Raw genomic sequence first — 112,372 nt, 5'->3', positions numbered from 1 at the left:
CTCATGTCGCCCAGGAAACGCCCCGGTATCCTTCGGATGTCCCCACCTTTTCCACAGCCGAAGGGCAACTTCCGTGAGCGCCATTCGCCCGGCAGCCGTCGTCGTTCTCGCAGCGGGTGAGGGCACCCGTATGAAGTCGGCCACACCGAAGGTCCTGCACGAGCTGTGCGGGCGCAGCCTCGTCGGGCATGTGCTGGCCGCCGCGCGTGAGTTGGACCCCGAGAACCTGGTCGTGGTCGTCGGGCACGCCCGTGAGAAGGTCACGGCTCATCTGGCGGAGGTCGACGCGTCCGTGCGGACGGCCGTGCAGGAGGAGCAGAACGGCACCGGGCACGCCGTCCGTATCGCTCTGGAGCAGCTCGGCGGCGGGGTCGAGGGGACGGTCGTCGTGGTGTGCGGTGACACCCCGCTGCTCACCGGCGCGACCCTCTCGGCGCTCGCGGCGGCTCATCACTCCGACGGCAACGCGGTGACCGTGCTGTCCGCCGAGGTGCCGGACGCGACGGGGTACGGGCGGATCGTGCGGGACGGCTCCGGTGCCGTGACCGGGATCGTGGAGCACAAGGACGCCTCCGATGAGCAGCGGGCGATCCGTGAGATCAATTCCGGTGTCTTCGCCTTCGACGGGGCGCTGCTCGCGGACGCGTTGAAGAAGGTGCGTACCGACAACAGTCAGGGTGAGGAGTACCTCACGGACGTCCTGGGGATCCTTCGCGAGGCCGGGCACCGGGTGGGGGCTTCCGTGGCCGCCGATCACCGTGAGATCGCCGGTATCAACAACCGGGTGCAGTTGAGCGAGGCGCGCCGGATTCTGAACGACCGGCTGCTGACCGCCGCCATGCTCTCCGGTGTCACGGTGATCGACCCGGCGACCACCTGGGTCGACGTGACGGTGACCTTCGAGCAGGACGCCGTTGTCCATCCGGGCACGCAGTTGCACGGCTCGACGCATCTCGGTGAGGGCGCGGAGGTGGGTCCGAACAGCCGGCTGAGGGACACGGCGGTCGGTGCGGGGGCTCGGGTCGACAACACGGTCTCCGTCTCCGCGCAGATCGGTCCGGGGGCGAGTGTGGGGCCGTACGCCTATCTCCGTCCGGGTACCCGGCTGGGTGCGAAGGGCAAGATCGGTACGTATGTGGAGACGAAGAACGCCTCCATCGGGGAGGGGACGAAGATCCCGCACCTCTCGTATGTCGGTGACGCGACGATCGGTGAGTACTCGAACATCGGTGCGGCGAGCGTGTTCGTGAACTATGACGGACAGGACAAGCACCACACGACGGTGGGGTCGCACTGTCGTACGGGTTCGGACAACATGTTTGTGGCTCCTGTCACGGTGGGGGACGGCGCGTACACCGCTGCCGGCTCCGTGATCACGAAGGATGTGCCGCCCGGTTCGCTGGCCGTGGCCCGCGGTCAGCAGCGGAATATCGAGGGTTGGGTGGCTCGTAAGCGTCCGGGGAGCGCGGCGGCGAAGGCTGCCGAGGCGGCCTCTCGCCAGGGCGAGAGCGAGGACTGACCGGAAACACGTGCGTCGGACACGGCGTACCGTGATAAGTGCACACCCGCACCCAACCAGCTGAGACGGCCGCGTCGCGCCCAGCGGCGGGGTCTCTCGACACTTGGCTGAGACACCTCTGAGGAGACAGTGCTGTGACCGGGATCAAGACGACCGGCGAGAAGAAGTTGATGTTCTTCTCCGGCCGCGCCCACCCCGAGCTTGCCGAGGAGGTCGCCCACCAGCTGGGGGTCGGGGTCGTCCCGACGAAGGCCTTCGACTTCGCCAACGGTGAGATCTATGTCCGTTATCAGGAGTCTGCGCGCGGTGCGGACTGTTTCCTGATCCAGAGCCACACGGCCCCGATCAACAAGTGGATCATGGAGCAGTTGATCATGATCGATGCGCTGAAGCGGGCTTCGGCGCGTTCGATCACGGTCATCGTGCCGTTCTACGGGTATGCGCGGCAGGACAAGAAGCACCGTGGGCGTGAGCCGATCTCGGCGCGTCTGATCGCGGATCTGATGAAGACGGCGGGTGCGGACCGGATTCTCACGGTGGATCTGCACACGGACCAGATCCAGGGCTTCTTCGACGGTCCGGTGGATCATCTGTTCGCGCTGCCGCTGCTGGCGGACTATGTGGGCAGCAAGGTGGACAGCGCGAAGCTGACGGTGGTGTCTCCGGACGCCGGCCGGGTGCGGGTGGCCGACCGGTGGTGCGACCGTCTGGGTGCGCCGCTGGCGATCGTGCACAAGCGGCGTGACAAGGACGTGGCGAACCAGGTGACGGTCCACGAGGTCGTGGGCGAGGTCAAGGGTCGTGTCTGTGTCCTGGTGGACGACATGATCGACACGGGTGGCACGATCTGTGCCGCTGCCGACGCGCTGTTCGCGCACGGTGCGGAGGACGTCATCGTGACGGCGACGCACGGTGTGCTGTCGGGTCCGGCGGCGGACCGGTTGAAGAACTCGAAGGTGAGTGAGTTCGTCTTCACGAACACGCTGCCGACGCCGGGTGAGCTGGAACTGGACAAGATCACGGTGCTGTCGATCGCGCCGACGATCGCGAGTGCGGTGCGTGAGGTGTTCGAGGACGGTTCGGTGACGAGCCTGTTCGACGAGCAGTGAGCCGTGTGACCGCGTCTGCCTGATCGTGTGCGCCGGTAGGGCGTTCAAGGTCAACTTTTCTGCGGCCTCCCCTGCCGAGTAGACTGCTCAGGTTGCTCGGCGAGGGAGGCCGTAGCCCGTTTCTCAGCGGGGTGTACGGCGGTCCGTTATCGACGCGCTCTTCGTAGCAGGCCGTTCGTGGCCGGGTGACCGACCTGTCGTTCGCGTTTCCTACGAGGAGTGATCAATATGTCCGAGGTGAAGCTCACCGCCGAGACCCGTACCGAGTTCGGCAAGGGTGCGGCCCGTCGTATCCGTCGTGACAGCAAGGTTCCGGGTGTTCTGTACGGTCACGGTTCGGACCCGCTGCACCTGACGCTTCCGGGCCACGAGCTGCTGCTGGCGCTGCGTACGCCGAACGTCCTGATCTCTCTGGACATCGACGGCAAGACGAGCGAGCTGGCGATCCCGAAGTCCGTGCAGCGTGACCCGATCAAGGGCTTCCTGGAGCACGTCGACCTGCAGCTGGTCAAGCGCGGCGAGAAGGTCACGGTCGAGATCCCGGTGCACACCGAGGGCGAGCTGGCGGCCGGTGGCAACCTGCTGGAGCACGTGCTGAACGCGCTGCCGGTCGAGGCGGAGGCCACGCACATCCCCGAGGCGGTCACGGTGTCGGTGGAGGGCCTGCAGGCCGGTGCCTCGGTGCTCGCCAAGGACATCACGCTGCCGAAGGGCACCACGCTGGCGGTGGACGAGGACGCGGTCGTTCTGCAGGTCCTGGCCGCGCAGGCGGAGGAGGCCCCGGAGGGCGAGGCCGCCGAGGGCGAAGAGGCCGCGGAGGCCTGAGCCCGGGCTGTCGCCGGGCCCGCTTCCGCGGTGCCCGGCGGTGCGGGCCGTGCCCACCCACAGCGGTAGTTACCTCAGCCGCCGTTCTCTTCGGGGAACGGCGGCTGGCGCGTAAGGAGACTTGGACGTGACCACCCCTGCCAATGCCCCCTGGCTGATCGCCGGCCTCGGCAATCCGGGGCCGGAGTATGCCGGTAACCGCCACAACGTCGGTTTCATGGTGGCCGATCTGCTGGCCGAGCGGATCGGAGGGAGGTTCAAGCGGGCGGGGAAGGCGCAGGCTCAGGTGGTGGAGGGGCGGATCGGGCCGCCGGGGCCGGGGAACCGGCGGGTGATCCTGGTGAAGCCGATGTCGTTCATGAATGTGTCGGGTGGGCCGGTGAACGCGCTGCGGGACTTCTACAAGGTGCCGGTGGCGAACATCGTGGCCGTGCATGACGAGTTGGACATCGATTACGGCGCGCTGCGGCTGAAGCTGGGGGGCGGGGACAACGGGCACAACGGTCTGAAGTCGATGACGAAGGCGTTCGGTGCGGATTATCACCGGGTGCGGTTCGGGATCGGGCGTCCTCCGGGGCGTATGCCGGTGGCGGACTTCGTGCTGAAGGATTTCGCGTCGGCGGAGCGCAAGGAGCTGGACTACTTCGTGGACCGGGCCGCGGATGCGGTGGAGTGTCTGGTGATCGAGGGGCTGGAGCGGGCGCAGAGTACGTACAACTCCTGACTTGTCACCCGTCCAGGTTGACGGGCCGTTCAGGCATGGCCAATGATCCCGGCCATGCCTGCCACAGCAGCCCGCTCCCACCGCCGTAAGGGTGGCTCGCCCAGGGCCCGTCGGGCCTCCGTCGTCGCGTTGCGGTGCGGACGGCTGGCGGCGATGGGTGGGGTGGCGGTGTTGATCCTGTTCGCCGGGGTGTGGGGTTCGTGGGGTACGGCGCAGCAGGTGATGCTGACGAAGGGGCGGGAGCACGGCACGGTCGAGGTGACGCGGTGCGGCGAGGAGATGTGCTGGGGGCCGTACTCGCCGTTGTCGGCGGGGTCGACGGCGCGGTCGCGGGTGGTGATCGAGAAGTCGGTGGCGGTGCGGAAGGGGCGGACGTACACGGTGGTGGTGAAGCCGGACGGTGATGAGGTGGTGCGGTCCGGGCCGGCGGGTGTGCTGTACGCGTGGGTGCCGTTCGGTGGTGCCTTGTTGCTCGCGTCGGTCGTGGTGGCGGGCGGGCTGGGGCGTCCGCGGGTGGGGTGGTTGCTGGCGGGGTCGGGGGTGGCGTTGATGACGGCCGCGTTTATGGCGATCTGAGTGGGTTACGGGCCTCTGTTCTTGTGGAGATCCCATCTGTTGTCTGTTCGTGATTGACCGGTGGTCAGTGCGGGATGGAAGCTGAGCCGCCCCCTCCACATCTTCCCTTTCGTCACTCGAAGATGGACTGCCCCATGCGTACCCTCATGCGCGCCGTCGCCGTCGCGGCGTCGGCGGCTCTGCTGCTGGCTCCCGCCGCTCATGCGGCCAAAGGCGACAACGGCGATGTGAAGACCCACAACTCCTCCACCGGCGAGTACGACCAGCGCGACGAGCCGAAGGTCTGCTCGTTCTATCTGGACGCCTTCGGTTTCGACGGCCTGCAGCAGGTCGGCTGGCACATCGAGGCCTGGGCGGACAACGACGTCGACAAGGGCGATACGGTCAAGTCCGGCTCCATCACGCTGGACGCGGACGGTCACGGCCGGACGCAGGACATGTCGCTGCCCGACGGCCAGTACAAGCTGTTCTGGAACTTCGACGGTGAGAACGGGGCCGCGAAGCACAAGGTGTTCAAGGTGGACTGCGAGGACGAGGGCGGCGGCGGTTCCTCTCCGTCGCCGTCGGGTTCGGTCTCGGCGTCGTCGTCCGCGTCTCCTTCGTCGTCGGCCTCGCCGAGTTCCTCGGTCTCGGCGTCGGCCGAGCCGTCGGGTTCGGCGGGTTCGACCCCGTCGTCGGCGTCGACTCCGCAGGGCGGCAGCGGCGGTCTGGCCGAGACGGGCAACGGTGCGCCGGTCGGCGCTCTGGCCGCGGTCGCGGCGGTGCTGGTGGGTGCCGGCGGTTATCTGGTGGTGCGTCGGCGCAGGGCCTGACGCGGGGCATGAACGAGGGGGTGCCCCCGAGCCGGTTCGAGGCTCGGGGGCACCCCCGTTCGTGCTGTGCGGCCCGGTTCAGCCGGTGTTGCGCAGGCCCGCCGCCACACCGTTGACGGTGAGGAGGAGGGCGCGGGCGAGGAGGGGGTCGGGTTCGGCTCCGGCGGCGGCCGCGTCGCGCTGGCGCTTGAGCAGCGTGACCTGGAGGTAGGAGATGGGGTCGAGGTAGGCGTCGCGGATGCTGAAGGTCTGCTTGAGGGCGGGGGTGGCGTCGAGCAGTTCGCGCTCACCGGTGATCTTGAGGACTTCGGCGACGGTGAGCGCGTGTTCGGCCTTGATGCGGTCGAAGACGTGCTTGAGGTCGTCGGGGACCAGGGTGTCGACGTAGTGCTGGGCGATCCGCAGGTCGGTCTTGGCGAGGGTCATCTCGACGTTGGAGACGAAGTTGCGGAAGAAGTGCCACTGCTCGTGCATCTCGTCCAGGACGGTGTCCAGGCCGGCTTCGCGCAGGGCCTTGAGGCCGGAGCCGACGCCGTACCAGCCGGGGACGATCTGCCGGGACTGGGTCCAGCCGAAGACCCAGGGGATGGCGCGCAGTCCGTCGAGCGAGACGCCGGAGCCGGGGCGGCGGGAGGGCCGGGAGCCCAGGTGCAGGTCGGCGAGCTGGTCCACCGGCGTCGACGCGAGGAAGTACGTCGGCAGGTCCGGGTCCTCGACCAGGGCGCGGTAGGCCGCGTGGGCGGCGTCGCTGACCACGTCCATGGCGGCGTCCCAGCGGGCGAGGGCCTCGTCGGACTGGCGGGGGGCGGTGTGCAGGGCGGAGGCCTGGAGCGTGGCGGCGACCGTCAGTTCCAGGTTCTCCCTGGCGAGGGAGGGGATGAGGTACTTGTCGGAGATGACCTCGCCCTGCTCGGTGACCTTGATCTCGCCTTCGAGGGTGCCCCAGGGCTGGGCGAGGATCGCGTCGTGGGAGGGGCCGCCGCCGCGGCCGACGGTGCCGCCGCGGCCGTGGAAGAGGCGGAGGCGGACGCCGTAGCGGTGGGCGACGTCGCGCAGCCGGCGCTGGGCGCGGTGGATCTCCCACTGGGAGGTGGTGATGCCGCCGAACTTGGAGGAGTCGGAGTAGCCGAGCATGACTTCCTGGACGTCCCCGCGCAGGGCGACGAGGCGCCGGTAGGAGGGGTCGGAGAGCATCTCCTCCAGGATGGTGTCGGCGGCCTTGAGTTCGTCCGTGGTCTCCAGCAGGGGGACGATGCCGATCTTCGCCCAGCCGGCGTGCAGGTCGATCAGGCCGGCCTCGCGGGCGAGGATCGCCGCGGCGAAGACGTCGTCGGCGCCCTGGCACATGGAGATGATGTAGGACTCGATGACCTCGGGTCCGAAGACCTCCAGGGCCCGCTTGACGGTGAGGAAGACGCCGAGGGTCTTCTCGCCGGCGGCGTCGACGGGTGCGGGGGTGGGGGCGAGCGGGCGGCGGGAGCGCAGTTCCTTCGCGAGCAGCTTCGTGCGGTATTCGCGGGGCATGTCCACGTAGCGCCAGGATTCCTCGCCGAGGCGGTCGAAGAGCTGGCCGAGGGCGTGGTGGTGGGCGTCGGCGTGTTCGCGGACGTCCATGGTGGCGAGCTGGAGGCCGAAGGCGGCGAGGGTGCGGATGGTGCGGTTCATCCGGCCGTCGGCGAAGAGGCCGCCGCGGTGGGCGCGCAGGGAGGTCTGGACGAGCGTGAGGTCGGCCAGGAGCTCGCTGGTGCCGAGGTAGTCCCGTCCCGGCTCGTGGGGTGTGCCCTTGGCGAGGCGCTGCTTGGTGTTCTCCAGCTTCTGCCGGATGCAGGTGGCCTTGAGGCGGTAGGGCTCTTCGGCGTTGAGGCGCTTGTAGCGGGGGCTGATCTCGGGGAGGCGCTCGAGGTCGTCCTGGAGGGAGTCCAGGAGTTCCTGGGTGGCGCCGGTGTAGCGGATGGAGTTGGAGAGGAAGCCGCGGAGTTCGTCGATCGTCTCCAGGGCGTCGTTGATGCCGTGTTCGTGCTGGAGGATGAGGACGTCCCAGGTGACCTGGGGGGTGACGTTGGGGTTGCCGTCGCGGTCGCCGCCGATCCAGGTGCCGAAGGTGAGGGGGCGCGTGTCGTCGGGGAGGGTGACGCCGACGCGTTCCAGTTCCGAGGTGAGGTCCTCCAGGACGTCTCCGACGGCGTTGGCGTGGAGTTCGTCGAGGTAGTAGATGGCGTTGCGGGCCTCGTCGGCGGGTTCGGGGCGTGCGACGCGCAGCTCGTCGGTCTGCCAGACGAGGTCGATGTTCTCGGCGAGGCGCGTGTCGTGGCGCCGGCGGTCGGAGTCGATGACGGGGGTCTCCAGAAGCGCGGCGATGCGCCGGAGCTTGTTGAGTACCGACCGGCGCGCGGCTTCGGTGGGGTGTGCCGTGAACACGGGGCGCACGTTCAGGTGGCGGACTGTTTCGCGGACGTGTTCGGGGTCGGCGTCCTTGAGGCGGTCGGCGGTGCGGGCGAGGAGGCCGCCCTCGGCGGCGCGCCTGGCGCGCAGTTCGCGGCCGCGGTGGACCTGCTCGGTGACGTTCGCGAGGTGGAAGTAGGTGGAGAAGGCGCGGACCAGCTTGGCCGCGGTCTCCAGTTCGGTGCCGCGCAGCAGCTCGGCGGCGGCCTCGCCGTCCTCGCGGGTGAGGCGGCGGACCTTTTCGACCAGGTCGAGCAGCTCGGGGCCCTCCTGCCGGACGAGGGTCTCCCCGAGGAGGTCACCCAGCCGGCGGATGTCGGCACGCAGCTCGTTGCTGGTGGTCGCCGTGGAAACGGTCTGGTCGTCGGCACTGCTCACAGGTGCGGCTCCTTGCAGTGTTGAAGCTCGTCTGAGGCTCGTCTGGGACGGGGCCCGGGGCCGTCCGGGCGGCGGGGCGCCGCATACGGGCCGGACATCCGGGAAGAAAACAGAGCGGACCGCGCTGTCCGACCGTCTTCAAGGATAGGTGGCGGGCGGGACGCGCAGACTTTCGGGCTCGTGCCGCCGGGCAGCGCACTGACATACTTACGATGCCGTAGGTTACGGAACCGTAGGAAGCTGTTATGAAGCCGACCGCGTGAGGTACCCGTGACCCGGCGCACTGCCACAACCCTCGAACCCCCCAGGGGACGCCCATGACCACGAGCTCCGATGTGATCGACGACGCCCCGCAGGCGAACGACGGCGCTCCGCTGCCCTCCGCGACGCTCGGTGGTGAGCAGAAGCGTTCGGTGGAGCAGCTCACTCTTCTTCTCTTCATCACCGTCCCGTTCCTCGCGCTGCTGGCGGCGGTGCCGCTGGCCTGGGGGTGGGGGGTGAGCTGGCTGGACCTCGGCCTGCTGGTCTTCATGTACTTCCTCGGCTGCCACGGCATCACGATCGGTTTCCACCGCTACTTCACGCACGGTTCGTTTAAGGCGAAGCGGCCGCTTCGGATCGCGCTGGCGGTGATGGGATCGCTGGCGGTGGAGGGGCCGCTGGTCCGCTGGGTGGCGGACCACCGCAAGCACCACAGGTTCTCGGACGCCGAGGGCGACCCGCATTCGCCGTGGCGGTTCGGTGAGACGGTTCCGGCACTGATGAAGGGCCTGTGGTGGGCGCACATCGGCTGGATGTTCGACGAGGAGCAGACGCCGCAGGACAAGTACGCGCCGGATCTGATCAAGGACAGGGCGATCCGGGCGGTCTCGCGTCAGTTCGTGCTGTGGACGGTGGTGTCGCTGCTGATCCCGCCGCTGGTGGGCGGTCTGGTGACGATGTCCTGGTGGGGTGCTTTCACGGCGTTCTTCTGGGGGTCGCTGGTGCGGGTGGCGCTTCTGCACCATGTGACCTGGTCGATCAACTCGATCTGTCACGCGGTGGGCAGGCGGCCGTTCAAGTCGCGGGACCGCTCCGGCAACGTCTGGTGGCTGGCGGTCCTGTCGTGCGGCGAGTCCTGGCACAACCTGCATCACGCGGACCCGACGTCGGCGCGGCACGGGGTGGAGCGGTGGCAGATCGACTCCTCCGCCCGTCTGATCCGCTGGTTCGAGATGTTCGGGTGGGCGTACGACGTGCGCTGGCCGTCACGCTCGCGTATCGATTCGCGCCGCAACACGGGTGAGGGCGGCTCCCGGCGCCGGAAGGCGACCGCGAAGGCGGCATGATTGACGCCGTGGCGACCGACTCCAGCAGTACTCCCAGTCCGAGCAGCGAAGCGAAGCCTCGGCGCGCTCGCCGCACCCGTATGACCGGTGCCGAGCGCCGCCAGCAGCTCCTCGAGATCGGTCGCACCCTGTTCGCGGCGAAAGGTTTCGAAGGCACGTCGGTGGAGGAGATCGCGGCGAAGGCCGGGGTGTCCAAGCCGGTGGTGTACGAGCACTTCGGCGGCAAGGAGGGGCTGTACGCGGTCGTCGTGGACCGCGAGATGCGGCGGCTGCTGGACATGGTGACCAGTTCCCTCACCGCCGGTCACCCGCGGGAGCTGTGCGAGCAGGCGGCGTTCGCCCTCCTGGACTACATCGAGGAGTACACGGACGGTTTCCGGATCCTGGTCCGGGACTCGCCGATCCCGCAGTCGACGGGTACGTTCGCCTCGCTGATCTCGGACATCGCGACGCAGGTGGAGGACATCCTGGGCCGTGAGTTCAAGAGCCGTGGCTTCGATCCGAAGCTGGCCCCGCTGTATGCGCAGGCGCTGGTGGGGATGGTGGCGCTGACCGGGCAGTGGTGGCTGGACGTGCGCCGTCCGAAGAAGGCGGAGGTGGCGGCGCATCTGGTGAATCTGGCGTGGCACGGGCTGGACGGGCTGGAGCAGAAGCCCCGGCTGATAGGTCACCGCAAGAGCTGACACGGGTCACCGCGAGCCGGGCGTGCCGAGGGCCCCGCCGGTGGGCGGGGCCCTCGGGTGCCGGGCTCGTCAGTGCTTGAAGACGTCCTTCATCTTCTCCTTGGCCTGGCGCGCGTCGCCCTTGGACTGCCCGCCGCGGCCCTTGGACTCCATCCTCGCGTCGCCCGTGGCACGGCCCAGGACTTCCTTGACCTTGCCCTTGATCTGTTCCTTCTTGGCCTTGCCCTTCTGTTCCTTCGCCACTCTGGATCACTCCCGGCCCCGTACGACTGTGGTGTCACCCCGGGTGACCCTGTGCGGTCTGCTCAAACACCGCGCTTCACGGCCACGGCGAACAGCCGGCGGAACGGCAGGACCGTGCCGTAGGCGTGGCTCGGGTAGGCCTCGCGGAGCAGGTCGCGGTACTCGGCGACGAAGGTGTCGCGGGCCTCGGGGTCGTCGGCGAGGGCGTCGAGGGCGGGGCGCAGGCCGGTGCCCTTGACCCAGTCGAGGACGGGGTCCTCGCCCTGGAGGACGTGGTGGTACGTGGTGGTCCAGACGTCGGTGGCGCAGCCGAGGCGGGCGAGGCGGTCGAGGTAGACGCCGGGGGTGTGCACGGAGTCCTCGTGGCGCAGGACATCACCGAGGCGGGGCTTCCAGCGGGGTGTGTTGCCGAGTTCACGCATGAGGGCGTGCAGGGGGGCGTCGATGTTGTGGGGGACCTGGAAGGCGAGGGTGCCGCCGGGAGCGAGGCCGTCGAGCCAGGCGGGGAGGGCGTCGAGGTGGCCGGGAACCCAGTGGAGGGCGGCGTTGGAGATGAGGAGGCCGTAGGTCTCGTCGGGTGTCCAGGTGGTCAGGTCGGCGTAGGCGAAGTCGAGGTGCGCACCGGCGTGCGCCTGGGCGTCGGCGAGCATCCGGGGGGAGTTGTCGTAGCCGGTGATGCGGGCGGTGGGCCAGCGCTCGGCGAGGACGGCGGTGACGTTGCCGGGGCCGCATCCGAGGTCGGCGATGCGGGGCGGGTCGCCGGGCAGGTCGGGGACGCGGGCGAGGAGGTCGGCGAAGGGGCGGGCGCGGTGGCCGGCGTGCCGCAGGTACTGGGCGGGGTCCCAGGAAGGGTTGGTGGTCATGGTCGTCACCTTCCCCCAGGATTTATCTCGACGTCAAGAGACTCGACATCAAGAGACTTCATGTCGACACAACCACTACACTGATCGCCATGGAGGACGAGGTCGATCGGCTGGTCGCAGCGTGGCGCCGGGAGCGCCCGGACCTCGACGTGGAGCCGCTCGAAGTGCTCAGCCGGGTGAGCAGACTGGCCCGGCACCTGGACCGGGCGCGCCGGCTGGCGTTCTCCGAGCACCAGCTGGAGCCCTGGGAGTTCGACGTCCTGACGGCGCTGCGGCGCGCGGGTGCCCCGTACCAGCTCTCACCGGGGCAGCTGCTGACGCAGACGCTGGTGACCTCGGGCACGATGACGAACCGCATCGACCGGCTCGCGAAGAAGGGCCTGGTGGAGCGGCTGCCGGACCCGAGCGACCGGCGCGGTGTGCTCGTCCGTCTCACGGACGACGGCAAGGACCGGGCCGACCAGGCGCTCGCCGGACTGCTCGACCAGGAGCGGGCGATCCTGGCCGAGCTCTCGCACGCCCAGCGCGGTGAACTGGCGGGCCTGCTACGCCAGCTGACCGCCCCGTTCGACAACATCCCCGGCTAGGTCGGCGGGGCCGACCCCGGCGCGGCGGGCCAGGGCGACCGCGGCGAGCGTCGAGTGGACGCCCAGCTTGCCCAGGACGTTCTGCATATGGGTGCGGACGGTGTGCGGGGAGAGGAAGAGGCGCTCGGCGACGGCCTTGCGCCCCAGCCCCGCGACCATGCACCGGAGCACTTCCCGCTCCCTCGGGGTGAGGGACTCGACCAGCCGCTCGCTCTCGGTGCGGTGCTTGCGGGCGGCCGTCAGCTCCCGCAGCACACCGGTGAGCAGGGCGGGAGGCAGATGGGTCTCCTCGCGCAGCACCCCGCGGATGACGCTCAGCAGCCGGGAGAGCGAGCAGTCCTTCGCCACCCAGCCGGACGCACCGGCCTGCAGGGCGAGGGCCGCGCGGCGCGGGTCGTCCTTCTCGGCGAGGACCACGACCCGGACCTGGGGCTGCGCGGCACGCACCCCGGTGACCAGCGAGATCCCGTCGACGAGCCCGTCCTCCCCCACCTCCTGCACGGGCACGGCGGGCCGTATGCCCGGCAGCGCACCGCCCGGAGCGCCGGCCGGCCCGCCTCCCAGGCCGGCGCCCAGGTCGGCGTCGACGAGCAGCACGTCGTAGCGGCGCCCCTCGGCGGCCGCGCGCTCCAGGCTGCGCAGCGCCGCCGGGCCGCTGCCGGCCGCGGAGACGTCGACGTCGGGCTCGGCGGCGAGCGCCGCGGCGAGCGACTCGGCGAAGATGCGGTGGTCGTCGACGACCAGGACTCGGATGCGAACCACGAAACCCCCTTCCCCAAGCTCCTTGCCGGAGCCGGGGATACCCCAAGGTCCGAAGACGGAGAACGACGACCGGCGCGGGTACGACACCCGGAGGGGATGCGGGCTACCGCACGGCCGCCGCCGTGCAGAGACTGCTACCCCCACTTCGGGCGCCGTACCCGACTGTCTCGCCCCCTGATCAGCACCGGCCCCCACCGGTGCTGTTCATCAGGGTAGGGCTGTGGGCGGACAGCGGAAGGAAAAACGCAGAACTGGTTGGCCAGGGCGTTTATGGTGTGCCGCATGTTTCGTCTTGAGACAGAAGTCGACAGGACTCGGCGCGATCTTCTCCGTTCGCGGCTCCGTGACACCAACACCGCGGCCTCCCCGGTCCTTCGGGCCCTGCGCGGCACGCCCGCCGAACGCGAGAGCCCGCTGCACGTGTGGGCTTCGGACGCCACCGGCGACCTGGCCGGCGGCCTGGTCGGCCACACCTGGACGACCTGGCTGCACGTCGCCTACCTCTGGGTCGACGAACGCCACCGCGGCACGGGCCTGGGCACCCGCCTCCTCGCCGAGGCGGAACGCGTCGCCTCCGAGGAACGCGGCTGTCTCCGCGTGCGCCTGGAGACCTGGGACTTCCAGGCCCCGGACTTCTACCGGCGGCTGGGATACGAGGTGGTGTGCGTGATCGAGGACTACCCGCCGGGGATCACGGAGTACACGCTGACGAAAAGACTGGGGTGAGGCGGGGAACTCCTCGGAGACCCCGCCCCACCCCGGATCCGCGGAGAACCGCAGAACCGCTCAGCCGAGCCGGCGGGCTCCCGCCGAAGGCACCGCCTCGAAGACGCGGGGGGCCGTGTGGCCCGCCGCGGCGAAGGCTTCCCCGATGGCCTTGGTGAGGGTGTCGACGTCGGTGGCGTCGGCGAGGACGATCGCCGAGCCGCCGAAGCCGCCGCCGGTCATGCGGGCGCCGAGGGCGCCGGCGGCGACGGCGGTGTCGACGACGAGGTCCAGTTCGGGGCAGGAGACCCGGAAGTCGTCGCGCAGCGAGGCGTGGCCCTCGGTGAGGACCGGGCCGATGGCGCGGGTGTCACCGGACTCCAGCAGGCGCACCATGCGTTCGACGCGCTCGTCCTCCGTCACGACGTGCCGGACGAGGCGGCGGACCTCCTCCTCGTCGCCGAGACGGGCCAGGGCCGCGTCCAGGCCGGCGTACGGGACGTCCCGCAGGGCGTCGACGCCCAGCAGGGCCGCGCCCTTCTCGCAGCCGGCGCGGCGCTTGCCGTACTCGCCGTTGCTGTGGGCGTGCTTGACCTGGGTGTCCACCACCAGCAGACGCATGCCCTCGGCGGCCAGGTCCAGGGGGATCTGCTTCTGGGAGAGGTCGCGGGTGTCCAGGAACAGGGCGTGGCCGCTCTCGCAGCAGGCGGACGCGGTCTGGTCCATGATGCCGGTGGGGGCACCGACGTAGACGTTCTCGGCGCGCTGGCACAGGCGGGCCAGCTGCCAGCGCTGCAGGCCGAGGTCGTACAGGTCGTTCAGCGCGAGTGCGACGACGACCTCCAGGGCCGCCGACGAGGACAGGCCCGCGCCGGTCGGGACGGTCGAGGTCAGATGGATGTCCGCGCCGGTGACCGGGTGGCCGGCCTCGCGCAGCGCCCAGACGACACCGGCCGGGTACGCCGTCCAGTCGTCGTCCGACTCCGGGGCGAGGTCGTCCAGGCGGAGCTCGGCCACGCCGCCCTCGATGCCGGACGAGTGCAGGCGCAGGACGCCGTCCGCGCGCCGGGAGACCGCCGCGAGCGCCTGGTGCGGCAGCGCGAAGGGCATCACGAAGCCGTCGTTGTAGTCGGTGTGCTCGCCGATGAGGTTGACGCGCCCGGGCGCCGCCCAGACGCCTTCGGGCTCCGCGCCGTACAACTCGACGAAGGCCTCGCGCACTTCCTGTGCCCCCACTACTGCTCCCTTGCGATGTGCTGCGCGAACTCCCAGGCGTCCGCGACGATTCCCGCGAGGTCCGCGCGGGACGGGTTCCAGCCCAGCCGTTCGCGGGCGGTGTCCGCCGAGGCGACCAGGACGGCCGGGTCGCCGCCGCGACGGGGGGCCACGACCTCGGGGATCGGGTGGCCGGTGACCTCGCGGACGGTCTCGATGACCTCGCGGACGGAGAAGCCGTTGCCGTTGCCGAGGTTGCAGACGAGGTGTTCGCCGGGCTCGGCGGCCTTCAGGGCGAGCAGGTGGGCCTCGGCGAGGTCGGCGACGTGGATGTAGTCGCGGACGCAGGTGCCGTCCGGGGTCGGGTAGTCGTCGCCGTAGACGGAGATGGCCTCGCGGCGGCCCTGGGCGACCTGGAGGACGAGCGGGATGAGGTGGGACTCGGGGTCGTGGCGCTCGCCCTGCCGGCCGTAGGCGCCGGCGACGTTGAAGTAGCGGAGCGAGACCGCGCCCAGGCCGTGGGCGGCCGCCTCACCGGTGATCATGTGGTCGACGGCGAGCTTGGTGGCGCCGTAGGGGTTGGTCGGCCTGGTCGGGGCGGTCTCGACGATCGGGACCTGCTCCGGCTCGCCGTAGGTGGCGGCGGTGGAGGAGAAGACGAGCCTGCGCACGCCGGCCTCGCGCATGGCGGCGAGGAGGGCCATGGTGCCGCCGACGTTGTTGTCCCAGTACTTCTCCGGCTGCACGACGGACTCGCCGACCTGCGAGGACGCGGCGAAGTGGAGGACGGCGTCGAAGGAGGCGTCGAGCCACTTGGCGGCGTCGCGGATGTCGCCCTCGATGAAGGCGGCGCCCGCCGGGACGCCCTCGCGGAAGCCGGTGGTCAGGTTGTCGAGGACGACGACCTCGTTGCCCGCCTCCAGCAGATGCTGGGCGACGACGCTGCCGACGTAGCCGGCGCCTCCGGTGACCAGGTACTTCCCGCTCATGAACTCGCTACCTCTCGCAGTCGCTCGGCCGCGCGCTCCGGCGGCACGTCGTTGATGAAGACGTTCATGCCTGATTCGGAGCCCGCGAGGAACTTCAGCTTGCCGGACGTCCGGCGGATGGTGAAAAGCTCGAGGTGGAGTGCGAAGTCGTCGCGGTTGACGCCGTCGAACTCCTCCAGCGCGCCGAACGGGGCCTGGTGCCAGGCGGCGATGTAGGGCGTGGGCGGTTCACCTTCACCGAAGATACGGTCGAAGCGCCTCAAGAGTTCCAGGTAGACCTTGGGGAACTCTGTGCGCGCGTCCTCGTCGAGCCCGAGCAGGTCGGGGACGCGGCGCTTCGGGTACAGGTGCACCTCGTAGGGCCAGTGCGCCGCGTAGGGCACGAAGGCGACCCAGTGTTCACCCTCCAGGACGACCCGGTCGTCGGCGAGTTCACGCTCCAGGACGGCGTCGAAGAGGTTCTCCCCACCGGTCGCCTCCTTGTGCGAGGCGACTGAACGCAGCATCAGGGCGGTGCGCGGGGTGGTGAACGGGTAGGCGTAGATCTGCCCGTGCGGGTGACCCAGGGTCACACCGATCTCGGCACCGCGGTTCTCGAAGCAGAACACCTGTTCAACGGAGGGCAGATGCGACAGTTCGGACGTCCGGTCCGTCCACGCGTCCAGGACGAGTCGCACCTGTTCCTCGGTCAGATCGGCGAAGGACGCCTCGTGGTCGGAGGTGAAGCAGACCACCTCGCAGCGCCCGGAGTCGCCGGCCAGGGAGGGGAAACGATTCTCGAAGACGACGACGTCGTACGACGAGTCCGGGATCTCGCTGAGCCGCTCGCCCTGGGAGGGGCACAGGGGACATTCGTCGGCCGGCGGATGGTAGGTGCGCCCCTGCCGGTGCGAGGCGATCGCGACAGAGTCGCCCAGCAGCGGGTCCCGGCGTACCTCCGACGTGGTGACCGTGGGGTCCAGCGGGCGCCGGTCCACCGCGTCACGCACCGAGTCGTCCCGCTGGTCGTAATAGATCAGCTCACGACCGTCGGCCAGCCGGGTCGAGGTCTTCTTCACCGCGACACTCCATTGCCAAGTAAGACTTCAAACAGAACCGAACACATAGAAACATAAACACGCTCAGGAAGTAACCCCCCACAACCAAACAAAGACCACCAGACAAGGTGAGCTCCGGATGCAGACCCCCACAGACTCCGTGCGCCTGGCGGCCGAGCTGCGGCTCCCCACGAACGCACTCGACTACACGATCCTCGCCATCTACTTCGTCGTCGTCCTGGGCATCGGCTTCGCCGCGCGCAGATCGGTGAAGACCAGCCTCGACTTCTTCCTCTCGGGGCGCTCACTGCCCGCCTGGATCACCGGCCTCGCCTTCATCTCGGCCAACCTGGCCGCCACCGAGATCCTGGGCATGGCGGCGAACAGCGCGCAGTACGGCGCGTACACCGTGCACTGGTACTGGATCGGCGCCATCCCGGCGATGGTGTTCCTGGGCCTGGTGATGATGCCGTTCTACTACGGCAGCAAGGTCCGCTCCGTGCCCGAGTTCCTGCTGTTGCGCTTCGACAAGGGGGCTCACCTGCTGAGCTCGCTCCTCTTCGCCTTCGCGGCGATCCTCATCGCCGGCGTCAACCTGTACGCGCTGGCGATCGTCGTCGAGGCCCTGCTGGGCTGGCCGCAGTGGGTGGCGATCGTGGTCGCCGGCTTCTTCGTCCTGGCGTACATCACCCTGGGCGGCCTGTCCTCGGCGATCTACAACGAGGTGCTCCAGTTCTTCGTGATCCTGGCGGCCCTCATCCCGATCGTGGTGCTGAGCCTGAAGAAGGTCGGTGGCTGGGACGGCCTGTCGGACAAGCTGACCGCGACCCACGGCGACAACTTCGTCACCGCCTGGGGCGGCACGGGCATCGGCAGCGCCAACCCGCTGGGCGCGAACTGGCTGACGATCGTGCTGGGCCTCGGATTCGTCCTCTCCTTCGGCTACTGGACGACGAACTTCGCGGAGGTGCAGCGCGCCCTGTCGGCGAGGAACCTGTCGGCGGCCCAGCGCACCCCGCTGATCGCCGCGTACCCCAAGATCTTCATCGTGTTCCTGGTGATGATCCCGGGCCTGGTCGCCGCGGCCGTGGTCCCCGGGTTCGGCACCGAGAAGTCGGGCTACCAGTACAACGACGCCATCCCGTACCTGATGGAGAACCTGCTGCCCAACGGCGTACTGGGCATCGCCGTGACCGGCCTCCTCGCGGCCTTCATGGCGGGCATGGCGGCCAACATCTCGTCCTTCAACACGGTGTTCACCAACGACATCTGGGGCAGGTACGTGGAGCGGGGCCGCGAGGACGCGTACTACGTCCGCTTCGGCCGGCTGATCACGGCGATCGGCGTCGTCGCCTCGATCGGCACGGCGTTCCTGGCGTCGTCGTTCTCGAACATCATGAGCTACCTGCAGACGCTGTTCAGCTTCTTCAACGTCCCGATGTTCGTGGTCTTCATCGTCGGCATGTTCTGGAAGCGGGCGTCGAAGAAGTCGGGCTTCTGGGGCCTGCTGGCCGGCACCACGGCGGCGATGGTCAACTACTTCGTCCTCTACAAGCAGGACGTCATCGGCATCCCCACCGACCAGGGCGCGAACTTCGTCTCGGCGATCGCGGGCTTCGTGGCGGGTGCGGTGGTGATGGTGGCGGTCTCCCTGTTCACCGCCCCGAAGCCGGCCGGGGAACTCCAGGGCCTGGTCTACGGCACCACCTCCCCCGGCATGGCCGAGCCGCCGGCGAAGGGCGACGACGCCTGGTACCGCAAGCCGGCGCTGCTGGGCTGGGGAGCCGTGATCCTGGCCGCCGCCTGCTACATCCCGTTCTCGTTCTGATCCCGGGCGCGCGTCACGCGTACCGAGGGAGGATGGAAAGACCATGTCCGAGCAATTCGAACCCGAACAGCGTGCGGAGGCGGCCGAGCGGCTGCGACGCGCCGGGTACAGCGAGGCCGACGTCCAGCGCGAGGTCACCGAGCTGGAGGAGAAGTCCGCGACCGCGGCCCGCATCTTCGACCTGCGCCGCATCATCGGCGGCCTGTTCGTGCTGTACGGCGTCATCGTCACGATCACCGGCCTGACCGACAGCGACGCGGAGATCGACAAGGCCCAGGGGATCAACATCAACCTCTGGACGGGCCTGGGGATGCTGGCCCTGGGCATCTTCTTCCTGGTGTGGCTGTGGCTGAGGCCGGCGGCCCCGCCGGCGTCCCCGCTGCCGCTGCCGGAGGACCACGTCTCCCCCGAGTAGAACGGGTCGGGGTTCCGCGAACGGTCCCGCCCGCCTGTGCGCGTCGAGCAGCCCCGCCGCGGCCGGCTGCCCGCCGGCCCGCGCGGTGTCTCCTTCCCCGCCGTCGGGTTCCGGGTCCCGGGCGCCCTACGCCTGCGGGCCGGACCCCGTGGGCCGGGACATGTGCGGGAGGGGGCCCGCGCGGTCCAGGAGGCCTGTCCGGGCCGCCAGGGCCGCGGCCTCCAGGCGGGAGCCGACGCCCAGCTTCATCAGGACGCGCTGGACATGGGTGCGGGCCGTGGAGGGGGCGATGCCCATGCCGGCGGCGATGAGCCGGGTGTCCTCGCCGTCGGCCACGCGGACCAGGACCTCGACCTCGCGCGGGGTCAGCATCTGCAGCAGCCGCTGGCCCTCGTCGTCCGGCTGGGCCGCCGGGTTCAGGAGTTCACCGAACGCTCCCTGCAACAGCTGGGGGGCCACCGCCGCCTCACCCGCCCTCGCCTTCATGATCGCCCGCTCGACGCCCTCGATGCGCTCGTCGTGGCGTACGTAACCGGAGGCACCCGCGGCGAAGGCGGCGGCGATGCCCCGGGGGCTCGGGACCGGGCCCAGCACCAGGACCGCCACCTGCGGACGCTCCCGCTTGATGCGGACCACCGGGTCGAAGATGCCGGGCTCGGCCGGGGCCGCCGTCCCCAGCAGGCACACCTCGGGCGCCCGGGTGATCACCAGCTCGGCCGCGCCGGCGGCGGGGGCCGCGGCCGCGAGCACCCGGTGCCCCCGCAGTTTCAGCGCCGAGGCCAGCGCCTCGGCGAGCAGGCGGTGGTCGTCGACCACCATCAGCCGCACTCCCATCGAGCAACCCCCCAGTCCCCCCACGGAACCCAACAGACCTGGCACAACAGACAAAAGGTGCCCCCCGGCACCCCGTCCTTCATGCCCCCGGAAGCTACACGCTTGTTCGACGTTGCGCTCCCCCTACCGGCGAGAAGTGCCCGGATCGCCGAAATTCCTCGCATTCGAGGGTGATGAGCGGTAAGTGCACGGCCCCACCCCTGAGCAGGGGCGGGGCCGTTCGTCCGTACGACAGGACGGGGTGTCGTGCGCGGTCAGCCTGCGGTGCCGAAGGCGATCGCCAGGTACGCCGTGTCACCGGCGCTGGTCTCGTCGGCGTAGGTGTCAGCCAGGTACAGCCGGCCCTGGGAGTAGAGGATCTCCGAGTACGCGGCGGACATGCTGCTCTCCATCTCCCGCGCCTCCTCCGAGTCCGCGATCTCCAGCAGCGTGGCCTGCTTGAACGAGGTGCCGTCGATGCTGACGACCTGTCCGCCCTTGTCGTAGGGCGGCTCCTTGTACGCGATCACGTTGCCGCCGTCCATCCGCAGCGGGTAGAGGGTGTAGTCGGCCCCGGAGTCGGCGCGCTGGCCGGTCTGCTTGCCCGTGCCGAGGTCGAAGGCGACGATCTCGTTGACGTTGCCGCCGTCGGTGGCGTCGTGCTCCTCGGTCGCGATGTAGAGGCGGTCGTTGCCGACGGCCAGGCCCCGGCACGCCTCGGGCAGGTCGATGCTGTCGCACTCGGCCGCGTACGCGTCGCCCGGTGCCGAGATACGGGTGCGCAGCTCGCCGGTCTTGTTGTCGATGGAGAAGAAGTCCGAGATGCCGCTGCCGTCACCGGCGCTGTCGCCGACGTCGGCGGCCACGACCAGCGGGTCCGTCGAGACGACGCCCGCGTACTCGATGTCGGTGGCCATCTTGTACTCGGACAGCACCTTCCCGGAGGCCGGGTCGATGGTCTGGATGTGCAGCTGCGGCGCGTCGTAGGAACCGCACTTGCGCACCGCGACCAGCTTGGCACCGCCGCCGTAACCGGCGTCGTAGCAGGTGTCGGACGTCTTGGGCGCCCAGAGCTGCTTGCCGGTGGCGACGTCGAAGGCGGCGCCGCCGTCGGTGCTGCCCACGGCGACCGTGTTCGCGCTGACCGTGACGTTGTCGAAGTCGATCAGGTCGTCACCGGAGTTGACGGTCTTCGTCCACAGCTGCCGGCCCGCGTTCAGGTCGATGGCCGCGACCTGGGAACAGCCGGCCGTGGAGTCCTTCGGGGGCATCTTCGGCTGGAAGACGATCGCGGTCCGCCCGTCCTCGTTGGTCTGGCGGCTCGCCGCGCAGACCGGGCCGGGCAGCTTGACCGTCCACAGCTCGGTGCCCTTGTCGCGGTCGTAACCGACGATCTCGGCGACACCGGTCTTCACGTACGCCTTGTCGGTCAGCCAGGAGCCGTCCACGGCCATGCTGTCGTCCTTGGCGACCGTGGGCATCGGCACCTGGAAGAGGGCCTCGGCGCCGGGGTCGGCGGGCACCTTCTCACTGCCCTTGGCGGTGCCCTGCCCGCCGCCGTCGGTGCCGCCGGAGGCCGTGGGGCCGTCGTTCTTGCCGTCGCCGCCGGAGGACTTCGAGTACCAGACGCCGCCACCGATGATCAGCGCGATGGCCGCGACCGCCGCGACGATGATCACCATCGAGGCGTTCATCCTCCGCCCGCCGGCGGGGGCGGAGTGCTGCGGCTGCAGGGGGACGGTGGGGTGACCCGGGTAGCCCGGCTGCCCCGGGTAGCCGTAACCCGGCTGGGCCGGCGCACCGGGCTGCCCCGGGTAGCCGTAACCCGGCTGCCCCCCGGGGCCGTATCCGGGCTGCTGACCGTACGCGGGCGGCTGCGCGGCCTGCTGCGAGGGGGGCGCGGGGTAGCCGTACCCCTGGGGCGGCTGCGGAGGCTGCGGGGCCTGGGAAGGCTGGGCCTGAGGGGGCTGCGGGGCCCCGGGGGCCTGGGGGTGGCCGTAACCGGGCTGGGGCGGCCCGGCGGGCGGAGACGCCTGCGGGAAGCCGTAGCCCGGCTGAGGCTGAGGCTGGGGCTGGGAGGCCGGAGTTGCCTGACCGGCCGGGGCCGCCGGGGCGGCCTGGCCCGGGTGGCTTTCCTGCCCCGCCTGAGCAGGCTGGGCCCCCTGCGCTGCCGGACCGGCCGGGGCCGGCTGGGTTGCCTGACTGCCCGGGGCCGCCTGGCCCGGGTGGCCTTCCTGACCCGCCGGACCGGGCTGACCGGGCTGAGCCCCCTGCGGTGCGTGGCCGGCCGGGGCCGGCCGGCCGGGCTGGCCCGCCTGCGCGGCCTGTGCCGCCTGTGCCGCCTGGAAGTTCTGGGCGACCTGGGCCGCGTTGGCCATCTGGTGCGGCATGGGGCCGCCGGGGTTCTTGCTGAGCTGCGGGCCCTCGGGCGGGGCAGGCGGCACCGGCGGCCTGGACTGCGAGGTGCCGTGGCCACCCTGGGACGGGCCACCCTGGGACGGGGAGCCCTGGGGCTGGGTGTCCCGAGGCGGGGTGTCCTGGGGCTGCGCGGCCGAGGGCTGCGCGGCCGGGGGTGGCGTGTCCTCGGGCGCGGAGCCCTCCGGCGGGGTGTCCTCGGGCGCGGAACTCGCCGGCGGGGTGTCCTGGGGCGTGGAGCTCGCCGGTGGGGTGTCCTGCGGCGCGGAGGGCTGGGGTGGGGTGTCCTGGGGTTGTGGGGGTGGGCCGAAGGTGCCCTGGGGGTGCGGGGGGCGGTCCTGGGGGGTGCCGGGAGGCCCCTGCGGGGGCTGGTGCGGCGGCGGCTGGGTCATGGCGTGGTTTACCTCGGCGGGATGCTCGGGGGACGACGGGACGGAAGGGATGTCGGGGGGATCCGGCCGGGCGCGGACGGCTTCCGCCGGTCCGCCCGGCTCGCCCGGCTCACTTGCCGTAGGCGAGCATCAGCTTCTCCTTCCCGTCGTCCTCGCCGGTCAGCTGGGTGGAGGAGAGGTACAGACGGTCGTCGACCCAGGCGCGGTCGCCGTCGTAGAAGCCGTCCTCGATGTCGATCGTGCTCTCGGGCAGCTGCAGCAGCGTCGTGGGGGTGTGGGCGGATCCGCTCGTCGGGATCGACACCACCCGGCCGCCCGCGTCGGACGACGGCTCGACGTAGGCGACGAGCTTGCCGCTCTCGGTCCGCAGCGGCGCCATCGCCTCGTCGGTGGGCGACTTCACCCGCCACTTCTCCTTGCCGGTGTCCAGGCTGATCGCGACGATCTCGTTGGCGCCGGTGGTCGCGTCGGTCGGCAGGTAGAGGGTGCCGGTGTCGGTGGCCGTGCCGAGGCAGCCGGTGAGGTCGCTGTCGAAGAGGGCCCAGCCGCACCGGGGGGCGAAGTCCTCGTCGACGGCGACCTGCGAGCGGAAGGAGCCGTCGGCCTTGAACGTCGAGATGTTCCAGGTGTTCTTGTCGTCGTTGGTGCTGTAGACGACCAGCGGGTCGAGGGAGTACACCCGCTCGGCCGACCAGCCCTTGTCGAACTTCTGGGTCCACTTGACCTTGCCGGTGGCCGGGTCCAGCTCCTGGAGCTCGTCGTGCTCGTCGGCCTTCAGGGCGGCGCAGGACGACACCATGACCAGCCGGGCGCCGCCCGCGAACGCCGACGGGAAGCACGAGTCGCCGTACTTCTGCTTGTCGTACAGCTTCTTGCCGGTGCGGACGTCGTACGCCACGCCGGACTGCGAGCGGCCCACCATCAGCGTGTCGCCGGCGAGGGACAGCCCGATGCTGCTGCCCACGCTGTCGAAGAGCTGGCCGTCCGGGACGTCGACGGTCCAGCCCTTGGCGCCGGTGGCGAGGTCGATCTGCTGGAGCTTGTCGCACTGGGCGCGGTCGCTGACGCCGCTCATGTACGCGACGACGATCTTGTCGTCGGCGGTCTTCTGCTGGGTGACCGCGCAGATCTTCTGCGGGAACGTGATCGGGTCCCAGGCCGGCTTCCCGTCGCCGACGCCGTAGGCGACGACCTCCTTGTACGCCGCCTTCACCGCCGCCTTGGACGTGATCCACATGCCGGGCGCCTCGGCGCCGTCGGCGGGCGCGTCCGGGGCCTCCTTGTACCAGAGCACCTTCGCCTCGCCCGCCTTGCGGCCCGCGTTCAGGTCCTGCGCGTCCGTGCCGCCGTCGCCGCTGCCGTCACCGGGGTTGACCGGGCTGTCGCTCGCGTTCGGCTTGTCGTCGCTGGGCCCGGCGACCGGCTTCTTGCCGCCGTCGTCGCCGCCGGTGAGGGCGAACACCGTCCCGCCGATCACCAGCAGCGCGGCGACCGCGGCGCCGACGACCATCGCGGTGCGCCCCTTGAAGGGGTTGCGCGAGCCGGGGCCGGGGGGCGGGGTGCCGGGGGCTCCGGGGTACTGCGGCGGGGCGGGCGGGTAGCCGTAGCCCGGCTGCCCGCCGTAGGGACCGGCGGGCTGTCCGTACGGTCCGGGCTGCGCGGGCTGCCCGTACGGCCCCGGCTGCTGCGGTGGTCCGTACGGTCCCGGCTGCTGGGGCTGTCCGTAGGGTCCCGGTGCGGCCGGAGCGCCGAACGGTCCAGGCTGCTGCGGGTAGCCGTATCCCGGCTGGGCGGGCGGCTGGGGCGGCATCTGAGGTGCTCCGAAACCACCCTGCTGCGGCGGCTGATCAGGCGGCTGGGCCATCAGCGTCTTCCCCCTTGTCACTGATTTTTGGCCAGCCCTTTGTATCACTCGGCACCGACGGCACAGCGGGCCGGATCCTGCCCTGTTCCCAAGGGAGGACCGGCCCGTGATGGCCTCGTTATGCGCCTTCACGCCCCCTTCACGCGGCGCGCGCGCCGCCCGTCCGCGTGCGCCTGAGGGCTATGCGTCCTCGGCCAGTTCCAGCCACCGCAGTTCCAGCTCCTCGCGCTCGCCCGCCAACGCGCGCAGCCCGGCGTCGAGTTCGGCGACCTTCGCGAAGTCGGTGGCGTTGTCGGCGATCTGGGTGTGCAGCTTGGACTCCCGCTCGGAGATCTTGTCCAACTGCCGCTCGATCCGCTGGAGTTCCTTCTTCGCGGCGCGCTGGTCGGCGGCGCTGCGCTCCGGTGCGGGCTTCGGCGCGGCCGCCGGGGCGGAGGCGGCCGCGGCCTCCTCCATGCGCTGCCTGCGCTCCAGGTACTCGTCGATGCCGCGCGGGAGCATGCGCAGGGTGGCGTCGCCGAGGAGGGCGTAGACCCGGTCGGTGGTGCGCTCGACGAAGAACCGGTCGTGGGAGATGACGATCATCGAGCCGGGCCAGCCGTCGAGGACGTCCTCCAGCTGGGTCAGCGTCTCGATGTCGAGGTCGTTGGTGGGCTCGTCGAGGAAGAGGACGTTGGGCTCGTCCATGAGGAGCCGCAGCAGTTGCAGCCGGCGCCGCTCACCGCCGGACAGGTCCCCGACCGGCGTCCACTGCTTCTCCTTGTTGAAGCCGAACGTCTCGCACAGCTGGCCGGCGGTCATCTCGCGCCCCTTGCCGAGGTCGACGCGCTCGCGCACCCGCTGGACGGCCTCCAGGACCCGCAGGTCCGGGTCGAGTTCGCCGACCTCCTGGGAGAGGTAGGCGAGCTTGACGGTCCTGCCGACGGCGATCCGGCCGCCCGCGGGCTGCGTCTCGCCCTCGGTGCGCGCGGCCTCGGCCATGGCCCGCAGCAGGGAGGTCTTGCCGGCGCCGTTGACGCCGACCAGGCCGATGCGGTCGCCCGGGCCGAGCTGCCAGGTGACGTGTTTGAGCAGCACCTTGGGGCCGGCCTGGACGGTGACGTCCTCGAGGTCGAAGACGGTCTTGCCGAGCCGCGAGGAGGCGAACTTCATCAGCTCGCTGCTGTCCCGGGGCGGCGGCACGTCCGCGATGAGCTCGTTGGCCGCCTCGACGCGGAAGCGCGGCTTGGAGGTGCGCGCGGGGGCGCCGCGCCGCAGCCAGGCGAGTTCCTTGCGGACCAGGTTCTGCCGCTTGACCTCCTCGGTGGCTGCGATGCGCTCACGCTCCGCGCGGGCGAAGACGTAGTCGGAGTAGCCGCCCTCGTACTCGTGGACGTCGCCGCGCTGGACGTCCCACATGCGCGTGCAGACCTGGTCGAGGAACCAGCGGTCGTGGGTGACGCAGACGAGCGCGGAACGGCGGACCTGGAGGTGCCGGGCGAGCCAGGCGATGCCCTCGACGTCGAGGTGGTTGGTCGGCTCGTCGAGGACGATCAGGTCCTGCTCGTCGATGAGCAGCTTGGCGAGCGCGATGCGGCGGCGCTCACCGCCGGAGAGCGGCCCGATGACCGTGTCGAGGCCCTGCGGGAAGCCGGGCAGGTCGAGCCCGCCGAAGAGGCCCGTCAGCACGTCCCTGATCTTGGCGTTGCCGGCCCACTCGTGGTCGGCCATGTCCCGGATGACCTCGTGCCGCACGGTCGCGGCCGGGTCGAGCGAGTCGTGCTGGGTGAGGACGCCCAGGCGCAGCCCGCCGGAGTGGGTGACCCGGCCGGAGTCGGCCTCCTCCAGCTTGGCGAGCATCCGGATCAGGGTGGTCTTGCCGTCGCCGTTGCGGCCCACGACCCCGATGCGGTCTCCTTCGGACACGCCGAGCGAGATGCCGTCGAGGAGGGTACGGGTGCCGTACACCTTGCTGACGTTCTCGACATTGACCAGGTTGACGGCCATTTCACTCCTGCGCATGGGGGTCGGTCAGCCTTCTAGCCTAGGGCCTTCCGGGCGAGGGGCGGGGCGCGAGGGGTTCGTCACTCTTTGTGATGACGTGGCCGAGAACGGGCCGCTACCGTTGAGAGCAGGCAGCAGGATCCCGTCCATGGGAGGAACCATGACCGCCGAGTCCGTACAGCACCGCGCCCAGTGGCCGGTGCCGCCGCAGGACGGCTACACCGTGGACGACCTGTTCACGCTGCCGGATCTCCCGCCGCACACGGAGTTGATCGACGGGAGCCTGGTTTTCGTGAGTGCCCAGCGGGACTTCCACAGCATTGTCGTCGACCTGCTGGTGAACGCGTTGCGCCGCACAGCACCACCTGAGCTGAAAGTCCGCCGGGAGATGACCGTCGTCATCGACCGCCGCAACGGCCCGGAGCCGGACATCTCCGTGGTCCGCGCAGAAGCGGTCAAGAGCCGGGATCAGACGTGCTACAAAGTCGCCGACGTGCTGCTCGCCATCGAAGTCGTGTCCCCCGATTCCGAGGCCCGCGACACCAACGCCAAACCGCAGAAGTACGCGGCGGCGGGCATCCCGCACTTCTGGCTGGTCGAGATGGCAGGCCAGGACGACCAGCCGGCCGTCCAGGTCTACGAACGCGGCGAGGCCACCGGCACCTACGCGCTGACCGGCATCTACCACGACCACGTGAAGCTCAGCGTGCCGTACGACATCGACATCGACCTGACCGCCATCGACGGGCTCTGAGCGGGGCGGCTCCTCAGACCACCCCCGCCCCCGCCGCCGGCGCCGTCGCCACGCGGACCGTGCGGCAGGTGCCGGAGGCGCGCAGGGCGTCGGCCACCGTCTCCCCCGCCCCCGGATCGCGGACGAGGAAGGCCGTCGTCGGGCCGGAGCCGGAGACCAGCGCGGCCAGCGCGCCCGCCCCCCGCCCCGCCGCCAGCGTGTCGGCCAGTTCCGGGAACAGGGACAGGGCGGCCGGCTGGAGGTCGTTGGAGACCGTGGCCGCGAGCGCGTCGGGGTCACCCGCGGCCAGCGCGTCGAGGAGGGCCTCGGAGGCGACCGGCTCGGGGATGTCCAGGCCCTCGCCGAGGCGGTCGAACTCACGGAACACGGCCGGCGTCGACAGCCCGCGCTCCGCCATCGCGAACACCCAGTGGAAGGTGCCGCCCACCTCCAGCGGGGTCAGCTTCTCGCCGCGCCCGGTGCCGAGGGCCGCCCCGCCGACCAGGCTGAACGGGACGTCACTGCCCAGCTCGGCGCAGATGTCGAGGAGTTCGTCGCGGGGGGCACCCGTGCCCCACAGCGCGTCGCAGGCCAGCAGCGCGCCCGCGCCGTCCGCGCTGCCGCCCGCCATGCCGCCGGCGACCGGGATGTCCTTGGCGATGTGGAGGTGGACGCGGGCGTCACGGTCGTACCGCTCGGCGAGGGCGAGCGCCGCGCGGGCGGCCAGGTTGGTGCGGTCCAGGGGGACCTGGGCGGCGTCGGGGCCCGCGCAGGTGACCCGGAGTTCGTCGGCCGGGGTGACGGTGACCTCGTCGTACAGACCGACCGCGAGGAACACGTTCGCCAGGTCGTGGAAGCCGTCCGCGCGCGCGGCGCCCACCGCGAGCTGGACGTTGACCTTGGCGGGCACGCGCACGGTGACGCTCACGCGGCGGTCTCCTTGTTCTCGGCGATCCGGGCGAACTCCTCGACGGTGAGCGACTCGCCGCGTGCCTGCGGGGACACCCCGGCGGCGACCAGCGCCGCCTCGGCCGCGGCGGCCGACCCGGCCCACCCGGCCAGCGCGGCGCGCAGCGTCTTGCGCCGCTGCGCGAACGCCGCGTCGACGACGCCGAAGACCTCGCGCTTCGACGCCGTGGTCCTGATCGGCTCGGTCCTGCGGGTGAGCGAGACGAGCCCGCTGTCGACGTTCGGGGCCGGCCAGAAGACGTTGCGGCCGATGGCACCGGCCCGCTTGACCTCGGCGTACCAGTTGGCCTTCACGGACGGCACCCCGTACACCTTCGAGCCGGGTGCGGCGGCGAGGCGGTCGGCGACCTCCGCCTGGACCATGACGAGGGTGCGCTCGATGCTCGGGAAGGTGTCGAGCATGTGCAGCAGCACGGGCACGGCCACGTTGTACGGCAGGTTCGCGACCAGCGCGGTCGGGGCGGGGCCCGGCAGCCCGCTCACGTGCATCGCGTCGGAGTGCACCAGCGCGAAGCGCTCCGCGCGCTCCGGCATGCGCGCCGTGATCGTGGCGGGCAGGGCGGCGGCCAGGACGTCGTCGATCTCGACGGCCGTGACCCGGTCGGCGACCTCGAGGAGCGCGAGTGTGAGGGATCCGAGCCCCGGCCCCACCTCGACGACCACGTCGTCGGGGCGCACCCGCGCGGTGCGGACGATCCGGCGGACCGTGTTCGCGTCGATCACGAAGTTCTGGCCGCGCTGCTTGGTGGGGCGTACGCCGAGGACCGCCGCGAGTTCACGGATGTCGGCGGGACCCAGGAGGGCGTCGGGGGTGGGGCTGCTCACGGGACAAGGGTACGGGGCGGCGGTCGGCCGTTCGTCCGTGCCGGTGTGCCCCTCATCGGTACAGGTGTGCCCCGCAGTGCGGCCAGGGGCTCGCCCCCCGCCGGACGTACAGCTTCTTCGCGCGGTACGTCTGTTCCGCCGCCGGGGCGTCCTGGGGGCGGCCGGTGCCGCCGAGGCTGTGCCAGGTGCGGGTGTCGAACTGGTACAGCCCGCCGTACGTGCCGGAGGAGTCGACCGCGTCGGGGCGGCCGCCGGACTCGCAGGCCGCGAGGCCCTGCCAGTCGAGGCCGTCGGTGCCCCGCACGGACGTCGGCAGCGGTTTGGTGCCGACCTTCACCACCTGCGGACGCGGCGCGCGCACGACCTCGGCCCTGACCCGCCGCGGCTTCTGCCGCACGCCGTTGACGGTGCGCAGGGAGTACGTGACCCGCCGCAGCCCCGGCCGGCCGGCCTGCTCCACGACCTCCGTGCCCCGGAAGAGGTAGGGGTCGTCGGTGCGCCGCACGTGGAACGGGACCGGCTCCTCGTGCACCTCCTTGGTGCCGGTGATCCGCAGCACCGTCACCGTCTGCCCGTCGCGCGGGAAGCTGCCGGGCGCCACGGAGGTGGTGTCCTGGCCGCGCAGGGTGATCCCGGCCTCCTCGACCACCTCGCGCACGGTCGCGGCGTTGGTGCGGATGGTGCGGGCCCGGCCGTCGGCCATGACCGTCACGGAGCGCTCGGTGCGCACGTCCAGCGTGAGCCCCTCACGGCCGATGCGCCGGGTGCGGGCGAGGGAGAGGTGGGCGCCCTCGGCGCGCACCCCGAACTGTTCGAGCGCCGCCTCCACCGTGCGGGCCGTCGTCCACAGCTGGTGCCGCTGTCCGTCGAGGGTGAGCCGTACGGGACGCCCGTAGTGCACCGCGACCTCGTCGCCGCTGGACAGGGCCGAGCCCGGGGCGGGCGCCACCAGGTCGTGCGGGCCCAGCGCCACGCCCTCCTCGGCCAGCAGTTCGGTCACGTCGTCGGCGAAGGTGTGCAGGGTGCGCTCCTTGCCGTCGACGGTCAGCTCCACCGCCTTGTCCTCGGCGACGAAGGCGGTGGTGCCGCCGGCCAGGAAGGCGACGACGAGGGCCCGCGGCAGCAGGCGGCGCAGCGGGGAGCCGGGGCGCTCGGCGGCCCGTGCCCGTCGCCGGCGCGCGGCCCGCCGGCCCGGTCCCGGGGGCACCGGTGCGCCCTGCCGCGGCAGCAGCGGCGTCGGGAGCTGGAGCGTCGCGGGCGTGGACGGGGTCGGGGACGGGGACGGGGTCGGGGGCGGCGGCGGAAGCGGAGGCGGCGGCGGGAGGGGGGCCGGCTCCTCTTCGTACGCGGGCCGGTAGGTGTCGGCGTACGCCCCGGGCGCCGCGTACACGCCGTAGGCGAGCGTCTCGGCGCTGTGCAGGTCCACGTACGGTCCACCGCCGCCGTGGGTCTCGTGGTCGAGGTACTGCGCGTTGCTCACGCCGACACGCTCCAGGGGTGGGTCCGGATCGGGCCCCCAGAACCTAGCGGAGCCTCAGTCACTCTCCAAAGCGACGCGGCTACCCAGAGTGTGTTCGGTGCGTCAGTAGCCGAACGCCCGTGCGGTGTTGGCGGCGAGGGCCGTGGCCAGCGTGTCCTCGTCGACTCCCCGTACGGCGGCCATCGCGCGCACGGTGACGGGGACCAGGTACGGCGCGTTGGGCCGTCCCCGGTAGGGCGCCGGGGTGAGGAAGGGGGCGTCGGTCTCCACCAGGACCAGCTCCAGCGGGGCGACGGCGAGGGCGTCGCGCAGGTGCTGGGCGTTCTTGAAGGTGACGTTGCCGGCGAAGGACATGAAGTACCCGGCGCGGGCACAGATCTCCGCCATCTCGGCGTCGCCGGAGTAGCAGTGGAAGACGGTGCGCTCGGGGGCGCCCTCCTCCTTCAGGACGCGCAGGACGTCCGCGTGGGCGTCGCGGTCGTGGATGACCAGCGCCTTGCCGTGCCGCTTGGCGATCTCGATGTGGGCGCGGAAGGAACGCTCCTGCGCCTCCTTGCCCCCGGGGCCGGTGCGGAAGTAGTCGAGGCCGGTCTCGCCGACGCCCCTGACCTGCGCGAGCGCCGCGAGCCGGTCGATCTCGGCGAGCGCCTCGTCGAGCGCCGCCGCTCCCCCCGGCTCGCGCGCGCCCTGCCGGGACCAGCCGTCGGGGTCGCCGTGCACGATCCGCGGGGCCTCGTTGGGGTGCAGGGCGACCGCCGCGTGGACGTTCTCGTACGCGGCGGCCGTCTCCGCGGCCCACTGCGAGCCCTTGATGTCACAGCCCACCTGCACGACCGTCGTCACCCCGACCGACGCGGCCTTCGCGAGGCCCTCCTCCACCGTGCCGGATTGCATGTCGAGGTGGGTGTGGGAGTCGGCGACCGGCACCCGCAGGGGGGCCGGCAGGGGCGGAGCGGCGTTCTTGTCCTGCCGGCCGGGCCGGGCGGAGCTGTGGGAAGGCATGCTCCGATCCTACGGAAGGAGCGCACCTCGCCCGGCGGGCGTCGCGCTCAGCCCGCCTTGCGGTGGAAGGGGTGCAGGAGATCCGACAGGTGCCAGTGGTGCGGCTCCTTCGGCTGCTGCTCCCCGGCCGCCGGCACCGGCGCCTGAACCGGGCCCGCCGGGGGCGTCGGGTGCGTGCGCCGGGCCGCGCCGAGGACCGACGAGACCTGTCCGGCCCGCATGATGCGCACGACGTGCCCGTCGCAGTTCTGGCACGCGGGGCGGCTCAGCGGGGACGGCACGACCCGGCCGTCCGCCACGTACCGCACGAACTCGAGGCCGTCCGCGTCGAGGTGATGCTCTATCTCGTACGACTGTTCCCAGCCGTGCCCGCAGCGCATGCAGGCGAAGGAATACGACTCGTTGACCACGGCGGTCGCCCCGTTGCGAAGGCCGGTGTGCCCTGTGATCTCACTCATGGCCAGCTCCTGTTGTCCGCTGGAGGGACGCTCAAGTCCCGCACCCCAGTGGACGCCTCGCCCGGAGCGAATGCACCCGACCTGTGCACTATTGAACCCGATTTGGACGTCCCTTGCCCTGACGCCCGGCCGTCTTTGCCCGCACATGGGGCGCATGCTCATACGACATGCGCCCTGCTCAGAGGGGGTGTGAGTCCCTTCACGGCCCCCTGTTGACCCACGTCACAGCTTCCCCGCGTTCTTCGCCGCCACCACCGCGTCGAACACCTCCCGCTTGGGCAGCCCCGACTCCGCCGCGACCGCCGCGATGGCCTCCTTGCGGCGCTCGCCGGCCTCCTCGCGCACCCGCACCCGCCGCACCAGTTCCGCCGCGTCGAGCTCCTCGGGTCCGCGCTCGGGCGCGCCGGAGACGACGACGGTGATCTCGCCGCGCACGCCCTCCGCCGCCCACTGCGCCAGCTCGCCGAGCGGCCCGCGCCTGACCTCCTCGTACGTCTTGGTCAGTTCCCGGCACACGGCGGCGCGCCGGTCCGCGCCGAACACCTCGGCCATCGCGGCGAGCGTGTCGTCGAGCCGGTGCGGGGCCTCGAAGTACACGAGGGTGCGCCGCTCCCCGGCGACCTCCCGCAGCCGCGACAGCCGCTCCCCCGCCTTCCGCGGCAGGAAGCCCTCGAAGCAGAAGCGGTCGACGGGCAGCCCGGACAGCGCGAGCGCGGTGAGCACGGCGGACGGGCCGGGCACGGCGGTGACCCGCACGTCCCGCTCGACGGCCGCGGCGACCAGCCGGTACCCGGGGTCGGAGACGGACGGCATGCCCGCGTCCGTGACGAGCAGCACACGGGCGCCGCCGAGCAGGTCCTCGACGAGTTCGGGCGTGCGGGCGGACTCGTTGCCCTCGAAGTACGACACGATGCGCCCCTTGGGTGTCACCCCCAGCGCCTGCGTCAGCCGGCGCAGCCTGCGGGTGTCCTCGGCGGCGACGACGTCGGCACCGGCCAGTTCCTCGGCGAGCCGCGGCGGTGCGTCGGACACGTCCCCGATGGGCGTGCCGGCGAGAACGAGGACTCCGGGCGCGGTCGCGGAGTGGGTTCCGAACGTGGATCCGGGCGGGTTTCCGGGGGCAACTGTCACGTTTCCATCCTCGCAGGGGGCGACGCACGGGACTCACACAGACCTGTTCCCTACGATGGCGCGGTGACCAGTACCGCGTCCTCCATGGACTCCACGGGCTCCACTGACCACCGGCCCGCACCGACCGCGCACGACCAGGCGTCCGACCAGCGGCCGTCGTCGTGGCAGCTGCGGCTGCGCCGTTTCGGATACACGGCGGAGCCCGCGGGCGACGTGCGGGAGCGGCTGGTGCCGCCGTACGCGCGGCCCGGCTCCCGGCTGTGGCAGACGCTCGGACTGCCGCCCGTGTGGGCCGACCGGATCACGCGCTGGTCGGGCTGGGGCGGTCCGCTGCTGGTCACGCTGATGGCGGGCGTGATGCGGTTCTGGAACCTGGGCAACCCCAAGCGGGTGATATTCGACGAGACGTACTACGCCAAGGACGCGTGGGCTCTCGTCCACCGCGGGTTCGAGGTCAACTGGGACAAGAACGCCAACGACGCCATCCTCTCCTCGGGCGGCCACGTGCCCGTCCCGACGGACGCGGCGTACGTCGTGCATCCGCCCGTCGGCAAGTACGTGATCGGACTGGGCGAGCTGATCTTCGGGTTCGACCCGTTCGGCTGGCGGTTCATGACGGCGTTGCTCGGGACCCTCTCGGTGCTGATGCTGTGCCGGATCGGCCGCCGCGTCTTCCGCTCCACCTTCCTCGGCTGCCTCGCGGGCGCGCTGATGGCGGTGGACGGGCTGCACTTCGTGATGAGCCGTACCTCGCTGCTCGACGGGGTGCTGATGTTCTTCGTGCTGGCGGCGTTCGGCGCGCTGGTCGTCGACCGCGACAAGGCGCGCGAACGGCTGGCGGCGGCGCTCCCGCCGGACGTGGACGGCCGGGTCCGCCCGAACGCGCACCTCGCGGAGACCACGCGGCTGGGCTGGCGCCCGTGGCGCTGGGTGGCGGGTCTGATGCTGGGCCTGGCCATCGGCACGAAGTGGAACGGCCTCTACATCATGGCCGCGTTCCTCCTGATGACGCTGTTGTGGGACGTCGGCTCGCGCAAGGTGGCCGGCGCCCGCCACCCGTACGCGGCGGTGCTGAAGCACGACACGGGCCTGACGTTCCTGGCCACGGTCCCGGTCGCGCTGGTCACCTACCTGGTGTCGTGGACGGGCTGGATCCTCTCCGCGGACAACGGGTCGGGCGGCTACTACCGCAACTGGGCGGCCACCGACGGCAAGGGCGGCAACTGGACCTGGCTGTTCCCGGACTGGCTGCGCAGCCTGTGGCACTACGAGCACGAGGTGTACGAGTTCCACACCCACCTCACCTCGCCGCACAACTACCAGTCGAACCCGTGGAGCTGGCTCGTCCTGGGCCGCCCGGTCTCGTACTTCTACGAGTCCCCCTCGCCCGGCACGGACGGCTGTCCGGCGGACGCGGGCGAGAAGTGCGCGCGCGAGGTCCTCGCGATCGGCACCCCGCTCCTGTGGTGGGCGGCCTGTTTCGCGGTCCTGTACGTGCTGTGGCGCTGGCTGCTGCGCCGGGACTGGCGCGCGGGCGCGATCGCCTGCGGCATCGCGGCCGGCTACTTCCCCTGGTTCATGTACCAGGAACGCACGATCTTCCTCTTCTACGCCGTCGTCTTCCTGCCGTTCCTGTGTCTGGCGGTGGCGATGATGATCGGCGCGATCGTCGGCCCACCGGGTTCGAGCGACACCCGGCGCGTGGCGGGGGCGACCGGCGCGGGCGTCCTGGTGCTGCTCATCGCCTGGAACTTCATCTACTTCTGGCCCCTGTTCACCGGCACCGCCATCCCGATCGACGACTGGCGTTCACGTATGTGGTTGGACACCTGGGTCTAACGATTCCGAAAACTGCCGTCCCGCGCGCCACCCTTTCCGCTTACTGTGAGCCTGACCAGAGCTTTCTGAACACGTTCAGAAACTGCCCGTAAGGGCACAACGGGGAGGGTTCGCACATGCGCAAGGGGGCAAAGGCGGCGATAGTCGGCACGGTGTTCGCCGTGATGGTGGGCGGAGCCGGCTACGGCGCCTTCAACATCGTGAGCGCGGTGGGCGGAGGCGGCGGTCCGGGGTCGGGCGGGGGGCCCGCGCCCAGGCGGACCGGCCCGCCGAGCGGCGCCGAGGTGAAGGAGACCAGCACCAAGTTCTTCGCGGCGTGGGAGAAGGGACAGGCCGCCGCGGCGGCCGCGCTCACCAACAACGCCGGGAAGGCGGAGCCGCTGCTGACCTCGTACGGCGCGAGCGCGCACATCACCGGGGTGAAGATCACACCGGGGGCCGCGGTCGGGGACAGCGTGCCGTTCACGGTGAGGGCGACGGTGTCGTACGGGGGGAAGTCGAAGCCGCTCGCCTACGAGAGCGGGCTGACCGTGGTGCGGGGGATCACCACCGGGAAGGCGCTGGTGGACTGGGAGCCGTCGGTCGTCCATCCCGAGCTGAAGGACATGGACGACACGCTGGTCACCGGCGACTCCGCGACACCGCCGATCGAGGCGGTGGACCGCGACGGCAAGGTGCTGACCAAGGAGAAGTACCCCTCCCTGGGGCCGATCCTGGACGAACTGCGCGCCAAGTACGGCGACAAGGCGGGCGGCACGCCCAGTGTCGAACTGACGATCCGCCACGCCGCCCCGGAAGCCGCCGACACCGCGCTGCTGACCCTGTCGAAGGGCAAGGCCGGCAAGCTGCCCACCACGCTCAGCGCGCGCGTGCAGGCGGCCGCGGAGCGGGCGGTGCGCAAGTACGGCGAGTCCTCGGTGGTGGCCGTCAAGCCGAGCACCGGTGAGGTGCTGGCGGTCGCCAACAACCGGACCGACGGCTGGAACGCGGCGTTCCTCGGGGAGGTGGCGCCCGGCTCCACCATGAAGATCGTCAGTGCGGCCACCCTCATCGACAACGGGATCACCACGGCGAACGGACCGGCGCCCTGTCCGGCCGAGGCGGTGTGGCAGAGCCAGACCTTCCACAACATCAAGGACATGGCCCCCGACGAGAAGGCCACCCTCTCCGCGAGCTTCGCCCGCTCCTGCAACACGGCCTTCGTGAAGTTCGCCGACGAGGTGAAGGTCGAGTCGCTCACCGACGAGGCCAGGGACCGCTTCGGGATCGGCCTCGACTGGAAGACCGGCATCCCCTCCTTCGACGGCTCCGTCCCGGCCTCCGGCGGCCCGGACACCGCGGCCAACCTGATCGGGCAGGGCCAGGTCCAGATGAACCCGCTGAACATGGCGTCGGTGACGGCGACCGCGATGACGGGCGCCTTCCGGCAGCCGGTGATCGTGCCGCGCGGCCTCGACGGCCGTGAACTGGCCACGGCGCGCGGGCTGCCGGCCGGCACCGTGGCGCAACTGCGCGCCATGATGAACCGCACCGCGACCAGCGGCACCGCCGCCGACGTGATGTCCGGGCTCCGCGGCCAGATCGGCGCGAAGACCGGCTCCGCCGAGGTCGACGGACAGGCCAGGTCCAACAGCTGGTTCACCGGATACCGCGACGACGTGGCCGCCGCCGCCATGGTCCAGGACGGCGGTCACGGCGTCGACGCCTCCGGACCGATCGTCGCGCAGGTGCTGCGCGCGGGGTGACGTGTCCCCCCGAGCCGCTGGTTCAGTCCTGTAACAGCTGGGTGGCTGACGTCACACGTGACGTCACCCCCACAGGACGGGACTCTAGGGTGGTTGTCGTCGTTGGGGTGAGTGAGGGCAACGAGGGCAGCGGGGCTCGGGGTGCCCCTGGGGATCTCGGAGGATCAGCAGTGGGCAAGAGAAGGCGCGTCGACGAGCGGCGCAGCAAGCGGCGGCCCGTCGTCCTCGGCGGCATGATCGCGGTCGTCGTCGGCGGCGCCGGGCTCGGTGTCTACGCGCTGTACGGCGGGGGTGCGGCGGCCGAGGACGGTTCGGCGGCCCGGGCCGAGAAGAAGCCGGCGGTGAAGACCGGCCCGCTGTCGGCGACGGAGGTCACGACCGCGGCGCGGACGTTCCTCACGGCCTGGCAGCAGGGCAAGGTGGCGCGGGCGGCCGCCGTGACCGACGACTCCACGGCCGCCACCGCCCTGCTCACCGGCTACACCAAGGAGGCCCGCATCACCGGCGTCACCCTCACGGCGGGCACCCGTACGGGCGACACGGTCCCCTTCTCCGTGAAGGGGACGGTGACCTACAAGAAGGTCAGCAGGCCGATCTCGTACGACAGCGCGCTGACCGTCGTGCGGCGGGCGAAGGACGGCAAGCCGCTGGTCGACTGGCACGCGTCCGTGGTGCACCCCGATCTCGCCGACGGCGACACCCTGGTGACCGGCGAGGCGGGCGACCCGCCCGTCACCGCGCTCGACCGGGACGGCGGTGAGATCACCGCCGCCGAGTACCCCTCCCTGGGCACCGTGCTGGACGGGCTGCGCGAGAAGTACGGCAAGAAGGCGGGCGGTACGGCGGGCGTGGAGCTGCGCGTGGTGCGCGGCAAGGCGTCGAAGGCGAAGAAGTCCTCCGACAAGACCCTCCTGGAGCTCAGCAAGGGCACCCCCGGCAAGGTGCGGACCACGCTGAGCCCGGCCCTTCAGGCCGCCGCGGAGCGGCAGGTCGCGAAGTCCTCGCGCGCGTCCGTCGTCGTCCTGCGCCCCTCCACCGGCGAGATCCTCGCGGTGGCGAACACCAACCACGGTTTCAACACGGCCTTCAACGGCTCGCTGGCGCCCGGCTCCACCATGAAGGTCATCACGTCGTCGCTGCTCATCGAGAAGGGCCTGGCGTCGGCGGACAAGGGGCACCCGTGCCCGAAGACGTTCACCTACGGCGGCTGGAAGTTCCACAACGACGACGACTTCCAGATCAAGGGCGGCACCTTCAAGGCGAGCTTCGCCCGCTCCTGCAACACGGCCTTCATCAGCCAGGCCGGCAAGCTCGACGAGGACAGCCTGACCAAGCAGGCGCAGCAGGTGTTCGGCCTGTCGATGAACAACTGGGCGATCGGCGTGCCCAGTTTCGACGGCTCGGTGCCGGTGCAGTCGGCGGCCCAGATGGCGGCCTCGCTGATCGGGCAGGGCGGGGTGCGGATGAACCCGCTGAACATGGCGTCGGTGTCCGCGACGGTGAAGACGGGCACCTTCCACCAGCCGTACCTGGTCGCGCCGTCGGTCGACGACCGCACCCTCGCCACGGCCTCGCGCTCGATGTCCGCGTCCACGCTGTCGCAGCTGCGGGAGCTGATGAACTACACCGCCGCGTACGGCACCGCCGCCGAGGCGATGTCCGGCCTCGGCCCCGACTACGGCGCCAAGACGGGCTCGGCGGAGGTCGACGGGCAGTCCAAGCCGAACGGCTGGTTCACCGCGTATCGCGGCGACCTCGCGGCTGCGGGCGTCGTCCAGGCGGGCGGGCACGGCGGCGACACGGCCGGCCCGATCGTGGCGTCCCTGCTGCGGACGGGCGGCTGAGCCGCGACGGTCAGCGGGTGACCGGCTGCGCGGCCATGTACGTGCGGCGCAGGAAGCGCAGGAGCGTCTTGGACTCGAACTGGACGACGGAGACGCCGTGCGAGGAGTGGAACTCGACCACGGCCTGTACCCGGCCGCACGGCCACACCCGCACCTCTCCGGTGCCGGTGGGCGCGCGCAGGCCCTGTTCGAGGAGGGTGCGCTCGAAGGTCCACTCGTGCCGGCCGGGAAGCCCGACGCGCACCGAGCGGGGGTCGTTGTCGGGGTCGTAGCGCAGGACCACGGGGACGGCCGCGCGCTCGTCCTCGACAAGGTCCGCGTCCGTGACGATGTGGGCTCGTGCGTACTGCTCGACTACAGACATCGAACCGCCTCTCACCCTGCGTGAGCTGTGGGGAGGCTGTGCGTTCACTCCCCCTCCAATGTCGCATATTTTCCGGAATGCGCCCCTCCGTGCAGGCGTATCTCACATGTGCGATACCCGGAGGGGGCGCGAAAGAGGCATGCACACCCCCGAGCACCACGCACAAGCGTCTCGCTCTTGCGAACGGTTCGCATTAAGCCACTATCATCGAACGGTGCACGTACCCGACGGATTCATCAACGCCCCGACCTCCGCCGTGACCGGAGTCGTCGCCGCGGGCGCCATCGCCGTGAGCCTGCGCGGCGCGCGCCGTGAGCTCGACGAGCGGACGGCGCCCCTGGCGGGCCTGGTGGCGGCGTTCATCTTCGCCGTGCAGATGCTGAACTTCCCCGTCGCGGCGGGCACCAGCGGCCATCTGCTGGGCGGCGCGCTCGCCGCGATACTCGTGGGCCCCTTCACCGGGGTCCTGTGCGTGTCCGTGGTCCTGCTGATGCAGGGCATCCTCTTCGCCGACGGCGGCCTGACCGCGCTCGGGGTGAACATCGCCGACATGGCGATCGTGACGACGGTCGTGGCGTACGCCGTCTTCCGCGGCCTGGTGAAGGTGCTGCCGCGCACCCGCAGGTCCGTCACCGTCGCGTCCTTCGTCGCCGCCCTGCTGTCCGTCCCCGCGGCGGCCGTGGCGTTCACCTTCGTCTACTGGATCGGCGGCACCACCGACGTGGCGATCGGCAAGGTCGCCACCGCGATGGTCGGCGTGCATGTGCTGATCGGCGTCGGCGAGGCCGCGATCACCGCGCTGACGGTGGGCGCCGTGATCGCCGTACGGCCGGATCTCGTGTACGGCGCGCGAGGCCTGCGGCAGAGGCTCAAGCTGCGGGTGAACGGCGCGCTCGTCGACGTACCCGCCGCCGAGGGGGCGCGCACGGCGCCCGTGGCGGCGCGCACCTCCCGCGGCACGCTCTGGGCGACCGGTCTCGTCACCTCCCTCGTCCTGGCGGGCTTCGTCAGCTTCTACGCCTCCGCGAGCCCGGACGGCCTGGAGAAGGTCGCCGCCGACCAGGGCATCGACCGGAAGACCGAGAAGCACGCGTCCTCCGACTCCCCGCTGGCCGACTACGGCGTCAAGGACGTGACGGACGCCCAGCTGTCCGGCGGGCTCGCGGGCGTGATCGGGGTCGGCGTGACCGCCGTCGCGGGCAGCACCGTCTTCTGGGTGGTGCGCAGGCGCCGTGCGGCGGACGTCTCCCCCACCGCCGCAGAGAACGTCTGACGCCGTGGGTGCCGATGGGGGTACCTCCCGCGCGAGCGCATTCGAGCGTGGGGGAGCCCACAGGCTCTACCGGCAGGGGCACTCGCCCGTGCACGGCCTGCCGCCGCACACCAAGCTCGCCGCCGCCTTCGCCTTCGTGGTCGTCGTGGTCTCCACGCCCCGGGAGGCGATGTGGGCGTTCGGGCTGTACGCCGTCCTGCTCGCCGTCGTCGCGCGTCGCGCGCGCGTGCCGGCCGGCTTCCTGCTGAAGCGGCTGCTGATCGAGGTGCCGTTCGTCGCGTTCGCCGTGCTGATGCCGTTCGTGGCGGAGGGCGGACGGGTGGACGTCCTCGGGCTGTCGCTGAGCGTCAACGGTCTCTGGGGCGCCTGGAACGTCCTCGCCAAGGGCACCCTGGGCGTCGCCACCTCCGTACTCCTCGCGGCCACCACGGAACTGCGGGAACTCCTGCTCGGCCTCCAGCGGCTGAAGCTGCCCCCGCTGCTCGTGCAGATCGCGTCCTTCATGATCCGCTACGGCGATGTCATCACCGACGAGATGCGGCGGATGCGGATCGCGCGCGAGTCGCGCGGTTTCGAGGCCCGGGGCGTACGGCACTGGGGTGTGCTCGCGAAGTCGGCGGGCGCGCTGTTCATCCGCTCCTACGAGCGCGGGGAGCGCGTGCACCTGGCCATGGTGAGCCGGGGGTACGCCGGTTCGATGCCGGTGATCGACGAGGTGACCGCGTCCCGGGCGCAGTGGTCGTACGCCCTCGCCCTCCCGTTCGCCGCCCTTGTCGTCTGCGTGGTGGGATGGGCCCTGTGAGTACTGCTTCCCTGGAGGTCTCCGGCCTCGCCTTCGCCTACCCCGACGGCCACCAGGCCCTGTTCGGCGTGGACTTCTCCGTCGCGCGCGGGGAGCGGGTCGCGCTGCTCGGGCCGAACGGCGCCGGCAAGACGACCCTCGTGCTGCATCTCAACGGCATCCTGACCGGCGGCGCGGGCACCGTCACGGTGGCCGGCCTGCCCGTCGGCAAGCGGCACATGGCCGAGATCCGGCGCAAGGTCGGCATCGTCTTCCAGGACCCGGACGACCAGCTGTTCATGCCGACGGTCCGCGAGGACGTCGCGTTCGGCCCCGCGGCGGCCGGGCTGAAGGGCGCCGAGCTGGAGGAGCGGGTGGACCGGGCACTGGCGCAGGTCGGCATGTCCGCCTTCAAGGACCGCCCGCCGCACCACCTGTCCTTCGGCCAGCGCCGCCGGGTCGCCGTCGCGACGGTGCTGGCCATGGAACCGGAGATCCTCGTCCTGGACGAGCCGTCCTCCAACCTCGACCCCGCCTCCCGCCGCGAACTCGCCGACATCCTGCGCTCGTTGGACGTGACGGTCCTGATGGTCACCCACGACCTGCCGTACGCGCTGGAGCTGTGCCCCCGCTCCCTGATCCTCAGCGAGGGCGTGATCGCGGCGGACGGCCGGACGGGCGAACTGCTGGCCGACGAGACCCTCATGAACGCCCACCGTCTGGAGCTGCCCTTCGGGTTCGACCCCCGCTCCGTGACAATGGGCGCGTGACGAATGGGCGCGTGACCAACGAAGAACCGGTGGGCGAGCGTGCGCCGCTGCTCGACGAGCAGCTGTGCTTCGCGCTGTACGCGGCCCAGCGCGCGGTGACGGCCGCGTACCGGCCGCTCCTGGACGAGCTGGGGCTCACCTATCCGCAGTACCTCGTCCTGCTGGTGCTGTGGGAGCACGGCGAGACGACGGTCAAGGAGCTCGCGGCGGCTCTGCGGCTCGACTACGGCACGATGTCGCCGCTGCTGAAGCGCCTGGAGGGGGCGGGTCTGGTGCGCCGGGAGCGCTCGGCGCGGGACGAGCGCACGGTGCTCGTGGCGTGCACCGTGCGTGGCGAGGAGCTGAAGGGGCGCGCGGCGCGTGTCCCCGGTGCGCTGCTGACGGCGACGGGGCTGGAGGAGGCGGAGGTGGCGCGGTTGCGCGAGGAGTTGTGGGGGCTCGCGGAGCGGGCGCACACCGCGGCGGACCGCGGCCGGTAGCCCCGACCCGAAGTTACCCACGGTTACCACCCCCCTGCCCGGTCACAACATCCCTACCGGCCGGTACCTTGTGCACGATGTAATTCCGGAAAGTTCCTGGGGGAGGTCCCGCCGTGACCGAAGGCGCCGCCGTCGACAACGCCGCCGTCGACACCCGTCCGACGAAGATCATGTACGTCGCCGAGGCGACCGCCCACGGCGGCCGCGACGGGTATGTGACCAGCCAGGACGGCCAGATCGAGCTGAAGGTGGCGATGCCGCCGGAGCTGGGCGGCGACGGCAACGGCACCAACCCGGAACAGCTCTTCGCAGCCGGCTACAGCTCCTGCTTCCACAACGCGCTGATCCTGGTCGGCAACCGGGCGGGCTACGACCTGACCGGGTCGACGGTGGCGGCGAAGGTCGGGATCGGCCCGAACAAGAGCAAGGGCTACGGGCTGGCGGTCGCCCTCAGCGTGTCCCTGCCCGTCCTCGACCAGGGCCTCGCCGAGAAGCTGGTGGACGCCGCCCACCAGGTGTGCCCGTACTCGAACGCCACCCGCGGCAACATCGATGTAACGATCATCCTCGGCTAGCGGAACCCAGGAATCGCAGGCTCGTCATCGAGGTTGACCCCAGGGTCGAAGGCGAGTCGAGAGGAACGTACGAACGTGGGCGTGGACGTGAACGGTGCGGTGGCCGAGGGGTTCGAGCCGGTCCGGGAGGCGTTCGTACGGAACTTCGAGGTGCTCGGGGACCGGGGCGCCGCCGTCGCCGTCTACCGGGACGGACGCAAGGTCGTCGACTTGTGGGGCGGGACCGGGGACGTCGACGGAACGGCCCCCTGGGAGCGAGGCACCGCGCAGGTCGTGCGGTCCGCGACCAAGGGCGTCGCCGCCGCCGTACTCCTGCTGCTGCACCAGCGCGGGCACCTGGACCTGGACGCGCCCGTCGGCACCTACTGGCCGCAGTACAAGGCGGCCGGCAAGGAGCGCACGCTCGTGCGGGACCTGCTCGCGCACCGCGCGGGCGTGCCCGTGCTCGACCGGCCGCTGACCCCCGCCGAGGCCGCCGACCCCGACCTCGGCGCGGCGGCGGTCGCGGCGCAGACGCCCGCGTGGGAGCCGGGGACCGGCCACGGGTACCACGCGCAGACGTACAGCTGGCTGACGGGCGAGCTGGTGCGGCGGGCCACGGGCCGGGGCATCGGGGAGTGGATCGCCGACGAGATCGCCGGCCCCGTCGGGGCCGACCTGTGGCTCGGGCTGCCGCAGGCGCAGAGCGCGCGCGTCGGGCGCGTGGGACAGGTCGACGCGCCGGTGCGGCCCGGCGGCCTGCGGACCCGCCCCAAGCAGTCCGTCACCGACGCCTACGCCGACCCCGGCTCCCTCACCCGCCGCGCGTTCGCCGCGATCACCCCGCTGCCCGACGAGAACGACCCCGCCTACCGCGCGGCCGCCCTCCCCGCCTCCAACGGCATCGCCACCGCCGACGGCCTGGCCCGCTTCTACGCCGCGCTGATCGGCGAAGTGGAGGGCGGGGTAAGGCTGTTCACACCGGAGACGGTCGAGCTGGCGCGCGCCGAGCAGTCCGCGGGGCCCGACCGGGTGCTCGTCGTGAACACCCGGTTCGGCCTCGGGTACATGCTGCACGGCGGCGCGTCCCCGCTGCTCTCCCCCGCCTCCTTCGGCCACCCGGGCCGCGGCGGCGCCCTCGGCCTCGCCGACCCCGAGTCCGGCATCGCCTTCGGCTATGTCACCAACGGCTTCCGGACGAGCGTGACGGCGGACCCGCGGGCGCAGGCGCTGCTGCGGGCGGTACGGGCGGCGATCGCCGGCTGAGCCGGGCCTCGCGCCGTACGGGGGCCGGGACGTCCTCTACATGTTGATGGGATGAGACGTCCGCCCCGACGCGTCGTCGATCTCCTCGTGGGCCTTGGTCAGCAGCTCCATGGCCAGCTCGTTGAGTGCGCGGGCGCCCGCGATCTCCTCGCCGACCCGGGGCTGGTTGGCGTCGATCCGGTGACGGCTGGCGCGCCCGTGCGCCCGTACCTCGCTCCCGTCGGGCAGCCGGACCAGCGCGGCGGCGCTCGTGTGCTGGTCGTCCTCCTTGAACTCCAGCTCGACGTGCCATCCCACAGCGGTGTGCATCATGTCGATCACCTCCGGAACTCCTGCTTCCAGGGTGCTCCTCCGGACGCCCGGCCGCACCCATACGGACCGGAAAGACGGTTGCCGCGAGGACGCGCCGGACACTAGCGTCGGGCGGGTGACTGCCGGGTCGGCCATGGGCCACGCACGAGTGAGGCGCCCGGCCTCGGCGTGAGCCCGGGGCGGGCGAGAGGCCCGCCGTTCCCCTCCGCGTCTTCCGACATCCCAGGACAGCATCCAAGACACGGAGAAACCGGCTCACATGACCCCATCCGTCCGGCTCGACCACCACGCCGTCCACGCGAGCGACCGCCACCTGTCGGCCGAGTTCCTCGCGGCGGTCCTCGGCCTCACGGTCGGCGCCCCCTTCGGCCCCTTCCTCCCCGTGGACCTCGGCAACGGCGTGACCCTCGACTACCACGAGAAGCGCGACGAACCGATCCAGTCCCAGCACTACGCGTTCCTCGTGCCGGAGGAGGAGTTCGACGGCGTGATCGCCCGGCTGGAGGCGGTCGGCGTGCCGTACTACGCCGACCCCCACCACACCGAACCCGGGCGGATCAACCGGCTGTTCGGCGGCCGGGGCGCGTACTTCCCCGACCCTGACGGCCACAACATGGAGATCATGACGCGACCGTACGTCCGCCCGTAGCGGCAGCGGGGCGGTCAACCGGCGTGCAGCATCAGCCCGATGCCGAGGACGAGCAGTCCGGCGGCGGCGACACGCGGCGCGCCGAACCGCTCCTTGAAGAAGAGGGCCCCGATCGCGGCACCGACGATGATCGACGACTCGCGCAGGGCGGCCACGGGGGCCAGTTCGGCGCGGGTCTGGGCCCACAGGACGAGGGCGTAGGCGGTGACGGACAGGGCGGAGCCGATCAGGCCGAGGGTGGCGAAGGGGCGCAGGACGGCGACGGTCCCGGCGCGCCAGCGGGTGACGGCGTACGCCGGGATCACCACCCCCTGAACGGCCATCAGCCAGGCGATGTAGCCCAGGGAGGAGCCGGAGGCGCGGACGCCGAGGCCGTCGACGACCGTGTACCCGGCGATGGTCAGCCCGGTCGCCAGCGCGGCGCCGATCGCCGCCCAGTCCGGCCGCCGGCCGCGCAGCCCCCACAGGGCGACGCCGGTCAGGCCCGCGCAGGACAGCGCGATGCCGGCGGCCGCCCAGCCGTCGGGCACCTCGTGCGCGAAGACGGCGGCCAGGACGGTCACCACGAGGGGCGCCGAGCCGCGCGCGATGGGGTAGGCCTGGCCGAAGTCGCCCAGCCGGAAGGACCGCATCAGCAGCGCGTAGTACGCGATGTGGATGACCGCGGAGCAGAGCAGATACGGCCACGCGCCGGCCGCCGGGACGGCGACGAACGGCGCGAGGCCGAGCCCGATGAGCATTCCGCCGCCGGCGATCAGCGTGAAGCCGACCAGTTTGTCGGTGATCCGGTGGGCGATGGCGTTCCAGCCGGCGTGGGTGACCGCGGCCAGCAGGACCGCCGCGGTGACCGCCGGCGTCACGAGGTGCGCTCGCGTACGTCCACGAGGGTGGCGGCGGCGTGGGTGACAAGGGCGTCGGGGGCGATGGGGAAGACGGCGTGCGGGTTGCCGGCCGCGGCCCACACGATGTCGTGGGCGAGCAGACTCCGGTCGGCGAGGACCCGGGTGCGCGTGCGGTGCCCGAAGGGCGGCACTCCCCCGATGGCGTACCCGGTCGTCTCCCGTACGACGTCGGCGGCGGCCCGGGTCACCTTCCGCGCCCCGAGTTCCGTGCGCACCCGCTCCACGTCGACCCGGGACGCCCCGTCCATCAGCACCAGCACCGGCTCCCCGTCCGCGGCGAAGATCAGCGACTTGCAGATCTGGCTCAGCTCGCACCCGATCGCGGCGGCGGCCTCGGCGGCGGTGCGCGTCGCGTCCGGGAAGCGGCGGACACGGGAGTGCAGTTCGTCGAGCCCGAGGTCGTGGAGGGCCTCGGCGAAACGGGGATGAGCGCCGGCTGTGGTCGTCATGCACCGCACGCTAGCGGTCGCCGTACGGGGCACGCGACGGGGTTACGGCCGGTCCGGGGCCCCTCTCCGTACCGGGAACCGCAGGCTGTGAGGGACGAGGAGCAGGTCCAGCGCGACCGGTGTGCCCTCGCCGGCGACGTCCTCGGGGGCCGGGCCCGCCCGGACGGGCAGGCGGACGGGTGAGCGGGCGGCCGGCGCCCCCGGGGCGAGGAGCCGCGCCATGGGTGATGCCATGCCGAAGGCGGCGCGTCCGGCCGCCTGTGCGGGGGCCGGACGCGCCGCCGTTCCGGACGCGGTGCTCAGGCGTGGGCGGGCTCAGCGGCCGTCGCGGTCCCAGCCGTGGTGACGGTCGCCGCCGTGGTGACGGTCGCCGTCGTGGTGACGGCCCCAGCCGTGGTGACGGTCGCCGCCGTGGTGGCGGCGGTGGCCCCACGACTCCTCGTCGACGAGGCGGTCGCGGTCGTTGCGCAGGGTGGCGGTGTCCGAGCGGTTGTCCCACACCTCCCGGTGGCGGTCCTGGAACAGGTCGGTGCGGGTGTCGCGGCCCTCACCGCTGTGGATCCGGACGGTGGCGCGGGCGGCCAGGCGGAAGTGGTCGAAGGTGTAGGTGTCGCCGTCCTCGTTCGACAGCACCCACCCGTCCAGGTTGACCGCGTGGCGGGTGGTGTTGGTCAGCTCCACCCACTCCTTGTTCAGCGAGCGGTTGGAGCGGTCGTCACGACCCGGCGCGTCGTACTGCACGGCGCTGATCTCCACCTTCGGCCAGTCGGCGCGCGGGTGGCCGGCGGCGGACGCCGGCATCGCCACGGCCCCGATCACGGCGGCGGCCCCGAGCGTGGCGGCGGCCAGACGACGGGCGGAAACAACGGAAGCGGACACAAGGTCTCCTTGCTTTGTGCGAGTTGCGGCTACATCGGCCGCAGAACCCACACTTGACCATCACACGCGGCGTACGTACCTGAATGACGCCTCACGTTACGAATCATCCATATTCCGGTGACAGTAGGCTTCTTCGTCCATCTATGTACTGAACGCACTGAACCGTTGTCAGATCTGCCCTCCGGCACCTCCCGCCGATCGGGCCTCACCCGAAAGTGGGTCACAGGGAAAAGAGCCGGTGAGGGCGCCCCGTCCCCACGGAGCCCTCACCGGCGGTCTTTCGGAAGCGGCGCGTCAGACGCGTACCAGCTCCTTGTCCTCGTCCCGGGGAGCGGTGTCACCCGGCGTGCGCAGCCCCTCGCCCTCGACGTCCACGTTGGGCAGGGCGCGGTCCAGCCACGCCGGCAGCCACCAGGCCCGCTTGCCGAGCAGGGCGAGGACCGCCGGGACGATCGCCATGCGGACCACGAAGGCGTCGAAGAAGACGGCGATCGCGAGGCCGAAGCCGATCATCTTGATCATCGACTCGCTGGAGCCGATGAAGCCGGAGAAGACGGCGATCATGATGACCGCGGCGGCGGCGACCACCCGCGCGCTGTACCTGAACCCGGTCACCACGGCCTGGCCCGGGCTCTCCCCGTGGACGTACGCCTCGCGCATCCGGGTCACGAGGAACACCTCGTAGTCCATGGCCAGGCCGAAGACCACGCCCACCATGAAGATCGGCATCATCGACATGATCGGCCCGGTCTCCTCGACGCCGAGGAGGCCCGACAGCCAGCCCCACTGGAAGACCGCGACCACGGCGCCGAGCGCGGCCAGCACGCTGAGCAGGAAGCCGAGGGCCGCCTTCAGCGGGACCAGGACCGAGCGGAAGACCACGATCAGCAGCAGGAAGGCGAGCCCCACCACCAGGGCGAGATACGGGATCAGCGCGTCGGTGAGCTTCTGGGAGAAGTCGATGTTCATCGCCGTGGTGCCGGTGACCAGCACCTTGGCGTCCGTGTCGGCCGTCACGCCGGCGCCCGCGTCACGGATGGCGTGCACCAGGTCCTCGGTCTCGGTGGAGGACGGCTTCGAGTCCGGGACGACCGTGATCATCGCGGTGTCGCCCGTCTTGTTGAAGGTCGCGGGGGTCACCGTCACGACGTCGTCGAGGTCCTTGACCTCGTCGGTCACCGCGGTCGCCGCGGCTTCGGGGTCCGCGCTGCCCTTGGCGTCGACCACGAGCATCAGCGGGCCGTTGAAGCCGGGGCCGAAGCCCTCGGACAGCAGGTCGTAGGCGCGGCGCTGGGTGGTGGACGTCGGCTGCGAGCCGTCGTCGGGCAGGCCCAGTTCCAGTTGGGTGGCCGGGAGGGCGATCGCGCCGAGGCCGAGCACACCGAGCAGCAGCACGGCGACCGGACGGCGGACGACGAAGCTCGCCCAGCGGGCGCCCATGTTGGGCTTCGCGACGCCCGCGCCCGTGACGGAGTCCGTCGCGGAGCTCTGCGCGGAGTCCTTCCTGGTACGGCGGCCCGGCCGCCTGACCTTCTCGCCGGCCGGCCGGACCTTGCGGCCGGCGTAGCCGAGCAGGGCCGGGATCATGGTGAGCGCGATGAGGACGGCGACGACGACCGTGCCGGCCGCCGCGAGACCCATCTTGGTCAGCATGGGAACGCCGACGACCGAGAGACCGGCCAGGGCGATCACGACGGTGAGCCCGGCGAAGACCACGGCCGAGCCGGCGGTGCCGGTGGCCCGGCCGACGGCCTCCTCACGGCCCCGGCCCTCGGCGAGTTCGGCCCGGTAGCGGGAGACGATGAACAGCGCGTAGTCGATGCCGACCGCGAGCCCGATCATCAGGGCCAGGGTGGAGGTGGTGTCGCCGAGGTCGAGCGCGCTGGCGAGGGCGGTGATGGTGGAGACGCCGATGCCGACGCCGATGATCGCCGTCAGCAGCGGAAGTCCGGCCGCGACGAGTGAGCCCAGGGTGACGACGAGGACGACGGCGGCGAGGGCGAGGCCGATGATCTCGCCGGTGGCCTCCTGCCCGGCCTGGGCCTGGAGCGCGTCACCGCCCGTCTCCACGGTCAGCCCGGCATCCCTGGCCTGGTCCGCGGCGGTCTCCAGGGCCTCCTTGGAGGCGTCCTGCAGTTCGACGGACGAGACCTCGTACTTCACCGAGGCGTAGGCGACCGTGCCGTCCTTGCTCACCGCGTGGGTCGTGTACGGGTCGGTGACGGAGACGACCTCGGAGCCGTCGCCCAGTTCCCCGACGGTCTTCTCGACGGTCGCCCGGTGGGCGGCGTCGGTCATCTTCTCCCCGTCGGGTGCCTTGAAGACGACGCGCGCGGTGGCGCCGTCGGCACTGGATCCCGGGAAGCGCTGTTCGAGCAGGTCGAAGGCCTTCTGGGCCTCGGTGCCGGGGATCGAGAAGGAGCTGGAGCCCGCGGCGGGCGCGGAGGCCGCGCCGACGCCCGCGAGCACCAGCAGGGCCGTCCAGAGCAGGGCGACGAAGTGCCGCCGCCGGAAGGAGAACCGGCCGAGTTTGTAGAGGAACGTGGCCACAGGGGGCGTACTCCCGGTCAGGTCGTGGGGTGTGGGGGCCCGGCAGGGGCCCCGAGGGCAGGGGTGATCAGCCCGGCGGGGAGGCAGGGGTGATCGGCCCGACGACGTGAGCGGTCGCGTCAGGTGCTGGGTGCGGGGAGTTCTCAGGCGGTGGGCGCGCCGAGGGCGGGGAGGACCACGGCGTCGATGTACGAGAGGAGGAACGCCTGTGTCGGCGGCTGCTCGTCGAGCATGGTGCGGGCCGCGAACGCGCCGATCATCATGTGCGGCACGAACGCGATCGCCGGGTTGTCCGCACGGACCTCGCCCCGGTCGACCGCGCGCTGCAGCACACGGCGGAACTCCGCCATCTCCGGCTCGACAAGATGCTCCTTGAACGCCTTCAGCAGGTCCGGGTTGCCGTGGATCGCCATGGCCAGACCGCGCATCAGCGCGGAGGTCTGCTCCATGTCACAGTCGTCCGACCGCAGCGTGAGGGCGTGGAGATCGCCCCGCAGCGACCCGGTGTCGAGGTCGTCGGCGGAGGCGGAGGGCTTGTCGTGCCGGACCGCCTTGGCGACCAGCTCGGCCTTGCCGCCCCACTGGCGGTAGAGGGTCGCCTTGCTGGACCGCGTGCGAGCGGCGACGGCGTCCATGGTGAGGGCGTCGTAGCCGACCTCGCGGAGCAGGTCGAGCACGGCCTCGTACAGCTCGGCCTCGCGCTCAGGGGTGATCCGACTGCGACGCGGGGTCGCGACCTCAGTCATGGCGTTCACCTTCCCACTCCGAACGACACGGTTTCGTTCGTACACGACGAATGTAGCGCAGCCCGCTGCGAAACGAAACGGTTTCGTACGTGTGATGGATCACGCTGTCCCGCATGTCATAAGTTGCTCCGGTCCATCCCCCGGAAAAGCATGGGGAGGTGAGCTATCTGCGCCTGCCCCATCTCAGCGGTGACCTCCTGTGCTTCGTCGCCGAGGACGACCTCTGGCTGGCCCCCCTCGACGGTCCGGGCCGCGCCTGGCGCCTCACCGTCGACCGCGCCAAGGCCGGACACCCGCGCTTCTCCCCCGACGGCCGGCACATCGCGTACACGAGCTGGCGCGGTGTCGTCCCGGAGATCCACCTGGTGGCGGTGGACGGCGGTCCCGGACGGCGGCTGACCTACTGGGGCAGCCCGGACACCCAGGTGCGCGGGTGGACCCCGCCCGACGACGAGAACCACGCCGACATCCTCGCCGTCGCCTCCCACGGCGAGCCCTTCTCCTACTTCACCTGGGCCTACAAGGTCCCCACCGACGGCGCCCCCGGCCGCAAGCTGCCCTGGGGGCCGGTCTCCGACATCCAGGTCTGCGACATCGACGGCGACCGCAGGACCCTGCTGCTCACGGGCACTCCCCCGCACGAACCCGCCGCCTGGAAGCGCTACCGGGGCGGCGCCACGGGCCGGCTGTGGCTGCACGGGCAGCGCCTCCTGGAAGGCCTCGACGGCCACCTCGACGCGCCGATGTTCGTCGGCGGCCGTATCGCCTTCCTCTCCGACCACGAGGGCGTCGGCAACCTCTACTCCTGCGCCCACGACGGGTCCGACCTGCGCCGGCACACCGACCACGACGCCTTCTACGCCCGGCACGCCGCCACCGACGGCACCCGGGTCGTGTACCAGTGCGCCGGGGACCTGTGGATCGTCGACGACCTGGCCGCGGACGGGGAACCGCGCCGCGTCGACGTGCGCATGGGCGGCCCCAGGGCGGGGCGGCGCGCGTACCAGATCCCGGCGGCCCAGCACGTGGACGGGCTCTCCGTCGACGAGACCGGGCGGGCGAGCGCCGTCGTCGTCCGCGGGAGCCTGTACTGGCTGACGCATCGCGACGGCCCCGCCCGGACGATCACCGACACGCCCGGGGTGCGGGTGCGGCTGCCGGAGATGCTCGGCCCCGGCGGGCAGGTCGCCTATGTCACCGACGCGGAGGGCGACGACGCCGTCGAGATCGCCTACCTGCCGCGCGCCAGCGGGGACCGGGAGCCGCGACGGCTGGCGTCCGGCAAGCTCGGGCGGGTCCTGGAGATGGTGGCGGACCCCGACGGCGAACGGCTCGCGATCGCCTCGCACGACGGACGGCTGCTGCTCGTCGACGCGACCGAGGACTCCGAGGTCACCGACCGGACGGAGTCCGGGGAAGGCGAGGTCGCCGACCGGCCGGAGTCCGGGGGAGGCGAGGTCACCGAGCTGATCGCGTCGGTCAACGGGCCCGTCCGCGACCTCGCCTTCTCGCCCGACGGAAGCTGGCTGACGTGGTCGCATCCGGGGATCGGGCGGTCGCTGCGGCAGATCAAGATGGCCCGGATCTCCGGTCTCGGGAAGGGCGAGCGGCTGATCGTCGATGTGACGAACGGCCGGTTCGAGGACGAGAACCCGGTGTTCACGCGGGACGGGCGGTATCTGGCCTTCCTGTCCTGGCGCGGCTTCGACCCGGTGTACGACGTCCACACCGGCGACCTGTCCTTCCCGCTCGGCTGCCGCCCCTACCTCGTGCCGCTGTCCTCCGCGACCCCGTCCCCCTTCGCGGTGAACCCGGAGGGCCGGCCGGCCGCCGGGGGCCTGGACCCCGTGGAGGAGGACGAGGGCGGGGGCGGCGACGGGACCGTGACCGTGGAGGTCGAGGGCCTGGAGAACCGGGTCACCCCCTTCCCGGTCACGGCCTCCAAGTACTCGGCGCTGTACCCGGTCGCGGGCGGCGGACTCGTGTGGCTGCGCTGGCCGATCTCCGGCGCGCTCGGCGAGACCTTCGCCAACCCGGACGACATGAGCGGGCGGCCGACGCTGGAGTACTTCAACATCAGCAAGGCCAAGAAGTCCGAACTCGTCGGCGATCTGGACTGGTTCGCGGTCAGCGGGGACGGGACCCGGCTCGTCGTGGTCGACGAGGGCGATCTGCGGGCGGTGCCGTCCAGCGAGTCCGGTGACCTCGACACGACGGTGTGGATCGACCTGCGGCGCATCATGCACGAGGTGGACCCGGGCGCCGAGTGGCGCCAGTCGTACGAGGAGGCGGGCCGGCTGATCCGCGCCCACTTCTGGGATCCGGGGATGTGCGGGATCGACTGGGACGCGGTGCTGGCGCAGTACCGGCCGCTGGTCGAACGGGTCGCCTCCCCCGACGAGTTCGCGGATCTGCTGCGCGAGGTACTGGGCGAGCTGGGCACCTCGCACGCGTACGTCACCCCCGCCCGCCGCAACGAGGGACCGCCGCACTACCAGCGCCGGCAGGGTCTGCTGGGCGCCAACTTCGTCTGCCGGGAGGGCGGTTGGACGGTGAAGCGCATCCTGCCCGGCGACTCCTCCGACTCCAGGGCGCGTTCACCGCTGGCGGGCACCGGGATCCGCGAGGGCGCGGTGCTCACCCATGTCGACGGACGGCCCGTGGACCCGGTGACGGGCCCCTACCCGCTGCTGGCGGGGGCGGGCGGTACGACGGTGGAGCTGACGTTCACCCCGGCGGAGGGCCGGGCCGGGCGCGCACGGCGCGTCGCGGTCGTCCCGCTGATCGACGAGCGCCCCCTGCGCTACCAGGACTGGGTGGCCAAACGGCGCGAGGTGGTAAGGGAGTTGAGCGGCGGCAAGTGCGGCTACCTGCACATCCCCGACATGGGCGGCTCCGGCTGGGCGCAGTTCAACCGCGATCTGCGCATGGAGGTCTCCCGGCCCGCGCTGATCGTGGACGTGCGCGGCAACGCGGGCGGCCACATCAGCGAACTGGTCGTGGAGAAGCTGACCCGCACCATCCTCGGCTGGGACCTGACCCGGGACGCCCAGCCGGTGTCGTACGCCTCGAACGCCCCGCGCGGACCGGTGGTGGCCCTCGCCGACGAGGCGACCTCCTCGGACGGCGACATGATCACCGCCGCGTTCAAGCTGCTCGAGCTCGGCCCGGTGGTCGGGCAGCGCACCTGGGGCGGGGTCGTCGGCATGACCGGCCGCCACCAGCTCGGCGACGGCACCGTCATCACCGTGCCGATGAACGCCGCCTGGTTCGACGCGTACGGCTGGTCCATCGAGAACCACGGCGTCCTCCCCGACCTGGAGATCCTGCGCACCCCCCTGGACTGGGCGGAAGGCCGCCACGCCCAGCTGGCCGACGCGGTCCACCTGGCCCTGGACCTCCTCACCAGCAACCCCCCGGCCTCCCCTCCGGACCACAGCAACGTCCCGAACCGCTCCCGTCCGAAGCTGCCGCCGCGCTCCTGACGCACAGGACGGCGCAGGGTGCCCTCCCGGAAGGAAGGGCACCCCACGTGACCCGTCAAGGTCAGGACCGAGCGCGGCGACTAGGCGTCGTAGTCCTGGTCGAGCCGGTCCTCGTCCTCGCGCCGCATGCGCTCCGAGTCCTCGTCGGTGTCACGGCGGCGGCCACGCTGCGGCATCTGCTCCCGGGCCTGTTCGGCCTTCTGCTTGGCCTGCTGCTGCCACTGCTCGGACTGCTCCTGGAACTTGTCCTTCATACCCATGTGGGTTCACTCCTGTAGGGAGATGAGGGGGTTGGGGCCCCGTGGTGGGGCCTCGACCAGATTCACACGGGAGGACATACGCCGCATTTCGATCAACTACGGTGCGTAGCGCGGGCCTCCTCGTCGGCCGCGCCGCCCGCCCCCACCAGCCCCGTCCGCATGCCCTGCAGCCTGGGCGCGAACCGCTTCATCTCCCGCCCGCCCACCGTCCCGATGAGCGCGGGCAGATACCCGCGTACGCCCTGCATGCCCCGCAGCCACCACTGCCCGTACACATGGGCCGAGCGCCGCTCGATGCCGGCGACGAGCCGGTCCACGGCCGGGCCCAGCGGATACGTCTTGTTCGACGGCCAGGGCAGCCGCTGCCGCAACTCCCGCATCACCTCGTCCTGATCGGCGCCGCGCACCATGTCGGTGTCGGTCCACGACAGATAGCCCACGCCCACCCGCACGCCCCGGTGTCCGACCTCGGCGCGCAGGCTGTGCGCGTACGCCTCCACGCCCGACTTGGACGCGCAGTACGCGGTCATCATGGGTGCGGGGGTGATCGCGGCGAGGGAGGCGATCTGGAGGAGATAGCCCCGGCTCTCCATCAGCACCGGCAGGAAGGCGCGGGCGGTGACCGCCGAGCCGATGAGGTTGACCTCGATGACCCGGCGCCAGGACTCGGGGTCGGACTCGGCGAACGGGCCGCCGGTCGCGACACCGGCGTTGGCGACCACGATGTCCACCTTGCCGAAGCGCTCCTTCACCTCGGCCGCCACCCGGGTCATCGCCTCGTGGTCGGTGACGTCGGCGTACCAGTGGTCGCTGTCGCCGTGCAGCCGCTCGCCGACCTGCTTGAGCGCGTCCGGTTCCAGGCCCACCAGTGCGATCTTCGCGCCGCGCGCGGAGAGCTTGCGGGCGAGCAGCTCGCCCACGCCCCGCGCGGCGCCGGTGACGACGGCGACCTGCCCCTCGAGACTCACCCTGCTCATGCGCCCTCCTTCAACTGCGTGTACGTGCTGACGAGTTCACGGATCCTGCCGCTGACCAGCCCGGGCGCCTCGACCGGGGTCATATGGCCGAGGCCGGGCAGCTCGGTGACCCCCAGGCAGCGGGGCAGGGCCGCCGCGATCCGGTGGGCGTGCACCGGCGGGGTCAGCCGGTCCGCGGTGCCGACCAGCACGGCCGTCGGCACCGTCAGGTCCCGTACGGCGTGATCGAGGTCGAGCAGGCTGAGCACCTGCGACCAGGCGTGGCGCACCCGGCGCGGGCAGGCGTGCACGATCCGGGCGCACGTCTCCACCAGGTGCGGGGCGGAACCGGCGCCCATCGTGGCGTACTTGAGGATCCGCAGCGCGACCGGCGTGACCGGCCCGAGGGGTGCCCGGGACCCGAGCACGTGCCGGGTCAGCCAGGTCCGCAGCCGGCCGGGCCGCAGCGGTACGACGGTGGACTCGGCGACCAGCCGCGAGGCGCCCGTGCTGCACAGCAGGACGGCGGCGGCGTGCTCCCGCACCTTGGGGCGCGCGGCGGCGGCCAGCACCGTCATGCCGCCCATCGAGTGACCGGCGATCACGGCCTTCTCACCGGGCGCGAGAGTGGCCTCCAGCACGGCCTCCAGGTCGTCGGCGAGCGCGTCCGTGCTGCACACCGGCGAGGCCGGCGTGCGGCCGTGGCCGCGCTGGTCGTAGGCGATGACCCGGTGGTCGGCGCGTAGGTCGCGGATCTGGGCCGCCCAGAAGGCGGTGGAGCAGGTCCAGCCGTGGGCGAGGACGACGGGGGGCGCGTCCTCCGGGCCGTGCACCTCGACGTGCAGACGGGCGCCGTCGGCGGAGACGGCGGTCAGTTCACGGACGGCGGCGGGGTTCACGCGGTCACCTCGCGCTCGGTGAGCTCACGGGCCGGTGCGCGCAGGATCTCGTACTCGGCGAGGTCGACCCGGCGCGTGGCGCGCCGGAACTCGCTCGTGGTGCCCGGCCAGATGGTGGTGTTGCGGCCGCTCGCGTCGAGATACCAGCTGGTGCAGCCGCCGGTGTTCCACACGGTGCGCTTCATACGCTCCTGCACCCGCCGGTTCCAGGCGTTGACGGCGCTGGGCCGGGCGTCGAGGGCGGCGCGCCCGCCGAGGACGTGCAGTTGCCGCAGGTAGTCGGCCATGTAGGCCAGCTGGGACTCGATCATCAGGATCATCGAGGAGTTCCCGAGACCGGTGTTGGGACCGATGATCGACATCCAGTTGGGGAAACCCGCGGCGGAGGCGCCGCGCAGGGCCGCCATCCCGTCCTTCCAGCTCTCCGCGAGGGTCCGCCCGTCGGCGCCCACCACCCGCTCGGCGATCGGCATGTCGGTGACGTGGAAGCCCGTGCCGAAGACGATCACGTCGGCCTCGGCCTCGCTGCCGTCGGCGGCGACCAGCGTGGATCCGCGGACCTCGCTCAGCCCGCTCGCGACGACGTCCACGTTCGGCTGGGCGAGGGCGGGATAGTAGGTGCTCGACAGCAGGATCCGCTTGCAGCCGATGCGGTAGTCGGGGGTGAGCTTGGCGCGCAGCGCCGGGTCCTTGATCGCGCGGGCCATGTTGCGCCGGGCGAGCCGCTCGACGAAGCCGAGCTCGTTCGGGTGCTTGGTGAACGCCTGGACCTGCAGCTCGCGGATGCCCCAGAGCAGTCCACGCCGCAGCTGGGTGGTGACGGGCAGGGCGCGGTGCAGGGCGCGCTCGGCGCCGCTGATGGCCCGGTCGACGCGGGGCATCACCCACGGCGGGGTGCGCTGGAAGAGGGTCAGCCGGGAGACGGCCGGCTGGATGGCGGGGACGATCTGGGCCGCGGAGGCACCCGTGCCGACCATGGCGACGCGCTTGCCGGTGAGGTCGTGGCCGTGGTCCCAGCGGGCCGAGTGGAAGACCTTGCCGGGGAAGGTGTCGAGGCCGGGGATGTCCGGGATCTTCGGGTCGGACAGCGGCCCGGTGGCCGACACGACGACATCGGCGAAGTACCGTCGGCCGCTCGTCTCGATGTCCCACCGCAGCTCCTGTCCGTCCCAGGTCATCCGCTGGACCTCGGAGTCCAGGCGGAGGTGGGGCCGCAGGCCGAAGACGTCCGTGACGTGCTCCAGGTAGGCGCGGATGTGCTCCTGCCCGGAGAACGTGCGCGGCCAGTCGGGGTTGGGCGCGAAGGAGAAGGAGTACAGGTGGGAGGGCACGTCACAGGCGCACCCGGGATAGCTGTTGTCCCGCCAGGTGCCGCCGACGCTGCCGGCGCGCTCCAGGACGACGAAGTCGGTGATCCCCTCCCGGCGCAGCCGCACGGCGGCCCCCAGCCCGCCGAAGCCGGATCCGATCACCGCCACCCGTACGTGTTCGGTCATGCCGACACCTCCTGCCGTGCGACTGTGCGCGCCGGTGCGCGCCCCTGCTCGACTCTGCCAGTGAACACTGGCGCAATCGGACTGTAGAGCAGCTCCGTACTGAGCGGTAGGGGGCGGGGGAGGGAAAGTTACCGGCAGTACGACATAGGCTTCCGCCGTGGCGGACAAGCGCGAGTACCGGACGGAGGAGCTGGCCAGGGAGGCCGGCATCACAGTGCGCACCCTGCGCTTCTACCGCGAGCGCAAACTGCTCGCGCCACCCCGGCGCGAGGGCCGTATCGCCTGGTACGACGACCATCACCTGGCCCGGCTGCGGACGATCTCGGCGCTCCTGGAACGCGGCCACACCCTGACCGGCATCGCGGAGCTGGCGGACGCCCTGGACCAGGGCCGCGACGTCGCCGAGCTGGTCGGCGGGGGCGGCCCCACCGAGGAGGAGCCGATCCGCCTCACCCCGGAAGAGCTCGCCGCCCGCTTCGAGGGCCAGGTCACCCCCGAGAACCTCGCCGCCGCCCTCGACCTCGGCTACCTCGGCACCGACGGCGACGAGATCGTCCACATCAGCCGCCGCCTGCTGGACGTCTCCGCCGCCCTGGTCCGCGAGGGCATCCCGCTCGCCGAGGTCCTGACGGCAGGGGCCCGCGTCCGCGAACACGCCGACGCCCTCGCCGACCTCTTCACGGCCCTGGTCCTGCGCCACGCCACCGAACAGGACCTCCCCCGCCTGCGCCCCCTCGCCCGAAGCGTGGTGGACGCGGAACTCTCCCTTGCCCTGGACCGCCGGCTGCGCAAGGACGCCCCCGGGGCCTAGAGCCGGCCGGCGTCGCGCGGCGGGCGGCGGGCGGCGGGCGGCGCCACGGCACGGCCGGCCCTAGAGGTCGTAGACCACCGTCACCGGAGCGTGGTCCGACCAGCGCTCGGCGTGGGTGGCGGCGCGCTCCACGAGTCCCTTGACGGCCTTGCCGGCGAGGGCGGGCGTCGAGACGTGGAGGTCGATCCTCCATCCCGAGTCGTTGTCGAAGGCCCGGCCCCGGTACGACCACCACGTGTACGGACCGTCGACATCCGGGTGCAGGGCCCGCACGACGTCGGCGTACCCGCCGGCCTCGGGGCTCAGGACCTGGGTCAGCCACTCGCGTTCCTCCGGCAGGAAGCCGGAGTTCCTGGTGTTGGAGCGCCAGTTCTTCAGGTCGGCCCGCTGGTGGGCGATGTTCCAGTCGCCGCAGACCAGGACCTCGCGGCCGTCGGCGGCGGCGCGTTCGCGCAGGTCCTTGAGGTAGGCCAGGAACTCGTCCATGAAACGGACCTTCTCGTCCTGGCGGTCGGTGCCGACCTCGCCGGAGGGCAGGTAGAGGGAGGCGATCGTCACACCGGGCAGGTCGGCCTCGACATAGCGGCCGCTGCCGTCGAACTCGGTCGAGCCGAAGCCGATCCGCACGGCGTCCGGTTCGCGGCGCGAGTAGAGGGAGACGCCGGCGCGCCCCTTGGCGGCGGCGGAAGCGTGCGTGACGTACCAGCCCTTCGGCGCACGGACCGCCTCGGGCAGTTGCTCCGGCTCGGCGCGCACCTCCTGCAGGCACAGCACATCGGCGGAGGTGTCGGCGAGCCACTCCACGAAGCCCTTCTTCGCGGCGGCGCGCAGACCGTTCACATTGACGGAGGTCACAGTCAGCACCCCGGCACGATACCGGCACACTGGACCAGGTCCAGAAACCAGCTTTCCCCAAGATTTTGCATAGACGTACTGTGAGCAGCATGAACATACGCCGCGTGTCCTTCGACCACCCCGATGCCGTCAAGCTCAACGACGAGGTCCAGGCGGAGTACCACGAGCGCTACGGCGACGGCGGCGACGCCACGGTCCTGGAGCCGTCCGACTTCGAACCGCCGCGCGGGGTCTACTTCATCGCCTACGACGAGGGCGACCGGCCCGTGGCCACCGGCGGCTGGCGCAGCCAGGACAGCAACGGCGAGGGCAACGAGGACGGCGACGCCGAGCTGAAGCGGATGTTCGTGATCCGGGAGATGCGCGGGCTCGGCATCGCGCGACGCATCCTCACCGCGCTGGAGGAGCACGCACGGGCGGCCGGGCGGCTGCGGATGGTGCTGGAGACCGGCACCGAGCAGCCCGAGGCCATCTCCCTCTACACCTCCAGCGGCTACGAGCCGTGCACGAAGTTCGGCTACTACCGTGCGTACGAGTCGAGCCGCTGCTTCGCCAAGCCGCTCACCCCGTGAGCCGGTTCAGCCTCTGAGGTAGGCCAGCACCGCGAGGACCCGCCGGTGGGTGTCGTCGGCCGGGGGCAGGTCCAGCTTGGTGAGGATGCTGCCGATGTGCTTGCCGACGGCCGCCTCCGAGACCACGAGCGTCCTGGCTATCGCGCCGTTGGACCTCCCCTCGGCCACCAGCGCCAGCACCTCCCGTTCGCGTACGGTCAGCCGGGCCAGCGGGTCGCGGCGGCGGCGCAGCAACTGCCGTACGACCTCGGGGTCGACGACCGTGCCGCCCACCGCGACCTCGCGCAGGGCGTCCACGAACTCCTCGACCTGGCCGACGCGGTCCTTGAGGAGGTAACCGACAGTCAGCGAGGCCAATTCGGGTGGCGCCGGGGCGGACCGGGTCGACGTCTGGGTGCGCGCGGGCGCCGATCCGGCGGCGGTCGCGGCCGGGCTGCGGGCGTCCGAGGGGGTGCGGGTGCTGAGCAGGTCGCAGGGGGTGGCGGCGGCCTCTCCGCGGACCAACCGGACGACACGGCTCGGGGTGTTCCTCGTGCTGGGCATCGCGCTCCTCCACACCGGCATCTCGCTCGCCGACACGATGGTGATGGCGGCCGCCGGCCGTCGCCGGGACCTGACGGCCCTGCGGCCGGCGGGGGCGACGCGCGCGCAGCTCCTGCGGCTCACCGCCGCCGAGGCCCTGACGGTCGTCTCGCTGGGCGGTCTGCTGGGCCTGCTGGTGCGGCTGTCAACCTCACCGGGATGTGGGGCGCGTTGCACCTCGACGGCGCCCCGGCGACGCTCGTCATGCCGTGGGCGGCCCTCGCCGGGACGACAGCAGCGCATCCTCGAACGGGGCGACCGCCTCCGCGCCCTGGAGTCCTCCCGCGAAGCCGACTTCGGCGCGGGCCGTGCGGAGCCGGTCGTCGCGGCCTGCGCGGCGATCGCGGTGGCTGCGGCCCTGACACCGGCGGCGGTGACCCTGCGCACCCGGCGACGAACACGACAGAGCCCCGTCGGCTCGAAGCCGACGGGGCTCTCTGCTGCGTGGACTTGAGGGGATTTGAACCCCTGGCCTCCTCGATGCGGACTACGGGCGGGGTGGTCGCCAGGTTTGCCGGGCGCACAAGGACGCCCGGCGGTTCGTCCTGTCGGACTCTGCCCGTATCGTGCACGCAGGCTCTGGATACACGACCGGCGAAGGGGAGCGCGCGTGGACGAGCGGGTCCCCGTCGACTTGATACATCTGTCCGACGGACGAGACGTGTCCCTCGTCCTGCGTGCGGTTGAGTACCACGAAGCCCCACGCGCCCGGGTGCGAGCCGAGTGCCTGATCACTACAGATTTCGTGAACGCCCGCTTGCAGACCGACATCCGGCTCGATCATCTCGAAGAGTGGGAGGAAGCACTGAGATGTCTCAGTGCGGGTGAAGACGCCGGCTGGCCGCAAGGGAGCCGAGGCCTGGAGCTGTACTTTCACCCACACGAAGACGGCTGGCTCTCCATCTCGGTCCACGACCCGGACAGGTTGACGGTGGCTCTGGGACTCGAGCCGCCGGCTGAGTGGATTGCTGAGCATGAGGCAAACCTTCAGTGTCTGCGTGACGCCTGCGGCGAGTCCTGAAGACGAGCATGACGTTGAAGGTGTACCCGTTCCGTGGGACGCCGCCCGCCGGGCATTGCGCAAGCGGGGCAGGCACCTTGGGAAACAGGATCCGGAGTAGTTGCTGTACCTCGCTGCGGTGCGGAATGGCCAAAGCCCCGGTCGGGAATCCCGACCGGGGCTTTGAGCTGCAGTGGACCTGAGGGGATTTGAACCCCTGGCCCCCTCGATGCGAACGAGGTGCGCTACCGGACTGCGCCACAGGCCCTTGCAACGAGTGAAACTCTAGCACCCCGATCGGCGTGCTTGGAAATCCGTTCCCCGAGGCCCGGGGGCCGGGCGTGGGGTGGCCGGGTGGCTCACTCGTTGGCCGCCCGGGGGCGCTCGCCGTCCTCGTACTGGTCGAAGAGCGGGGTGCGGCCGCGCTCGCGGGAGCGGCGGGCCGAGGCCGCGCGCCGGGCGTCGCTGCGCTCGTCGCCGTCCGCCGTCCGGGCGTCCGCGCCGTCCGGGTCCTCCGGCTGCTCGCCGGACACGTCGTCCGCGTCCGCCGTGTCCTGCTCCGGCGTGACCGGGCTGGACCGGGCGGAGCTCCACGCGTCCGGGGCGCCGAGGTCCACGTCGGTGGTGGCCCGGGGCGCGACGGGGGCGGTCACGTAGGTGGGCAGCGGGACCGGGACCGGGTCCCAGCTCTCGCCGTGGCCGGGCCGGCGCTGCCGCTCGCGCTGCTGGTCGACCCACTCCGCGTGGTCGGTCTGCTCGACGAGCGCCCTGCGGTCCGCGGCGAGGGCCAGCAGGCCGGGGTCGGTCTCGGGCTCAGGGGCGGCGTGCGGCTCCTCAGCACCGGCCTCGGGGCCGGGGTCGGCGCTCGCGGCGGCCGGGGCCGGGGCGCGGCGGCGGGGCTGGCGCTCCCGCAGGCGCTGTGCGGCGACCTCGGCGCGCCTTCGGTCCATCTGGAAGGCGAACCGCCGCCGCTCCTGGGCGCGCAGATAGGCGATGTACGCGCTGAGCAGGACGGCGGGGACACCGGGCGCCCAGAGGAACGCGAGGCCCCCGACGGCGGCGACGATCGCCCCGAGGGTGAAGGCGAGGAAGAGCAGGATCGTGGTGCGCCGGCGGCGCGCGAGTGCCTTCGAGCGCTGGGCGCGCGCGGCGGCCGCCTGCGCGCCGGGGTTGCGTCGGGCGGCCGGTACGGGCTGGCGGGCCGGGCGGGCGCTTCCCCCGGGCGCGGAATCCTGCGCGGGCGCGGAGTCGGGTGCCTGGTCGCGCGCGGGCTTGCCCGACGGTTCGCGCGCCGGATCGCGCGCCCCCTCCGGGCGGCCCTGGCCGCGCTCCTGCCCTCGCTCCTGCACCGGCGCCTTCGCCTGTGGACGCGTCGGAGGCATGGCGAAGGCCCGGACGTCCACCGATTCGGTGACGGCGTCCGGGGCGTCGGCGTTCTGCTCCCCCTCCTCGGTGGAGCGCGCCCGCAGGTCCCTGGCGTACCGGCGCTCCATGCCCGCCCTTCCGGACAGCAGCCGGATGGCGGTGCTGAAGCGTTCCGTCGGACGGGCCTCATTCAGCTCGTCCTGCCTACGGAGCCACATCGGCACCAAGTAGGCGGCCCAGGCCCCGACGATGACTGCGTAGATGAGGCCGCTGCTGCTCACGCTCACACGGTAGAGGGATCCGCATGAGGCCATCCGCCAATTGGGCCGGTGTGTCGCACGATCTGGCTGATATTTCGAGCTTTTTTTGCGACCGATGCGATCAGGCGATCATTTTCGAACGTTTATTCGGAGCCTTCCGGAGCTTTCGGGACTCCTTTTAATTGGACGCGTTCTGGGAGCGGGCGCGCCTCCACCGGCCCAGCAGGCCCTCCGGCACTTCCTCCGCCGTGAGCGCGAAGACGAGGTGGTCGCGCCAGGCGCCGTCGATGTGGAGATAGCGCGGCCGCAGCCCTTCCTCACGGAATCCGAGTTTCTCCACGACCCGGCGGCTGGGCCCGTTCTCGGGGCGAATGCAGACCTCGATGCGGTGCAGTCCGACGGTCCGGAAACAGTGGTCGACGACGAGCGCCACGGCCGTGGGCATCACTCCGCGGCCGGCCACCGCCTCGTCCACCCAGTAGCCGACGTGCCCGGAGCACATCGACCCCCAGGTGATTCCGGCCACGGTCAGCTGGCCGACGAGCCGCCCCTGGTACTCGATGACGAACGGCAGCATCCGTCCCGCGTTCGCCTCGGCGCGCAGGTGGCGGACCATCTGGCGGTAGGTCGGCCGGTGGGCGATCGGCCCGCTGGGCGCGGGCGGCGGGATGGTGGCCTCCCAGGGGCGCAGCCAGTCCCGGTTGCGCTGGTTCACCTCGCGCCACGCCCGCTGGTCGCGCAGCTTTATCGGCCGCAGGACGATGTCGCCCTCCGTCAGTTCGACGGGCCAGGATGCGCCGTTCAGCTCGCACCCCCTGTACTGGCTGCGGGTCTGGGGTGGTCTCCGCCCCGGATCTGGTCCACGGCGTGCCGCAGGAGGGGTTCCAGGACCGCGAGGCCGTCCTTCACCCCGCCGGTGGAGCCGGGCAGGTTGACGATCAGGGTCCGGCCCGCGACTCCGGCCAGGCCCCGGGAGAGCGCCGCCGTCGGCACCTTCTCCCTGCCGTGGGCGCGGATGGCCTCGGGGATGCCGGGCACCTCGTGGTCGATCACGCGGCGGGTCGCCTCGGGGGTGCGGTCGGTGGGCGAGATGCCCGTGCCGCCGGTGGTCACGATCACGTCGTAACCGGCCTCGGCGCCCGCGCGCAGCGCCGCCTCCACCGGGTCGCCGTCGGGCACGACCCGGGGCCCGTCGACCGTGAAGCCGAAGCCCTGGAGCCCTTCGGCGACCAGCGGGCCGCCCTTGTCCTCGTACACGCCGGCCGCGGCCCGGTTGGAGGCGGTCACGACGAGTGCCCGGTACCCCGCGTCCGTGTCCGCCGTCATGCCCGACTCCAGTCGCCCGACTTGCCGCCCGTCTTCTCCTCCACGCGCACGTCCGTGATGACCGCTCCCTTGTCGACCGCCTTCACCATGTCGATCACGGTGAGCGCGGCGACGGAGACCGCGGTGAGCGCCTCCATCTCGACGCCCGTGCGGTCCGTCGTCTTCACCGTGGCGCTGATCTCCACGGCGTCGTCCGCCACCGACAAGTCCAGTTTCACACCGGAGACGGCCAACGGGTGACAGAGCGGGATGAGGTCCGGGGTGCGTTTGGCGCCCATGATCCCCGCGATCCGCGCGGTGGCCAGCGCGTCGCCCTTGGGGACGCCCTCGCCGCGCAGCAGCTCGACCACGCGCGGCGAGACGAGGACGCGTCCGCTGGCGCGCGCGGTGCGGGCGGTGACGTCCTTGCCGGACACGTCGACCATACGGGCGGCGCCGGCGTCGTCGATGTGCGTCAGTCGGTCCTGCGTACTCATGCTGTGTCGGCACTCCCGGTCCGGGCCTGTTGTGCGCGACACGGTACCCCCAACCGGGAGTGCTCAGCCGAGCAGGACCACCTCGACCTCGGTGCCCGGCTCGACCGACTCCACGTCCTCGGGGACGACGATCAGCGCGTCGGCCTGCGCGAGGGCCGCCACCAGGTGGGAGCCGGCACCGCCGACGGGGCGGGCGACACCGTCGGCGCAGGTGGCGCGGAGGAACTGTCTGCGCCCCCTCGGCGAGGTGAGCGCCTTGTCGGCGGCCAACCGCGCACGTGTGGTGGGCCGGTGGACGTCCTTCAGCCCCATGAGGGTGCGGATCGCGGGCCGGACGAACAATTCGAAGGAGACGTACGACGACACCGGGTTGCCGGGCAGGGCCAGCAGGGGGATGTGGTCGGGGCCGATGGAGCCGAAGCCCTGGGGCTTGCCGGGCTGCATGGCGAGCTTGCGGAACTCGATGCCGCTGCCCGCCTCGTCCTCGTCGCCGACGTGCGACAGCGCCTCCTTGACGACGTCGTACGCCCCGACGCTCACGCCGCCGGTGGTGACGAGGAGGTCGGCGCGGACCAGCTGGTCCTCGATCGTGGAGCGGAGGGTCTCGGCGTCGTCGGCGACCGCGCCCACCCGGTAGGCGATGGCGCCGGCGTCGCGGGCGGCGGCGGTGAGGGCGAAGCTGTTGGAGTCGTAGATCTGGCCGGCGCGCAGCTCCTCGCCGGGCTGGACGAGTTCGCTGCCGGTGGACAGGACGACGACCCGCGGGCGGGGGCGCACGCGCACGGTGCCGCGGCCGATCGCGGCGAGCAGGGCGATCTGGGGCGGTCCGAGGACGGTGCCGGCCGCGAGGGCGCGGTCCCCGGCCTGCACGTCGCTGCCCTTCGCGCGGACGTGCGCGCGGGCCTCGGCGGGGCGGTACACGCGTACGTGCCCAGAGGCCTGCTCGGGGGCGAGGCTGCGGGCGCGCATCCCGCTGACCGGGCCCTCGCCGAGGCCTCCGTCGGTCCACTCCACGGGGACCACGGCCTCGGCGCCGCCCGGCAGCGGGGCGCCGGTCATGATCCGGGCGGCCTGGCCCGGCCCCACGTACAGCAGATCGGCCGCCTGGCCCGCGGCGACGTCCCCGACGACCTCCAGGGCCGCCGGGAACTCCTCGCTCGCGCCCGCGACATCCGCGACCCGCACCGCGTACCCGTCCATGGAGCTGTTGTCGAACGGCGGCAGGGAGACCGGCACCGTGACGTCGTCGACCAGGACACAGCCCTGGGCGTCGGGCAGTTGCAGCTCGATGGGTTCGAGGGGGCGGACGGTGGCGAGGATGTCCTCCAGGTGCTCGTCCACCGACCAGAGGTGCTCCTGTCCGGTGGGGCGGGGCGCGGCGGTGCTCAAAGTGGCTACATCTCCTCGGTGACGTAACTGCGAAGCCAGGACCGGAAGTCCGGACCCAGATCTTCACGTTCGCACGCGAGTCTGACAATGGCACGCAGGTAGTCGCCGCGGTCGCCGGTGTCATAGCGGCGGCCGTCGAAGACGACACCGTGCACGGGGCCGCCGACCTTCTCGTCCTGGGCGAGGAGCTGGAGGGCGTCGGTGAGCTGGATCTCGCCGCCGCGGCCGGGCTCGGTCTCGCGCAGGACGTCGAAGACGCTCGGGTCGAGGACGTAGCGACCGATGATGGCGTAGTTCGACGGGGCGTCGGCCGGGTCGGGCTTCTCCACCAGGCCGGACACCTTGACCACGTCGCTGTCGGGGGTGGTCTCCACGGCCGCGCAGCCGTAGAGGTGGATCTGCTCGGGGGCGACCTCCATGAGCGCGACGACGCTGCCGCCGTAGAGCTCCTGGACGTCGATCATCCGCTGGAGCAGCGGGTCGCGGGGGTCGATGAGGTCGTCGCCGAGCAGGACCGCGAACGGTTCCTGCCCGACGTGCGGGGCCGCGCACAGCACGGCGTGGCCGAGGCCCTTGGGGTCGCCCTGGCGGACGTAGTGCATGGTGGCGAGGTCGCTGGACTCCTGGACCTTGGCGAGGCGCCCCGCGTCGCCCTTCTTCTGGAGCGCCGACTCGAGTTCGTAGTTGCGGTCGAAGTGGTCCTCAAGGGGACGCTTGTTGCGGCCGGTGACCATGAGGACGTCGTCGAGGCCGGCGGACACGGCCTCCTCGACCACGTACTGGATCGCGGGCTTGTCCACGACCGGCAGCATCTCCTTGGGAGTGGCCTTGGTCGCCGGGAGGAACCGGGTGCCGAGGCCGGCTGCGGGGATGACAGCCTTGCTGATCCTGGGGTGAGACTGAGTCATGTCCGCAACCATATCCGGTGGCTTTGAGAGGAATCTGTAGCTCCGGTTAATACGTGTTCATTTGAGTGCATTGGAGCAGTGCGGGTGCGACCCATCAGCCGGGACGACGGCAGACCGGACTCTGACAAACATATGTTGCGGCGAGGGTTCCTCGACATGAGGAACAGATTGACGGCGGACGACGTGCGGACGGCGGCGGCCGCGCTGGCCGAGCACGCCCTGGAACTGCCCGAGTTGGCGCACGCGCGCACGGTGGCCGCGTACGTCTCCGTGGGCACCGAGCCCGGCACGCTCACGCTGCTGGACGCCCTGCGGGCCCGGGGGGTGCGTGTGCTGCTTCCCGCGCTGCTGCCGGACAACGACCTGGACTGGGCGGCCTACGACGGCGAGGGCTCCCTCGCGCCGGTCCGGCACGGGAAGAAGATGGAACTGCTGGAGCCCGTGGGCGAGCGGCTCGGCCCGGACGCCGTCACGCGCGCGGACGTGGTGCTGCTGCCCGGTCTCGCGGTCGACGCGCGCGGGATGCGCCTGGGGCGCGGCGGAGGGTCGTACGACCGCGTGCTGGCGCGTCTGGAACGGGCCGGCGCGCACCCCTCGCTCGTGGTGCTCCTGTACGACTCGGAGGTCGTCGGGCGTGTCCCCGCGGAGGCGCACGACCTGCCGGTGCGGGCCGTGGTGACGCCGTCGGGGGTGCGGCGCTTCACCTGAACTCACGGAAGCCCGGCACCGCTCACGGAAGCTCACGGGAACTCAGGGGAACTCATGCGAAGGGGCCCTCCACACGCGTGTGGAGGGCCCCTTCCTCAGTCGCTCACGGCTTGAGCACGAGGGTGTCGCTGGTGCTCTTGTCGACCGCCTTCTCCGAGAAGGACCAGTCGAGCAGTTCGCCCTTGGCCCACTTGCCGGTCTGGTCGGTGTAGTGGGCGCTGAAGGCGTGTCCGGAGGCGCCGGTGAGGTTGATCCACTTCGACTTGTCGAGGTCGTCGAGGTTGACCACCATGCGCATCGACGGCACCCAGACGACGCCGTAGCCGCCGGCCGCGTTCCAGCCGGTCGCGTCGACCGCGGCCTCGCCGCCGCCGAGCTTCCACGGGCCGCGGTTGAGGACGTACTGCAGGAAGCCGGGGCCGCTGGTGCCCAGGGTCTGGTTCTTCAGGAACAGGCGGTGCAGCCGGCCCCAGCTCCAGGTGTCGATGTCCTTGCCGAGCTTCGCGGTCAGCTCCCAGCGGGCGTCGATCATGGCGCGCTCGAACAGGTCGTCGCGGTTGGCGACGGCGCCCAGGCGGCCGCTGGCCGACTTGGGCGTCGTCCACCAGTCGCTGTCCTTCTTGTCCATCAGGTCGCGCACGACCTGGAACCAGCGGTCGCCGCCGTCCGGCTGCGCCTGGTCCGCGTCGCGCTGGCCGCACTCACGGACCTTGCCGGTGTCGTCGACCGGGCTGGTGCTCTTGGCCGGGTCGACCCACAGGCACTGGCCCTCGACGCGCAGTTCCTTGGGCAGCTTGTTGCCGAAGGCGAGCTTGAGGATGTTGCGCCAGACCGCGTTGAAGTAGGCGGCCGCGGCCGAGTCGGCGTCCTGGACGTAGTCCCAGCCCTGCAGCAGGTCCTGCGCCTCGCGGACGTCGGGGTCGTCGAGGTTGATCTTCAGCAGGGTCGGGACGAGCAGCTTGGCGACCTCGCTGCTGTTGTCCGTCTGCATCTGGCGCATGTCGTCGGTGGAGATCTTGCCGTCGCCCTTGATCTTCTGCTCGATCAGGTCGGTGATGCGCTGGCTGCGGGTGCCGTAGCCCCAGTCCGTGGTGAGCGTGTAGGGGTAGGCGTCGGGGTCGACGACGGCCTGGTTGGCGGTGACGATGTAGCCGCGCTTCGGGTTGTACTCGTAGGGCAGCGCGTCGAAGGGGATGACGCCGGTCCACTTGTTCCCGGAGTCCCAGCCGGCGACCGGGACGGAGCCGTCGTCGCCCTTCGCGCGCGTGGGGATCTTTCCGGGCAGCTGGTAGCCGATGTTGCCGTCGGTGTCGGCGTAGATCAGGTTCTGCGAGGGCACGTCGAAGGACTCGGCCGCGTCGCGGAAGCCGTCCCAGTCCTTCGCCTTGTCGATGGCGAAGACGGCGTCCATGGTGGTCCCGGCCTCCAGCGCGGTCCACTTCAGCGCGACGCCGTAGCCGTCGCCCCGGTCCGGTGCCGCGTTGTCGACGGTGGCCTTCTGGCCGACCTTCACGAGCTGCTTGCTGCGGTCGGACAGCAGGGGCATCCCGTCCTGGGTCTCCCGGACGACGATCTTCTTCGACGCGCCGCCGGCGACCTTGATGGTCTCCGTGCGCGAGGTGAAGGGCTTCACCTTGCCGTCGTAGAGGTAGCCGTCGCCGGAGAGCTTCTCCAGATAGAGGTCGGTGACGTCGGCGCCGGAGTTGGTCATGCCCCAGGCGATGTCCTGGTTGTGGCCGATTATCACGCCGGGCATGCCCGCGAAGGTGTAGCCCGAGACGTCGTACTGGCACGTGCTGGAGACGGTCCGGCAGTGCAGGCCCATCTGGTACCAGACGGACGGCAGCGAGGCCGACAGGTGCGGGTCGTTGGCCAGCAGCGGCTTGCCGGTGATCGTGTGGTCGCCGGAGACGACCCAGGAGTTCGAGCCGATGCCGTTGCCGTTCACGCCGACGGCCGTGGGCAGGTCCTCCAGGACGTTGTAGAGGCCCTCCAGCTGGCTCTGCAGGCCCGTGGCGTCCCCGGAGGTCCCGGAGCCGCTCGCCGTGCCGCTCGTGCCCGTGGTGCCCGTCGTACCGCTCGTGCCCGTCGTACCGCTCGTGGACCCGTCACCGGAGCCGCTCGTGCCGTCGCTCTGCCCGAACGCCTCGGTGAGCTCGTTGTACTCGCCCTCCTGGACGATCGTGTTCGACTGGCCGTCGACGGTGTACGGGTACTCCGGGTACAGCTCGGCGATCTGCTGCGGGCCGAGGCGGCTCGTCATCAGGGCGCGGTCGATCTCGTCCTGCATGTTGCCGCGCAGGTCCCAGGCCATCGCCTTCAGCCAGGAGATCGAGTCGACCGGGGTCCACTCGGCCGGCTTGTAGTCGTTGGCGAAGCCGAGCGCCGCGTACTCCAGGGAGATGTCCTCGGCGTCCCTGCCCTTGAGGTAGGCGTTGACTCCCTCGGCGTACGCCTTCAGGTACTTCTTGGTGGAGTCCGACAGCTTCTCGTCGTACTCCTTCTTCGCGATCCGGTCCCAGCCCAGGGTGCGCAGGAACTCGTCGTTGTCGATCTGGCCCTTGCCGAACATCTCCGACAGACGCCCGGAGGTCATGTGGCGGCGCACGTCCATCTCGTAGAACCGGTCCTGCGCCTGGACGTAGCCCTGCGCCATGAACAGGTCCTGGTCGGAGGACGCGTAGATCTGCGGGATGCCGTAGCCGTCCCGCTTCACGTCGACGGGCCCGGACAGGCCTTCGAGGGTGATCGAACCCTTGGTCTGCGGGAAGGAGGCCCGGACGGTGCTGATGGACCAGTAGCCGCCGAAGGCGAGGCCACCGATGACGGCCAGCACCAGTACGAGCACGATCAGACGGGCTTTGCGCCCCTTCTTCCTGCCGGACTTGCCGGGCTTGTCACCCGATGTGGCGGTGGTGTTGGGGGGCATCGCTGTCCTTGCTGTCCTAACGCGAGCGGCAGGCGGTCCTGGAGTGCTGGAGCAACCATAGGCGCAGGGGTCCGCGCCACTTGACGCGGAGTCGGGTACCAGCACGGAAGGATGTTCGATCCTGCCTCGCCGAGCGTCAAGAAATCGTCAAGAGTTAGGTAAGGTAACGAAGTAGTTGGGTCCGAAGCGCACCGCTTCGTGTCCCCTGTACGTGTGTGCCCGCGCGCGAGCCGCGCGCCAGGGAAGGGAACCGCCGCTGACTGTCCAGCACCTCAACCAGCTCCTGCTCGTCTGCTCGCTCGTCCTGCTCGTCGCCGTCGCAGCGGTCCGGATCTCCTCGCGCAGCGGGCTCCCCAGCCTGCTCGTGTACCTGGGGATCGGCGTCCTCATGGGCCAGGACGGCATCGGCGACATCCAGTTCGACAACGCGGAACTCACGCAGGTCATCGGATACGCGGCCCTGGTCGTGATCCTCGCCGAGGGTGGTCTGGGCACGAAGTGGAAGGAGGTCGGACCGGCACTTCCGGCCGCCTCCGTGCTGGCCCTCGCCGGGGTCGCGGTGAGCGTCGGCGTCACCGCCGCCGGCGCGCATTACCTGACCGGGCTGGAGTGGCGGCAGGCGCTGATCATCGGCGCCGTGGTGTCCTCGACGGACGCGGCGGCGGTCTTCTCCGTCCTGCGCAGGATCCCGCTCCCCGCGCGCGTGACGGGCACGCTGGAGGCCGAGTCCGGCTTCAACGACGCCCCGGTGGTCATCCTGGTCGTCGCCTTCTCGCAGACGGGCCCCGTCGAGCACTGGTACGCGCTGCTGGGCGAGATAGCCCTGGAGCTGGCCATCGGAGCGGCCGTCGGCCTCGCGGTGGGCTGGCTGGGCTCCTGGGGCCTCAGGCACGTCGCGCTGCCCGCCTCCGGCCTCTACCCGATCGCCGTCATGGCGATCGCGGTCACGGCGTACGCCGCCGGCGCCCTGGCCCACGGCAGCGGCTTCCTCGCCGTCTACCTCGCCTCGATGGTCATGGGCAACGCGAAGCTGCCGCACTGGCCCGCCACCCGCGGGTTCGCCGACGGGCTCGGCTGGATCGCCCAGATCGGCATGTTCGTCCTGCTCGGCCTGCTGGTCACCCCGCACGAGCTCGGGGACGACGTGTGGCCCGCGCTCGTCATCGGCCTGGTGCTGACCATGGTGGCGCGTCCGCTGAGCGTGGTGCTGTGCCTGACGCCGTTCCGGGTGCCCTGGCAGGAGCAGACGCTGATGTCCTGGGCCGGCCTGCGCGGCGCGGTCCCCGTCATCCTGGCGACGATCCCGATGGTGAGCGGCATCGAGGGCAGCCGGCGCATCTTCAACATCGTCTTCGTCCTGGTCGTCGTCTACACGCTGATCCAGGGGCCGACGCTGCCCTGGCTGGCCGGCCGGCTGCGTCTGGGCGAGGACTCCGAGGCCGCCGACCTCGGGGTCGAGTCGGCGCCCCTGGAGCGGCTGCGCGGGCACCTGCTGTCCGTCGCGATCCCCGAGGGCTCGAAGATGCACGGCGTGGAGGTCAACGAGCTGCGGCTGCCGGCCGGGGCCGCCGTCACCCTCGTCGTCCGCGACGGGAAGTCGTTCGTCCCGCTGCCGACGACCGTGCTGCGGCACGGCGACGAACTCCTCGTCGTCGCCACCGACCCCGTCCGGGACGCGGCCGAGAAACGCCTGCGCGCCGTGGGCCACGGGGGCAAGCTGGCCGGCTGGCTGGGCACCGACGAGGCGCGTTAAGTCCGCGTTTCGTACTGTTCACACCCCGTTCAATCAGAGGCGGGCTGACCCCGACGTGCTCATTTTCACAGGTAGGCCGGACCACACCCCCTGTACGATGAAGGCGCACCTTGATCGAACCAACTCTGCCTGACGCAGAGCTGGCGCGAACGTATGGCGGCCGGCACACCTCCCTCAGGGGCCCGGTATCTACCGCAGTAGCGCAAGAGGACAGCTCTCGGCGCCCCTCGCCCGCACAGTGGGGTCGCGCTACCAGGCGGCAGAAAGGCACGGGCCGTGGCGTCCACGGTCTCCATCGGATACGGACAACTGCTGCGCACCCGCGGCGCATGGACGTTCCTGCTGCCCGGCTTCGCGGCGCGCCAGCCGTTCGCGATGCTCACCCTCTCCATCGTGCTGCTCGTGCAGCACACCACCGGCTCCTACGGCGCGGCGGGTGCCGCCGCCGCGGTCACCGGTGTCTCCATGGCGCTGTTCGCGCCCTACAGCGGGCGCCTCGCCGACCGCTACGGCCAGCGCGCGGTGCTGGTCCCCGGCGTCCTCCTGCACGCCGTGGCCGGCCTGACCCTGACGGGGCTCGCCCTGGCCGACGCGCCCCTGTGGGCGCTGTTCGCGGCGGCCGTCCCCACGGGCGCCTCGGTGCCGCAGATCGGGCCCATGGTGCGGGCCCGCTGGGCCGTGAAGCTGAAGGGCTCCCCGCTGCTGACCACGGCGGCGGCCTTCGAGTCCGTCACCGACGAGCTGACCTTCGTCGTCGGCCCGCTGCTCGCGACCGCCCTGTGCACCACCGTGAACCCGGCCGCCGGACTGCTGACGGAGGCCTCCCTGACCCTGCTCGGCGGTCTGCTGTTCGCCGCGCGGAAGAGCACCCAGCCGCAGCCCGCCGCCACCGGGCACGCGCGCGTGGAGCACGCCTCCGCGCTGCGCGTCCCCGGTGTGCGGGTCCTGATCGTCACCTTCCTGGGCATCGGCTCGGTCTTCGGCGGCATGCAGGTCTCACTGGCCGCGTTCACCGAGTCGATCGGCGAGCCGGGCCTGAACGGCGTCCTGTACGGGACGTTCGCCGCGGGCAACATGCTCTCCGGTCTGGTCTGCGGCGCCATCGCCTGGAAGACCGCCCCGCGCCACCGCCTGGTCGCCGGGTACGCCGCGCTCGCTCTGACGGCCTCCGGCCTGTGGGCCGCGCACTCGGTGCTCGTGCTGGCGGGCCTGGGCCTGCTGGTCGGCATGTGCATCGCGCCCGCGCTGATCACCGGCTACACGCTGGTCGAGAGCCTGGTCCCGGCCGGGGCGCGCACGGAGGCGTTCACCTGGCTGACGGGCGCGGTCGCGCTCGGGCAGGCGGCGGCCGTCACGGTCGCCGGGCAGCTGGAGGACCGCTTCTGGGGCGGCGCCGGGTTCCTGGTGCCGATGGGCGGCACGCTGCTGGCCCTGGCCACCCTGCTGGCGCTGCGATCGCGGCTGGTGGCGCGGCCCCGGGGCCGTACGGTCGCACGTGGCGTCGGTCACCGCGTGCCGTTGACAGTGGACTGATTCCCGGGAATGCGTCACTATGGATCGTCGTTAGCACTCATTGAGTGAGAGTGCCAGGAGGAAGACAGTGCCGACCTACCAGTACCAGTGCACCGAGTGCGGCGAGGGCCTCGAGGCGGTGCAGAAGTTCACCGACGACGCTCTGACCGAGTGCCCCAACTGCGGTGGCCGCCTCAAGAAGGTGTTCTCCGCGGTCGGTATCGTCTTCAAGGGCTCCGGGTTCTACCGCAACGACAGCCGCGGCTCCTCGTCGAGCAGCTCGCCGGCGTCGGCGTCGAAGTCGTCGGCCTCCTCGGACTCCTCGTCCTCGAGCTCTTCCTCCTCGTCCTCGACGTCCTCCTCGGACTCGAAGTCGAGCTCCGGCACCTCGGCGGGCACCTCCGCCGCGTAAGGCTTCGCCCGGGACCCTGCCGTCGTCCGACGGCAGGGTCCTCGGTGTTTCCTGGACCGGTGACAGGCCGTGTTCGATTCCGGCTACTGTGCTGGCCATGGTGAAGGCAGACAGCGGCGCGGCAGAGATCGGCGTCATCGGCGGTTCGGGCTTCTACTCGTTCCTCGACGACGTCACCGAGATCCAGGTGGACACCCCCTACGGGTCGCCCAGCGACTCCCTCTTCCTCGGCGAGATCGCCGGCCGGCGGGTCGCGTTCCTGCCCCGGCACGGACGCGGGCACCACCTGCCGCCCCACCGGATCAACTACCGGGCCAATCTGTGGGCGCTGCGTTCGGTCGGGACGCGCCAGGTCCTGGGTCCGTGCGCGGTGGGCGGTCTGCGCCCCGAGTACGGGCCCGGCACGCTGCTGGTGCCCGACCAGATGGTCGACCGTACGAAGTCGAGGGTCGCGACCTACTTCGACGGGCTGCCGCTGCCGGACGGCGGCGTGCCCAACGTGGTTCACGTGTCCCTGGCCGACCCCTACTGCCCCGCCGGGAGGGCCGCCGCGTTGAAGGCGGCGCGCGGACGGGAGTGGGAGCCGGTGGACGGCGGGACGCTGGTCGTGGTCGAGGGGCCGCGGTTCTCGACCCGCGCCGAATCGTCGTGGCACCGGGCGCAGGGCTGGTCGGTGGTGGGCATGACGGGCCACCCCGAGGCGGCGCTCGCCCGTGAACTGGAGCTGTGCTACACGTCGCTGAACCTGGTCACCGACCTGGACGCGGGCGCGGAGAGCGGTGAGGGCGTGTCGCACGAGGAGGTCCTGACGGTGTTCGCGGCGAACGTGGACCGGCTGCGGGGCGTGCTGTTCGACGCGGTGGCCGCGCTGCCGCCGAACGAGGAGCGGGACTGCGCATGCGCCGGGGCGCTGGGCGGGATGGATCCCGGGTTCGAGCTGCCGTAGCGGAACCCGCCGTTCGGGCGAGGGAGTTTTCCACAACCCGTGGACGGTCCACCGGCTCCGGCGGGCGGCGGCGCCAAGGGTCATCGTGGTCGGGCAAGCCGATCCCTCTCCGCAGGTGGTGGTCCCGATGTCCCCTCGTCCTCCCGCGCACCCCGTCCCTCCTCCGTACGAGGTGCCGCAGTTCCCTCCCGTGCGGGTCGGGAGCGGGTGGTGCCGGCTGGACCGGCTCGTGCGGAACCGGCAGCGGGCCGTCGCGCTCGGCCTCGCCGTCACCGCCGCCGCGCTCGTGGCCGCGGGGCCGGGAGGCGGTGCTCCGGCGCCGGCTCGCGGGCACCCGGACGCGGGCCCGTACGCCCGTGCCCACCCGCCGGCAAGCGGCCCGGTCCGCGGGCGTCCCGCGGCCGGGAAGGTGACGGCGCCGGTGCGGATCGCCGACGCCGAGACCGTGCGGCTGCTGCGGCCCGGTGACCGGGTCGACGTCATCGCCGTGACCGCCGCCGGGCGGACGGCGGCCGAGGACCAGGCTCGGGTGGTCGCGCGCGGGGCGCTCGTGACGAAGGTGCCCGAGCCGCTGGAGTCGTCCGTGGGCGCCGGTGACGGCGGCGCGCTCGTCGTGCTGTCGGTGCCCCGCTCCGCCGCGGCCCGCCTGGCGGGCGCGAGCGCGACGGGCCGGCTGGCGGTGACGGTGGGGTGAAGAAGAGGTCAAGTCCTTCGTCGGTACCGCCGAACGGGGCACAGGCGGCTCAGGGTCACGTAGGTTGCGGAGCTGTTCGTTCCCCACCGTGTGCCACGGCCCGTGCAGATGAGGAGAGCCCCCGAGGTGAGCGAGAAGAAGAAGGAACCGAGCGTCCTGCAGGGCTTCAAGGCCTTCCTGATGCGCGGGAACGTCGTCGATCTGGCAGTGGCGGTGGTCATCGGCGCGGCCTTCACGAACATCGTGAACTCGGTGGTGAAGGGGATCATCAACCCCGTCATCGGCGCGATCGGCACGAAGAACCTGGACGGCTACAGCTCCTGCATCAAGGGCCCCTGCACCGGTGCCGGCGACAGCGCGACGGGCGTTCGCCTCCTGTGGGGCTCGGTCCTCGGCGCCACCCTCACGTTCGTGATCACCGCGGCGGTGGTCTACTTCCTGATGGTGCTGCCCATGGCGAAGTACCTGGCACGGGTGGAGGCCCGCAGGAAGGCGCGGGAGACCACGCAGGAGGTCATCGAGGTGACCGAGCTGGAGGTGCTCAAGGAGATCCGCGACGCGTTGGTCGCCCGGCGCGGGCCCGGCCCCGGCGAGCGGTAGTCACCCGCTCCTCGCCGGCGGTTCAGAGGTGGTGCGGCGGCTTCTCGTCCAGGAAGCGCCTGAGATCGGCCGCGCTGTCACCGGACGCGGCCGGACGCTCGCCCCACCCGCGGTCCGTGTCGTCCGAGGACTGCTGGTCCAGCGGGTCGTCGAAGACCAGCGCGGGCTTGGGGGCGCGCGGCTCGGGGGCGGCGGGGGTGCTCATGCCACCAGGGTACGGCCCCGCGCACGCACCAGGACTTCCCTGCCGCGCCGCGGCCCCCGGCGTCCGGGGCCACCGGCCACCGGGCCACCGGGCCACCGGGCCACCGGGCCACCGGGCCACCGGGCCACCGGGCCACCGGGCCACCGGGATGCTCGTACCGCGTCCCGGGCTGGGCGAGACTGGCTGCCATGACAGTTGACGCTCTGACGGACGTCGCGGGCGTGCGGGTGGGGCATGCCACCCGTGTCGGCGGCGGTTGGCTCACCGGGACCACGGTCGTGCTCGCGCCGGAGGGCGGTGCCGTCGCCGCCGTGGACGTGCGCGGCGGCGGTCCCGGCACCAAGGAGACCGACGCGCTCGACCCGCGCAACGTGGTGCAGCGGGTGGACGCGGTCGTGCTGACCGGCGGCAGCGCGTACGGGCTCGACGCGGCGTCCGGTGTGATGGCCTGGCTGGAGGAGCGGGGGCGCGGGGTGCCCGTCGGTGCGGACCCCGCGCACGTGGTGCCGGTGGTGCCCGCCGCGTGTGTCTTCGACCTGGCGCGGGGCGGTGACTTCCGGGCCCGTCCGGACGCGGCCCTCGGCCGGGCCGCGGTCGAGGAGGCGGCGGCGAGCGCGGCCGGGGCGCCGGTCCCCCAGGGGTGTGTGGGCGCCGGGACGGGCGCGGCGGTCGGACCGATGAAGGGCGGCGTCGGCAGCGCGAGCGTCCTCCTCGACTCGGGGATCACGGTGGCCGCGCTGGTGGTGGCCAACGCGGTGGGCTCGGTGACGGATCCGGAGACGGGGGTGCTGTACGGGGAGCTGTTCCAGGGACGCGTCGAGTACCCGGAGGCGCGTGTGCACGAGGAAGCGCGCCGGCGTCTCGCCGAGAGCGCCGCGAAGAACGCCCCTCCCCCGCTGAACACGACGCTCGCGGTGGTCGCCACCGACGCGGAGCTGACGAAGGCGCAGGCGCAGAAGCTGGCCGGCACGGCGCACGACGGCATCGCGCGCGCCGTGCGTCCGGTGCACCTGCTCCACGACGGGGACACCGTGTTCACCCTGGCGACGGGCGCCCGCCCGCCGGCCTCCGAGCACCCGCTGGCCCTGAACGAGATCCTCGCGGCGGGCGCGGACGCGGTGACCCGCGCGATCGTACGGGCCGTCCGCGCGGCCGAGTCGGTGGAGGGACCGGGCGGGGCGTGGCCGTCCTATACGGAGTTGTACGGGCGTACGGAGTTGTACCGGCGCTGACCACGGCGTCGTGCGCGCCGGCGACGGCACCGTGCGGTGGCCCGGAGTCGCCGCACGGCCGCCGCCCCGGTGCGGGAGCAACGACCGTCGGGGGGAGGGGGATTGTCGCGGTTCTGTCACGTGATGGCGTTCAGTGCGTCGGGGAGGGAACCCCGCCGGCGGCCGGGGCCCTCCTTCTTCACGTACCTGAGCGGATCTCGCACATCACATGAAGCTGGAGCAGCCCGTGACAACGCCGGACATAGCAGCGCGTCGCGTCCTGGGAGCCTGTGCCGTCCTGGTGGCCGGCGCCCTGACCCTGACCGCCTGTGGCGGAAGCGCCAACGCGAAGGACGACGCCAAGGGCGGCAAGGGGAGTTCGTCCAAGACGTCGACCGCGAAGATCGTCATCTCGGCCAAGGACGGCTCGACGGGCGCGTCCATCAACACGACCGGGGTGAGGGTCAGTGACGGCCGGCTGACCGAGGTGAGGATGACGGTGGCCGGGACCGGGCAGACCGTGCCGGGCTCGCTGTCGGCGGACGGCGGCAGCTGGAAGCCGAAGGAGCAGCTGGAGCGCGGGACGAAGTACGAGATATCGGCGACCGCGAAGGACGCGAACGGCAAGGTGGCCGCCGCCGACTCCGTCTTCACCACGGTCACCTCGGCCGGCAGCTTCATCGGGACGTACACGCCGGACAACGGGACGACGGTCGGGGTCGGGATGCCGGTGTCGTTCACGTTCGACAAGGTGATCAGCGACAAGAAGGCCGTGCAGTCGCACATCACGGTGACCTCCAGCAGCGGACAGCAGGTGGTGGGGCACTGGTTCGGGGCGCAGCGGCTCGACTTCCGGCCCGAGGAGTACTGGAAGGCCGGTTCCAAGGTCACGATGAAGATCGACCTGGACGGGGTCGAGGGCGCGAACGGCGTCCACGGGGTGCAGAAGAAGACGGTGACCTTCACGATCGGCCGCTCGCAGGTCTCCACGGTCGACGTGGACACGGAGATGATGACGGTGGTGCGGGACGGGCAGGTCCTGAAGAAGGTGCCGATCTCCTCGGGCAGCCCGCAACACACCACGTACAACGGCCAGATGGTGATCTCGGAGAAGTTCACGCAGACGCGGATGAACAGCCAGACGGTCGGACTGGGCGGGGAGTACGACATCCCGGACGTGCCGCACGCGATGCGTCTGACGACGTCCGGCACGTTCATCCACGGCAACTACTGGTACAACAAGGGCAATCCGCCGTTCGGCCGGGAGGGCACCAGCCATGGTTGTGTGGGCCTGGCGGACACGCAGGGCGCGCAGGGCGACACTCCCGCCAAGTGGTTCTACGACAACTCGCTGATCGGGGACGTCGTGATCGTCGAGAACTCCCCCGACAAGACGGTGGCGCCGGACAACGGGCTCAACGGCTGGAACATGCCGTGGGCCGAGTGGACGGCCGGGAGCGCCGCCTAGGAGCTGGCGTCCGGGGGGACGGGGCTTCGGGCCAATCCGTCTCCCACCGGCGGGTTCTGCCGGCGCGTCGGGCCGTACGGGAATTTTCCGTACGGCCCGGGCGTTTTTCCCGGCGTACGTTTTCTCGGTTCCCGGACATGATGTCCGACCGAGGGGCTACGGTATGCACCCACAAGGTGACATGCAGCAACGCCGGGAGAAACCTTGAGCGTTCCGTACGAGACAGCAGCGTACGAACCAGCCGAGTCGCCCGAGTCTCCGGAGGAGCACCTCGCGCGGCTTCTCGGTCGTGCCCTGAACTCGTTCGAGCTGCCGGACGACGTGCTTCGGCGGCTCGACTGCGCGCTGGCACACGACAGCTCGCTGCACTCGGCGCACCACAGCGCGGGTCTGCACCGTGAGACGTACCGGCACACCTGGCTGCTGGCCGACGGCTGTGCGCTGACCCTGTGGGAGCTGGTGCACAACACCGCGCCGGGCAGCGAGCCGCAGCACGAGGTGTACGTGGACGAGGAGGAGCTGCGCACCGCGACGGCACGGCTGCCGTTGCCGCCGGACGAGCCGGACTTCGAGCTGCCGGTGCTGGTGCCGCTGGCGCAGGTCTCCGCGCCCCGGCACGTGTACGTGCCGGACGACTCGGCGGACCACGCGCGCCGGCTGCTGCGCCGGGCGGAGAACAGCGACCGGCCCGGCTCGGAGACCGCCGAGCTGCTGAGGTCGGCGTTCGCCCACCAGATCACCCAGGCCTTCGGGCGGCCGTGCCGGGCGGGGCGTATCGGTCTCGGCTTCTCGCTCTACGAGCACGCGTTCCTGTTGCGGGACGGCCAGGAGATCTCCCTGTGGGAGGTCGAGCACACGGCGACGCCCGACGGACGGCACATGTGTGAGGTGTATCCGTCGGAGGCGGAGGCCCGGGAGGCGATGGAACGGCGGGCGGCGCGGGTCTCCTGACGGTGCGGGTCACCTGACAGCACGGTGACCTGACCGCACGGATGCTTGACGGCGCGGGCCCTCGGACGTGCCGAGCGGCCGGCCGCGGTCCCTGGCGTGGGGGCCGCGGCCGGCCGCTCGGGCCGGTGCCGGGTGGGGGTTACGCGGCGACGGGCTGCTTCGCGCCGGTGGCCGGGGTGGCCGCGTCCTCCGCAGCCGTGGCCGCGGTGCCGTCGGCCGGCTTGCGCAGGCCCTTGAGGACGATCACCAGGCCCGCCGTCACGGCCGTGCCGATGGCGATGGCCAGCAGGTACAGGAACGGCTTGCCGATGAGGAAGGTGACCCAGATGCCGCCGTGCGGGGCGCGCAGGGTCGAGCCGAAGGCCATGGCCAGGGCACCGGTGACCGCGCCGCCCGCCATGGAGGCGGGGATGACGCGCAGGGGGTCGGCCGCGGCGAACGGGATCGCGCCCTCGGAGATGAAGGAGGCGCCGAGGACCCAGGCCGCCTTGCCGTTCTCGCGCTCGGCCGGGGTGAACAGCTTCTTGCGGACGGTGGTCGCGAGGGCCATGCCCAGCGGGGGCACCATACCGGCGGCCATCACGGCGGCCATCACCTGCATCGCGGAGTCGCTGGGGTTCTGCACGGCGATGCCGGCCGTGGCGAAGGCGTAGGCGACCTTGTTGACCGGGCCGCCCAGGTCGAAGCACATCATCAGGCCGAGCAGGATGCCGAGCAGGATCGCGTTGGTGCCGGAGAGGCCGTTGAGCCAGTCCGTCATCGCCTTCTGCGCCTCGGCGATCGGCTTGCCGATCACGATGAACATCAGGAAGCCGACGAAGATCGAGGAGACCAGCGGGATCACGACCACCGGCATGATGCCGCGGAGCACCGGCGGTATCTTCACCCGCTGGATGGCGAGGACCACGCCACCGGCCAGCAGACCCGCGACCAGGCCGCCGAGGAAGCCGGCGCCGATGTTGACGGAGATCATGCCGCCGACGAAGCCGGGCACGAGGCCGGGCCGGTCCGCCATGCCGAAGGCGATGTATCCGGCGAGGACGGGGATCAGGAAGCCGAAGGCGACCGCGCCGATCTGGAACAGCAGCGCACCCCAGCTGTCGACCTGGCCCCAGTCGAAGTGTTCGGTGACCGGCTTGGCGCCGTTGATCTGGTAGCCGCCGATCGCGAAGCCGAGGGCGATCAGCAGACCGCCCGCCGCGACGAACGGGACCATGTAGCTGACGCCGGTCATCAGCCACTTGCGCAGCTTGGTGCCGTAGCTGTCGCCGGGGTCGCCGGCGCGCTCGACCGGGGTGGAGCCCGCTCCGGCCGCGGCGGTCACCTCTCCGCGGGCGGCCTTCTCACGCACCTGGGTGATCAGTTCGGCGGGACGGTTGATGCCCGCCTTCACGCCGACGTCGACGGTCGGCTTGCCGGCGAAGCGGTCCTTCTCGCGCACGGGGACGTCGTGGGCGAAGATCACGCCGTCCGCGGCGGCGATGACGGCCGGGTCGAGCCGGGTGAAGCCGGCCGAGCCCTGCGTCTCGACGGTCAGCTCGACGCCCGCCTCGCGGCCCGCGTTCTCCAGGGACTCGGCCGCCATGTAGGTGTGGGCGATGCCCGTGGGGCAGGAGGTGACGGCGACGATCCGGAAGGGCCGGTCGTCCGGGGCGGGAGCGGTGGCCGTGGCGGCGCCGGCGGAGGCCGCCGCCGGCGCCGCCACGGAGTCCTCGGTGGTGACCGCGGTGCCGGTGTCCGCGGTCTCGGTGCCCTCGGAAGCGCTCTCGGCCGGGGCGGCCGGCGCGACCGGGGCCTCGTCCCCGCGGATCAGGGCCGCCGCGACCGCCGGGTCCCCGGCCGACCGCAGCGCGTCGGTGAACTCGCCGTTCATCAGCTGGCGGGCGAGGGACGACAGGATCGTCAGATGGGCGTCGTCGGCGCCGGCGGGAGCGGCGATCAGGAAGATCAGGTCGGCGGGTCCGTCCGCCGCGCCGAAGTCGATCCCGGCGGCGCTGCGGCCGAAGGCGAGGGTCGGCTCGGTGACGTGTTCGCTGCGGCAGTGCGGGATGCCGATGCCGCCGTCGAGACCGGTCGGCATCTGAGCCTCGCGGGCGGCCACGTCGGCGAGGAAGCCCTCCAGGTCGGTCACCCGGCCCAGGGCCACCATGCGTGCGGCGAGGGACCGCGCGGCGGCTTCCTTGGTGTCGGCGGACAGGTCGAGATCGACCAGGTCCGAGGTGATCATGTCACTCATCGCGGGCTCCTTCGCACGCGTATCGCCCGGAGCGTGGGGTGGGCGGGGCTGGGGGTGGGGACGGGAGTGGGGGGTGGGGCGGGGAGGGGGGAGGCGGTGAGTAACAGGACGGTCGTCATGACACCGGCTCCTTCAGTTCGCGGTCCACCGGCACCTCCGCCGTGACCGTCACCGCCGCCGGGTCCAGATCGCCCGGGGTCGGCATCACGCTGCCGGGCAGCTGGACGGCTGCCGCGCCGTGGGCGACGGCGGAGGCGAGCGCCGCCGGGCCGCTGCCGCCGGCGATCAGGAAGCCGGCGAGGGAGGAGTCGCCCGCTCCCACGTTGCTGCGTACGACGTCGACACGGGCGCTCGCGAACCAGGTTCCGGTGTCCTCGACGAGGAGCTGGCCGTCGGCGCCGAGGCTGGCGAGCACGGCGCGGGCGCCCATCTGCCGCAGTTCCTCGGCCGCCTTCACCGCGTCGCCGACCGTCGCCAGGGGGCGGCCGACGGCCTCGGCGAGTTCCTCGGCGTTCGGCTTCACCACGTCGGGCTGCTCGCGCAGGGCTTCGAGGAGGGCGCGGCCCGAGGTGTCGAGCGCGATGCGCGCTCCTCCGGCATGCGCCCGTGCGACGACCTCGGCGTACCAGGAGGGGGCGAGGCCCCGGGGCAGGCTGCCGCAGCAGGCGATCCAGTCGGCGTCGCGGGACTGCTCGCGCACCGTCTCCAGGAGCAGTTCCTGCTCCTCGGCGGAGAGCTCCGGACCGGGCGCGTTGATCTTGGTGAGGACGCCGTCGGACTCCGCGAGCGCGATGTTGGAGCGGGTGGCTCCGGTGACCGGGACCGGGGCGACCTCGATGCCCTGCGCGTCGAGCAGGTCGGCGACGAGCGCGCCCGGCGCACCGCCGAGGGGCAGGACGGCGACCGTGCGCCGTCCGGCGGCCGCGACGGCGCGCGAGACGTTCACGCCCTTGCCGCCCGGGTCCATCCGCTCGCCGGTGGCGCGGATGACCTCGCCGCGGTCGAGGGAGGGGACCTCGTAGGTGCGGTCGAGGGAGGGGTTGGGGGTGACGGTGAGGATCACGCCTGCGCTGCTCATGCTCGTACCACTTCCGTGCCGCCGCGCTCGATGGCGGCCGCGTCGTCGTCGCTCAGCCCGCTGTCGGTGATCAGCAGGTCCACGTCGCTCAGGCCGCCGAAGCGGGCGAAGTGCTCCTGGCCGTGCTTGGAGGAGTCGGCGAGCAGCACCACCCGGCGCGCGGCGGCGACGGCCGCCTGCTTGACCGCGGCCTCGGCGAGGTCGGGGGTGGTCAGCCCGTGCTCGGCGGAGAAGCCGTTGGCGGCGACGAACAGGACGTCCGCGCGGATCTCGCCGTAGGCGCGCAGCGCCCAGGCGTCCACGGCGGCGCGCGTACGGTGGCGGACGCGCCCTCCGACGAGGTGGAGCTGCATGCCCGGGTGGTCCGCGAGGCGGGCCGCGATGGGCAGGCTGTGGGTGACGACGGTGAGCTCGGCCTCCAGCGGGATCGCCGCCGCGAGGCGGGCGACCGTGGTGCCGGCGTCGAGGATCATCGTGCCCTCGGAGGGCAGTTCCGTGAGGGCCGCCTTGGCGATGCGGTCCTTCTCGTCGGCGGAGGTGCCCTCCCGTTCGGCGAGGTCCGGTTCGAAGTCGAGGCGTCCGGCCGGTATGGCACCGCCGTGCACGCGGCGTACCAGGCCGGCGCGGTCGAGGGCCTTCAGGTCGCGGCGGATCGTCTCCGCGGTGACCTGGAACTCCTCGGCCAGCGACAGGACGTCCACCCGGCCGCCCTCGCGGGCGAGCCGCAGGATCTCCTGCTGCCGCTCCGGTGCGTACATGTCCGCGCTCGCCTCCGACTCGTGTCCGGCGTCCGGTCGATGTCCGACTGGTGTCCGGCTCATGCCCGAACTTGTGGTTTCGCTGCGAGGCTACGCCCGGATTTCCGGAAAGTAAACAGTTTCGGGCCTGATTCGGGCATGAACGGACTTCGGTCGTCGAAGTGCGGTGTCAAGCTGACGCATTAGGCCAGGTCACGTCCTACTACTGCGGCATGCTCGGGCGTATGACGACGGACACCCCGGCCCGGCTGCTGCAGTTGCTCTCCCTTCTCCAGACGCCCCGCGAATGGCCCGGCGGCGAGCTGGCCGAACGGCTCCGGGTGTCCCGGCGGACCGTGCGCCGGGACATCGACCGGCTGCGTGAGCTGGGGTATCCGGTGCAGGCGAGCAAGGGCGCGGACGGCGGGTACCGGCTGGTCGCGGGCAAGGCGATGCCGCCGCTGGTGCTGGACGACGAGGAGGCGGTGGCGATCGCGGTGGGCCTGCGGGCGGGGGCCGGGCACGCGGTGGAGGGCGTCGACGAGGCGTCCGTGCGCGCCCTGGCCAAGCTGGAGCAGGTGCTGCCGGCCCGCCTGCGCCACCGCGTCGCCACGCTCCAGGCCGCGACCACTCCGCTGACCAGCGGGGACGGAGCGAGCATCGCGCCCGAGACGCTGACCGTGATGGCGTCCACGGTCGCGGGACGGGAACGGCTGCGGTTCGCCTACCGGGCGAAGGACGGCACCGAGTCGCGGCGGCTGACCGAGCCGTACCGGCTGGTGTCGACGGGGCGCCGCTGGTACCTCGTGGCGTACGACCTGGACCGGGCGGACTGGCGGACGTTCCGGGTGGACCGGGTGCGGGAGCCGTTCGCGACCGGCGCGCGGTTCGCCCCGCGGGAGCTGCCGACGGGCAGTGCGGCGGAGTACCTGCGGCGCTCGCTTCAGGGGCAGGCGTACACGTACGAGTTCGACGTCGCCTTCGAGGAGCCGCCGGAGTCCGTCGCGGCGCGGCTGCCCGCGTGGATGGGGCAGCCGGAGGCGGACGGCGAGGGCGGGAGCCGGCTGCGCGGGTCGACCAGCGATCCGGTGGACTGGCTGGCCCTGCGGCTGGCGATGCTGGGATGCGAGTTCTCGGTGCGGGGGCCGAGGGAACTGACGGAGTGCGTGAGGGAGTTGGGGGCGCGGTTGGGGAGGGCGGGGGCGGCGGGGACACGGGCTGAATCAGGCGCCCCCGGGGCCGGCGGGGGCACGGGCTGAATAGACACCCCAGGGCGACAAGGGACGCGGACCGAACCAGACACCCCCGGGGGCCGGCGCCGCCCGAGCGTGGCCGTCCGCCCTCCCCGCATCCCCCTCACCGCTGGTCCGCCGGCCGCTCCCCCTCCGTGTCCTCCCAGGCGAACCCCCGCAAGGCCTCCAGGTTGTTCATCGCCAGGGCTGCCGGGCTCCTGGGGCCGGTGGCCGGGGTGTCGGTCGCGGCCCAGCTCTCCACGGCCACCCGGACCGCGGCGCTCGCGACGGCGGCGGCGAAGCGCCGGTGAGGTGTGATCCCGGTGTCCCGGGAGAGCCGGGCCGTCAGCACCTCCGCCAGCGCCTCCTCCGAGGCCTGGCAGACCTCGGCCCAGACCTTGCCGAGGGCGGGATTCGTGCCCGCCAGGCGGATCAGGGTGCGGACCCAGTCCCAGGAGGCGGCGGAGACGCCCCGGCCCGGCACGAGGGTGTGCTGGACGGCGTGGGCCAGGGCCTCGGGGAGGGCGAGTTCGGGCGGGGCCTCGCGGACCGCTTGAGCCCAGCGCTGGGCGCCCGCCGCGTAGAGGGGGGCGACGGCCTCTTCCTTGGTGGCGAAGTAGCGGTAGAAGGTGCGGGGGGCGATGCCCGCGGCGTGGGCGATGTCCTCGGCACGGGTGGCCTTCGGGCCACGGGCGGCGAAGAGACCCGCCGCCGCCTTGGCGATCTCCATCCGGGTCGCCGCCTTGCGCCGCTCGGTCAGGGAGGCCGTCGCGGGGGTGGAGCTGGTCACGTCGGCAGGCTATGCCCATGTGGCACAATCTGCCATCCGGGCGGGCCACCCCGTGGTTCAGGTACGGGGTGCCCCGCCCACCTCGGCGTGCGAAGAGCGAGCCGGCGCGCCGGAGTTGCGAGCCGGGCTCCGGCGCCCGGGGGAAGGCGCCGAAGCCCGGCTCGGGGAGAGTCCCGGCGCCGGGGGGATGTGCGTCGGGACGTGGTCCTGGTGAGGGTGCGGACGGCTGCCGAGGGGCTTCAGGGCTCCGGCGGCGATGCGAACTCCCGTGCCCTGAAGTCTTGTTCCCCGGTCCTGTGGGTTGAAGCGGCGTTGTGAAGCCATGTTTGCGCGGGGACGCGCCACCCGGCGCACGCGGGCGGACCGGGTGCCCGGGTGAGGGCCTGCGAGCTCTAGGCGGCCGCCTCGAACCCCGTGTCCCGCGCCAGCTTCTTCAGCTCCAGCAGCGCGTGCTTCTCGATCTGGCGGATGCGTTCGCGCGTCAGGCCGTGCTCCTTGCCGACCTCCGTGAGCGTGCGCTCGCGGCCGTCCTCGATGCCGTACCTCATCTTGATGATGGAGGCCGTACGCGGGTCGAGGCGGTCGATCAGGCCGTCGAGTTCCTCGCTGCGCAGCAGCGTCAGCACCGACTGCTCGGGCGACACCGCCGAGGTGTCCTCCAGGAGGTCACCGAACTGGGTCTCGCCCTCGTCGTCCACCGACATGTTCAGCGAGACCGGGTCACGGGCCCAGTCCAGGACGTCGATGACGCGCTCGGGGGTGGAGCCGAGCTCGGCGGCGATCTCGAGGGGCTCGGGGTCGCGGCCGTGCTCCCGGTTGAACTCGCGCTGGACACGGCGGATCCGGCCGAGCTCCTCCACGAGGTGGACGGGCAGGCGGATCGTGCGCGACTGGTCGGCGATCGAGCGGGTGATGGCCTGGCGGATCCACCAGGTGGCGTACGTCGAGAACTTGAAGCCCTTGCGGTAGTCGAACTTCTCCACCGCGCGGACCAGACCGGCGTTGCCCTCCTGGATCAGGTCGAGCAGGGGCAGGCCGCTGCGGGGGTAGCGGCGGGCGACCGCGACGACCAGACGGAGGTTGGAGCGGATGAAGACGTCCTTGGCGCGCTCGCTCTCGGCGACCAGGGCCCGAAGCTCCTCGCGGGTGGCGTCCGCCCTGGACTCCTCGTACCCGTCGAGGACCTGTTGCGCGAACACACCCGCCTCGATGATCTGGGACAGCTCGACTTCCTTGGCGGCGTCGAGCAGCGGCGTGCGCGCGATCTCGTCGAGGTACATGCCGACCAGGTCGCGGTCGGCGATCTCGCCGCCATGGGCGCGAACACTGCTTGCCGCGTCGGTCCCGCCGGTGGCGGACTGACGACGGGCGACGGCACGGGTTGCCATGCGTGCTCCCTTGCGATGGTGGGGTCAGCGGGTGGTCCTTGGACACCGCGCACTCGCTCAGCGTCCCTGGACTGATCCGGGACTCTTCTCGGGTGCCCTGCATCCGATGGAAACAACGACTGGAATCAGGACAGAATTCCCAACCTGCACCCCGATTTTTCTGATCATGCAGTACCCTGTCCGGCCATCGTCAGGCCACACGGGGAGACGCGATGTCGTCGGAACGTACAGAGGTGCAGGTCAGGCCAGGAGTCGAGGGAGACCTCAAGGCCCTCACCGATCTCTACAACCACTACGTACGTGAGACGTCCATCACCTTCGATACCGCGGTGTTCACTCCGGAAGAGCGCCGTCCTTGGCTGCTCTCCCACCCTGAAGACGGCCCGTACCGGCTGAAGGTTGCCGTCGACGCGGACTCACAGGAGATTCTCGGGTACGCCACATCCAGCCCTTACCGGCCGAAGCCCGCCTACTCCACCTCGGTGGAGGTGACGGTGTACGTCGCCCCGGGCGCCGGCCGCCGCGGTGTCGGAACGCTGCTGTACAAGGCGCTCTTCGAGGCGCTGGCGGGCGAGGACCTGCACCGGGCGTACGCCGGGATCGCACAGCCGAACGAAGCGTCCACGCGGCTGCATGAACGCTTCGGTTTCCGGTACGTCGGCACGTACCGCGAGGTGGGCCGCAAGTTCGGCCGCTACTGGGACGTGGCCTGGTACGAGAAGGACCTGTAGGCCGGCCGCACCGCCCCGGGTCAGCCGAACTGCACGGACCGCTTCGCCAGCCCCATCCAGAACCCGTCGATCACCGACTTCTGGGCGTCCAGCTCGCCGGACACCTCGGCGGCGCCCATCGTCACGAAGAGCGGGGCGAAGTGCTCGGTGCGGGGATGGGCGTAGCGGCCGGCCGGGGCCTTGTGGAGGAAGTCGAGCAGGGAGTCCCAGTCGCGGGCCTCCATGGCGCGCCGCCCCCAGTCGTCGAACTCCACGGACCAGGCGGGCACTCCCCCCTGGCGCAGGGCGGCGAGGTTGTGGGTGAAGAAGCCGGAGCCGACGATCAGGACGCCCTCGTCGCGCAGGGGCGCGAGCCTGCGGCCGATCTCCATGAGCTTCACCGGGTCGAGGGTCGGCATCGAGATCTGCAGGACGGGAACGTCGGCGGCCGGGAACATCTCGACCAGGGGCACGTACGCACCGTGGTCGAGGCCGCGGTCGGGGATGTCCTGGACGGGGATCCCGGGGGCGCGCAGCAGCTTGCGCACGCTCTCGGCGAGCTCCGGCGCGCCGGGGGCGTCGTAGGTCACCCGGTAGTAGTGCTCGGGGAAGCCCCAGAAGTCGTAGACGAGGGGGACGGGGTCGACGGCGCCGAGGGCGAGGGGGGCCTCCTCCCAGTGGGCGGAGACCATGAGGATCGCCTTGGGGCGGGGCAGGCCGGCGGACCAGGCCGCGAGCTGGCCCGGCCAGACCGGGTCGTCGGCGAGCGGCGGGGCGCCGTGGCTGAGGTACAGGGCGGGCATGCGCTCCTGAGTGACGGCGGACATGACGGCGGCTCCCTCCGGAGGCGTTGCCTGAGACGGCATTGATTGAAATCTAAAACGGTGACACCCGTGAGCTTATTCCGAGATGGTTTAATTTTCAAGGAGCGGACCTTTACAGTGGAGTACATGAAGAAGGCACCCGCATCCGCCGAAGAGCCCCGCTGGCTCACCGACGAGGAGCAGCGCGTCTGGCGCTCCTATGTGCACGCGAGCATGCTCCTCGAGGATCACATGGACCGACAGCTCCAGCGGGACGCGGGGATGCCGCACATCTACTACGGCCTTCTGGTCAAGCTCGCCGAGTGCCCGCACCGCCGGCTGCGGATGACCGAGCTGGCCATGCACGCGAAGATCACGCGCTCCCGTCTCTCCCACGCCATCGCCCGGCTGGAGAAGAACGGCTGGGTCCGGCGCGAGGACTGCGCCGACGACAAGCGCGGCCAGTTCGCCGTCCTGACCGACGAGGGCCTGGAGATGCTGCGGCGCGCCGCGCCGGGCCATGTCACCGCCGTCCGCAACGCGGTCTTCGACCGGCTCTCCCCGGAACAGCAGAAGTCCCTCGGCGAGATCATGCAGATCATCGCCGAGGGACTCCAGCCGGACGAAGCGGGTGCCGACCTTCCCTGGCTGCGCTAACCGGCCGGCGCTACGCGCGTCAGTGGGCGACCACCGGCACCGGGACGGCGTCCTCGGCGTCCTCGGCGCTCGCACCCGTCACGGTGCCCATGTCCGGCTTGCCGGCGTTGACGAGCGTCAGGGCGATCACGGCGGCGGCGAACAGGATGCCGACGGCGAACCAGATGGCGCTGGTGTAGCCCTGCACCATGCCCTCCAGCTGGACGAGCTGCTGCTGGGGCCGGGAGGCCGCACCGGCGATGTGGTCCTTGATGTACGACGCGGTCGCGGACGCGGCGATCGTGTTCAGCAGGGCGGTGCCGATCGCGCCGCCCACCTGCTGCGAGGTGTTGACCATCGCGGAGGCGACACCGGCGTCACGCGGCTCCACGCCCAGGGTGGCCAGGGACATCGCCGGCATGAACGCCGTACCCATGCCGAGGCCGAGCAGCAGCATCGCGGGCAGCAGCAGGGCCGCGTACGAGGAGCCGATCTCCAGGCGGGTCAGCAGCAGCATGCCGAGCGCGGCGACCAGGAAGCCGGGGCCCATCAGCAGCCGCGGCGCGACCCGGGTCATCAGCCGGGCGCCGATCTGGGTGGAGCCGGTGATCATGCCCGCGATCATCGGCAGGAACGCGAAGCCGGTCTTGACCGGGGAGTAGCCCTTGACGACCTGCAGGTAGTAGGTCAGGAAGAGGAACAGGCCGAACATCGCGATGATCGCGAGGCCGAGGGAGAGGTAGACACCGCCGCGGTTGCGCTCGGTGATCACGCGCAGCGGCAGCAGCGGGGCCTTGACCCTGGACTCGACGATCACGAAGGCGGCCAGCAGGACGGCGGAGGCGACGAACATGCCGACGGTCAGGGAGTCGCTCCAGCCGTCGGACTCGGCGCGGGTGAAGCCGTAGACCAGGGAGACCAGGCCGAGGGTGGAGAGGATGACGCCCGGGATGTCGAGGGAGGAGCGGTTGCGGCCGCCCTCGGGCTCACGGATGACGAAGTACGCGCCGGCCGCGGCGACGACCGCGAACGGGATGTTCACGAAGAACGTCCAGCGCCAGTCCAGGTACTCGGTGAGGAAACCGCCGAGGATCAGGCCGACGGCGCCGCCGCCACCGGCGATCGCGCCGTAGATGCCGAACGCCTTGGCACGCTCCTTGGCGTCGGTGAACATCACCGCGAGCAGGGAGAGCGCGGCGGGCGCGAGGAGAGCGCCGAAGGCACCCTGGAGCGCGCGGGCGCCGAACATCATGGCCTCGTTGGTGGCCGCGCCGCCGAGCGCGGAGGCCGCGGCGAAGCCGCCGAGGCCGGCGACGAAGGCGCGCTTGCGGCCCCACAGGTCGGCGATCCGGCCGCCGAAGAGCAGCAGTCCGCCGAAGGCGAGGGCGTAGGCGGTGACGATCCACTGCCGGTTGCCGTCGGAGATGCCCAGGTCCTGCTGGGCGGACGGCATCGCGATGTTCACGATGGTGGCGTCGAGGACGACCATCAGCTGGGCTATGGCGATGAACGCCAGGGCCTTCCAGCGGTTGGCGTCCGGGACGCCGGGAGCCTTGACGGCTGTTTCAGACATGGGGATACCCACTTCGGGACTTCGTGACGGAAAAACCAGAAAAAACGGCGTGCTCAGTACGGGTCTGCCGACGGCGGCCGGGGTGAAGGGTCCGGCCGCTCTCTCAAGACGTTCTGATCGCTCAGGCCTGGCGCAGGTCCTCCATGGTCACCGCCGTGCCCGGCAGGACCGAGGGGGCCGGGGCCCGCAGTCCGTCCAGGAACAGCTGGAGGTGGCGGTGGACGAACCGGTCGGCGCTCGGGCAGCCCGTGCCCGCCGGGGGGCGGCTGAGCTGGGCGACCGCGATCATCACGTCGCCCACACCGACATCGGTCCGCATCTGTCCGGCCGCCTTGGCGCGGTCCATGACCTCCTCGATGATCCGCTCGACGCGTTCGCGGGCGGCTTCCAGGTCGGGGTGGTGCTGGTCGAAGGTGCTGGAGACCATCGGGCACAGCGCGCTGATCCGCTCGTCGGCGGAGGCGTGCACGAAGCGCTCCAGTGCCGCGAACGCGTCTCCGGCCTCGGCGAGGGCGGCCTGGCCGGCCAGGACCGTGCGGTCCAGGACCGAGCAGACGACCTCGCGGACCAGGGCGTCGCGGTCGGGGAAGTGGCGGTACACCGTGGCGTTGCCGACGCCGGCCCGGCGGGCGATGTCGTCGAGCGGCACGTCGGGGCCGAGCTCGGTGAGCATCTCGCGGGCGGCGGTGACGATCCGCTCCCGGTTGCGCAGGGCGTCGGCGCGAGGCCGGGGTGCCTTGCGCACTGCGGGGGTCGCGGTCTGCACGGCGTCTCCTCCGGATAGCGGTGGGGCGATCCGGGGAAGCTCTCCCCGTTTCGCTCGGACACAGGGCTAAACGGGGAGAGGGTCCCCGGTTATTTCCCGGACCCCGAAGTTTTCTTGTGTGACCTGGACCACGTGCACACGATCGGTCGTTTCCAGCGCGCGCCCGCACCCGCCGCGTCACAGGGTGATCGAAAGGGTGCAGCCGGTGACCGGGCGGCTGCCTGGAGCGAAAGGCCCCGCATGCAGCCCGTGCGCACCGCCCCGGAACCCCTCCGCCGTCGGATACGCCCGCGCCGCGCCGCCGCCCTCGCCTCCGTGACCGCGCTGACCCTCGCGGTCAGCACCTCGGCCGGCACCGGCCGCCTCCCCCCGGACCTCGGGCCGACACGGGCCGGGGCGGGCCCCGTCTCCCTGGCCCGGTCCTCCACCCTCGCCCCCTGCATGATCAGCGGCGGCTCGGCCGTCCAGATGTCCGAAGGGGTCCCGACACCCAGCGGCTACGCCCGCTCCACCGGCACCGTCCGCGCCCTCACCCTGATGGTCGACTTCCCGGACGCGCCGGGCAGGGGCAGTGCCCTCGACCGCTACCACGAGTTCTTCCCGCAGACCGAGAAGTGGTTCCGCACGGCGTCCTACGGCCGTCTGGACTACCGCTCCGACATCCCGGTCCGGCACTGGCTGCGGATGCCGAAGGCGTTCCGGGCGTACGGCATAGAGCGCGGCGCGCCCTTCGATCCCGGCTACCGCGACCTCGTCCGCGACATCGTGGCCGCCGCCGACCCGACCGTGGACTTCCGGGCGTACGACCTGCTGAACGTACTGGTGACCCCGAACGCCGGGCCCTCCGCACTGGACACGGTCCTGTCGGTGACGTTCGCCGGGAACACGGAGGCGCCGGTCGCCGACGGGGTGGCGGTGGCCAACGCGTCCTTCGTCTACTCCCGTCAGGACGACGGCTCCGGCTCCTACGACCGCACGGGCTACCGCGTACTGCCGCACGAGAACGGCCATGTCTTCGGGCTGCCCGACCTCTACACCCAGGAGGGCGGGGGCGCGGTCGGGCACTGGGACATCATGAGCGAGGACTGGGGGGCCAACAACGACCTGCTCGGCTGGCACAAGTGGAAGCTGGGCTGGCTGGACGCGGCGCAGATCGCCTGCTCGGCGGTGCGCGGGACGGCGGAGTACGAGCTGACCCCGCTGTGGAAGGCCGGGGGCCCGAAGCTGGTCCTCGTGCCCGTCGACGGCCGCACCGGCTACGCCGTCGAGCTGCGCACCCGCGGCGGCAACGACGAGACGGTGTGCCGGCCGGGCGTCCTCGTCTACAAGGTGGACGCGGGCGTCGACACCGGCATGGGACCGGTGACGGTGTACGACTCCGCCGAGGACAGCGGCGGCTGCACCCGCAGCCCGAACGTGCACGCCGAGCTCTCCGACGCGCCCTTCGCCCCCGGCGAGACCTTCACGGACGCCGAGCGCCGCATCCGGATCTCGGTGACGGCCGCGGACCTGAAGGGCGTCTACCGGGTGCGGGTCACCCGGCGGTGAGCCGGGGCCGGGAGCCCGCATTACGGTAGGGCTGCCCAGACCGCCGTACGGAGAACCGATGCCCGCGAAGACGACCACCACCCCCGGCGCCCCCGCGGCCGTTCCCGACGAGGCCGTCGTGCCGCTGATGCGCGGGGTGGCCGTCCTGCGGGACCTGACCGGGGCCGGCGGGGCGATGCGGCTGAGCGAGCTGGAGCGGGCCACGGGCCTGGCCCGGTCGACCGTGGACCGGGTCACCGCCACCCTGGCCCGCATGGGGTACGTCCGGCTGGAGGGCCGGGACGCGGTGCTGGCCCCGCGCGTGATGGAGCTCGGCAACGCCTATCTGGCCGCCCTGCGGCTGCCGGCGCTGCTGGGCTCGCGGGCGGACGCGCTCGCCGACGAGCTCGACGAGTCGGTGTCCCTGGCCGTCGCCGACCGGGACGGCATCCGCTTCATCCACCAGGCGACCCGGCGCCGCGCGATGTCCCTGAGCTTCCGCATCGGCGACCTGCTGCCCGCCGAACGGACCGCGCCGGGTGCCCTGTTCGCGGCCGGCTGGACGGACGCCGACTGGGAGCGCTGGCGCGCACGCCGGGCGGCGGACCCGCAAGGCCGCGGCTTCCCCGCCGTGCCGGCCGCCCCGCACCGGGCCCCGGACGAGGACTTCGTACGGCGGGCCGGGCAGGCGGCGGCGGAGGGCTGCGCGCTGGACGACCAGCTGATCGAGCCGGGCCTGGTGGCGGTCTCCGTACCGGTGCGGGACCCGGGGACGGGGCGGGCCGTGTGCGTGGCGAGCGTGGTGAGCCACACGAGCCGGCACACCGCCGCGGACCTGCGCGACACCCTGCTGCCCCGGCTGCGGGCGGCGGTGGCGGCCATGGAGGAGGACCTGCGGCAGGCGCCGCCGGCGGATCCCGGCCCGCCGTCCGCGGGCCTCGCCCTGTGGACGGGCGCGTCGAAGCAGGAACTGGGCCGGGAGTTCATCGAGTCCCTGGCGCGCGGGCTGACCGTCCTCACCGCGTTCGGGGAGGGCCGCGCCGCACCGACCCTGGCGGAGGTGGCCAGGGCGACCGGGCTGGCGCGGGCGACGGCCCGGCGGGCGCTGATCACGTTCGAGCACCTGGGGCTGGTGGCGCCCGGCGGGCCCGAGCGCACCTTCTCGCTCACCCCGCAGGTGCTCTCCCTCGGCTTCCCGCCCCTGTCCCGTACGACGCTTCCCCGCATCGCGACCCCGCACCTCGCGGCCCTCGCGGAACGGGTGCACGAGTCGACGGCCCTGGCGGTCCTCACCGACGAGGGCGACGAGATCCAGTACACGGCCGGGGTGCCCGCGCACCACGTGATGAGCGTGGACGTGACGGTGGGTGCGCGGCGGCCGGCCCGGGTGACGGCGGCGGGGCGGGTGCTGACGGGCGAGCCCGGTGACGGGTTCGCCTTCGTGGACGAGGAGTTGGAGCAGGGGCTGCGGTCGGTCGCGGTGCCGGTGCGGGACCGTGCGGGACGGGTGGTCGCGGCGGTCGGGGTCGCGACGCACGCGGCGCGGCGGACCGCCGAGGAGTGCGTGCGCGACCTCCTGCCGGAAGTGGCGGCGACCGCCGCGCTCGTCGAGTCGGATCTGCGGGTGGCCGCCCGGTTCACCCGCGTGCCGCTGTCCTGAACCCGTGGTTTTCGGCCGCACTTGACCAGGACTTGGGTGTAACGCCCATCGAGTCGTCCCGCGCCGAACGGATTGCCCGCCCGGTCACGGCCTGCTGTGGAAGAGGGCAACAGCCCTGCCCCGTAAGCGCGTTCCCGCGTAAAGTTCACGCCAGATATCGATCATCACGCTGAAACCGGGGGGAATCAGTGATCCGAGTGCTGCTCGCGGAGGACATGGTCATGCTCCGCCGGGCTCTGGCCTCCCTGTTGGAGCTGGAGACCGACATCGAGGTGGTCGCCGAGACGGGGAACGGCGACCAGGTCCTGCCGCTGGCCCTGGAGCACCGCCCCGACGTGGCCGTGCTCGACATCGACATGCCGGGCATCGACGGCATCGAGGCCGCCGGCCTGCTCCACGAGAAGCTGCCGTCGTGCCGGACGGCGATCCTGACCACGCTCGGCCGGCCCGGCAACCTGCGCCGTGCGCTCGCCGCGCACGCCTGCGGGTTCCTGCTGAAGGACACCGAGCCGGCCCGGCTCGCGGCGGCGATCCGGGAAGTGGCCGCCGGGGGCCGGGTGGTCGACCCCGAGCTGGCGCTCAGCGCCCTGCAGGCCGGGGAGAGTCCGCTCAGCGCCCGGGAGACGGAAGTGCTGCGGCTGGCCGCGCAGGGCGAGGAGGTGCCGGCGATCGCCCGCGCCCTGTTCCTGTCCGCCGGCACCGTCCGCAACTACCTGACCGCCGCCGTCACCCGCCTCAACGCCCGCAACCGCATGGACGCCGTCAGGATCGCCCGCGACTCCGGCTGGCTCTGACCCGGGGCATCGCCCCGGCCCCACCGCCCCCTGTGGCGCCCGGGGTTGCCCCGGACCCCGCCGAGCCGCGCGACCGGTCCGAAAGGGCACACCGTGGGCCGGCCGGACCGCGGCGACCCGGGTGACGTCAGGAGCGGCCGGGGGTCCGGTCGGCGGGGAGGCGGGCGGTGGCGTCCTCCTCCGCCTGGGCGGGAAGGGCCACGGCCAGTTCGAACCAGCCGTCGGCGCGTTCGCCGGAGGTCAGCCGGCCGCCGAGGGCCTGCGCCCGGGCCGCCAGGCTGCTCAGGCCGTTGCCGCCGCACGCGGCGCCGCCGGGCACGTCGGCGAAGTGGGCCGAACGCGCGTCCCGCAGACCGTCGTTGGCGATGACCAGACGCACGGAGCCGTCCTCCGCGTCCGCCTTGATCACGCACTTCTGGGCCTTGCTGTGCCGCAGGATGTTGGTGACGCCCTCGCGCAGCACCGTGGCCAGCACCGAGTCGACCGCCGGGGACACCTCGCCCGCCGCCACCCGCACCTCGGCGTGGATGCCGACCGCCCGCAACAGCGAGGCCGCCGCCGGGAGTTCCCGGTCCAGGCTCATCCGCAGATAGCTGCCCGCCACCGAGCGCACCTCGGCGGACGCCTGCCGGGCCGCCTGCACGATCTCCGTGATCTCGGTCTCGGCCCGCTCCGGGTCGACCCGCACCAGCCGGTGCACGAGCTCGCACTTGAGGGTGATGGTGGACAGACTGAAGCCGAGCAGGTCGTGCAGATCGCGGGCGAACCGCACCCGCTCCTGGGCGAGGGTGACCCGCACCAGTTCGTCACGGGCTGCCTGCACCTCGGCGATGAGTCCGGTCAGCCGGCTCAGCCCGTACACCACCAGCCCGGTCAGGACGGTGGCCACCATGTTGTACGCCAGCTCACCCGCGCCGTAGCCGACGAGGAAGTGCACGGCCCCCGTCGCCCCGAGGACCAGGCCGAACGCGGCCCAGGCGAGAGCCGGCCGCAGCACCAGCAGACAGGACGAGCACAGGAAGCCGGGCATCCCGAGCCAGGCCTCGCCGAAGAACGCGAACGGGCCGAAGGTGAGGACCGCCTGCGCGGCCAGGGTGACCCGGTTGTGCCGGGCCCAGCGGGGCGCCCGGGCCGGGAAGGAGTGGCAGAACTGCAGACCGAGCAGCAGCACCATCAGGACGCAGAACGCCGTCAGGCCCAGCGCGCCCAGGCCGCCGCTGGCCGCGTAGGTGAGGGCCACCCCGAAGAAGCAGAGGATGACGACGGTGGTGATGGCGGAGGCCATCCTGGGGGCCAGTTCGACGTTGCTGACCGGTCTTTGACGCATCGGCCCGGCAGACACCAAAGGACGGAACCATCGCACTGAAACCCCCCACCCGAATGCGATTTCGGTCGGGGTACAGCATAGGGTCGCCGCCCTCGATCCCGGCCGGACGAACGACGAGCAAACATCCACAACAGGCCCTACACGCCCCCGGGAAACGCCGAGACCACGAACTCGCCGACGCCCGGTTCGGCCCGCCAGTCCAGGCCGAAGGCGCGGGCGGCCGTCTCGGTGTCGCCGAAGGCCAGCGCACACGGGCCCAGGCCCATCGCGGTGGCCACCAGGTACAGCGTCTGCTGGAGGGCGCCGACCTCCTTGAGCAGGGCGCTGTAGGCCGTGCCCCGGTAGGCGCCGGCCGTACGCCGGTACCGTGCCGTCATGCTGATCAGCACCGAGGGCTCCTGGCTCAGCCCGGCGTTCCCGGCGGCCTCGGCGAGCAGCTCGTCGACCAGGTCCGGTGCCGTCTCCAGCGGGGACAGCCGGTGGCCGTGCGGGTCGTAGTGGTAGATCCCGCGCTTGAGGTCGCCGCCCCCGCTGACGGTGAGGTACAGCTCCAGCGGGTAGCGCGCGCCGAGGCTCGGGTAGGGCCGCCCGCCGGCCGGGCGTTCGGCGGCGGACCGGTGCAGCAGCTCGCCCAACTGGTCCAGGGAGAGCGGCCGTCCGTCGTCGGGCCGCTCGGAGCGGCGGGCCGCGAGGACCTCGCTCAGCGCGGGTTCGCGCCGCCCGGCCCCGGCGCCCGCGGGCAGGGGCACGGGCAGGGGGATGGCGGGGGCCGCGGCGGAAACGGGTGCGCGGCCGGCCGGGGCCACGGCGATGCCATCGTTGTCGCGGGGCCGGGCGGGGCCGCCCGGGCGCACCGGGTCGCCGTACTCCCCCACCGGTTCGTCGTGCGCGCCCGGCCTGCTGCGCTGGTGGACCAGCAGTTCCCGCGGTGACCAGGAGGCGAGGACGGTGTCCTCGTCCTCGGCGAAGGAGTAGGTGTCCGGGGCGTCCGCGCGCGGGGTGCCGGGGACCAGCATGCCGGCGGCCTCCAGGTAGCCGACGACGAGGGAGGTCTCGGCGACCGGCAGGCCGAGCAGCCGGGACACCTCGCCGACGGCCGTGGGACGGGCGTAGCAGCTGACCAGCCAGCCGGCCTGCGGGGTGTGCAGGACCACGCGGTGGGCGGTGAGCGGGGACTCGGCGATCCAGCCCTCCGGTCCGGCCGTGAGCGTGACGAACCGGGACAGGCGGTGGACGGCGTGCGCGTCGGGGCGGCGCGGCGTGAACCGGGCCCGGCGGGCGATGGGGACGACGGTCACGTGGTCGGTGCCCCCGGCGAGCGCGAGGGTGCGCACCACGACGTGCTGGAGCCGTCCCAGTACGGCGTCCAGCGCGTCGTACTGGGGGCGTTCCTCGGCCGGCCCGGTGCCCTCGCTGAAACCGGGCAGCACGTTGTCGAGGGAGACCGGGCCGTACGTCATCCGTTCCAGGGCGCGGCCGACGGCCGGGTTGCGCGCGTCGAGGCGGATCTCCTCCCAGGGGGTGCTGACGACGCCGGCGCCCGGGTCGCCGGGCACGGACCGGAATCCGCAGTCCTCACGCAGCGACCACAGCGGCATCAGGGACGGGGCGGCGGCATTCATCGGCGAGACCTCGGGGAGGACGGGGTGACGGTGTCCGTCACAGGAAGAGCGGGACCGGGTTGAGGTCCTCGTATCGGACGGGGGTGGACCGGCGGCCCAGGCGGACCGGCACGTCGTAGAGGCGGCCCGGGCCGAAGCGGGCCCAGAAGGTGCGCAGACCGGGCACCACCACCTTGACGACGGGCAGTCCGGTGTCGGGCCGGGTCTGGTCGAGGACGAGGAGTTCGCTGCCGAGCTCGCGCACGATCCGGACGGCGGCGGCCACGTCGTCGGCCAGGTCGGGGCGCGGGACGTACGGGAAGTCCTGAGGGGTGCGGGCCCGCGCCGTGCCGGGCAGCAGGTAGGGCTGGTTGTCGGTGGTGGCGGTCCGCCACCAGGACAGGACGGCCGGGTCGTCGCAGCTGTAGCCGGTGCCGTCGGGTCTCGCCTGGGCGACCGGGGGGAGCATCTGGTTCAGTTCGGCGACGGCGCGGCGCAGGGCGATGCGGGCGTCGAAGTGCGCGCCGAAGCCGAGGGTGATGTCCTGGGCCGGTTTGTCGGTGCGGGCGGACAGGGCGGCGAAGACCGGGACGCCGAGGTCGCTGGTGAGGTCGAGGACCCACATCCGGCGGCCCAGCCCCCGGTGTTCCTCGCGGGTCCGCCGGACCCAGGGGTCGTCGAAGGCGTCGAGGTCGAGGCCGGGCTGCCGGGTGCGGTTGTACCACCACAGGGCGACCGCGTCGCGTTCGACGAGTTCCAGGAAGCCCTGCACGACGGCGTCCTCGCGGGAGCTGCCGGCCGCCGAGCCGTTGGAGGTGGCCGCGAACGGGCCCCTGTCGCCGGGGGCGTTGTAGTAGAGCATCGCGGTGGGCACCAGGCGGTGGCGGCCGTCGGTCAGCGACCACATCGGGGTCCAGTCGACGGGGGCGTTCTCGTCGAAGGGCTCGCAGACGCGGTGCGCCGGGCCGTGCGCGGCGTTCCACCGCTCGCGGCCGGCGTACTGGCGGGGGTGGAACAGCTGCACGGTGTCCGGGTGCACGGCGCGGTCGGCGACGTCCCGGTAGGCGGCCCGTACGGTGGGTTCGTCGCCCTGGAACCAGCCGCTGTGCCGCTCCACGGCCTCGCACAGGGCGCTGACCTTCGCCTGCGTCTCGGTGGTGCCCTTGCCCGAGCTGTGGCTGCGCAGGCCGCCCCGGATCCCGGCGAGGCCGGTGGGCGCGGCGGCCGGGTTGTGCCCGGAGTGGAAGCAGTTGAGGAAGCCGGGGCCGCGGCGGTCGCGGCGGATCTCCTTCACCACCCCGGTGAGGTCGTCGACGAGGTGGCCGTATCGCTCCAGCATCTGTTCCGGGGACAGCGAGCGCTCACCGGTGCCGGTCCCGGTCTTGGGCCGGGACGCGATCACGAAGGGGGCGTCGACCTGGCGTTCCATCAGGTCCGGGTCGCCGCAGGAACGGCACTGGGGGCGGCGGCGCACCGGGTGGTGACGGCTGGTCAGGTCGAGGGGGTTGAGGGCCCACAGCGCGGACTGGCCCGGGTGGCGCTGTCCGGCCAGCCACTTCACGGCCTCCAGGCAGGCCAGGTGCAGACCGGCCGCGCGGCCCGCGGCGAGGGCGGAGGGCGGGGTGCGGACCGGGCGGCCGAGGGCCTCGCCCAAGAACGCCTCGGCGGGCCGGTTGCGGCGCAGCGGCTCGGCGAGGCAGTGCCAGCAGGCGCCGCCGTCCGGGCGGAACACCGGCCCGATCCAGGGCTGTTCGCCGGTCAGACGGACCAGCAGCCAGGGGGTGCCGGTGGCGCGGTAGCGGACGTCCAGGGCCGCGAGTCCGGGGTCGAGGTAGCTGTCGCAGAGGACGACGGCGAGACCGGGGGGTTCGGTGTCGTGGCCGGGCCGGTGCAGACGCAGTCCGTCGGCGGTGAGCGCGGCGGTCATGTCGGCGACGGCCTCCCGGGCGTGCGTGCCGACCGAGGCGATCGTGACGGTGGCGCCGGCGGTGCGGCGGGCGGCGGCGGGGCCGTCCATGCCCGCGAGTTCCCAGAAGGCCTCGTCGCCGCGGGCGTCGGCGGCCGGCGGCCGGTGGGTGAGCAGTCCGGAGTCGAGGAGTTCGCCGACGATCCGGCGCACCTGCGCCGGGAACAGTCCGGCGGGCGTCTCCTCGGCGAGCTGGTCCAGGGTGCGGGTGCCGTCGAGGAGCGGGGCGAGTTCGGTGACGCCGGCGCCGCGCAGCACGGTCACGCCGCGTTCGGACACCAGGAACACCCCCTCCCCCGGCACCACTTCGGCCGTCAGATGGTGCTTGAAGGCCAGTCCCGGTCGTGCGCTGTGCTGTGTGGTCGCTGCCGTGTGCTCGGTCACTGCCGTGTGCTTCGTCACTGCCGTTCCCCCCAATTCCCCCTGATCGGCTGCGGTCTGCGCGGCGGGTCACTCGGCGAGCGCGGAGGCCTCCGTCCAGCAGATGCAGGTGCCCGGCTGGAACGGCTCGGCGGCCAGCGCGGCGAGGTCCTCGATGACGAGGCCGTCGGCGGCGGGGACGTCGGCGGCGGGGAACACGTTGGTGGCGGCGTTGAGGTTCATGTCGGCCCTTTCCTCGCGGTGGGTGTTCTCTCTCGGTGAGGAGAAGTCTTCCGGGGCGGGGGCAGGGCCGACAGTGCCGGTGTCACCGGCTCGGCATGACGTTTTCATGATCATCCAGGGCGGGTCTCACACCCCTTCCGTGCCGTCGGGGGCGTCCGCCATGCCCGCGGTGAGCGTGCTGCCGTCGTCCGGGTCGATGAGCAGGAACGATCCGGTGCGGCGCAGCGCGGCGTAGCCGTCGACGGCGACGGACTCGGCGGTGCGCACCACGATCCGGCCGATGTCGTTGACGTCGAGCGTGCCGGGCCCGGGGCGTTCGGTGAGGTCGTGCAGGTCGAGCCGGGAGCCGATCTCCTCGACCACCGCCCGCACGGTCCGGGTGGTGTGCCGCAGCAGGACCCGGCGGCCCGCCCGCAGCGGCTGGTCGGTGAGGTGGCATGCGGTGGCGTGCAGCCGGCGCGTGGTGCGGGGCGGGGCGTCGGCCGCGGCCAGCAGGTCGCCCCGGGCGATGTCGATGTCGTCGGCGAGCCGGACCGTCACCGACTGCGGCGCCCAGGCGGCCCGGGCGGGCCCCGCCGGGGTGTCGATGGCCTCGACGACACTGGTCCGGCCGGACGGCAGCACGGTGACCGGGTCGCCGACCCGCAGCAGCCCGGAGGCCAGCTGGCCCGCGTAGCCGCGGTAGTCGGGATGGCCCGGGGTCCGCGGCCGGATGACGTACTGGACGGGCAGGCGGGCCGGTTCGGTGCGCGGGTCGGTGCCGGCGGGCACGGTCTCCAGGTGTTCCAGGACGGTGGGCCCGGCGTACCAGTCCATCCGGTCGGAGGGGCGTACGACGTTGTCGCCCTCCAGCGCCGAGACGGGGACGGCGGTCACCCGGGGCACGCCGAGGGCGGTGGCGCACGCGGCGAACTCGGCGGCGATGTCCGCGAAGACCTGCTCCGAGCAGCCCACCAGGTCCATCTTGTTGACGACGAGCGTCACCTGCGGGATGCGCAGCAGCGCCGCCACGGCGAGATGGCGGCGGGTCTGCTCGACGATCCCGTGCCGGGCGTCGACCAGGACCAGCGCGAGGTCGGCGGTGGAGGCGCCGGTGACCATGTTGCGGGTGTACTGCACATGGCCGGGGGTGTCGGCGAGGATGAACCGGCGCCGGGCGGTGGCGAAGTAGCGGTAGGCGACGTCGATGGTGATGCCCTGTTCCCGTTCGGCGCGCAGGCCGTCGGTGAGCAGCGCCAGGTCGGGGGCGTCCTGGCCGCGCGCGAGCGACGCGGCCTCCACGGCGGCCAGCTGGTCCGACAGGACCGACTTGGAGTCGTGCAGCAGCCGTCCCACGAGGGTGGACTTGCCGTCGTCGACGGAGCCGGCGGTGGCGAAGCGCAGGGTGGCGGCGGCGTCCGTGCCGCCCTGGGTGTCCCCGGTGTCCCGGGTGGTCGTGCCGGTGGTGGTCTGCATGGCTAGAAGTAGCCCTCCCTCTTGCGGTCTTCCATGGCGGCCTCGGAGAGCTTGTCGTCGGCGCGGGTGGCGCCCCGCTCGGTGAGCCGGGAGGCGGCGATCTCCTCGATCACCGCGGCGACGGTGCCGGCACCCGACTCGACGGCGCCGGTGCAGGACATGTCCCCCACGGTGCGGTAGCGGACCCGTCTGCGCCGGAGGCGTTCGCCGGGGCGCGGGCCGCCCCAGGCGCCGGGCGCCAGCCACATGCCGCCGCGGGCGAACACCTCGCGCTCGTGGGCGTAGTAGATCGAGGGCAGTTCGATGTCCTCGCGCTGGATGTACTGCCACACGTCGAGCTCGGTCCAGTTGGACAGCGGGAAGACGCGGACGTGTTCGCCGGGGGCGTGCCGGCCGTTGTAGAGGGACCACAGTTCGGGGCGCTGGCGGCGCGGGTCCCAGGCGCCGAACTCGTCGCGCAGCGAGAACACCCGTTCCTTGGCGCGGGCCTTCTCCTCGTCGCGCCGGCCGCCGCCGAAGACGGCGTCGTGGCGCCCGGTGGTGATGGCGTCGAGCAGCGGGACGGTCTGCAGGGGGTTGCGGGTGCCGTCGGGACGCTCGCGCAGCCGGCCGTCGTCGATGAAGTCCTGGACGCGGGCGACGTGCAGGCGCAGGCGGTGACGGGCGACCACGCGGTCCCGGTAGTCGAGGACCTCGGGGAAGTTGTGGCCGGTGTCGACGTGCAGCAGGGAGAAGGGGAGCGCGGCGGGCGCGAACGCCTTCAGCGCCAGGTGCAGCATGACGATGGAGTCCTTGCCGCCGGAGAACAGCAGCACGGGCCGCTCGAACTCGCCCGCCACCTCACGGAAGATGTGCAGGGCCTCCGCCTCCACGGTGTCGAGGTGGGACAGGGCGTAGGGGTGCGCGGCGGCCGGTCCGGCGGCGGGCGCGGGGGCGGCCGTGGCGGGGGCGTCCGTGACCGGGGCGGTCGTGGTGGGGGTGGTCATGCCAGGCCCCTTTCGGCGAGCAGGGCGAGCAGCGCGGCCACCGAGCCGTCCACGGACTCGGTGTGCGAGTCGATGCGCAGGTCGGGGGCCAGGGGTGCCTCGTAGGGGTCGTCGACGCCGGTCAGTCCGCTGATCTCGCCGGCCGCCCGGCGCGCGTACAGGCCCTTCACGTCGCGTACGGAGCACACCTCGACGGGAGCCGCGACATGCACCTCCAGGTAGGGGGTACGGCTGCCGCGGTGCAGGTCGCGGACCGCGGCGCGGGAGTCGGCGTACGGGGCGATGACCGGGACCAGGGCGAGGACGCCGTTGCGGGCGAGGACATGGGCGACGTGGCCGATGCGGGCCACGTTGCGGTGGCGGTCCTCACGGGAGAAGCCGAGGCCGTCGGAGAGCGTCCGGCGCAGTTCGTCGCCGTCGAGCACCTCGGCACGGCGGCCCGCGGCGCGCAGGACGCCGGCGGTGGCCCGGGCGACGGTGGTCTTGCCGGAGCTGGGCAGTCCGGTCAGCCAGACGGTCGCGCCGGGGTAACAGGTGCAGTACGGGGAGGCGGTGGGGTCGTGGGCCGGGGCGACGAGGCCGGGCCCGGGGGCCGTGGTCTGCAGGGTCACATCGTGCTCCATTCTCGGACGGCGGCGGTCAGCAGACGCCGGGCCTGCCGGAACTCGGCCGCGGACAGGTGCTCGGCGGGGGTGTGGTCGAGGCTCGCGTCACCGGGGCCGTAGGCGACCATGGGGACGCCGTGCCAGGTCGTGGCGAGCGTGTTCATGTCGCTGCTGCCCTTCTTCATCAGGTAGCGGGGCCTCGACCCCTCGGTGCGGAAGGCACGTTGGAAGGCCTTCACCAGAGGGCTGGTGCGCGGGGTGGCCACGCCGGGCGTGGCACGCAGCACGTCGAGGCGGACCGGTTCGGACACGGCGGCGCGCAGCGCGGCCAGCAGCGTCTCGACGGCGTGCCCGGGCGGCAGCCGTACGTCGACCACGGCCTCCCCGGACTGCACGTCGCCCTCGTTGAGGGCGCGCACACCGAGCGTCGCGGTGAGCGCGTCCGGGGCGGTGGCGGCGACGGCGGCGCGTACGGCGGTGAGCGCCTCCACCAGCCGGTCACCGGCCGTGCGGACGCCCTCGCCGGCGGTGTGCCCGACGCACTCCCGGGTGTGCAGCCGGACCTTGACCAGGCCGTAGTAGCCGAGGGTGAGGGCGGACGCCCCGCTGGGCTCGCCCACGATCACCGCGTCGGCCGGGTAGCTGTCGCGGACGTGGAAGGCCCCGGCCGCGGTGATCTCCTCCTCGACGGCGCCCACCACCCGCACCTCGACGCCCTCCGGCGGGTCGTAGGCCGCGAGGGTCTCCAGGAACGTCACCAGGCTCCCCTTGGCGTCGACCGAGCCGCGCCCGGAGAGCGTCTCGCCGTCCCAGCGCACCGGCCACCGGTAGGGCACGGTGTCGAGATGGCCGAGCATCATCAGCCGGCGGTCGCCCGCGCCCTTGGTGGCCACCAGGTTGCCGACGGCGTCGATCTCGCTCTTGACGCCGTTCTCCGCGCACCACTCGGCGAGGAGGACGGCGAGTTCCCGTTCGTCGCGGGAGACGGAGGACACCTGGACGCTCCGCGAGAGCAGGGTCAGGTCGGGGGCCGGCTCGGTGGCCGCCCAGAACCGGGTGGACCCGGTCGCGGACAGGGTGTGCGGGCCGGTGATCGCCGTGTCGGAGGGGCCGTCGATGGCGATCTCGGCGGCCCGCACCTTCTGCCGCATCCGGCCCCGCGCGTACCGCCCGCCCTCGCCCCGGCCCAGGTGGCGCAGGGTGCTGGTCGGGTCGGCGGGGTCGGCGAGCAGTCCGGCCGTGCCGGTCACCAGGCGCAGATGGTCGGCGTTCAGGGCGCGGGCCAGGGTGGCGGCGAGGACGTCGGCGTCGACGTTGAGCGCAGTGCCGCCGTCGGTGTCGGCGACGGGCGGGGAGAGGCACACCACGTCGAAGGCGTCGAGCAGCGCGGTGACGCGGGCCGCGTCCACGGCGTGCACGGTGCCGGCGCGGTGGTCGCGGACCACGCGGAGCCGGTCGCCGTCCCGTACCCGCAGCGGGCCGTTGGCCCTGGCCGTCACCAGCGAGCCGGTCCGGGCCACCGAGGCGAACACCGAGAGCCCGCGCCGGGTGAGCTCCTCCTCCACCAGCGGGAGGGTGACCTCCTCGTACGCGGCGACGATGTGCCGCATCTCCTCCGGCGGGCAGTAGCGGATCTCGTCGCCGCCGCGGGAGACGAGGGTGCGGATCTCGCGGCCGGTGCGGCGGTAGTGCTCGGCGATGCCGGCGGCGCCCCCGGCGACGAGGAGCACCCGGGCGCCGCGGGCGCGCAGGGCGAGGAGTTCGTCGAAGACCCGGCCGTGGGCCAGGGTGGCGCTGCCCAGCTTGACGACGTGGAGCGCCGGCCGGCGGGCGCTGGCGACTTCGCCCAGGGGTGGTGCGGTTCCCGGGGGCATGTGCGTACTCCTTCAGGGTGTCGGGTGCGTCGGGATCTCAGCCGATGCCGCGGGTGTTGCCGCCGTCGGCCACCAGCACGCCGCCGGTGACGAACGAGGCCTGTTCGCTGGCGAGGAAGGCGACCAGGGCGCCCAGGTCCTCGGCGCGGCCGATCCGGCCGAGCGGGATCCGGGCGGCGACCTCGGCGAGCCGTTCCTCGACACGGTCGCCGTACTGGACGTCGAGGATCGGGGTGCGGTGGAAGCCGGGCGCCAGGACGTTGACGGTGACGCCCGCCGGGCCGAAGGCCTCGACGAGTCCCTTGGCGAAGCCGAGGACGCCGAGCCGGGCGACCGAGGACAGTCCGCTGCCCGGGTGGGGCTGGCGCACCGACTCGGAGGTGATCATGACGATCCGGCCCCAGCCGGCCTCCCGCAGGTACGGCGCGGCGGCCAGGGACAGCGAGACGTGCGGCAGCAGATTGTCGTTCACCGCCTCGCGGTACTGGGCGACCTCGAAGTCCTGTACGGGGCCGAAGGGCACCCCGCCCGAGTTGGTGACCAGGACGTGCAGCGCGCCGAACTCCTCGGCGGTCCGCCGTACCCAGCCGGCGGCCTCGTGCTCGTCGCGCAGGTCCACCACGCTGCTGAACACCCGGCCGGGGCCACTGGCGTCCACCTCCTTGTGGGCGGCGGCGAGCCGGCCGGGGTCACGGCCGCAGATCGACACGTCGGCGCCCTCGGCGGCGAGCACCTTGGCGACCGCGAGTCCGATGCCGCTGCTGGAGGCGGCGACGAGGGCGGCCCGCCCGGACAGTCCGAGGTTCACCAGAGCTCACCCGGCCACAGGGGACGGACCACGGTGGCCCGGCGGGCGGCGGTGTGCGACGGGGCGTCGGCCGGGCCGGGGGCCCCGGCGCGGTCCGTGGCCGGGGACGGTGTGCCGGAGGAGGGGCCGCCGGCGGAGGGCCGGCGGGGGGCCGTCGGATAGCCGTACCGGCCGAGCAGCGGCAGGGCCGGCACGGTCGCGGCGGCGATGTCGGCGGCGGGCAGCGCGGTGCGCCAGCGCTCGTCGGGGCGGATCCGGGTCACCCCGCGCCGCAGCCGGTCGGGGTTGCCGGTGACGGTGTGGTTGACGCCGAGGGTGACCCGGCCGAAGGCGTCGACCGGGGCCTCGTCGTCCAGGCCGGCGAACCGCAGCACCTGGGCGACGGTCTCCCGGGGCCGGGTGGACAGGTCCTCGTGCCGGATCCGCAGGTAGCGCTCCGGCGCTTCCCTGCCGACGAGTTCGGAGGCGAGGTTGAAGGCGGTCCAGTAACCGCTGGAGCGGGCCGGGGACATCGGGTCGATGTACTCCTTGGCGCTGCGGTAGGACAGGGCGGTGGCCCGCGGGTCGCGCACGATGTGCAGCACCTTGACGTCGAGGTCGCCCCGGCCGAGCAGGGCGGCGGCCTCCGCCGGGCACTTGGAGCCGTCCACCACCATGCGGCCGGCGCCGTGGGCGGCCATCCGCCGGTAGACGGCGGCCGACTGGTCGAGCAGCTCGGCGACGCCCGCGTCGACGGGCCGCACACCGCGTGCCTCGGCGAGCCGGTCCCGGGTGTGCCGGGTGCGCATCAGCGCGCGCTGCAGGGCGAGCATCCGGTGCGCGGTGGCCCGCGTGCCCCCGGCGGGCAGGGCGTCCAGCGCCTCGGCCCACAGCGGGCACGCGGTCAGCGGCTGCCCGCAGCCGCAACTGGAGTTGGTCCCGGCGCCGAGGACACCGTTCTTCCACAGGAAGTGCAGCTCACCGATGTGCCGCACACCGGGCAGCTCGTTGAGGACGTTACCGAGCAGCGTGCTGCCGCTGCGCATCCATCCGGTGATGTAGAGGACCCGAACAGGAGGACCGGACATGGGGTTCCCTTCGTCGGCGGGGGTGAAGTGGGGCCGGGGTGAAGCCGGGCGGGAGAGTCGTACGGCTGATCCCGGCGAAGGGGCCGGGGGCGGCGGTGGCGGTCCGCGGAGGAGGGCGGGACGTGGTGCCCCGTCGTCAGGTGCGGGACAGGAGCAGGAAGTGCTGGGGGAGGTGGACGGCGAGGCCGACGCGGGTGGTGGCCTCGACGACGTCGGAGCCGTCCGGGCCCTGGCCGCGCAGCAGGGCGAGGGAGGCGACGTCGGGGACGAGGAGCGTGACCGCGGCGCGGAAGTCGCCGAGCAGGATCTGGTCGCGCGGGATCATGCGGGTGCGGGAGACGGTGATGCCGGCCGCGCCGAGCTGCCCGAGGACGCCGGCGTGCACCAGCTCCCAGTAGGTGAAGGGGTGGACGACGATGCCGTCGCAGGAACCGCCGGTCTCCTCCACCTCCGCGGCCGCCGTGGTGATCGCCGCGTACACGTCGTCGCCCAGGGGGCCCCGGCGGATGCCCGGCAGGTCGAGCAGGCCGGTGACGGCCTTGTCGTCGCTGCCGTGCAGCAGGGTCTGGTTCTCCACCACCGACAGCCGGACCAGGACCCGGTAGTCGACGAACGAGGCCAGCAGCGACGGCTCGTCGAGGAGCCCGTCGGGCAGCGGCACCCGCACGGTCAGGTCGGTCAACTCGGCGTGCTCCACGCGGGAGGTGAAGGAGCCCTCGGGGGTGGTCCGGTAGGAGGTGCCGGAGGCGGCGAGATGCGTGGCCGGCTCGTGCACGTACGGCACCGGGGCGTCGGCGACCGACGCGGTCTTCAGCAGGTGCCGGACGGCGTACCGGGGGCGGGTCGCGAACAGCGGGAACACCGCCGGGAGATGCGCGCGGAACGGTACGACACGGTCCTCGCCGGCCGCGGCCCCGCGCACCGACCAGGCGAACTCCTCGCCCGGGCTGCGTTCGGCCAGACCGGGGTCGGCGAGCTGTATCCGTACGCCCTGCGTCACTGCTGAAGAGGCGGTGGCTGCCAGCATGTCTTCTCCCTGAAGTGCTCTCGAAGGGCCTTGGTTACGGATTGACAGTAGGCTTCCCGAAAGCATTGCAGGGAGAAATTCAACACCTGTTTTTTATGGCCTGAATAAGGCACGGTGATTCCTGATCTCCCACCCCTTCGGGAGATCTGCACATGCCGATCATGAAGATCTCATACCCATCCCGTGAGCTGCGCCGTGGTAGCCCCGAAGAGGCCCGTCCTACGCTGCTGCCAGCGCCAGGAATTCGACCGAAGACGGGGTGGGAGAATGCGTCACGACTTGCAGATAAATCGCCTGAGGGCGTTGGTCGCGGTGGTCGAGCACGGGGGATTCCGGCGGGCCGCGGAGGCCCTGCACATCACCCAGCCCGCCGTCAGCCAGCAGATCCGCCAGCTGAGCGGCCTGATCAAGCGGCCGGTCTTCGCCTCCACGGGGCGCGAGATGCGGCTCAGCCCGCAGGGCGAGGAACTGCTCGAGTACGCCCGGCGCATGGTGGCGCTCAACGACGAGGCCGTCGCCCGGTTCGTACCGGAGGCCGGCCAGGTGCTGCTCTCCGTGGGCGTGACCAGCCAGCTCGCCGAGGTCCTCCCCGAGTTCCTGCGCCGGGTCAACCGCGGACTGCCGCATGTGCAGCTGCGGGTGCGGACGGGGGCGAGCGAGGCGCTGGCCCAGCAGCTCGGCACCGGCCAGCTGGACGCGGCGCTGCTGCTCCAGGCCGGCCCGCCGGAGCCGGGCACGGACCGCGTGGAGCTGGGCCGGATGCGCCTGGCCTGGTTCGGCCGCCCCGCCATCGGCGAGCGCGACACCCTTCCGCTGGCCCTGTTCCCCACGCCGTGCACCCTGCGCGCACGGGTCGGCGAGGTCCTCGACGAGGCGGGCGTGCCCTGGCGGATCGCGTACGAGGGCCCCGAGCTGATCGGGCTGCGCTCGGCCGCCAAGGCGGGTCTGGGCATGACCTGCCTGGTCGGCAACGGCGACGAGCTGTGGGGACTGGCCAGGGCCGTGCTCCCGGGCCTGCCCGAGCCGCCGGCCGCGCTGCCGGTGACCCTCGCGACGGCTCCCGGGGCCGTGCCCGAGGACTTCGCCCGTATAGCCGAGAAGGCGTTCCGGCAGGCACTGCAGGGCTATCCGCTCGAGGATAAGCAGCCGCGTTCACTCCCATTCGAGCCCCTCATGAAAAGCGGCCGAACGGAGCGAATTCCCAGGGATACAGTCGGTCTCGTTCCGTCGTCTTCCGTCCATTCCATCCAGTGAGGGGAATTCCCATGTCCCAGACCCTGACCGTCACCGAATGCCTCGAATGCGACGCCGAGGTTCCGTGGGAGAACGACCCGCGGGTGGGCGAGATCCTCGAGTGCCCGGAGTGTGCCGTCGAACTCGAGGTCGAGTCGGTCGAGCCGCCCCGTCTGGTCCTCGCGCCGGAGGTCGAGGAGGACTGGGGCGAGTAGTTGCCGGCCGCTCCCCACCGGACACACCACCGGCAGCTCCGACACACAGGAAGGAGAACAAGGCGATGAGTTCCGCGACACCGCGGCTCGGCGTACTCGCCTCGCGGGTCCGCTTCGAGGAGAAATGCATCCTGGCAGCGCTGGAGAGGCGTGGCGTCGCGAGCGAGCAGATCGACCCCCGTGCGCTGTCGGTCCGGGCGGGCACGCCCTGGACCGGCCCGCGGACCGTCCTCAACCGCGAGGTCGGCCACTACCGGGCGCTGTACGCGGCGAGCGCCCTGGAGTCGACGGGCACGAAGGTGCTCAACACGGCCGCCGCGGCGGCCGTCTGCGGTGACAAGTGGCAGACGACCACGGCCCTGGTCGCCGCCGGCCTGCCGACCCCCGAGACCACCCTGGCGCTGACCCCCGAGGCGGCCCTGGAGGCCCTGGAGCGGTTCGGCTACCCGGCCGTGATCAAGCCGCTGGTCGGCTCGTGGGGACGCCTGGTGACGAGGGTGACCGACCCGGCGATGGCCGCGGCCGTCCTGGAGCACCTGGCCGCGCTGCCCTCCCCGCAGTCCCACATCGTCTACGTGCAGCGCGAGGTGGCCAAGGCCGACCGGGACATCCGCGTCCTGGTGGTGGACGGCCGTGCCGTCGGAGCCACGTACCGCCGCAGCGACCAGTGGCGGACGAACGTCGCCCGCGGCGCGGTCAGCGAGCGCTGCTCCCCCGACCCCGAGCTCACCGGGCTCGCCGTGGCCGCCGCTGGCGCCGTCGGCGCGCACATCGCCGGGGTGGACCTGCTCCAGGACCCCGACGGCCGGCTGACCGTGCTGGAGGTCAACGACCGGGTGGAGTTCCGCGGGCTGCAGCAGAGCCACGGCACGGACATCGACGCAGCGGACGCCATGGCCGCCCTGCTGATCAAGGAGGCACAGGCATGATCCGGGCAGCCGTCGTCGGCGCGGCCGGCTACATCGGCGGGGAACTGCTCCGCCTGCTCGTCAACCACCCCCAGGTGGAGGTCGTCAACGCCGTCTCCCGCACCCTGCGCGGGCGGCCGGTGGACAGCGTCCACCCCAACCTGCGCGGCCGCACCCGGCTGACGTTCTCCTCGTACGACCAGCTCGGTCACCCCGACGTGCTGTTCCTGG

104 protein-coding genes, 1 tRNA gene and 1 pseudogene (1 of these 106 cut by a window edge) are annotated in these 112,372 nt (G+C 72.1%); 48 read left to right on the top strand and 58 right to left on the bottom strand.

Annotated features, from left to right (window positions below):
• Positions 1 to 73: 73 nt before the first annotated feature.
• From glmU to ACFY30_RS09785, 6 genes are all read left to right on the top strand, one after another.
• Complete coding sequence (gene glmU, locus ACFY30_RS09810; protein WP_390844619.1) at positions 74 to 1,519, top strand: bifunctional UDP-N-acetylglucosamine diphosphorylase/glucosamine-1-phosphate N-acetyltransferase GlmU; 1,446 nt, start codon at positions 74 to 76, stop codon at positions 1,517 to 1,519.
• A gap of 134 nt (positions 1,520 to 1,653) precedes the next feature.
• On the top strand, positions 1,654 to 2,628 hold the full coding sequence (locus tag ACFY30_RS09805; RefSeq protein ID WP_390659088.1) for a ribose-phosphate diphosphokinase: 975 nt from the start codon (positions 1,654 to 1,656) through the stop codon (positions 2,626 to 2,628).
• Positions 2,629 to 2,856: 228 nt separating this feature from the next.
• Entirely contained in the window at positions 2,857 to 3,453 is a 597-nt protein-coding gene (locus tag ACFY30_RS09800) for a 50S ribosomal protein L25/general stress protein Ctc (RefSeq protein ID WP_390844618.1), read from the top strand.
• 121 nt (positions 3,454 to 3,574) lie between these two features.
• On the top strand, positions 3,575 to 4,177 hold the full coding sequence (gene pth / locus ACFY30_RS09795; RefSeq protein ID WP_390844617.1) for an aminoacyl-tRNA hydrolase: 603 nt from the start codon (positions 3,575 to 3,577) through the stop codon (positions 4,175 to 4,177).
• Positions 4,178 to 4,219: 42 nt separating this feature from the next.
• Positions 4,220 to 4,753 carry a hypothetical protein gene (locus tag ACFY30_RS09790; protein ID WP_390844616.1) on the top strand — a complete coding sequence of 178 codons (534 nt, stop codon included), beginning with the start codon at positions 4,220 to 4,222 and terminating at the stop codon, positions 4,751 to 4,753.
• Positions 4,754 to 4,887: 134 nt separating this feature from the next.
• A complete protein-coding gene (locus ACFY30_RS09785) occupies positions 4,888 to 5,565 on the top strand; it encodes an LPXTG cell wall anchor domain-containing protein (protein ID WP_390844615.1) in 678 nt (225 codons plus the stop codon).
• A 78-nt stretch (positions 5,566 to 5,643) separates the two neighbouring features.
• Here ACFY30_RS09785 and ppc read toward each other — a convergent pair whose 3' ends face one another.
• The gene (ppc, locus tag ACFY30_RS09780; protein ID WP_390844614.1) at positions 5,644 to 8,385 is read right to left on the bottom strand and encodes a phosphoenolpyruvate carboxylase; all 2,742 of its coding nucleotides are present in this window, start codon (positions 8,383 to 8,385) and stop codon (positions 5,644 to 5,646) included.
• A 317-nt stretch (positions 8,386 to 8,702) separates the two neighbouring features.
• Between ppc and ACFY30_RS09775 the strand changes: the two genes are divergently transcribed.
• Complete coding sequence (locus ACFY30_RS09775; protein WP_390844612.1) at positions 8,703 to 9,713, top strand: acyl-CoA desaturase; 1,011 nt, start codon at positions 8,703 to 8,705, stop codon at positions 9,711 to 9,713.
• Positions 9,710 to 10,396 carry a TetR family transcriptional regulator gene (locus tag ACFY30_RS09770; protein ID WP_390659095.1) on the top strand — a complete coding sequence of 229 codons (687 nt, stop codon included), beginning with the start codon at positions 9,710 to 9,712 and terminating at the stop codon, positions 10,394 to 10,396. Before ACFY30_RS09775 ends, ACFY30_RS09770 begins: the two co-directional genes overlap by 4 nt.
• A 69-nt stretch (positions 10,397 to 10,465) precedes the next feature.
• Here ACFY30_RS09770 and ACFY30_RS09765 read toward each other — a convergent pair whose 3' ends face one another.
• Together ACFY30_RS09765 and ACFY30_RS09760 are read right to left on the bottom strand one after the other, a co-directional pair.
• Positions 10,466 to 10,639 (bottom strand): CsbD family protein, encoded by a 174-nt coding sequence (locus ACFY30_RS09765; protein WP_390659096.1) that lies wholly within the window; start codon positions 10,637 to 10,639, stop codon positions 10,466 to 10,468.
• A gap of 62 nt (positions 10,640 to 10,701) precedes the next feature.
• Entirely contained in the window at positions 10,702 to 11,502 is an 801-nt protein-coding gene (locus ACFY30_RS09760; RefSeq protein ID WP_390844611.1) for a trans-aconitate 2-methyltransferase, read from the bottom strand.
• Between the two features lie 89 nt (positions 11,503 to 11,591).
• Between ACFY30_RS09760 and ACFY30_RS09755 the strand changes: the two genes are divergently transcribed.
• Positions 11,592 to 12,089, top strand: coding sequence for a MarR family winged helix-turn-helix transcriptional regulator (locus ACFY30_RS09755; RefSeq protein WP_057600602.1), 498 nt, complete (start codon positions 11,592 to 11,594; stop codon positions 12,087 to 12,089).
• Here ACFY30_RS09755 and ACFY30_RS09750 read toward each other — a convergent pair.
• The gene (locus ACFY30_RS09750) at positions 12,048 to 12,851 is read right to left on the bottom strand and encodes a LuxR C-terminal-related transcriptional regulator (protein WP_390844610.1); all 804 of its coding nucleotides are present in this window, start codon (positions 12,849 to 12,851) and stop codon (positions 12,048 to 12,050) included. The two genes, ACFY30_RS09755 and ACFY30_RS09750, sit on opposite strands and share 42 nt — an antisense overlap.
• A gap of 270 nt (positions 12,852 to 13,121) precedes the next feature.
• Here ACFY30_RS09750 and ACFY30_RS09745 point away from each other — a divergent pair, with 270 nt between their 5' ends.
• Positions 13,122 to 13,577 (top strand): GNAT family N-acetyltransferase, encoded by a 456-nt coding sequence (locus tag ACFY30_RS09745; protein ID WP_390844737.1) that lies wholly within the window; start codon positions 13,122 to 13,124, stop codon positions 13,575 to 13,577.
• Positions 13,578 to 13,637: 60 nt separating this feature from the next.
• Here ACFY30_RS09745 and galK read toward each other — a convergent pair whose 3' ends face one another.
• The 3 genes from galK to galT are packed head-to-tail and all read right to left on the bottom strand — an operon-like array spanning position 13,638 to position 16,818.
• Positions 13,638 to 14,792: a galactokinase gene (gene galK, locus ACFY30_RS09740; protein ID WP_390844609.1), complete on the bottom strand. Its 1,155-nt coding sequence runs from the start codon at positions 14,790 to 14,792 to the stop codon at positions 13,638 to 13,640.
• Entirely contained in the window at positions 14,792 to 15,760 is a 969-nt protein-coding gene (gene galE, locus ACFY30_RS09735) for a UDP-glucose 4-epimerase GalE (RefSeq protein ID WP_390844608.1), read from the bottom strand. Before galE ends, galK begins: the two co-directional genes overlap by 1 nt.
• Complete coding sequence (gene galT / locus ACFY30_RS09730; RefSeq protein WP_390844607.1) at positions 15,757 to 16,818, bottom strand: galactose-1-phosphate uridylyltransferase; 1,062 nt, start codon at positions 16,816 to 16,818, stop codon at positions 15,757 to 15,759. Before galT ends, galE begins: the two co-directional genes overlap by 4 nt.
• 118 nt (positions 16,819 to 16,936) lie before the next feature.
• On the opposite strand from galT, the gene ACFY30_RS09725 reads away from it, so the two are divergent.
• The gene (locus tag ACFY30_RS09725) at positions 16,937 to 18,625 is read left to right on the top strand and encodes a sodium:solute symporter family protein (protein ID WP_390844606.1); all 1,689 of its coding nucleotides are present in this window, start codon (positions 16,937 to 16,939) and stop codon (positions 18,623 to 18,625) included.
• A gap of 43 nt (positions 18,626 to 18,668) precedes the next feature.
• Positions 18,669 to 19,040: a hypothetical protein gene (locus tag ACFY30_RS09720; RefSeq protein ID WP_390844605.1), complete on the top strand. Its 372-nt coding sequence runs from the start codon at positions 18,669 to 18,671 to the stop codon at positions 19,038 to 19,040.
• A gap of 126 nt (positions 19,041 to 19,166) precedes the next feature.
• On the opposite strand, the gene ACFY30_RS09715 is transcribed toward ACFY30_RS09720, so the two are convergent.
• From ACFY30_RS09715 to ACFY30_RS09700, 4 genes are all read right to left on the bottom strand, one after another.
• Positions 19,167 to 19,874 (bottom strand): LuxR C-terminal-related transcriptional regulator, encoded by a 708-nt coding sequence (locus ACFY30_RS09715; protein ID WP_390844604.1) that lies wholly within the window; start codon positions 19,872 to 19,874, stop codon positions 19,167 to 19,169.
• 254 nt (positions 19,875 to 20,128) lie between these two features.
• Entirely contained in the window at positions 20,129 to 22,231 is a 2,103-nt protein-coding gene (locus ACFY30_RS09710; RefSeq protein ID WP_390844736.1) for a PQQ-binding-like beta-propeller repeat protein, read from the bottom strand.
• A gap of 538 nt (positions 22,232 to 22,769) precedes the next feature.
• Positions 22,770 to 24,524: a PQQ-binding-like beta-propeller repeat protein gene (locus ACFY30_RS09705; protein ID WP_390844603.1), complete on the bottom strand. Its 1,755-nt coding sequence runs from the start codon at positions 24,522 to 24,524 to the stop codon at positions 22,770 to 22,772.
• A gap of 180 nt (positions 24,525 to 24,704) precedes the next feature.
• A complete protein-coding gene (locus ACFY30_RS09700; protein WP_390844602.1) occupies positions 24,705 to 26,510 on the bottom strand; it encodes an ABC-F family ATP-binding cassette domain-containing protein in 1,806 nt (601 codons plus the stop codon).
• A 157-nt stretch (positions 26,511 to 26,667) separates the two neighbouring features.
• Here ACFY30_RS09700 and ACFY30_RS09695 point away from each other — a divergent pair, with 157 nt between their 5' ends.
• Entirely contained in the window at positions 26,668 to 27,261 is a 594-nt protein-coding gene (locus ACFY30_RS09695; protein WP_390844735.1) for a Uma2 family endonuclease, read from the top strand.
• Positions 27,262 to 27,274: 13 nt separating this feature from the next.
• On the opposite strand, the gene ACFY30_RS09690 is transcribed toward ACFY30_RS09695, so the two are convergent.
• The 6 genes from ACFY30_RS09690 to rsmI all read right to left on the bottom strand — a co-directional run bounded on the left by ACFY30_RS09690 (position 27,275) and on the right by rsmI (position 33,105).
• Positions 27,275 to 28,168, bottom strand: coding sequence for a 4-(cytidine 5'-diphospho)-2-C-methyl-D-erythritol kinase (locus ACFY30_RS09690; RefSeq protein WP_390844601.1), 894 nt, complete (start codon positions 28,166 to 28,168; stop codon positions 27,275 to 27,277).
• Positions 28,165 to 29,034, bottom strand: a complete 870-nt coding sequence (gene rsmA / locus ACFY30_RS09685) for a 16S rRNA (adenine(1518)-N(6)/adenine(1519)-N(6))-dimethyltransferase RsmA (RefSeq protein WP_390844600.1) — start codon at positions 29,032 to 29,034, stop codon at positions 28,165 to 28,167. The genes ACFY30_RS09690 and rsmA overlap by 4 nt, the downstream gene beginning before the upstream one ends.
• Before the next feature lie 52 nt (positions 29,035 to 29,086).
• Entirely contained in the window at positions 29,087 to 30,514 is a 1,428-nt protein-coding gene (locus tag ACFY30_RS09680) for a ubiquitin-like domain-containing protein (protein WP_390844599.1), read from the bottom strand.
• 102 nt (positions 30,515 to 30,616) lie between these two features.
• Positions 30,617 to 31,516, bottom strand: a complete 900-nt coding sequence (locus ACFY30_RS09675) for a TatD family hydrolase (protein ID WP_390844598.1) — start codon at positions 31,514 to 31,516, stop codon at positions 30,617 to 30,619.
• Positions 31,517 to 31,563: 47 nt separating this feature from the next.
• Positions 31,564 to 31,974, bottom strand: coding sequence for a hypothetical protein (locus ACFY30_RS09670; RefSeq protein WP_390844597.1), 411 nt, complete (start codon positions 31,972 to 31,974; stop codon positions 31,564 to 31,566).
• 222 nt (positions 31,975 to 32,196) lie between these two features.
• A complete protein-coding gene (gene rsmI, locus ACFY30_RS09665; RefSeq protein ID WP_390844596.1) occupies positions 32,197 to 33,105 on the bottom strand; it encodes a 16S rRNA (cytidine(1402)-2'-O)-methyltransferase in 909 nt (302 codons plus the stop codon).
• Positions 33,106 to 33,168: 63 nt separating this feature from the next.
• Here rsmI and ACFY30_RS09660 point away from each other — a divergent pair, with 63 nt between their 5' ends.
• The 3 genes from ACFY30_RS09660 to ACFY30_RS09650 all read left to right on the top strand — a co-directional run bounded on the left by ACFY30_RS09660 (position 33,169) and on the right by ACFY30_RS09650 (position 38,533).
• A complete protein-coding gene (locus ACFY30_RS09660) occupies positions 33,169 to 34,944 on the top strand; it encodes a dolichyl-phosphate-mannose--protein mannosyltransferase (RefSeq protein WP_390844595.1) in 1,776 nt (591 codons plus the stop codon).
• A 116-nt stretch (positions 34,945 to 35,060) separates the two neighbouring features.
• A complete protein-coding gene (locus tag ACFY30_RS09655; protein ID WP_390844594.1) occupies positions 35,061 to 36,689 on the top strand; it encodes a penicillin-binding transpeptidase domain-containing protein in 1,629 nt (542 codons plus the stop codon).
• Between the two features lie 170 nt (positions 36,690 to 36,859).
• Complete coding sequence (locus tag ACFY30_RS09650; protein WP_390844593.1) at positions 36,860 to 38,533, top strand: penicillin-binding transpeptidase domain-containing protein; 1,674 nt, start codon at positions 36,860 to 36,862, stop codon at positions 38,531 to 38,533.
• 10 nt (positions 38,534 to 38,543) lie between these two features.
• On the opposite strand, the gene ACFY30_RS09645 is transcribed toward ACFY30_RS09650, so the two are convergent.
• On the bottom strand, positions 38,544 to 38,897 hold the full coding sequence (locus tag ACFY30_RS09645) for an SsgA family sporulation/cell division regulator (protein ID WP_390844592.1): 354 nt from the start codon (positions 38,895 to 38,897) through the stop codon (positions 38,544 to 38,546).
• Between the two features lie 214 nt (positions 38,898 to 39,111).
• Here ACFY30_RS09645 and ACFY30_RS09640 point away from each other — a divergent pair, with 214 nt between their 5' ends.
• From ACFY30_RS09640 to ACFY30_RS09615, 6 genes are all read left to right on the top strand, one after another.
• Positions 39,112 to 40,170 carry an energy-coupling factor ABC transporter permease gene (locus ACFY30_RS09640; protein ID WP_390844591.1) on the top strand — a complete coding sequence of 353 codons (1,059 nt, stop codon included), beginning with the start codon at positions 39,112 to 39,114 and terminating at the stop codon, positions 40,168 to 40,170.
• 4 nt (positions 40,171 to 40,174) lie between these two features.
• A complete protein-coding gene (gene cbiQ / locus ACFY30_RS09635; RefSeq protein WP_390844590.1) occupies positions 40,175 to 40,972 on the top strand; it encodes a cobalt ECF transporter T component CbiQ in 798 nt (265 codons plus the stop codon).
• On the top strand, positions 40,960 to 41,721 hold the full coding sequence (locus ACFY30_RS09630; RefSeq protein WP_390844589.1) for an energy-coupling factor ABC transporter ATP-binding protein: 762 nt from the start codon (positions 40,960 to 40,962) through the stop codon (positions 41,719 to 41,721). The genes cbiQ and ACFY30_RS09630 overlap by 13 nt, the downstream gene beginning before the upstream one ends.
• Before the next feature lie 11 nt (positions 41,722 to 41,732).
• Complete coding sequence (locus ACFY30_RS09625; protein ID WP_390844734.1) at positions 41,733 to 42,200, top strand: MarR family winged helix-turn-helix transcriptional regulator; 468 nt, start codon at positions 41,733 to 41,735, stop codon at positions 42,198 to 42,200.
• A gap of 170 nt (positions 42,201 to 42,370) precedes the next feature.
• Positions 42,371 to 42,775, top strand: a complete 405-nt coding sequence (locus ACFY30_RS09620) for an organic hydroperoxide resistance protein (RefSeq protein WP_390659489.1) — start codon at positions 42,371 to 42,373, stop codon at positions 42,773 to 42,775.
• An 81-nt stretch (positions 42,776 to 42,856) separates the two neighbouring features.
• On the top strand, positions 42,857 to 44,020 hold the full coding sequence (locus ACFY30_RS09615; RefSeq protein ID WP_390844588.1) for a serine hydrolase domain-containing protein: 1,164 nt from the start codon (positions 42,857 to 42,859) through the stop codon (positions 44,018 to 44,020).
• Between the two features lie 36 nt (positions 44,021 to 44,056).
• Here the strand turns inward: ACFY30_RS09615 and ACFY30_RS09610 are convergent, their stop codons facing one another.
• Positions 44,057 to 44,332, bottom strand: a complete 276-nt coding sequence (locus tag ACFY30_RS09610; protein WP_390844587.1) for a DUF1876 domain-containing protein — start codon at positions 44,330 to 44,332, stop codon at positions 44,057 to 44,059.
• Positions 44,333 to 44,591: 259 nt separating this feature from the next.
• On the opposite strand from ACFY30_RS09610, the gene ACFY30_RS09605 reads away from it, so the two are divergent.
• A complete protein-coding gene (locus tag ACFY30_RS09605; RefSeq protein WP_390844586.1) occupies positions 44,592 to 44,981 on the top strand; it encodes a VOC family protein in 390 nt (129 codons plus the stop codon).
• A 14-nt stretch (positions 44,982 to 44,995) separates the two neighbouring features.
• Here the strand turns inward: ACFY30_RS09605 and ACFY30_RS09600 are convergent, their stop codons facing one another.
• The 5 genes from ACFY30_RS09600 to ACFY30_RS09580 form a co-directional block, all read right to left on the bottom strand.
• The gene (locus ACFY30_RS09600) at positions 44,996 to 45,841 is read right to left on the bottom strand and encodes an EamA family transporter (RefSeq protein ID WP_390844585.1); all 846 of its coding nucleotides are present in this window, start codon (positions 45,839 to 45,841) and stop codon (positions 44,996 to 44,998) included.
• The gene (locus ACFY30_RS09595; RefSeq protein WP_390844584.1) at positions 45,838 to 46,332 is read right to left on the bottom strand and encodes a YbaK/EbsC family protein; all 495 of its coding nucleotides are present in this window, start codon (positions 46,330 to 46,332) and stop codon (positions 45,838 to 45,840) included. Before ACFY30_RS09595 ends, ACFY30_RS09600 begins: the two co-directional genes overlap by 4 nt.
• 315 nt (positions 46,333 to 46,647) lie before the next feature.
• Entirely contained in the window at positions 46,648 to 47,211 is a 564-nt protein-coding gene (locus tag ACFY30_RS09590) for a lamin tail domain-containing protein (protein WP_390844583.1), read from the bottom strand.
• 294 nt (positions 47,212 to 47,505) lie between these two features.
• Entirely contained in the window at positions 47,506 to 49,761 is a 2,256-nt protein-coding gene (locus ACFY30_RS09585; protein WP_390844582.1) for an MMPL family transporter, read from the bottom strand.
• A 143-nt stretch (positions 49,762 to 49,904) separates the two neighbouring features.
• Positions 49,905 to 50,507, bottom strand: coding sequence for a TetR/AcrR family transcriptional regulator (locus ACFY30_RS09580; protein ID WP_390844581.1), 603 nt, complete (start codon positions 50,505 to 50,507; stop codon positions 49,905 to 49,907).
• Between the two features lie 158 nt (positions 50,508 to 50,665).
• Here ACFY30_RS09580 and ACFY30_RS09575 point away from each other — a divergent pair, with 158 nt between their 5' ends.
• The gene (locus ACFY30_RS09575; RefSeq protein WP_390844580.1) at positions 50,666 to 53,992 is read left to right on the top strand and encodes a S41 family peptidase; all 3,327 of its coding nucleotides are present in this window, start codon (positions 50,666 to 50,668) and stop codon (positions 53,990 to 53,992) included.
• An 80-nt stretch (positions 53,993 to 54,072) separates the two neighbouring features.
• Here ACFY30_RS09575 and ACFY30_RS09570 read toward each other — a convergent pair whose 3' ends face one another.
• The 4 genes from ACFY30_RS09570 to ACFY30_RS09555 all read right to left on the bottom strand — a co-directional run bounded on the left by ACFY30_RS09570 (position 54,073) and on the right by ACFY30_RS09555 (position 57,603).
• Positions 54,073 to 54,252: a hypothetical protein gene (locus ACFY30_RS09570; protein ID WP_390844579.1), complete on the bottom strand. Its 180-nt coding sequence runs from the start codon at positions 54,250 to 54,252 to the stop codon at positions 54,073 to 54,075.
• A gap of 92 nt (positions 54,253 to 54,344) precedes the next feature.
• On the bottom strand, positions 54,345 to 55,229 hold the full coding sequence (locus tag ACFY30_RS09565) for an SDR family oxidoreductase (RefSeq protein WP_390844578.1): 885 nt from the start codon (positions 55,227 to 55,229) through the stop codon (positions 54,345 to 54,347).
• The gene (locus ACFY30_RS09560) at positions 55,226 to 56,107 is read right to left on the bottom strand and encodes an alpha/beta fold hydrolase (RefSeq protein ID WP_390844577.1); all 882 of its coding nucleotides are present in this window, start codon (positions 56,105 to 56,107) and stop codon (positions 55,226 to 55,228) included. The genes ACFY30_RS09565 and ACFY30_RS09560 overlap by 4 nt, the downstream gene beginning before the upstream one ends.
• The gene (locus tag ACFY30_RS09555) at positions 56,104 to 57,603 is read right to left on the bottom strand and encodes a flavin-containing monooxygenase (protein WP_390844576.1); all 1,500 of its coding nucleotides are present in this window, start codon (positions 57,601 to 57,603) and stop codon (positions 56,104 to 56,106) included. The genes ACFY30_RS09560 and ACFY30_RS09555 overlap by 4 nt, the downstream gene beginning before the upstream one ends.
• Before the next feature lie 157 nt (positions 57,604 to 57,760).
• Here ACFY30_RS09555 and ACFY30_RS09550 point away from each other — a divergent pair, with 157 nt between their 5' ends.
• Positions 57,761 to 58,414, top strand: a complete 654-nt coding sequence (locus ACFY30_RS09550; protein WP_390844575.1) for a MerR family transcriptional regulator — start codon at positions 57,761 to 57,763, stop codon at positions 58,412 to 58,414.
• A 60-nt stretch (positions 58,415 to 58,474) separates the two neighbouring features.
• Here the strand turns inward: ACFY30_RS09550 and ACFY30_RS09545 are convergent, their stop codons facing one another.
• The gene (locus tag ACFY30_RS09545) at positions 58,475 to 59,278 is read right to left on the bottom strand and encodes an exodeoxyribonuclease III (RefSeq protein ID WP_390844574.1); all 804 of its coding nucleotides are present in this window, start codon (positions 59,276 to 59,278) and stop codon (positions 58,475 to 58,477) included.
• Between the two features lie 80 nt (positions 59,279 to 59,358).
• Between ACFY30_RS09545 and ACFY30_RS09540 the strand changes: the two genes are divergently transcribed.
• Positions 59,359 to 59,841: a GNAT family N-acetyltransferase gene (locus ACFY30_RS09540; RefSeq protein WP_390844573.1), complete on the top strand. Its 483-nt coding sequence runs from the start codon at positions 59,359 to 59,361 to the stop codon at positions 59,839 to 59,841.
• Positions 59,842 to 59,847: 6 nt separating this feature from the next.
• On the opposite strand, the pseudogene ACFY30_RS09535 reads toward ACFY30_RS09540, so the two are convergent.
• Positions 59,848 to 60,183, bottom strand: a pseudogene (locus ACFY30_RS09535) (response regulator transcription factor); the annotation flags it as partial.
• A gap of 190 nt (positions 60,184 to 60,373) precedes the next feature.
• Here ACFY30_RS09535 and ACFY30_RS09530 point away from each other — a divergent pair.
• Together ACFY30_RS09530 and ACFY30_RS09525 are read left to right on the top strand one after the other, a co-directional pair.
• Positions 60,374 to 60,877 (top strand): FtsX-like permease family protein, encoded by a 504-nt coding sequence (locus ACFY30_RS09530; RefSeq protein ID WP_390844572.1) that lies wholly within the window; start codon positions 60,374 to 60,376, stop codon positions 60,875 to 60,877.
• A 156-nt stretch (positions 60,878 to 61,033) separates the two neighbouring features.
• Positions 61,034 to 61,444 carry a DUF5959 family protein gene (locus ACFY30_RS09525; RefSeq protein WP_390844571.1) on the top strand — a complete coding sequence of 137 codons (411 nt, stop codon included), beginning with the start codon at positions 61,034 to 61,036 and terminating at the stop codon, positions 61,442 to 61,444.
• A 173-nt stretch (positions 61,445 to 61,617) separates the two neighbouring features.
• On the opposite strand, the gene ACFY30_RS09520 is transcribed toward ACFY30_RS09525, so the two are convergent.
• The 7 genes from ACFY30_RS09520 to galU form a co-directional block, all read right to left on the bottom strand.
• Positions 61,618 to 61,691 (bottom strand) — tRNA-Ala (locus ACFY30_RS09520).
• Positions 61,692 to 61,782: 91 nt separating this feature from the next.
• Positions 61,783 to 63,069, bottom strand: coding sequence for a gephyrin-like molybdotransferase receptor GlpR (gene glpR, locus ACFY30_RS09515; protein ID WP_390844570.1), 1,287 nt, complete (start codon positions 63,067 to 63,069; stop codon positions 61,783 to 61,785).
• A gap of 157 nt (positions 63,070 to 63,226) precedes the next feature.
• Positions 63,227 to 63,853: a GNAT family N-acetyltransferase gene (locus tag ACFY30_RS09510; protein ID WP_390844733.1), complete on the bottom strand. Its 627-nt coding sequence runs from the start codon at positions 63,851 to 63,853 to the stop codon at positions 63,227 to 63,229.
• On the bottom strand, positions 63,850 to 64,374 hold the full coding sequence (locus ACFY30_RS09505; protein ID WP_390844569.1) for a molybdenum cofactor biosynthesis protein B: 525 nt from the start codon (positions 64,372 to 64,374) through the stop codon (positions 63,850 to 63,852). The genes ACFY30_RS09510 and ACFY30_RS09505 overlap by 4 nt, the downstream gene beginning before the upstream one ends.
• Entirely contained in the window at positions 64,371 to 64,850 is a 480-nt protein-coding gene (gene moaC / locus ACFY30_RS09500; protein WP_390659140.1) for a cyclic pyranopterin monophosphate synthase MoaC, read from the bottom strand. Before moaC ends, ACFY30_RS09505 begins: the two co-directional genes overlap by 4 nt.
• A gap of 63 nt (positions 64,851 to 64,913) precedes the next feature.
• Positions 64,914 to 66,239, bottom strand: coding sequence for a gephyrin-like molybdotransferase Glp (glp, locus tag ACFY30_RS09495; RefSeq protein WP_390844567.1), 1,326 nt, complete (start codon positions 66,237 to 66,239; stop codon positions 64,914 to 64,916).
• Positions 66,240 to 66,244: 5 nt separating this feature from the next.
• The gene (galU, locus tag ACFY30_RS09490) at positions 66,245 to 67,147 is read right to left on the bottom strand and encodes a UTP--glucose-1-phosphate uridylyltransferase GalU (protein WP_390844566.1); all 903 of its coding nucleotides are present in this window, start codon (positions 67,145 to 67,147) and stop codon (positions 66,245 to 66,247) included.
• A gap of 132 nt (positions 67,148 to 67,279) precedes the next feature.
• On the opposite strand from galU, the gene ACFY30_RS09485 reads away from it, so the two are divergent.
• Positions 67,280 to 67,855 carry a 5-formyltetrahydrofolate cyclo-ligase gene (locus ACFY30_RS09485; RefSeq protein ID WP_390844565.1) on the top strand — a complete coding sequence of 192 codons (576 nt, stop codon included), beginning with the start codon at positions 67,280 to 67,282 and terminating at the stop codon, positions 67,853 to 67,855.
• A gap of 103 nt (positions 67,856 to 67,958) precedes the next feature.
• On the opposite strand, the gene ACFY30_RS09480 is transcribed toward ACFY30_RS09485, so the two are convergent.
• Positions 67,959 to 70,784: a penicillin acylase family protein gene (locus ACFY30_RS09480; protein ID WP_390844564.1), complete on the bottom strand. Its 2,826-nt coding sequence runs from the start codon at positions 70,782 to 70,784 to the stop codon at positions 67,959 to 67,961.
• 211 nt (positions 70,785 to 70,995) lie between these two features.
• Between ACFY30_RS09480 and ACFY30_RS09475 the strand changes: the two genes are divergently transcribed.
• The 6 genes from ACFY30_RS09475 to mscL all read left to right on the top strand — a co-directional run bounded on the left by ACFY30_RS09475 (position 70,996) and on the right by mscL (position 76,701).
• Positions 70,996 to 72,537 carry a potassium/proton antiporter gene (locus ACFY30_RS09475; RefSeq protein WP_390844563.1) on the top strand — a complete coding sequence of 514 codons (1,542 nt, stop codon included), beginning with the start codon at positions 70,996 to 70,998 and terminating at the stop codon, positions 72,535 to 72,537.
• 276 nt (positions 72,538 to 72,813) lie between these two features.
• The gene (locus tag ACFY30_RS09470) at positions 72,814 to 74,070 is read left to right on the top strand and encodes an MFS transporter (protein WP_390844562.1); all 1,257 of its coding nucleotides are present in this window, start codon (positions 72,814 to 72,816) and stop codon (positions 74,068 to 74,070) included.
• A 67-nt stretch (positions 74,071 to 74,137) separates the two neighbouring features.
• A complete protein-coding gene (locus ACFY30_RS09465; protein ID WP_390844561.1) occupies positions 74,138 to 74,461 on the top strand; it encodes an FmdB family zinc ribbon protein in 324 nt (107 codons plus the stop codon).
• 97 nt (positions 74,462 to 74,558) lie between these two features.
• A complete protein-coding gene (locus ACFY30_RS09460; protein WP_390844560.1) occupies positions 74,559 to 75,407 on the top strand; it encodes an S-methyl-5'-thioadenosine phosphorylase in 849 nt (282 codons plus the stop codon).
• Between the two features lie 127 nt (positions 75,408 to 75,534).
• A complete protein-coding gene (locus ACFY30_RS09455) occupies positions 75,535 to 76,101 on the top strand; it encodes an RcpC/CpaB family pilus assembly protein (RefSeq protein ID WP_390844559.1) in 567 nt (188 codons plus the stop codon).
• Between the two features lie 126 nt (positions 76,102 to 76,227).
• Positions 76,228 to 76,701, top strand: coding sequence for a large conductance mechanosensitive channel protein MscL (gene mscL, locus ACFY30_RS09450; RefSeq protein WP_390844558.1), 474 nt, complete (start codon positions 76,228 to 76,230; stop codon positions 76,699 to 76,701).
• 22 nt (positions 76,702 to 76,723) lie between these two features.
• Here mscL and ACFY30_RS09445 read toward each other — a convergent pair whose 3' ends face one another.
• Positions 76,724 to 76,906, bottom strand: coding sequence for a hypothetical protein (locus tag ACFY30_RS09445; RefSeq protein WP_390844557.1), 183 nt, complete (start codon positions 76,904 to 76,906; stop codon positions 76,724 to 76,726).
• A gap of 188 nt (positions 76,907 to 77,094) precedes the next feature.
• On the opposite strand from ACFY30_RS09445, the gene ACFY30_RS09440 reads away from it, so the two are divergent.
• From ACFY30_RS09440 to ACFY30_RS09430, 3 genes are all read left to right on the top strand, one after another.
• Positions 77,095 to 78,138 (top strand): P1 family peptidase, encoded by a 1,044-nt coding sequence (locus ACFY30_RS09440; protein WP_390844556.1) that lies wholly within the window; start codon positions 77,095 to 77,097, stop codon positions 78,136 to 78,138.
• A 226-nt stretch (positions 78,139 to 78,364) separates the two neighbouring features.
• The gene (locus tag ACFY30_RS09435; protein WP_390844555.1) at positions 78,365 to 79,585 is read left to right on the top strand and encodes an Ig-like domain-containing protein; all 1,221 of its coding nucleotides are present in this window, start codon (positions 78,365 to 78,367) and stop codon (positions 79,583 to 79,585) included.
• Between the two features lie 204 nt (positions 79,586 to 79,789).
• Positions 79,790 to 80,536, top strand: coding sequence for a DUF6227 family protein (locus ACFY30_RS09430; protein WP_390844554.1), 747 nt, complete (start codon positions 79,790 to 79,792; stop codon positions 80,534 to 80,536).
• A 139-nt stretch (positions 80,537 to 80,675) separates the two neighbouring features.
• Here ACFY30_RS09430 and ACFY30_RS09425 read toward each other — a convergent pair whose 3' ends face one another.
• From ACFY30_RS09425 to ACFY30_RS09415, 3 genes are all read right to left on the bottom strand, one after another.
• A complete protein-coding gene (locus ACFY30_RS09425) occupies positions 80,676 to 82,772 on the bottom strand; it encodes a fructose-specific PTS transporter subunit EIIC (protein WP_390844553.1) in 2,097 nt (698 codons plus the stop codon).
• 115 nt (positions 82,773 to 82,887) lie between these two features.
• Positions 82,888 to 83,835, bottom strand: coding sequence for a 1-phosphofructokinase (gene pfkB / locus ACFY30_RS09420; protein ID WP_390659492.1), 948 nt, complete (start codon positions 83,833 to 83,835; stop codon positions 82,888 to 82,890).
• An 11-nt stretch (positions 83,836 to 83,846) separates the two neighbouring features.
• A complete protein-coding gene (locus ACFY30_RS09415; protein WP_390844732.1) occupies positions 83,847 to 84,608 on the bottom strand; it encodes a DeoR/GlpR family DNA-binding transcription regulator in 762 nt (253 codons plus the stop codon).
• A gap of 224 nt (positions 84,609 to 84,832) precedes the next feature.
• Here ACFY30_RS09415 and ACFY30_RS09410 point away from each other — a divergent pair, with 224 nt between their 5' ends.
• Complete coding sequence (locus tag ACFY30_RS09410; RefSeq protein WP_390844552.1) at positions 84,833 to 85,846, top strand: helix-turn-helix transcriptional regulator; 1,014 nt, start codon at positions 84,833 to 84,835, stop codon at positions 85,844 to 85,846.
• A 97-nt stretch (positions 85,847 to 85,943) separates the two neighbouring features.
• On the opposite strand, the gene ACFY30_RS09405 is transcribed toward ACFY30_RS09410, so the two are convergent.
• Together ACFY30_RS09405 and ACFY30_RS09400 are read right to left on the bottom strand one after the other, a co-directional pair.
• On the bottom strand, positions 85,944 to 86,549 hold the full coding sequence (locus ACFY30_RS09405; RefSeq protein WP_390844731.1) for a TetR/AcrR family transcriptional regulator: 606 nt from the start codon (positions 86,547 to 86,549) through the stop codon (positions 85,944 to 85,946).
• Between the two features lie 452 nt (positions 86,550 to 87,001).
• Positions 87,002 to 87,997 (bottom strand): RNA polymerase sigma factor RpoD/SigA, encoded by a 996-nt coding sequence (locus ACFY30_RS09400; protein ID WP_390844551.1) that lies wholly within the window; start codon positions 87,995 to 87,997, stop codon positions 87,002 to 87,004.
• 212 nt (positions 87,998 to 88,209) lie between these two features.
• Between ACFY30_RS09400 and ACFY30_RS09395 the strand changes: the two genes are divergently transcribed.
• Positions 88,210 to 88,728, top strand: a complete 519-nt coding sequence (locus tag ACFY30_RS09395) for a GNAT family N-acetyltransferase (RefSeq protein WP_390844550.1) — start codon at positions 88,210 to 88,212, stop codon at positions 88,726 to 88,728.
• A 20-nt stretch (positions 88,729 to 88,748) separates the two neighbouring features.
• On the opposite strand, the gene ACFY30_RS09390 is transcribed toward ACFY30_RS09395, so the two are convergent.
• Positions 88,749 to 89,534 carry a dioxygenase gene (locus ACFY30_RS09390; RefSeq protein WP_390844549.1) on the bottom strand — a complete coding sequence of 262 codons (786 nt, stop codon included), beginning with the start codon at positions 89,532 to 89,534 and terminating at the stop codon, positions 88,749 to 88,751.
• Between the two features lie 123 nt (positions 89,535 to 89,657).
• Here ACFY30_RS09390 and ACFY30_RS09385 point away from each other — a divergent pair, with 123 nt between their 5' ends.
• On the top strand, positions 89,658 to 90,167 hold the full coding sequence (locus ACFY30_RS09385; RefSeq protein ID WP_390844548.1) for a MarR family winged helix-turn-helix transcriptional regulator: 510 nt from the start codon (positions 89,658 to 89,660) through the stop codon (positions 90,165 to 90,167).
• Between the two features lie 19 nt (positions 90,168 to 90,186).
• Here the strand turns inward: ACFY30_RS09385 and ACFY30_RS09380 are convergent, their stop codons facing one another.
• Both ACFY30_RS09380 and ACFY30_RS09375 read right to left on the bottom strand, forming a co-directional pair.
• A complete protein-coding gene (locus ACFY30_RS09380) occupies positions 90,187 to 91,719 on the bottom strand; it encodes an MFS transporter (RefSeq protein ID WP_390844547.1) in 1,533 nt (510 codons plus the stop codon).
• A 121-nt stretch (positions 91,720 to 91,840) separates the two neighbouring features.
• Entirely contained in the window at positions 91,841 to 92,485 is a 645-nt protein-coding gene (locus tag ACFY30_RS09375) for a TetR/AcrR family transcriptional regulator (RefSeq protein ID WP_390844546.1), read from the bottom strand.
• 240 nt (positions 92,486 to 92,725) lie between these two features.
• Between ACFY30_RS09375 and ACFY30_RS09370 the strand changes: the two genes are divergently transcribed.
• The 3 genes from ACFY30_RS09370 (at position 92,726) to ACFY30_RS09360 (ending at position 96,466) form a co-directional block, all read left to right on the top strand.
• Positions 92,726 to 94,033 (top strand): M6 family metalloprotease domain-containing protein, encoded by a 1,308-nt coding sequence (locus ACFY30_RS09370; protein WP_390844545.1) that lies wholly within the window; start codon positions 92,726 to 92,728, stop codon positions 94,031 to 94,033.
• 58 nt (positions 94,034 to 94,091) lie between these two features.
• Positions 94,092 to 95,672 (top strand): helix-turn-helix domain-containing protein, encoded by a 1,581-nt coding sequence (locus ACFY30_RS09365; RefSeq protein WP_390844544.1) that lies wholly within the window; start codon positions 94,092 to 94,094, stop codon positions 95,670 to 95,672.
• Between the two features lie 188 nt (positions 95,673 to 95,860).
• Entirely contained in the window at positions 95,861 to 96,466 is a 606-nt protein-coding gene (locus tag ACFY30_RS09360; RefSeq protein ID WP_390844543.1) for a DNA-binding response regulator, read from the top strand.
• Positions 96,467 to 96,593: 127 nt separating this feature from the next.
• Here the strand turns inward: ACFY30_RS09360 and ACFY30_RS09355 are convergent, their stop codons facing one another.
• The 11 genes from ACFY30_RS09355 to ACFY30_RS09305 form a co-directional block, all read right to left on the bottom strand.
• Complete coding sequence (locus ACFY30_RS09355) at positions 96,594 to 97,793, bottom strand: sensor histidine kinase (RefSeq protein ID WP_390844542.1); 1,200 nt, start codon at positions 97,791 to 97,793, stop codon at positions 96,594 to 96,596.
• A gap of 137 nt (positions 97,794 to 97,930) precedes the next feature.
• A complete protein-coding gene (locus ACFY30_RS09350) occupies positions 97,931 to 99,415 on the bottom strand; it encodes a SagB family peptide dehydrogenase (RefSeq protein WP_390844541.1) in 1,485 nt (494 codons plus the stop codon).
• A gap of 37 nt (positions 99,416 to 99,452) precedes the next feature.
• Positions 99,453 to 101,762 carry a TOMM precursor leader peptide-binding protein gene (locus ACFY30_RS09345; RefSeq protein WP_390844540.1) on the bottom strand — a complete coding sequence of 770 codons (2,310 nt, stop codon included), beginning with the start codon at positions 101,760 to 101,762 and terminating at the stop codon, positions 99,453 to 99,455.
• A 48-nt stretch (positions 101,763 to 101,810) separates the two neighbouring features.
• Entirely contained in the window at positions 101,811 to 101,963 is a 153-nt protein-coding gene (locus ACFY30_RS09340; protein ID WP_390844539.1) for a hypothetical protein, read from the bottom strand.
• 126 nt (positions 101,964 to 102,089) lie between these two features.
• Positions 102,090 to 103,418 (bottom strand): sulfate adenylyltransferase subunit 1, encoded by a 1,329-nt coding sequence (locus tag ACFY30_RS09335; RefSeq protein WP_390844538.1) that lies wholly within the window; start codon positions 103,416 to 103,418, stop codon positions 102,090 to 102,092.
• Positions 103,419 to 103,420: 2 nt separating this feature from the next.
• Positions 103,421 to 104,404: a sulfate adenylyltransferase subunit CysD gene (gene cysD / locus ACFY30_RS09330; RefSeq protein WP_390844537.1), complete on the bottom strand. Its 984-nt coding sequence runs from the start codon at positions 104,402 to 104,404 to the stop codon at positions 103,421 to 103,423.
• Complete coding sequence (gene cysC / locus ACFY30_RS09325) at positions 104,401 to 105,015, bottom strand: adenylyl-sulfate kinase (protein WP_390844536.1); 615 nt, start codon at positions 105,013 to 105,015, stop codon at positions 104,401 to 104,403. The genes cysD and cysC overlap by 4 nt, the downstream gene beginning before the upstream one ends.
• On the bottom strand, positions 105,012 to 106,883 hold the full coding sequence (locus tag ACFY30_RS09320; RefSeq protein ID WP_390844535.1) for a M20/M25/M40 family metallo-hydrolase: 1,872 nt from the start codon (positions 106,881 to 106,883) through the stop codon (positions 105,012 to 105,014). The genes cysC and ACFY30_RS09320 overlap by 4 nt, the downstream gene beginning before the upstream one ends.
• A 37-nt stretch (positions 106,884 to 106,920) precedes the next feature.
• Entirely contained in the window at positions 106,921 to 107,691 is a 771-nt protein-coding gene (locus tag ACFY30_RS09315) for an SDR family NAD(P)-dependent oxidoreductase (protein ID WP_390844534.1), read from the bottom strand.
• Complete coding sequence (locus ACFY30_RS09310; RefSeq protein ID WP_390844533.1) at positions 107,688 to 108,758, bottom strand: sulfotransferase; 1,071 nt, start codon at positions 108,756 to 108,758, stop codon at positions 107,688 to 107,690. The genes ACFY30_RS09315 and ACFY30_RS09310 overlap by 4 nt, the downstream gene beginning before the upstream one ends.
• A 136-nt stretch (positions 108,759 to 108,894) precedes the next feature.
• Complete coding sequence (locus ACFY30_RS09305) at positions 108,895 to 109,785, bottom strand: family 3 encapsulin nanocompartment shell protein (RefSeq protein WP_390844532.1); 891 nt, start codon at positions 109,783 to 109,785, stop codon at positions 108,895 to 108,897.
• 267 nt (positions 109,786 to 110,052) lie between these two features.
• Between ACFY30_RS09305 and ACFY30_RS09300 the strand changes: the two genes are divergently transcribed.
• The 4 genes from ACFY30_RS09300 to argC form a co-directional block, all read left to right on the top strand.
• Positions 110,053 to 111,039: a LysR substrate-binding domain-containing protein gene (locus tag ACFY30_RS09300; protein ID WP_390844531.1), complete on the top strand. Its 987-nt coding sequence runs from the start codon at positions 110,053 to 110,055 to the stop codon at positions 111,037 to 111,039.
• A gap of 11 nt (positions 111,040 to 111,050) precedes the next feature.
• Complete coding sequence (locus tag ACFY30_RS09295; RefSeq protein ID WP_390659175.1) at positions 111,051 to 111,233, top strand: lysine biosynthesis protein LysW; 183 nt, start codon at positions 111,051 to 111,053, stop codon at positions 111,231 to 111,233.
• A gap of 65 nt (positions 111,234 to 111,298) precedes the next feature.
• Positions 111,299 to 112,162, top strand: coding sequence for a RimK family alpha-L-glutamate ligase (locus tag ACFY30_RS09290; protein WP_390844530.1), 864 nt, complete (start codon positions 111,299 to 111,301; stop codon positions 112,160 to 112,162).
• Positions 112,159 to 112,372 carry the beginning of an N-acetyl-gamma-glutamyl-phosphate reductase gene (gene argC, locus ACFY30_RS09285; RefSeq protein WP_390844529.1) on the top strand. The gene runs 812 nt beyond the window's last position, so 214 of the gene's 1,026 nt are visible here — the first part of the coding sequence; it begins with the start codon at positions 112,159 to 112,161; its stop codon lies beyond the right edge, outside the window. The genes ACFY30_RS09290 and argC overlap by 4 nt, the downstream gene beginning before the upstream one ends.

The organism is Streptomyces sp. NPDC000345 (assembly GCF_042898825.1).
In the GTDB taxonomy this organism is placed as follows: Bacteria; Actinomycetota; Actinomycetes; order Streptomycetales; family Streptomycetaceae; genus Streptomyces.
Note: the sequence above shows the minus strand (reverse complement) of the source record. Positions and strands in the feature narration are given on the sequence as shown.

What these genes read in the sequence shown, in the direction of transcription:
- ACFY30_RS09800 (WP_390844618.1), top strand. Translation starts at nt 2,857, where the DNA reads ATGTCCGAGGTGAAGCTCACCGCCGAGACCCGTACCGAGTTCGGCAAG.
- ACFY30_RS09790 (WP_390844616.1), top strand. Translation starts at nt 4,220, where the DNA reads ATGATCCCGGCCATGCCTGCCACAGCAGCCCGCTCCCACCGCCGTAAG.
- ACFY30_RS09785 (WP_390844615.1), top strand. Translation starts at nt 4,888, where the DNA reads ATGCGTACCCTCATGCGCGCCGTCGCCGTCGCGGCGTCGGCGGCTCTG.
- ACFY30_RS09775 (WP_390844612.1), top strand. Translation starts at nt 8,703, where the DNA reads ATGACCACGAGCTCCGATGTGATCGACGACGCCCCGCAGGCGAACGAC.
- ACFY30_RS09770 (WP_390659095.1), top strand. Translation starts at nt 9,710, where the DNA reads ATGATTGACGCCGTGGCGACCGACTCCAGCAGTACTCCCAGTCCGAGC.
- ACFY30_RS09760 (WP_390844611.1), bottom strand. Translation starts at nt 11,502, where the DNA reads ATGACCACCAACCCTTCCTGGGACCCCGCCCAGTACCTGCGGCACGCC.
- ACFY30_RS09755 (WP_057600602.1), top strand. Translation starts at nt 11,592, where the DNA reads ATGGAGGACGAGGTCGATCGGCTGGTCGCAGCGTGGCGCCGGGAGCGC.
- ACFY30_RS09745 (WP_390844737.1), top strand. Translation starts at nt 13,122, where the DNA reads ATGGTGTGCCGCATGTTTCGTCTTGAGACAGAAGTCGACAGGACTCGG.
- galE (WP_390844608.1), bottom strand. Translation starts at nt 15,760, where the DNA reads ATGAGCGGGAAGTACCTGGTCACCGGAGGCGCCGGCTACGTCGGCAGC.
- ACFY30_RS09725 (WP_390844606.1), top strand. Translation starts at nt 16,937, where the DNA reads ATGCAGACCCCCACAGACTCCGTGCGCCTGGCGGCCGAGCTGCGGCTC.
- ACFY30_RS09720 (WP_390844605.1), top strand. Translation starts at nt 18,669, where the DNA reads ATGTCCGAGCAATTCGAACCCGAACAGCGTGCGGAGGCGGCCGAGCGG.
- ACFY30_RS09715 (WP_390844604.1), bottom strand. Translation starts at nt 19,874, where the DNA reads ATGGGAGTGCGGCTGATGGTGGTCGACGACCACCGCCTGCTCGCCGAG.
- ACFY30_RS09710 (WP_390844736.1), bottom strand. Translation starts at nt 22,231, where the DNA reads ATGGCCAACGCGGCCCAGGTCGCCCAGAACTTCCAGGCGGCACAGGCG.
- ACFY30_RS09705 (WP_390844603.1), bottom strand. Translation starts at nt 24,524, where the DNA reads ATGGCCCAGCCGCCTGATCAGCCGCCGCAGCAGGGTGGTTTCGGAGCA.
- ACFY30_RS09700 (WP_390844602.1), bottom strand. Translation starts at nt 26,510, where the DNA reads ATGGCCGTCAACCTGGTCAATGTCGAGAACGTCAGCAAGGTGTACGGC.
- ACFY30_RS09695 (WP_390844735.1), top strand. Translation starts at nt 26,668, where the DNA reads ATGACCGCCGAGTCCGTACAGCACCGCGCCCAGTGGCCGGTGCCGCCG.
- ACFY30_RS09675 (WP_390844598.1), bottom strand. Translation starts at nt 31,516, where the DNA reads ATGCCTTCCCACAGCTCCGCCCGGCCCGGCCGGCAGGACAAGAACGCC.
- ACFY30_RS09670 (WP_390844597.1), bottom strand. Translation starts at nt 31,974, where the DNA reads ATGAGTGAGATCACAGGGCACACCGGCCTTCGCAACGGGGCGACCGCC.
- ACFY30_RS09655 (WP_390844594.1), top strand. Translation starts at nt 35,061, where the DNA reads ATGCGCAAGGGGGCAAAGGCGGCGATAGTCGGCACGGTGTTCGCCGTG.
- ACFY30_RS09645 (WP_390844592.1), bottom strand. Translation starts at nt 38,897, where the DNA reads ATGTCTGTAGTCGAGCAGTACGCACGAGCCCACATCGTCACGGACGCG.
- ACFY30_RS09630 (WP_390844589.1), top strand. Translation starts at nt 40,960, where the DNA reads ATGGGCCCTGTGAGTACTGCTTCCCTGGAGGTCTCCGGCCTCGCCTTC.
- ACFY30_RS09620 (WP_390659489.1), top strand. Translation starts at nt 42,371, where the DNA reads ATGTACGTCGCCGAGGCGACCGCCCACGGCGGCCGCGACGGGTATGTG.
- ACFY30_RS09610 (WP_390844587.1), bottom strand. Translation starts at nt 44,332, where the DNA reads ATGATGCACACCGCTGTGGGATGGCACGTCGAGCTGGAGTTCAAGGAG.
- ACFY30_RS09605 (WP_390844586.1), top strand. Translation starts at nt 44,592, where the DNA reads ATGACCCCATCCGTCCGGCTCGACCACCACGCCGTCCACGCGAGCGAC.
- ACFY30_RS09595 (WP_390844584.1), bottom strand. Translation starts at nt 46,332, where the DNA reads ATGACGACCACAGCCGGCGCTCATCCCCGTTTCGCCGAGGCCCTCCAC.
- ACFY30_RS09580 (WP_390844581.1), bottom strand. Translation starts at nt 50,507, where the DNA reads ATGACTGAGGTCGCGACCCCGCGTCGCAGTCGGATCACCCCTGAGCGC.
- ACFY30_RS09570 (WP_390844579.1), bottom strand. Translation starts at nt 54,252, where the DNA reads ATGGGTATGAAGGACAAGTTCCAGGAGCAGTCCGAGCAGTGGCAGCAG.
- ACFY30_RS09565 (WP_390844578.1), bottom strand. Translation starts at nt 55,229, where the DNA reads ATGAGCAGGGTGAGTCTCGAGGGGCAGGTCGCCGTCGTCACCGGCGCC.
- ACFY30_RS09555 (WP_390844576.1), bottom strand. Translation starts at nt 57,603, where the DNA reads ATGACCGAACACGTACGGGTGGCGGTGATCGGATCCGGCTTCGGCGGG.
- ACFY30_RS09540 (WP_390844573.1), top strand. Translation starts at nt 59,359, where the DNA reads ATGAACATACGCCGCGTGTCCTTCGACCACCCCGATGCCGTCAAGCTC.
- ACFY30_RS09505 (WP_390844569.1), bottom strand. Translation starts at nt 64,374, where the DNA reads ATGACGGCGGACACGGACGCGGGGTACCGGGCACTCGTCGTGACCGCC.
- moaC (WP_390659140.1), bottom strand. Translation starts at nt 64,850, where the DNA reads ATGAGTACGCAGGACCGACTGACGCACATCGACGACGCCGGCGCCGCC.
- galU (WP_390844566.1), bottom strand. Translation starts at nt 67,147, where the DNA reads ATGACTCAGTCTCACCCCAGGATCAGCAAGGCTGTCATCCCCGCAGCC.
- ACFY30_RS09485 (WP_390844565.1), top strand. Translation starts at nt 67,280, where the DNA reads ATGTTGCGGCGAGGGTTCCTCGACATGAGGAACAGATTGACGGCGGAC.
- ACFY30_RS09480 (WP_390844564.1), bottom strand. Translation starts at nt 70,784, where the DNA reads ATGCCCCCCAACACCACCGCCACATCGGGTGACAAGCCCGGCAAGTCC.
- ACFY30_RS09460 (WP_390844560.1), top strand. Translation starts at nt 74,559, where the DNA reads ATGGTGAAGGCAGACAGCGGCGCGGCAGAGATCGGCGTCATCGGCGGT.
- ACFY30_RS09455 (WP_390844559.1), top strand. Translation starts at nt 75,535, where the DNA reads ATGTCCCCTCGTCCTCCCGCGCACCCCGTCCCTCCTCCGTACGAGGTG.
- ACFY30_RS09445 (WP_390844557.1), bottom strand. Translation starts at nt 76,906, where the DNA reads ATGAGCACCCCCGCCGCCCCCGAGCCGCGCGCCCCCAAGCCCGCGCTG.
- ACFY30_RS09440 (WP_390844556.1), top strand. Translation starts at nt 77,095, where the DNA reads ATGACAGTTGACGCTCTGACGGACGTCGCGGGCGTGCGGGTGGGGCAT.
- ACFY30_RS09425 (WP_390844553.1), bottom strand. Translation starts at nt 82,772, where the DNA reads ATGAGTGACATGATCACCTCGGACCTGGTCGATCTCGACCTGTCCGCC.
- ACFY30_RS09415 (WP_390844732.1), bottom strand. Translation starts at nt 84,608, where the DNA reads ATGTACGCACCGGAGCGGCAGCAGGAGATCCTGCGGCTCGCCCGCGAG.
- ACFY30_RS09410 (WP_390844552.1), top strand. Translation starts at nt 84,833, where the DNA reads ATGACGACGGACACCCCGGCCCGGCTGCTGCAGTTGCTCTCCCTTCTC.
- ACFY30_RS09405 (WP_390844731.1), bottom strand. Translation starts at nt 86,549, where the DNA reads ATGGAGATCGCCAAGGCGGCGGCGGGTCTCTTCGCCGCCCGTGGCCCG.
- ACFY30_RS09400 (WP_390844551.1), bottom strand. Translation starts at nt 87,997, where the DNA reads ATGGCAACCCGTGCCGTCGCCCGTCGTCAGTCCGCCACCGGCGGGACC.
- ACFY30_RS09395 (WP_390844550.1), top strand. Translation starts at nt 88,210, where the DNA reads ATGTCGTCGGAACGTACAGAGGTGCAGGTCAGGCCAGGAGTCGAGGGA.
- ACFY30_RS09390 (WP_390844549.1), bottom strand. Translation starts at nt 89,534, where the DNA reads ATGTCCGCCGTCACTCAGGAGCGCATGCCCGCCCTGTACCTCAGCCAC.
- ACFY30_RS09385 (WP_390844548.1), top strand. Translation starts at nt 89,658, where the DNA reads ATGAAGAAGGCACCCGCATCCGCCGAAGAGCCCCGCTGGCTCACCGAC.
- ACFY30_RS09380 (WP_390844547.1), bottom strand. Translation starts at nt 91,719, where the DNA reads ATGTCTGAAACAGCCGTCAAGGCTCCCGGCGTCCCGGACGCCAACCGC.
- ACFY30_RS09370 (WP_390844545.1), top strand. Translation starts at nt 92,726, where the DNA reads ATGCAGCCCGTGCGCACCGCCCCGGAACCCCTCCGCCGTCGGATACGC.
- ACFY30_RS09365 (WP_390844544.1), top strand. Translation starts at nt 94,092, where the DNA reads ATGCCCGCGAAGACGACCACCACCCCCGGCGCCCCCGCGGCCGTTCCC.
- ACFY30_RS09355 (WP_390844542.1), bottom strand. Translation starts at nt 97,793, where the DNA reads ATGCGTCAAAGACCGGTCAGCAACGTCGAACTGGCCCCCAGGATGGCC.
- ACFY30_RS09350 (WP_390844541.1), bottom strand. Translation starts at nt 99,415, where the DNA reads ATGAATGCCGCCGCCCCGTCCCTGATGCCGCTGTGGTCGCTGCGTGAG.
- ACFY30_RS09340 (WP_390844539.1), bottom strand. Translation starts at nt 101,963, where the DNA reads ATGAACCTCAACGCCGCCACCAACGTGTTCCCCGCCGCCGACGTCCCC.
- ACFY30_RS09335 (WP_390844538.1), bottom strand. Translation starts at nt 103,418, where the DNA reads ATGCAGACCACCACCGGCACGACCACCCGGGACACCGGGGACACCCAG.
- cysD (WP_390844537.1), bottom strand. Translation starts at nt 104,404, where the DNA reads ATGACCACCCCCACCACGACCGCCCCGGTCACGGACGCCCCCGCCACG.
- ACFY30_RS09320 (WP_390844535.1), bottom strand. Translation starts at nt 106,883, where the DNA reads ATGCCCCCGGGAACCGCACCACCCCTGGGCGAAGTCGCCAGCGCCCGC.
- ACFY30_RS09310 (WP_390844533.1), bottom strand. Translation starts at nt 108,758, where the DNA reads ATGTCCGGTCCTCCTGTTCGGGTCCTCTACATCACCGGATGGATGCGC.
- ACFY30_RS09305 (WP_390844532.1), bottom strand. Translation starts at nt 109,785, where the DNA reads ATGCTGGCAGCCACCGCCTCTTCAGCAGTGACGCAGGGCGTACGGATA.
- ACFY30_RS09300 (WP_390844531.1), top strand. Translation starts at nt 110,053, where the DNA reads ATGCGTCACGACTTGCAGATAAATCGCCTGAGGGCGTTGGTCGCGGTG.
- ACFY30_RS09295 (WP_390659175.1), top strand. Translation starts at nt 111,051, where the DNA reads ATGTCCCAGACCCTGACCGTCACCGAATGCCTCGAATGCGACGCCGAG.
- ACFY30_RS09290 (WP_390844530.1), top strand. Translation starts at nt 111,299, where the DNA reads ATGAGTTCCGCGACACCGCGGCTCGGCGTACTCGCCTCGCGGGTCCGC.